At 34.3% G+C, this 85,640-nt stretch carries 69 protein-coding genes (1 of these 69 cut by a window edge); 37 read left to right on the top strand and 32 right to left on the bottom strand.

From position 1 onward, the window contains the following. The 6 genes from BUA46_RS03530 to BUA46_RS03505 form a co-directional block, all read left to right on the top strand. Positions 1 to 935 (top strand): T9SS type A sorting domain-containing protein (locus tag BUA46_RS03530; protein WP_143148056.1); only part of this gene is annotated, 935 nt, incomplete at its 5' end. A gap of 355 nt (positions 936 to 1,290) precedes the next feature. Continuing rightward, positions 1,291 to 4,629, top strand: a complete 3,339-nt coding sequence (locus BUA46_RS03525; protein WP_019385935.1) for a LamG domain-containing protein — start codon at positions 1,291 to 1,293, stop codon at positions 4,627 to 4,629. A gap of 193 nt (positions 4,630 to 4,822) precedes the next feature. After that, entirely contained in the window at positions 4,823 to 9,388 is a 4,566-nt protein-coding gene (locus BUA46_RS03520; RefSeq protein WP_019385936.1) for a DUF8693 domain-containing protein, read from the top strand. 120 nt (positions 9,389 to 9,508) lie between these two features. After that, complete coding sequence (gene ileS, locus BUA46_RS03515) at positions 9,509 to 12,913, top strand: isoleucine--tRNA ligase (RefSeq protein ID WP_019385937.1); 3,405 nt, start codon at positions 9,509 to 9,511, stop codon at positions 12,911 to 12,913. A gap of 4 nt (positions 12,914 to 12,917) precedes the next feature. Further along, positions 12,918 to 13,295, top strand: a complete 378-nt coding sequence (locus BUA46_RS03510; RefSeq protein WP_019385938.1) for a TraR/DksA family transcriptional regulator — start codon at positions 12,918 to 12,920, stop codon at positions 13,293 to 13,295. Between the two features lie 106 nt (positions 13,296 to 13,401). Then, positions 13,402 to 14,031, top strand: a complete 630-nt coding sequence (locus BUA46_RS03505) for a lipoprotein signal peptidase (RefSeq protein ID WP_019385939.1) — start codon at positions 13,402 to 13,404, stop codon at positions 14,029 to 14,031. Here the strand turns inward: BUA46_RS03505 and BUA46_RS03500 are convergent. Genes BUA46_RS03500 through BUA46_RS03485 form a run of 4 tightly spaced genes read right to left on the bottom strand, consistent with a single transcriptional unit; the run spans position 14,028 to position 16,876 of the window. Next, the gene (locus BUA46_RS03500) at positions 14,028 to 14,591 is read right to left on the bottom strand and encodes a 5-formyltetrahydrofolate cyclo-ligase (protein WP_019385940.1); all 564 of its coding nucleotides are present in this window, start codon (positions 14,589 to 14,591) and stop codon (positions 14,028 to 14,030) included. The two genes, BUA46_RS03505 and BUA46_RS03500, sit on opposite strands and share 4 nt — an antisense overlap. A 3-nt stretch (positions 14,592 to 14,594) precedes the next feature. After that, a complete protein-coding gene (locus BUA46_RS03495; protein ID WP_019385941.1) occupies positions 14,595 to 15,569 on the bottom strand; it encodes a succinylglutamate desuccinylase/aspartoacylase family protein in 975 nt (324 codons plus the stop codon). Next, positions 15,570 to 16,445 carry a 30S ribosomal protein S6--L-glutamate ligase gene (rimK, locus tag BUA46_RS03490; RefSeq protein ID WP_019385942.1) on the bottom strand — a complete coding sequence of 292 codons (876 nt, stop codon included), beginning with the start codon at positions 16,443 to 16,445 and terminating at the stop codon, positions 15,570 to 15,572. After that, positions 16,442 to 16,876, bottom strand: a complete 435-nt coding sequence (locus tag BUA46_RS03485) for an ATP-dependent zinc protease family protein (RefSeq protein WP_019385943.1) — start codon at positions 16,874 to 16,876, stop codon at positions 16,442 to 16,444. The genes rimK and BUA46_RS03485 overlap by 4 nt, the downstream gene beginning before the upstream one ends. Positions 16,877 to 17,171: 295 nt before the next feature. Between BUA46_RS03485 and uvrC the strand changes: the two genes are divergently transcribed. The 12 genes from uvrC (at position 17,172) to BUA46_RS03425 (ending at position 34,730) form a co-directional block, all read left to right on the top strand. Further along, positions 17,172 to 18,965: an excinuclease ABC subunit UvrC gene (gene uvrC / locus BUA46_RS03480; RefSeq protein ID WP_019385944.1), complete on the top strand. Its 1,794-nt coding sequence runs from the start codon at positions 17,172 to 17,174 to the stop codon at positions 18,963 to 18,965. 56 nt (positions 18,966 to 19,021) lie between these two features. After that, entirely contained in the window at positions 19,022 to 21,256 is a 2,235-nt protein-coding gene (locus BUA46_RS03475) for a patatin-like phospholipase family protein (RefSeq protein ID WP_026009868.1), read from the top strand. A 251-nt stretch (positions 21,257 to 21,507) separates the two neighbouring features. After that, on the top strand, positions 21,508 to 22,665 hold the full coding sequence (locus BUA46_RS03470; RefSeq protein ID WP_019385946.1) for a homogentisate 1,2-dioxygenase: 1,158 nt from the start codon (positions 21,508 to 21,510) through the stop codon (positions 22,663 to 22,665). A 154-nt stretch (positions 22,666 to 22,819) separates the two neighbouring features. After that, the gene (gene hppD, locus BUA46_RS03465; protein ID WP_019385947.1) at positions 22,820 to 23,980 is read left to right on the top strand and encodes a 4-hydroxyphenylpyruvate dioxygenase; all 1,161 of its coding nucleotides are present in this window, start codon (positions 22,820 to 22,822) and stop codon (positions 23,978 to 23,980) included. A gap of 306 nt (positions 23,981 to 24,286) precedes the next feature. Further along, positions 24,287 to 25,069: a DUF3108 domain-containing protein gene (locus BUA46_RS03460; RefSeq protein ID WP_026009869.1), complete on the top strand. Its 783-nt coding sequence runs from the start codon at positions 24,287 to 24,289 to the stop codon at positions 25,067 to 25,069. Positions 25,070 to 25,075: 6 nt separating this feature from the next. Next, entirely contained in the window at positions 25,076 to 25,993 is a 918-nt protein-coding gene (locus BUA46_RS03455; protein ID WP_019385949.1) for a tryptophan 2,3-dioxygenase family protein, read from the top strand. Beyond that, the gene (locus BUA46_RS03450; protein ID WP_026009870.1) at positions 25,951 to 27,285 is read left to right on the top strand and encodes a peptidoglycan DD-metalloendopeptidase family protein; all 1,335 of its coding nucleotides are present in this window, start codon (positions 25,951 to 25,953) and stop codon (positions 27,283 to 27,285) included. Before BUA46_RS03455 ends, BUA46_RS03450 begins: the two co-directional genes overlap by 43 nt. Positions 27,286 to 27,288: 3 nt before the next feature. Further along, on the top strand, positions 27,289 to 28,908 hold the full coding sequence (pgi, locus tag BUA46_RS03445) for a glucose-6-phosphate isomerase (protein WP_019385951.1): 1,620 nt from the start codon (positions 27,289 to 27,291) through the stop codon (positions 28,906 to 28,908). A gap of 149 nt (positions 28,909 to 29,057) precedes the next feature. Beyond that, on the top strand, positions 29,058 to 31,613 hold the full coding sequence (locus tag BUA46_RS03440; RefSeq protein ID WP_019385952.1) for a TonB-dependent receptor: 2,556 nt from the start codon (positions 29,058 to 29,060) through the stop codon (positions 31,611 to 31,613). 12 nt (positions 31,614 to 31,625) lie between these two features. Continuing rightward, complete coding sequence (locus BUA46_RS03435; RefSeq protein WP_019385953.1) at positions 31,626 to 32,771, top strand: hypothetical protein; 1,146 nt, start codon at positions 31,626 to 31,628, stop codon at positions 32,769 to 32,771. Between the two features lie 77 nt (positions 32,772 to 32,848). Further along, positions 32,849 to 34,198, top strand: a complete 1,350-nt coding sequence (locus tag BUA46_RS15025) for an endonuclease (protein ID WP_035105860.1) — start codon at positions 32,849 to 32,851, stop codon at positions 34,196 to 34,198. 91 nt (positions 34,199 to 34,289) lie between these two features. Further along, the gene (locus BUA46_RS03425; protein WP_019385955.1) at positions 34,290 to 34,730 is read left to right on the top strand and encodes a hypothetical protein; all 441 of its coding nucleotides are present in this window, start codon (positions 34,290 to 34,292) and stop codon (positions 34,728 to 34,730) included. A 58-nt stretch (positions 34,731 to 34,788) separates the two neighbouring features. Here BUA46_RS03425 and BUA46_RS03420 read toward each other — a convergent pair whose 3' ends face one another. After that, a complete protein-coding gene (locus BUA46_RS03420) occupies positions 34,789 to 35,838 on the bottom strand; it encodes an endonuclease/exonuclease/phosphatase family protein (RefSeq protein WP_019385956.1) in 1,050 nt (349 codons plus the stop codon). A 121-nt stretch (positions 35,839 to 35,959) separates the two neighbouring features. Here BUA46_RS03420 and BUA46_RS03415 point away from each other — a divergent pair, with 121 nt between their 5' ends. The 3 genes from BUA46_RS03415 to BUA46_RS03405 are packed head-to-tail and all read left to right on the top strand — an operon-like array spanning position 35,960 to position 40,674. Further along, complete coding sequence (locus tag BUA46_RS03415; protein WP_019385957.1) at positions 35,960 to 38,761, top strand: TonB-dependent receptor; 2,802 nt, start codon at positions 35,960 to 35,962, stop codon at positions 38,759 to 38,761. 59 nt (positions 38,762 to 38,820) lie between these two features. Next, positions 38,821 to 40,257 (top strand): DUF5689 domain-containing protein, encoded by a 1,437-nt coding sequence (locus BUA46_RS03410; protein ID WP_035105862.1) that lies wholly within the window; start codon positions 38,821 to 38,823, stop codon positions 40,255 to 40,257. A 39-nt stretch (positions 40,258 to 40,296) separates the two neighbouring features. After that, positions 40,297 to 40,674, top strand: coding sequence for a hypothetical protein (locus BUA46_RS03405; RefSeq protein ID WP_019385959.1), 378 nt, complete (start codon positions 40,297 to 40,299; stop codon positions 40,672 to 40,674). On the opposite strand, the gene BUA46_RS03400 is transcribed toward BUA46_RS03405, so the two are convergent. Continuing rightward, the gene (locus BUA46_RS03400) at positions 40,675 to 41,643 is read right to left on the bottom strand and encodes an endonuclease/exonuclease/phosphatase family protein (RefSeq protein ID WP_019385960.1); all 969 of its coding nucleotides are present in this window, start codon (positions 41,641 to 41,643) and stop codon (positions 40,675 to 40,677) included. A gap of 62 nt (positions 41,644 to 41,705) precedes the next feature. Here BUA46_RS03400 and hflX point away from each other — a divergent pair, with 62 nt between their 5' ends. Next, entirely contained in the window at positions 41,706 to 42,923 is a 1,218-nt protein-coding gene (gene hflX, locus BUA46_RS03395; RefSeq protein ID WP_019385961.1) for a GTPase HflX, read from the top strand. A 256-nt stretch (positions 42,924 to 43,179) separates the two neighbouring features. Here the strand turns inward: hflX and BUA46_RS03390 are convergent, their stop codons facing one another. The 18 genes from BUA46_RS03390 to BUA46_RS03310 all read right to left on the bottom strand — a co-directional run bounded on the left by BUA46_RS03390 (position 43,180) and on the right by BUA46_RS03310 (position 58,932). Continuing rightward, positions 43,180 to 43,557, bottom strand: coding sequence for a hypothetical protein (locus BUA46_RS03390; protein ID WP_019385962.1), 378 nt, complete (start codon positions 43,555 to 43,557; stop codon positions 43,180 to 43,182). A 184-nt stretch (positions 43,558 to 43,741) separates the two neighbouring features. Then, positions 43,742 to 44,665 (bottom strand): DUF3078 domain-containing protein, encoded by a 924-nt coding sequence (locus tag BUA46_RS03385; RefSeq protein ID WP_019385963.1) that lies wholly within the window; start codon positions 44,663 to 44,665, stop codon positions 43,742 to 43,744. 73 nt (positions 44,666 to 44,738) lie between these two features. Then, the gene (locus BUA46_RS03380) at positions 44,739 to 45,245 is read right to left on the bottom strand and encodes a DUF2480 family protein (RefSeq protein ID WP_019385964.1); all 507 of its coding nucleotides are present in this window, start codon (positions 45,243 to 45,245) and stop codon (positions 44,739 to 44,741) included. Positions 45,246 to 45,311: 66 nt separating this feature from the next. After that, positions 45,312 to 45,635, bottom strand: a complete 324-nt coding sequence (locus BUA46_RS03375; RefSeq protein ID WP_019385965.1) for a DUF59 domain-containing protein — start codon at positions 45,633 to 45,635, stop codon at positions 45,312 to 45,314. Between the two features lie 85 nt (positions 45,636 to 45,720). After that, entirely contained in the window at positions 45,721 to 46,143 is a 423-nt protein-coding gene (locus tag BUA46_RS03370) for a SufE family protein (protein WP_019385966.1), read from the bottom strand. A 127-nt stretch (positions 46,144 to 46,270) separates the two neighbouring features. Then, on the bottom strand, positions 46,271 to 46,696 hold the full coding sequence (locus BUA46_RS03365) for a hypothetical protein (RefSeq protein WP_019385967.1): 426 nt from the start codon (positions 46,694 to 46,696) through the stop codon (positions 46,271 to 46,273). Positions 46,697 to 46,775: 79 nt separating this feature from the next. After that, positions 46,776 to 47,843: a zinc metalloprotease gene (locus tag BUA46_RS03360; protein WP_019385968.1), complete on the bottom strand. Its 1,068-nt coding sequence runs from the start codon at positions 47,841 to 47,843 to the stop codon at positions 46,776 to 46,778. Positions 47,844 to 48,020: 177 nt separating this feature from the next. Further along, positions 48,021 to 49,235: an aminotransferase class V-fold PLP-dependent enzyme gene (locus BUA46_RS03355; protein ID WP_019385969.1), complete on the bottom strand. Its 1,215-nt coding sequence runs from the start codon at positions 49,233 to 49,235 to the stop codon at positions 48,021 to 48,023. A gap of 122 nt (positions 49,236 to 49,357) precedes the next feature. Next, the gene (gene sufD / locus BUA46_RS03350) at positions 49,358 to 50,671 is read right to left on the bottom strand and encodes a Fe-S cluster assembly protein SufD (RefSeq protein ID WP_019385970.1); all 1,314 of its coding nucleotides are present in this window, start codon (positions 50,669 to 50,671) and stop codon (positions 49,358 to 49,360) included. Between the two features lie 85 nt (positions 50,672 to 50,756). Next, complete coding sequence (gene sufC / locus BUA46_RS03345) at positions 50,757 to 51,509, bottom strand: Fe-S cluster assembly ATPase SufC (RefSeq protein ID WP_019385971.1); 753 nt, start codon at positions 51,507 to 51,509, stop codon at positions 50,757 to 50,759. 1 nt (position 51,510) lies between these two features. Continuing rightward, positions 51,511 to 51,927 carry a hypothetical protein gene (locus BUA46_RS03340; protein WP_019385972.1) on the bottom strand — a complete coding sequence of 139 codons (417 nt, stop codon included), beginning with the start codon at positions 51,925 to 51,927 and terminating at the stop codon, positions 51,511 to 51,513. Positions 51,928 to 51,943: 16 nt separating this feature from the next. Continuing rightward, positions 51,944 to 53,392 (bottom strand): Fe-S cluster assembly protein SufB, encoded by a 1,449-nt coding sequence (gene sufB / locus BUA46_RS03335; RefSeq protein ID WP_026009873.1) that lies wholly within the window; start codon positions 53,390 to 53,392, stop codon positions 51,944 to 51,946. A gap of 13 nt (positions 53,393 to 53,405) precedes the next feature. Beyond that, positions 53,406 to 53,735 (bottom strand): HesB/IscA family protein, encoded by a 330-nt coding sequence (locus BUA46_RS03330; protein ID WP_019385974.1) that lies wholly within the window; start codon positions 53,733 to 53,735, stop codon positions 53,406 to 53,408. Positions 53,736 to 53,940: 205 nt separating this feature from the next. Beyond that, on the bottom strand, positions 53,941 to 54,150 hold the full coding sequence (locus tag BUA46_RS15020; RefSeq protein ID WP_143148054.1) for a hypothetical protein: 210 nt from the start codon (positions 54,148 to 54,150) through the stop codon (positions 53,941 to 53,943). 103 nt (positions 54,151 to 54,253) lie between these two features. Then, the gene (locus BUA46_RS03325) at positions 54,254 to 55,300 is read right to left on the bottom strand and encodes a cytochrome-c peroxidase (RefSeq protein WP_143148053.1); all 1,047 of its coding nucleotides are present in this window, start codon (positions 55,298 to 55,300) and stop codon (positions 54,254 to 54,256) included. Between the two features lie 12 nt (positions 55,301 to 55,312). Beyond that, entirely contained in the window at positions 55,313 to 56,080 is a 768-nt protein-coding gene (locus BUA46_RS03320) for an MbnP family protein (protein WP_019385976.1), read from the bottom strand. Next, positions 56,077 to 57,432, bottom strand: a complete 1,356-nt coding sequence (locus BUA46_RS03315) for a hypothetical protein (protein ID WP_019385977.1) — start codon at positions 57,430 to 57,432, stop codon at positions 56,077 to 56,079. Before BUA46_RS03315 ends, BUA46_RS03320 begins: the two co-directional genes overlap by 4 nt. A 12-nt stretch (positions 57,433 to 57,444) precedes the next feature. Continuing rightward, entirely contained in the window at positions 57,445 to 58,932 is a 1,488-nt protein-coding gene (locus BUA46_RS03310) for a choice-of-anchor B family protein (protein ID WP_019385978.1), read from the bottom strand. Between the two features lie 83 nt (positions 58,933 to 59,015). Between BUA46_RS03310 and thiL the strand changes: the two genes are divergently transcribed. After that, positions 59,016 to 60,062, top strand: coding sequence for a thiamine-phosphate kinase (gene thiL / locus BUA46_RS03305; RefSeq protein ID WP_019385979.1), 1,047 nt, complete (start codon positions 59,016 to 59,018; stop codon positions 60,060 to 60,062). Here thiL and BUA46_RS03300 read toward each other — a convergent pair. The 4 genes from BUA46_RS03300 to BUA46_RS03285 form a co-directional block, all read right to left on the bottom strand. Then, positions 60,059 to 60,316, bottom strand: a complete 258-nt coding sequence (locus BUA46_RS03300; RefSeq protein WP_019385980.1) for a DUF1660 family phage protein — start codon at positions 60,314 to 60,316, stop codon at positions 60,059 to 60,061. The two genes, thiL and BUA46_RS03300, sit on opposite strands and share 4 nt — an antisense overlap. Before the next feature lie 74 nt (positions 60,317 to 60,390). After that, on the bottom strand, positions 60,391 to 60,657 hold the full coding sequence (locus BUA46_RS15345) for a DUF1660 family phage protein (protein ID WP_019385982.1): 267 nt from the start codon (positions 60,655 to 60,657) through the stop codon (positions 60,391 to 60,393). A 60-nt stretch (positions 60,658 to 60,717) separates the two neighbouring features. Next, positions 60,718 to 61,500, bottom strand: coding sequence for an alpha/beta fold hydrolase (locus tag BUA46_RS03290; RefSeq protein WP_019385983.1), 783 nt, complete (start codon positions 61,498 to 61,500; stop codon positions 60,718 to 60,720). Between the two features lie 38 nt (positions 61,501 to 61,538). Continuing rightward, positions 61,539 to 62,195, bottom strand: coding sequence for a hypothetical protein (locus BUA46_RS03285; protein ID WP_019385984.1), 657 nt, complete (start codon positions 62,193 to 62,195; stop codon positions 61,539 to 61,541). 163 nt (positions 62,196 to 62,358) lie between these two features. Here BUA46_RS03285 and BUA46_RS03280 point away from each other — a divergent pair, with 163 nt between their 5' ends. Next, a complete protein-coding gene (locus BUA46_RS03280; protein ID WP_019385985.1) occupies positions 62,359 to 63,681 on the top strand; it encodes an aspartate kinase in 1,323 nt (440 codons plus the stop codon). A gap of 57 nt (positions 63,682 to 63,738) precedes the next feature. On the opposite strand, the gene BUA46_RS03275 is transcribed toward BUA46_RS03280, so the two are convergent. Beyond that, positions 63,739 to 65,031, bottom strand: a complete 1,293-nt coding sequence (locus BUA46_RS03275) for an aminopeptidase P family protein (protein WP_019385986.1) — start codon at positions 65,029 to 65,031, stop codon at positions 63,739 to 63,741. Positions 65,032 to 65,141: 110 nt separating this feature from the next. Between BUA46_RS03275 and BUA46_RS03270 the strand changes: the two genes are divergently transcribed. The 6 genes from BUA46_RS03270 (at position 65,142) to BUA46_RS03245 (ending at position 73,673) form a co-directional block, all read left to right on the top strand. Beyond that, the gene (locus BUA46_RS03270; RefSeq protein ID WP_019385987.1) at positions 65,142 to 66,971 is read left to right on the top strand and encodes a T9SS type A sorting domain-containing protein; all 1,830 of its coding nucleotides are present in this window, start codon (positions 65,142 to 65,144) and stop codon (positions 66,969 to 66,971) included. A gap of 253 nt (positions 66,972 to 67,224) precedes the next feature. After that, a complete protein-coding gene (locus BUA46_RS03265) occupies positions 67,225 to 69,045 on the top strand; it encodes a T9SS type A sorting domain-containing protein (RefSeq protein ID WP_019385988.1) in 1,821 nt (606 codons plus the stop codon). A gap of 166 nt (positions 69,046 to 69,211) precedes the next feature. Next, positions 69,212 to 69,889, top strand: coding sequence for a succinate dehydrogenase cytochrome b subunit (locus BUA46_RS03260; protein WP_019385989.1), 678 nt, complete (start codon positions 69,212 to 69,214; stop codon positions 69,887 to 69,889). A gap of 11 nt (positions 69,890 to 69,900) precedes the next feature. Then, a complete protein-coding gene (locus BUA46_RS03255; RefSeq protein WP_019385990.1) occupies positions 69,901 to 71,898 on the top strand; it encodes a fumarate reductase/succinate dehydrogenase flavoprotein subunit in 1,998 nt (665 codons plus the stop codon). Positions 71,899 to 71,908: 10 nt separating this feature from the next. Continuing rightward, positions 71,909 to 72,652 (top strand): succinate dehydrogenase/fumarate reductase iron-sulfur subunit, encoded by a 744-nt coding sequence (locus tag BUA46_RS03250; RefSeq protein ID WP_019385991.1) that lies wholly within the window; start codon positions 71,909 to 71,911, stop codon positions 72,650 to 72,652. A 106-nt stretch (positions 72,653 to 72,758) separates the two neighbouring features. Then, positions 72,759 to 73,673, top strand: coding sequence for a M28 family peptidase (locus BUA46_RS03245; RefSeq protein ID WP_019385992.1), 915 nt, complete (start codon positions 72,759 to 72,761; stop codon positions 73,671 to 73,673). On the opposite strand, the gene BUA46_RS03240 is transcribed toward BUA46_RS03245, so the two are convergent. Continuing rightward, positions 73,670 to 77,092 (bottom strand): DUF8818 domain-containing protein, encoded by a 3,423-nt coding sequence (locus tag BUA46_RS03240; RefSeq protein ID WP_019385993.1) that lies wholly within the window; start codon positions 77,090 to 77,092, stop codon positions 73,670 to 73,672. The two genes, BUA46_RS03245 and BUA46_RS03240, sit on opposite strands and share 4 nt — an antisense overlap. A 168-nt stretch (positions 77,093 to 77,260) precedes the next feature. On the opposite strand from BUA46_RS03240, the gene BUA46_RS03235 reads away from it, so the two are divergent. The 5 genes from BUA46_RS03235 (at position 77,261) to BUA46_RS03215 (ending at position 81,624) form a co-directional block, all read left to right on the top strand. Then, positions 77,261 to 78,022, top strand: coding sequence for an exodeoxyribonuclease III (locus BUA46_RS03235; protein ID WP_019385994.1), 762 nt, complete (start codon positions 77,261 to 77,263; stop codon positions 78,020 to 78,022). Between the two features lie 30 nt (positions 78,023 to 78,052). Further along, positions 78,053 to 79,012 carry an OmpA family protein gene (locus tag BUA46_RS03230; RefSeq protein ID WP_019385995.1) on the top strand — a complete coding sequence of 320 codons (960 nt, stop codon included), beginning with the start codon at positions 78,053 to 78,055 and terminating at the stop codon, positions 79,010 to 79,012. A gap of 233 nt (positions 79,013 to 79,245) precedes the next feature. Next, positions 79,246 to 80,277, top strand: coding sequence for an aldo/keto reductase (locus BUA46_RS03225; protein ID WP_019385996.1), 1,032 nt, complete (start codon positions 79,246 to 79,248; stop codon positions 80,275 to 80,277). 79 nt (positions 80,278 to 80,356) lie between these two features. Beyond that, positions 80,357 to 80,941 (top strand): Crp/Fnr family transcriptional regulator, encoded by a 585-nt coding sequence (locus tag BUA46_RS03220; protein WP_019385997.1) that lies wholly within the window; start codon positions 80,357 to 80,359, stop codon positions 80,939 to 80,941. A gap of 107 nt (positions 80,942 to 81,048) precedes the next feature. Further along, positions 81,049 to 81,624 (top strand): YceI family protein, encoded by a 576-nt coding sequence (locus BUA46_RS03215; RefSeq protein ID WP_019385998.1) that lies wholly within the window; start codon positions 81,049 to 81,051, stop codon positions 81,622 to 81,624. A gap of 191 nt (positions 81,625 to 81,815) precedes the next feature. On the opposite strand, the gene BUA46_RS03205 is transcribed toward BUA46_RS03215, so the two are convergent. Together BUA46_RS03205 and BUA46_RS03200 are read right to left on the bottom strand one after the other, a co-directional pair. Continuing rightward, positions 81,816 to 83,363, bottom strand: coding sequence for an Rne/Rng family ribonuclease (locus BUA46_RS03205; RefSeq protein WP_019386000.1), 1,548 nt, complete (start codon positions 83,361 to 83,363; stop codon positions 81,816 to 81,818). Between the two features lie 405 nt (positions 83,364 to 83,768). After that, entirely contained in the window at positions 83,769 to 84,059 is a 291-nt protein-coding gene (locus BUA46_RS03200; protein WP_019386001.1) for an HU family DNA-binding protein, read from the bottom strand. A gap of 140 nt (positions 84,060 to 84,199) precedes the next feature. Here BUA46_RS03200 and mutY point away from each other — a divergent pair, with 140 nt between their 5' ends. Further along, the gene (gene mutY, locus BUA46_RS03195; protein ID WP_019386002.1) at positions 84,200 to 85,240 is read left to right on the top strand and encodes an A/G-specific adenine glycosylase; all 1,041 of its coding nucleotides are present in this window, start codon (positions 84,200 to 84,202) and stop codon (positions 85,238 to 85,240) included. Between the two features lie 92 nt (positions 85,241 to 85,332). Then, positions 85,333 to 85,640, top strand: partial view of a single-stranded DNA-binding protein gene (locus tag BUA46_RS03190; RefSeq protein WP_019386003.1) — the 5' portion only. It continues 139 nt past the right edge of the window; the window shows 308 of its 447 coding nt (coding positions 1-308); the start codon lies at positions 85,333 to 85,335; its stop codon lies beyond the right edge, outside the window.

Genomic DNA, 85,640 nt, shown 5'->3' with positions numbered 1-85,640 from the left:
ATGGGGCAAATAATGGCAATCAAGATGGCTGTATAGTACCCACGAGATACCTTCCGGTAGGCCAAGGCTTTATAGCCGAGGTGGTAGCCGATGGACAGGTAGAGTTTAATAATAGCCAACGTGTATTTATTAAAGAATCAGACGCAGATGGAAGTTATGATAATGGATCAGCATTTTCAAAGACAACCAAAGGAAAAGGGACAAAAGCAGATAATGCATCTAAAGCACCAGAGGCAGCAAGTCCAATGCAAAGAATACGCTTAGAGTTTAACTCTATAACTGGTCCAGAGACTAGACATGAGTTACTGTTAGGATTTAGTACTCAAACTACCGATGCTTTTGATTATGGCTATGATGCGATAAATACAGAGACTAGAAATAACGATTTAAATTTAGATTTAGAAGGTAAGAACATGAACATTCAAGCCTATGGCCCGATAACCTCCGATAAGGTTGTGCCACTAAACTTTAAATCATCGGGCGATAATAGTTTTGAAATCAGAATCACAGAGATGGACAATCTAGACGAGAGTCAAGAGATTTATTTACGAGATAATTTAACAGGAACGTATTTTGATTTAAGGCAAGATGCAGCTTATAGTTTTTCATCGGCACAAGGTATCTTTAATGATAGATTTGAGATTGTATTCCAAAGCGAGCAACAAAGCTTAAGTACAGAAGAATCTATGGTCACAGAAAACTATATCTATTATCAAAATACAACCAATACGTTGTTTGTTAAAAAGCTAAACAGTGCGGTAAGCAAATTATCATTGATAAACATGCGTGGACAAACGGTATTAGAATTGTTAGATGTATCAACAGAACAATTACAAAACGGTATACCATTCAATAATATAGCCACCGGAGCCTATGTAGTATGTATGAGAACAGAGGCTAATGAAGTGCTTACTAAGAAGGTTATTGTAAATTAAAAAGCAAGTTTTATGGAACAGTGTGGTATTAATATGTGTGAAAATACAATTTACATGAATTGCATTTAATCGAATATAATATACACTTAATCGTAAAAAATTTACAAAAATTTTGTTTTATTGAAGGTAAAATCTTATTATTGCTTTAATTATTAACAAAACTGAAGTTTAATCTTTAAAATTAGTTAATGATTTTCTCTCAAAATTAGTATCCATTGTTCTAAAGCAGCGTTGATAAATAGTATTCGTATTTCAACTTAATATTAACACCCAATTGGGTCTATTATTCTAAGGAATCGAAGAAATTTAAATAGGACATATTATTGTTTTAAGAATTATTACAAGTAGGTATACAATGGACTTAATTGAAATTAAGATACAGATAAAAACAATTTTTGCTAAAATTAAAGCTATTCAATTTAAGACAAAAATATGTTTATTCTTTAGTTTATTCATTTTTTGTTTTAATACAGTTTCAGGACAGATAGAAGTAGATAATACCGCGACTGGGAGTACAAATAATTCACAAAATTTAACCATAAATCATAGCGTTTCTCCGGGGTTGTCTAACTCTGTTATGGTAGTGTCATTTTTAATTACTTCTCCCTTATCCAATTTAAATACTTTAACTTATGGTGGAGAAAATTTGACCCTAGTAGAAAGTTCAAATCGAAATTCTATTTCGATAGCAGTTTATACTTTGGTTAATCCGCCGGTTGGAACTAATGCCATATCGATTAGTACTTATAATAAAACGGATATAACCTTAGCAGGAACCAGTTTTGGAAATGTAAATCAAGACAATGTATTTTCGTTAGTTCAAAAAAATCATGGAAATAGTAAAGAAGTATTTAAATCTATAGATTGTGATGAAGGGAGTTTTGCAATTGATTTTTTAGGAATAGAAGGTAAATCTGGAACTGAAGATGCGGGCCAAACTCTGTTATTCGGTAAGCAAAACAATAATGGTAAAGACTATTTATATAGTTCTTATAAAATTGCTTCATCTGGGACTGATAATTTAAGCTGGGAATTTAAACAAGCGAAGTATAATTATATTTGGGGTTGCTTAAACCCTGCTGCACCGGTAATTCCAATGCTGGATTTTGATGGAGTGGATGATTATATATCAACAGGCTCATTTATAGATGGTATGGACGAGGTTACTATAATGGCTTGGGTGAAATCCGATAGTGGCAATGCGAGTGATATGGTGATAGCTGGCGAAGATTCTGGTTGTAAAATATGGCTTGAAAATGGAAACAAGCCAACCTTTACAATTACTACAGATGATAACGATGAAATTTCCGTAGGTGCTAGTCCTATTAATTTTGATGAATGGCATCATATTACGGGAACGTATACAAACTCTACAGGTACGATAACATTATATGTTGATGGGGAATTATTAGATACAGCAAATTTTGAAGAGAATGATGAGAGTATTCAAAACACAAATTATTCATTAGGAACCTTCGAAGTGGGTCGCTTATCAAGCAATGTCAGTAATCAACAATATTTTAAAGGCGATATTGATGAAATTCGTGTATTCAATAAGGCTTTAACCAATTCTCAAATTCAACAAATAGTATACCAAGAATTAGATAACAATAATGGAATTGTAAGGGGTGCTTTAGTACAAAAAAATATTTCAGATTTTGAAACGGGAGCAAATTTAATGTGGGAAAATTTAAAGTTGTATTATAAAATGGGTAGGGAATTCACCTCTGATAATAGAGTAATAGATTATTCAGGAAATGAAAATATAGCCGCTATACATAATATAACATCATGGCAGGAAGAAAACGCGCCAATGCCTTTGGAAACCATAAATGATGGTTCATGGACCAGCGAGAATATTTGGTTGCATGGTGATGTATGGAACACCGACGGTCTTAACGATAAGAATTATGGTATTATTCATATAAAAAATAATATTACAATTAATGAATCCATTAAGACTATGGCTTTATTAATTGATTCTGGTAAGACTTTAACAATAGCAGGTGATAATCAAATTGAGAATAGTTGGTATTTAGAATTAAACGGAACTATAGATTTGATGAATGACTCCCAACTTATTCAAACGGTAAATAGCGATTTAGTTACTTCTAGTGAAGGCAAAGTTTTAAGACGTCAAGAAGGGACTTCCAGTGCTTATTGGTATAACTATTGGTCGTCACCAGTAGGTGTAACAGCAGCTACAAGTTTAACCGATAACAATGCGGCAACACACAATGCTAACAACACAGATTTCAATTTGGGTATGTTAAAAGACGATTCTGGCCTCAATACACAATTTACTAATAATTATACTGCAAATGGGAACATAAGTACGTATTGGTTGTATACCTTTATTAATGGTACATCATATTGGGATTGGGCACAGATTAAACCTTCAACTCAGTTGAAATCCGGTATTGGTTATACTCAAAAAGGTACAGGAACGGCAGCTTTAGCGCAGCAATATATATTTGAAGGTAAGCCAAATAATGGCACCATTTTAATAGATGTTAAAGATGTCGGTGGCCCAGGATCGGTAGCCAACATTTCAAAAACAGAATGCCTTTTAGGTAACCCTTACCCATCAGCCTTAGATATACATCAATTTATTGATGACAATGAAGGTGTTATAGATGGTTACTTACAATTATGGCAACAATGGGGAGGTTCCTCACATAACCTAAGCGAATACGAAGGTGGTTATGCCCAAGTGAATAAAACAGGATCGATACGCGCGTATCAGTTTGTAGGGATTTATGGAGACAATACAGGTTCACAGGATGGTTGTATCGTACCCACTAGATTCCTACCGGTAGGTCAAGGTTTTATAGCCGAGGTAGTAGCCGACGGCCAGGTTGAGTTTAATAATAGCCAGCGTGTATTCATCAAGGAATCAGATGCGGATGGCACTTATGACAATGGTTCAGCATTTTCAAAAACAGGGAAAGGCAAAGGTGCAAAAACAGAGATAGCTTCCAAAACTCCAGAAGAGGAAGAGCCAATGCAAAGGATGCGATTAGAGTTTAACTCAGTAACCGGTCCAGAGACTAGACATGAGTTACTGTTAGGATTTAGTTCTCAAACCACCGATGCTTTTGATTATGGTTATGATGCGATAAACACAGAATTCCGAAATAACGATTTGAATTTAGATTTAGAAGGTAAGAACATGAACATTCAAGCTTACGGTCCCATAACAGCCGATAAGGTAGTACCGCTAAACTTTACATCATCGGGCGATAACAGTTTTGAAATTAGAATTACAGATACGGAAAACCTAGACGAGAGTCAAGAGATTTATTTACGAGATAATAAAACAGGAACGTATTTTGATTTAACACAAGATGCAGCCTATAGTTTTTCATCCACACAAGGCATCTTTAATAATAGATTTGAGATTGTATTCCAAAGTGAGCAACAAAGCTTAAGTATTGAAGAATCGATGGTTTCAGAAAATTACATCTATTATCAAAATACAACCAATACGTTATTTGTTAAAAAGCTAAATAGTACGGTTAGTAAATTATCGTTAGTAAACATGCGCGGTCAAATAGTATTAGAATTGTTAAATGTATCAACAGATCAGTTACAAAACGGATTACAATTCAATAATATAACTACAGGCGCCTATGTAGTATGTATGAGAACCGAGACTAATGAAGTCCTTACCAAAAAGATAATAGTAAATTAGTATAATTGCATTTTATCGAATAAATACGTACTTTATCGAAATAATTATATATATTTGCCAATATGTCAATTTCTACCATAGAAATAATAGATTTCTATTTTTTTAATGTGAATTGAGATATATGATAAGTTTATCAAAATGATAATTTAGATATTAAATTTAGAAGATTTAACCCCAAAAAATCTCCTAGACTATGAATAAAAGCCTACTCTTAATAGTATTGTGTTTTTTAGTAAATGCTGTAACAGCACAATCTAATGCACCTAGTATTCAATCTGGTGTAAGCTTTCAATGGAGTGTTAACCAAACAGTATCTACAGATCCAGCAACTATCGAAAGTGTAACGGTTAATAGTATTGTATATCAAAATTATGGAATCCCTATTGGTTATACACTAACTCAATTAGGTCCAAATGGTCATAGTTCAAATAACATTAGAAACAACGGAGCATACACAGAAACAACTAGTGCTAGTTTAACATGGAATTCATCGGCCTTAGCATCCTTTCAGGATTTGAATCTAAATCATTATTTTGAAGCTACAGGAAACGGTCAAAATATTTGCGATAATTATACTGCGGAACAGACTACAAATGCACAACGACAAACCTTAACCTATGGCACTGGTATTTTTGCTAGCTCAAGCGGTATTATAGCAATTACTGAACGTAATGCAAATAACTGTTATCATGTCGAGCTTTTTGGTACACCTCCTGGTGGGGGTCCAGAACAATCTTTAGGAGAAACTTTTGTAAATCAAACAACAACAAAATGGGGTTTTGGAGGTACAGGATCTAGTGGTAATATAGGAACCCCAGGAGCTGTAAACAAGCCTGCAACAGGATCTGATTATTGGCTTAGTGATCGTGTTCTAGAAAATAATGGTACCATTGGTATTGCATTGTTTTATCTAGACGATATTGCTCCTAACGGTTCAATCATTACTAAAGCCCAATTAACAGCTTCAACAAGCGACCACGCAGATGGAAAACTCTTTATATTAACTCTTCCAGACCAAGATAAAGACGGCTTCAGTGATGTTGATGATTTGGACGATGACAATGATGGTATTTTAGATATTGACGAATGTTCCGATTTAGGAAAAACGCCGTTACTTAATTCTGATTTTGAAGATTTAGATATAACAGGTGGTTTAGATGGTGGTCCAACCGATGTAGTGCCTACCACTGGAATTTGGAAAGGTGATGCTAGTAATATTCCTAGTTGGTTAAGTTCAGATGGAACAAATAATCATCTAGAAATATGGCACAATACACATGGAGCCGGAAATGATTCTGGAGGACAAGCATTTTCGGGTTCTCAATGGGCTGAAGTAAATGCAACTACTAATGACGGGTTATATCAAGATATAACAACTGCTCCAGGAGATGTATTACGATGGACTTTTGCTCATAGAAAAAGGACAGGATACGCTGGGAGTGCTCAGGAAGATGTTGTTAGATTACTTATTGGTAATCCCAGTGGGACAATGAGTAGTCAAGGTGATTATAGTTCTGCCGGAGATGCCTCGTGGACCGAGCATTCTGGAACTTATGTAGTACCCGCAGGACAAACTACTACAAGATTAACTTTTACCGCCATCTCAGTGGCGTCAGGAGGCGGAACAACTTCTGGAAACTTTGTAGACAATGTACAATTATATGTGTTACCTAATTGTGAAGACACAGATGGTGATGGTTTGCCAGATCGTTTTGATATAGATAGTGATAATGATGGTATCCCTGATAATATTGAAGCCCAATCAACTTTAGGTTATATAGCGCCTAGTGGTGTTGGTTTTGGTATTACAGATGTAGACCAAAATGGGATTGATGATAATTATGGATTAGGTTTAGTTTTAGAGGATACCGATGGGGATGGTATTCCTGATTTTAGGGATTTAGATTCAGATAATGACGGACTATTGGATATTGAAGAGAACGGAATGGCTAATCTTATTGTGTCATTTACAGATCTAGATAGTGATGGATTGGATAATCTTTTTGAAGGATCTAATTTGAACGACGCAGATGACATCAATGATGAAATAGATGACCCTACAGATTTATCAGTATTGCCCGACGTCGATGGTGATTTACTAACAGGTGGAGATTTAGATTATAGAGATTTATTTGATGGGAACCCGCCTTCATTGGCCACCATAGATTTTGATGGCGTTGATGATTATTTAACTGGAGAATTTATGTTACAAGGTTTGCAAGAAGTAACCATTATGGCATGGATAAAAATAACAACGATATCTGGTGTAACAGATAGAACAATTGCAGGTGAAGATGTGTCTTGCAGAATTTATAGAAAACATGGCAACATGCCTTCTTTTGGAATGCGATTATCATCAGGTGTAACAAATGTATTAAGTGGTAGTTCAGTTAATGTTGGTGAGTGGCATCATGTGGCTGGCAAATTTGATAATACTACCGGAACACAGGCACTTTATATTGATGGAGAATTAGTTTCAACGGTAACGAATGCTGCTTGGGTAGGAGAAACTATTGAAGCAGATTCGAGTTTGTGGAATGGAAAATTCGAAGTTGGTCGCTTATCAAGAACGGGGAGTTCTATCCAACATTTTAGTGGTAGTATTGATGAAATACGTGTGTTTGATGTAGCCTTAACAGATAATCAAATTCAGCAAATAGTCTACCAAGAGATTCAAAATAATTCTGGGAATGTAAGCGGAAAAATTATACCAAAAAATATAAAAGATACAGCAACAGGTAATACGTTACCATGGAGTAATTTAATGGCTTATTACCCAATGACCGACATAAAGACTGGTATTACCTTAGACAACTCTGCAAATAGCAAAACTTTAGCCCTTCGTAATATATCAACAGTTCAAGATCAAACAGCGCCAATGCCTTACGCAACGGCAAACGATGGTTCATGGACAACGGAATCAACATGGTTGCACGGTGATGTTTGGGATATTGAAAACACATCTACCAACAAAGATTGGAGTATTGTAAAAATAGCTAATGAGGTTACGGCATGTCATGATTTTGTAACTGCCGGATTAATTATAGATTCTGGTAGTACATTAACTGTTCATAGTGATCGTCTAGTGGAGAATGATTTGTATTTAGAGTTAAATGGGACGCTAGATTTAGAAGATGATTCACAATTAGTTCAGACGGTTAATAGTGATTTAGTGACTTCATCAACAGGGAAAATTTTAAGACGTCAAGAAGGGACATCAAGCCCGTTTAGATACAACTACTGGGGGTCGCCTGTCGGCGCGCTAGGTGCAACAAGTTTAAGCGATAATAATTCGGCTAGTAATAATACAAATAATTCAAGCTACACTTTAAATATGCTTAAAGATGAGGCGAAAAATAATATACTATTTACATCGAACTACACAGCTAATGGCAACATTAGTACGTATTGGTTATATACTTATATAAATGGATTAACATATTGGCATTGGGAATATCTAGATCCTAATGATCCAATAACCCCAGGAGTTGGGTACACGCAAAAAGGAACAGGTATAGGAGATTCAGAACAGCAATACATTTTTGAAGGTAAACCTAACAATGGCACTATTTTAATAGATGTTTTGGATAAAGGTGGCCCAGGATCTGTAGCTAATGCATCAAAAACAGAATTTCTATTAGCGAACCCATATCCTTCAGCTTTAGATATTCATAAATTTATAGATGATAACGTTGGTGTTATTGATGGAACATTGCAACTATGGCAACAATGGGGCGGAAATACACACTATCTAGACGAATACCTTGGAGGTTACGCGCAAGTAAACAAAACAGGTTCTACTCGTGCTTATCAATTCGTTGGTTTTTATGGATCTAATAACGATGCGCAAGACGGATCTCTTGTGCCCACAAGATATTTACCGGTAGGTCAAGGTTTTATTACAGAGATTATTGCCGATGGACAGGTAGAGTTTAACAATAGCCAGCGTGTATTTGTAAAAGAATCGGATGCCAATGGTACGTACAATAACGGCTCTGTATTTTCAAAAAACTCAAACAGTAAAAATAAAGGAGAAAGTAATACAAACAGAAAAGATCAAGTCGATGAAATGAAAAGAATGCGAATAGAATTAAACTCAATTAAAGGGCCTAAAACGCGACGTGAATTGTTATTAGGATTTAGCGAAAGCACCAGTGATGGTTATGATTATGGGTACGAAGCATTAAGTGCAGATTCCAGTAATAACGATTTAAATTTAAGTTTAGAAGGTAAAAACATGAATATTATGGCTTATAGCCCAATAACGAGTGATAAAACAATACCTTTAAATTTCAAGTCTTCTGGTAATAATTCATTCAACATAAAAATAACAGAATTAGAAAATATAGATGAAACACAGGCCATTTATTTAAAAGATAATTTGGCAGGCGTATATTTCGATTTAACTCAAAAATCTGGGTACAGTTTCACGTCAGCGCAAGGTGTCTTTAATAAAAGATTCGAAATTGTATTCCAGAAAGAAGGTCAAGTTTTAGGAATTGATGAATCGATAGTTGAAGACAGTAACATTTATTTTCAAAACGCAACCAATACGTTGTTTGTTAAAAAGCTAAATAGTACAGTTAGTAAATTATCTTTAGTAAACATGCGCGGCCAAACGGTATTAGAATTGTTAAATGTATCAACAGAACAATTAAAAAACGGAATTCAATTTAGTAATATATCAACAGGAGCTTATGTAGTTTGTATGAGAACTGAGGCTAATGAAGTGCTTACTAAGAAGGTTATTGTAAATTAGAGTTCTTTAAAAGTATAAAATTCTAAAAGACTACTTTTTTGAGTGGTCTTTTTTTTGATTTTAAATTAATGTTTTAAGTATAATTCATTAAATTCGCGAACTTAAAAGATTTACGAGTAAATGAGCGCTAAATTTCCTGAATATAAAGGACTTGACTTGCCAAATGTTTCTAAAGAAATATTAGAATATTGGGAAGAAAACAACATTTTTGAAAAAAGTGTATCTACTAGAGAAGGTAAAAAATCGTTTGTGTTTTTTGAAGGACCTCCTTCAGCAAATGGACTTCCTGGGGTACATCATGTTTTAGCACGCGCTATCAAAGATATTTTTCCACGTTATAAAACCATGAAAGGCTACCAAGTTAAGCGAAAAGCAGGTTGGGACACCCACGGTTTACCTATTGAGTTAGGTGTTGAAAAAGAACTTGGCATTACAAAAGAAGACATTGGTAAAACTATTTCGGTTGAAGATTATAACGCTGCTTGTAGAAAAGCCGTAATGCGTTACACCGATGTTTGGAACGACCTCACTCAGAAAATGGGTTATTGGGTGGATATGGACGATCCATATATTACTTACGAGCCTAAATACATGGAATCTGTTTGGTGGCTTTTAAAGGAGATTTATAATAAAAGTTTAATGTACAAGGGCTATACCATTCAGCCTTATTCACCTAAAGCAGGAACAGGACTAAGCTCGCATGAGTTAAATCAACCTGGAACCTATCAAGATGTTACAGATACCACAGTGGTTGCTCAGTTTAAAGCTATTGAAAACACTTTGCCAGAGTTTCTAAAAAAATTCGATCATTTACATTTTCTTGCTTGGACTACCACACCTTGGACATTGCCAAGTAATACAGCCTTAACAGTGGGTTCTAAAATCGATTATGTTGTGGTTGCCACTTACAATCAATACACTTTTGAGCCTACCCATGTTATACTTGCTAAAAACTTAGTGAGTAAACAATTTACAGGGAAATACGTGCAGACAGAAGATGTAGAAGACCTAAAAAGTTATTCAAAAGAGAACAAAAAAATTCCATATCTCATTGCAACCGAATGTAAAGGGAAAGATTTAGTTGGAATAAAATACGAGCAATTATTAAAGTACGCACTTCCAAACGACAATCCTGAACATGCGTTTCGAGTTATTTCAGGAGATTTTGTTACCACCGAAGATGGAACAGGAATTGTACACACAGCACCAACATTTGGAGCCGATGATGCTTTAGTAGCAAAACAAGCAACACCAGAGGTGCCACCAATGTTGGTGAAAGATGAAAACGGAAACCTAGTGCCGCTTGTAGATTTACAAGGTAAATTTCGTCCAGAAATGGGAGAATATGCCGGTAAGTATGTTAAGAACGAATATTATAACGATGGTGAAGCTCCAGAACGTTCAGTAGATGTTGAGATTGCCATTAAATTAAAAGAAGAAAATAAAGCCTTTAAGGTTGAAAAATATAAACACAGTTACCCAAATTGTTGGCGAACAGATAAACCAATTCTTTATTACCCTTTAGATTCCTGGTTTATTAAAATAACCGACGTAAAGGACAGGATGTTCGAACTCAACGAAACTATTAATTGGAAACCAAAAGCAACCGGTACAGGTCGTTTTGGAAACTGGTTAGCAAATGCGAACGATTGGAATTTATCGCGTTCGCGTTATTGGGGAATTCCGTTGCCAATATGGAGAACTGAAGATGGTAAAGAAGAAATTTGTATTGGATCTGTTGAAGAATTGAAAGCTGAAATGCAAAAAGCAGTTTCCGCAGGTGTTTTAGCTAAAGATATTTTTGAAGATTTCGAAGTTGGAAACAATTCTGAGGAAAACTACGCTAAAATCGATTTACATAAAAATATAGTTGATGAGATCATTTTAGTTTCGCCTTCAGGACAAAAAATGTTCCGCGAAAGCGATTTAATAGATGTTTGGTTCGATTCAGGTTCCATGCCGTATGCCCAGTGGCATTACCCTTTTGAAAACAAAGACTTAATTGATAAAGGAACAACTTTTCCGGCAGATTTTATTGCAGAAGGTGTCGACCAAACTCGTGGATGGTTTTACACACTTCACGCTATTGGAACCATGGTTTTCGATTCTGTAGCTTACAAAAATGTAGTATCTAACGGATTGGTGTTAGATAAAAATGGACAAAAAATGTCCAAACGTTTAGGTAATGCTGTAGATCCTTTTGAAACTCTTGGAAATTATGGTGCCGATGCCACCCGTTGGTATATGATTAGCAATGCGAATCCTTGGGATAATTTAAAATTCGATTTGGATGGCGTAGAAGAAGTAAAACGCAAGTTTTTTGGAACGCTTTATAATACTTATTCGTTTTTTCAATTATATGCTAATTTAGATGGGTTTAATTATAGTGAAGCCGATGTGCCTTTAAATGAAAGACCGGAGATTGACCGTTGGATTCTTTCTGAATTACATACGTTAATAAAGAAAGTAGATGCGTATTACGCAGATTATGAGCCAACAAAAGCTGCACGAGCGATATCAGATTTTACACAAGATTATTTAAGTAATTGGTATGTGCGTTTAAGTAGAAGGCGTTTTTGGAAGGGCGATTACCAACAAGATAAAATTTCGGCATACCAAACGCTTTATACCTGTATGGAAACGATTGCTAAATTAGGTGCGCCTATTGCTCCATTTTTTATGGATCGCCTGTATTTAGATTTAAATGTAGCATCTAAAAAAGAATCTTTTGAAAGTGTACACCTTGCCAATTTCCCTGTTTTTGATATATCATTTGTTGATAAGTCGCTGGAAAATAAGATGGAAAGCGCACAAACAATATCTTCGTTAGTTTTATCGTTAAGAGCTAAAGAGAAAATAAAAGTAAGACAGCCGCTACAAAAAATAATGATTCCTATTCAAAGTGAATCACAAAAAAATGAAATATTAGCCGTTGCAGAACTGATAAAATCTGAGGTGAATGTAAAAGAGCTAGAGGTTTTAGAAGACGCTTCAGATATTTTAGTAAAGCAAATAAAACCGAACTTTAAAGTACTTGGTCCGCGGTTCGGAAAAGATATGAAAGCCATTGCGCAAGTCGTTAATAACTTTACAGCGGAAGACATTAGAAAATTCGAGCAAATTGGTAATTTAGACGTCCAAGTGAACGAAAAAACCATTACCTTAGAGCTTACAGATGTAGAGATAACATCACAAGATATTGAGGGGTGGTTAGTTGCAAACGAAGGTGCTTTAACGGTGGCTTTAGATGTAACAATCACAGACGAATTAAGAAAAGAAGGAATAGCCAGAGAGTTGATAAATAGAATACAGAATTTACGTAAAGATTCTGGTTTTGAAGTCACAGATAGAATAGATGTACTCCTTCAAAAAGATGAACAAGTTGTAAATGCGGTTGATGCGAATATAACTTACATCAAATCTGAAACATTAACGAACGAACTTGAAATTATAGATAAATTGGAAGATGGTATAGAAATTGCTTTTGACGATGTAAATACCAAGCTATTTATCCAAAAACATTAAAATTATGGATCACAATACCGTAAGATACTCAGACAAAGATTTAGCAGAGTTTAAAGGGCTAATACAAGAAAAAATTGACAAAGCACAACACGATTTAGAGTTGATAAAAAGTGCCTACATGAACGACCATAATAATGGTACGGATGATACATCGCCAACATTTAAGGCTTTTGATGAAGGTAGTGAAGTCATGAGCAAAGAGTCGAACTCGCAGTTAGCTATTCGTCAAGAAAAGTTTATTCGCGATTTAAAAAATGCTTTAATAAGAATTGAAAACAAAACCTATGGCGTTTGCCGTGTTACAGGTAAGTTAATAAACAAAGAACGATTAAAATTAGTGCCTCACGCTACATTAAGTATTGAAGCTAAAAACATGCAATAATTTTATTTTAAATTATATATTTGAAACGTCTCAAGATATTGAGACGTTTTTTATTTATCAATCCTGCAAAGGCAGGAATCTATTATTAAATGAAGCATTCTCTTAAATGTCATTGAAAAAATCCATAATCCTTATCATCATCATTTTACTTATCGACCAAATAAGTAAAGTTTATATAAAAACGCATTTTGTGCTTCAAGAAAGTGTGGATGTTTTTAGTTGGTTTGAGATAATTTTTGTTGAAAATGATGGTATGGCATGGGGCACAAAAATTAGCGATTTTGTATCTTTTATATCAGATAGAACTGCAAAAGTAATTCTGACTTCATTTAGAATAGTAGCTATTTTTGGTATAGGTTACTGGTTATACGATGCCACTAAAAAACATAGTCCTAAAATCTTAATTATCGCCATTGCATTAATATTTTCAGGTGCTTTAGGAAATATAATAGATTCAGTCTTCTATGGTGTGTTGTTTGATGATAGCTATAATCAAGTTGCTCAATTTTTACCTGAAGCTGGAGGTTACGATAGCTTGTTGCATGGTAAAGTGGTAGATATGTTGCATTTTCCTTTATTTGAAATCGATTTCCCCGATTGGTTCCCGATTTACGCAGGGAAACGCTTTAGTTTTTTCGACCCTGTTTTTAATATTGCAGATATGGCGATAAGTACAGGGTTTATTATGCTTATAGTTTTTAATAAGAAGGCGTTTGGTAAAAAGGAAGAAAATTAAAATCTAGAAATACGTTGTGGTGTTACACAATAATCCAACCCAATATCACCATCAAAAACATCAGTAATTTCATCTTCAGCCTCAAAAAAAGATAATCCAATTTTTATAGTTTCGGGTTTACAGTTAGCTAAAAACTTATCATAAAACCCTTTGCCATAGCCCACGCGATTTCCTTGTTTGTCAAAAGCTAATAGCGGAATAAAAACCACGTCCACTTTATCCTCTTTAATCTCTATGCCATCAACGGGTTCCGGAATGTTATATCGGCCTTTTCTAATAACGGTATTATCAGTTAAAAGATAATGCGTCATTGTCCCGGTTTCCATATGGCTTTTAGAAATGAGAATATTTTTGTCTTTGCCAGCAAGAATATTCAATATAAAATCGGTATTAACTTCCTTAAGTTCTTCAATGCTTAAAAAAATATGATAGAACGAATACTCCCAAATAGGCAATTTAAGAAGCTGGTTAGAAATAGCTAAACTAAGGGCTTCCATTTGATTTTCAGTTAAACCCTTTCGTAAAAGCTTGTATTTTTTTCGCAGTTCATTTTTGGTCATAAACTACCTTTTTAATTTTGTAGTAATATGAAATAAAGCATCACCTTGATACACAATAGGCGATTCATTTACATTAATAATATAGCCAGCATTCGAGGCTTTAACCACGTAGTTAAACTTGCCATAAGGGTCTGTAATATTTCCCAAAACATCATGTTTTTTAATTAAAGAGCCAATGGTTATAGAGGCTCTAAACATACCAGAATATTTGGCGCGTTGCCATTTGCTGTCGTTTATAAAAATGCATTCTTTTTTAGGATTCGATGCTTTGAAATTTGATTTTAACATCCCTAAATGTTTCAAAACACGTTTAGAGCCGTTTACTCCAGAATTGGTGACCACATCATCAATATGAAACGATTTTCCACCTTCAAAAAGTAATAAAGGTTTACCCAATTTATAGCAAGTAGTTCTAAACGATTTATTCACATTTTTTGAGTACAAAACAAATGGCGCACCAAACACTTTCGCTAAACTGTTAAGTTCTCTATTTTCTTTTATGAAGCGTAATTGTGGCGCGTTAAATCTACCCGAGCCTCCTGTATGAAAATCGATTATCAAATCAACGTGTGGAATAATTTCATGAATCAATTTATGGGCAACTCTACCCGCTAGAGAGCCATTAGGGCTTCCTGGAAATACACGGTTTAAATCGCGCCCATCAGGAAACTCCCGCTTTAAGTTTATAAACCCAAAAATATTGATTACTGGCATACAAATAATAGTGCCTATTTTAGGTTTATTGATACCTTTAGCTATAAGTTGTCTAACTATTTCAACACCGTTAACTTCATCACCATGTATGCCTGCAGTAAATAAAACGGTAGGTCCGGGTTTTGCGGAACGCTCAATAATAACGGGAATATTTACTGGCGATGAGGTGTGTAAATTAGCCACATCAAAATTAACCTCTTTGCTTTCGCCAAGGTTTACCGTTTCTCCTAAAATATGCAAAACGCTATCATTTACCTGTGTCATTTATCGTGTGCTTTTTTCTATAAAAGTTATAACCGCCTTAGCAATATTGCGTCCTGTAGCCGCTTCAATACCTTCCAAACCAGGAGTAGAGTTAACCTCTAAAAGCAAAGGTCCTCTCGAAGATTGCAACATGTCTACACCACAAACAGGAAGTTTTAAAGCCCGAGAGGCATTCATGGCTAATTTCAATTCATCATGATTCAGTTTAATAATATTTGCAGAACCACCACGGTGCAAATTAGAACGAAACTCACCTTCTTTTCCTTGGCGTTTCATGGCGCCAACCACTTGTCCGTCTACCACCAAAGCACGTAAATCGGCACCACCTGCTTCTTTTATAAATTCTTGAACAATCACTCTAGCTTGTAAACCATTAAAAGCTTCCAAAACAGATTCTGCAGCATTTTTAGTTTCTGCTAAAACTACCCCCAATCCTTGTGTGCCTTCTAAAAGTTTAATAATAACCGGCGTTCCACCAACATGTTCAATCACCTCTTCAACATCTCTAGAATAGTTTGTAAAAACCGTTTTAGGCATGCCAATACCCGCTTTACTTAAGCGTTGTAAGCTTCGTAATTTATCTCTAGAGCGTTGTATCGCGTCGGATGTTACAATGGTAAAAACCCCCATCATTTCAAACTGTCGTACCACCGCGCAACCATAAAATGTTACCGAAGCTCCAATTCTAGGTATAATAGCATCTACATAGTCTAAATATCTATCTTTATAATAAATAGTTGGCTTTTCCTTTTCAATAATTATGTCGCACTTTAATGGGTCAATAACTTCAACTTTATGACCTCTTTTTACTCCTTCTTCTACCAAACGGTCGGTAGAGTATAAATTCGAATTTCTCGATAGTATTACTATATTCATATTTGCTTTGTGCGATTAGCGTGAAAAGAAACGTTTTCCAAATCTACATCAACCATAAATTTTTGTCTTAAAAATTGCCTCCCAATTAAAACAGGAAATTTCATAGCGTCTCTAGTGCTTAAAGTTAAGTTAATCTTGTACGTTTTACCAAAAAATACTACTTCACTTTTCACTTTATACCTATTTTCCTTAAAACCATTGCTGCTTTTTACGTCAGTTCGCCAAAACGTGTCAAAAACAATCTCCGTTTTACCAAAATTTTTATGCACTTCACTATTAAAAATACAAAGCAATGTATTGTCTTTTTCAATAATTTCAGAGCAATGTATGGTCGAGGTATAGGCACCTGTATCCATTTTCACGTCAATATTAAACAATCCCAATTTCGGAAAATCTACAATATCTGTTCGTCCAAGAATTTTTTTACTCACTTTTTTATCTTTATTTTTTCGGGCGTTACCACAAGGGTCGGGCTTTTCGTTAATAGTTTTGGCTCGATGCGCGCCTCACCAAAAGCTAACCACTACAATCCCTAACGCACCCATGCGTCAACAACAGTTTTAAGGCGTTCTTTTTGTTATTTATATAACACCTTACCTTTTTTAAAAAGAGGCGCAATGTAGATAATTAATCCATTCAAAAAACAAAAATCAATTTAATTTTCAAAATATTAAATCACGGGTAAATTCACTTAAAAAAAGTATTAAAATAATTACCTTTACCGTAATGGATACCCCCGATTTAGAGATACAATTAAAAACGCTACCAAACCAACCCGGAGTTTATCAATATTACGATAAAGAAGGGACTATAATATACGTTGGGAAAGCAAAAAACTTAAAAAAACGGGTAAGTTCTTACTTTACTAAAACGCACGAAAATGGTAAGACGCGAGTCTTAGTTAAAAAGATTGCCAACATAAAACACATTGTAGTAGAGACTGAAACCGATGCGTTATTATTAGAAAATAACCTCATTAAAAAACACAAACCTCGCTACAATGTATTGCTAAAAGACGACAAATCATATCCATGGATTTGCATAAAAAAAGAACGTTTTCCCAGAGTATTTTCTACTCGACGCGTTTTTAAGGGCAGTGGCGAATATTTTGGGCCTTATACCAGCGGAAAAACAGTACACACCTTGCTTGATTTAATAAGAGGTTTGTATAGTCTGCGTACTTGTAACTTTAATTTATCTCAAGAAAAAGTAGAAGCAGGCAAGTATAAAGTTTGTTTAGAATACCATTTGGGGAATTGTAAAGGACCGTGTGAAGGTCTAGAAACCGAGGCAGAATACAACGAAAACATTAAGGCTATAAAAGAAATTTTAAAAGGCAATTTTAAAGATTCGCTGCAGCAGTTTAAAAAGCAAATGAAAGATTATGCGGCCAATATGCAATTTGAAGAGGCCCAAAAGATAAAAGAAAAAGTAGAGGTATTAGAAAATTACCAAGCTAAATCTACCATAGTAAACCCTAAAATTAGCAATGTAGATGTGTTTTCTATTATGAGCGACGAAAGTTATGGTTACGTTAATTTTCTGCAGTTATCATATGGTTCAATAATTCGTTCGCATACGCTAGAGATAAAAAAGAAATTGGATGAAAAAGATAAGGAATTGTTGGAGCTTGCCATTACCGAAATTCGGCAGCGTTTCAATTCCAATTCTAAAGAAATATACGTACCTTTTAAAGTCGATTTAGGCGAAGAAGTAAAAGTCACCGTGCCGAAGTTAGGCGATAAAAAACACATTTTAGATTTATCACTCCGCAATGCTAAATATTACCGCATGGAGCGATTTAAACAAGATAAAATTGTAGATCCAGATAGGCATGCCAATAGAATTATGGCACAAATGAAAGCCGATTTAAGACTTTTGGAAGAGCCACGGCATATTGAGTGTTTCGATAATTCAAACATTCAAGGCACACATCCAGTAGCGGCATGTGTGGTTTTTAAAAACGGAAAACCAAGTAAGAAAGATTACCGCCATTTTAATATAAAAACTGTTGAAGGTCCGGACGATTTCGCCTCAATGGAAGAAGTGGTATATCGCAGATACAAACGTTTGGTTGAAGAAAACCAACCCTTGCCGCAGCTTATAATTATTGACGGAGGGAAAGGACAACTATCATCAGCTTTAAAAAGTTTAGATGCCCTCGAATTAAGAGGAAAAATTGCCATTATCGGAATTGCAAAACGTTTAGAAGAATTATTTTACCCAAACGATCCAATTCCCTTATATTTAGATAAAAAAAGCGAAACCCTAAAAATTATTCAACAGCTAAGAAACGAAGCACATCGTTTCGGAATAGAACATCACAGAAATAAGCGTAGTAAAACTGCGTTAAACACAGAATTGGAAACCATTCCTGGAGTGGGCGAAAAAACCGTGTTAGAATTACTAAGACATTTTAAGTCTGCTAAACGTGTGGCCAATGCCAAATTAGACGAGTTAGAAGCTGTTGTTGGCGTATCGCGCGCTGAAAAAGTGTATAATTATTATCATGAAAAGTAACAAACTTTCAATCGTATTGTCGCAAAAGAGTCATTTCAATTAAAAAAAATTTGAAAATAAAAATCTTCATATTAACCCTTTGTTTGCTCGTTTCACTTTCCGCTAAAGCGCAAAATGACACGTTGAGTAATCGTAAGCCAAAAGTTGGTTTAGTATTAAGTGGTGGTGGCGCAAAAGGGTTGGCACATATTGGAGTTTTAAAAGTGATAGATAGTTTAGGTATAAAAATAGATTATGTTGCAGGAACTAGTATGGGTTCTATAATTGGCGCGTTGTATGCTTCAGGGTATTCTGGCGAGCAACTCGATTCTATTTTTCATCAAATTGATTTTGATAAGATTATAAACGACGAATTGCCACGTTCTTCATCTCCTATTGGTGAACGTGCGAACATGGAAAAGTATGCTGTAAAATTACCATTTAATGATTTTAGAATTAAATTACCATCGGCACTTTCTCGCGGGCATAATACCTATAGTTTACTTTTAAAATTACTAGTTCACGTCAATAAAACGGATGATTTCAGTCAATTACCTATTCCGTTTTTCTGCATTGCAACCAATATTGAAAGCGGGAAACAAGTCATGTTAGAAAAAGGGAATCTAACCCAAGCTATTATGGCAAGTGGGGCATTGCCTTCGCTTTTTCAACCGGTAATGATTAATAATGAAGTATTAATTGATGGTGGTGTGGTTAACAATTATCCTATAGATGAATTAAGGGCTAAGGGAATGGATATCATTATTGGTGTTGATGTCCAAGATGGGTTGGCACCTCGTGATGAACTTACGTCGGCTCCGGATGTTTTACTTCAAATAAATAACTTCAGAACCATTAACGATATGAAGTTGAAGGTTAAAAAAACCGATATCTATATTAAACCAAATATCGAAGATTTTAATGTCATTTCATTCGATGAAGGAAATAGTATAATTAAATCAGGTGAAATTGCTGCGTTATCAAAAGTGAATGTTTTAAGAAATTTAGCAACCGGAATCCCTAATGTAAATCAGCAAGTAAATTTTAAACCGTTAGATAGCCTTATAATTAATGATACTAAGATATTAGGGAACAACAATTACACACGAGCCTATATTTTAGGAAAGCTTAAATTAAAAAGCAACGAAAAAATAAGCTATAAAGATTTTAATAAAGGTATCGATAATTTAGTGGCAACCAATAATTTTAATTCTTTTCAATACGAACTAAAAGAAACAAAAGAAAATGTAGGTTACGATTTTATTGCCACCGTAAGAGAATCTAAAATAAATACTTATTTGAAATTCGGATTACACTATGACGATCTGTACAAGAGTGCAGCCCTAGTAAACTTAACAAAAAAGCAGTTGTTATTTAAAAACGACGTGGGTTCGTTAGACCTAATCTTGGGTGATAACGTACGCTATAATTTCGAATATTTAATTGATAAAGGGTTTTATTGGAGTATTGGGTTAAAATCTAGATACAATCAATTTCATAAAAATATTAGTGCCCAATTGGTGTTGGATGAAGACCAAATTACGATTAACGACTTAAATAAAATTGATGTTAAGTTAAGAGACCAAACCAATCAGTTTTATTTACAAACCTTGTTTAGGCGAGATTTTTCGTTGAGTATTGGAGCCGAACATAAGCGTTTAGAAATTAATTCTGAAACCATATTTAATGAAAATTCTACAGGTGAATTTCAATTTGAAAAAACAGATTATTTGAGCCTTGTGGGAAACCTAAAATTAGATACTTACGACGAAAAATATTTCCCTAGAAAAGGTGTGTATTTTAACGGAACACTCAATATTTATCTATACGCTTCGGAATTTATTGAAGATTTTGAGAATTTTTCAATAGCTAAAGCCGATATGGGTTACGCCTTTGGAGTTACAGATAAATTAGCCATTAATTTAAAAACCAGTGGCGGATTTAAACTAGGCGATAAATCAAGAAGAACATTAGATTTTGCTTTGGGTGGATACGGCAATAACTTAATAAACAATTTTATTCCATTTTTAGGTTACGATTTTATATCATTAACAGGTAATAGCTACGTAAAAGCATCTTTAGTAGCAGATTATGAAATATTTAAAAAGCACCATATCACGCTAGAAGGCAATTGGGCAAATATTGATGATGATATTTTTGATACTGGTGAATGGTTTACGTTGCCAGATTACAGGGGCTATGCCTTAGGTTATGCCATTGAAACTTTTTTAGGCCCTGTACAAGCTAAATACAGTTACTCACCAGAGCGAAAAGACGGCACTTGGTTTTTTAATATTGGTTATTGGTTTTAATTGTTAATTAGGCTTTTACATAATCATGCAAATATCCCATGAATAACATGAATCATATTTTGTCAAAAATTATTGCGATATTTGTGTAGATATGAATCTTTATTGGAAAGACTTATTAATTCATCTTCACTATCTCATCAAGAGGAATCCTGAATGAGCATACTTTTTGTATCTTTATAAATACGAGCCACTTAACGTCTTAAAATTGATTTAGGACTGTACTTATTAATCAATTTATTAAATTTTAAAATATGCCTTTTTATCATAAATTAGGGAATATTCCGGCTAAACGTCATACACAGTTTAGAAAACCAGATGGGAGTTTGTACTACGAACAACTTTTTGGTACTATAGGATTTGATGGGATGTATACAAACAGCTATCACGAGCAAAGGCCTACTCAAGTTAAGGAAATAAAAAAGCAATATAGTGTAGCGCCTAAAATTGCGAAAACCAATAATATACAGTCGTATCGCTTAAAAGGGTTTGAGGTAAAACCAGAAATCGATTTTTTAGAGAGTAGAAAAACGGTATTAATTAATAGCGATTGTGCCATTATTTTAGCCGCACCAAAGCAATCAACTAAAGACTATTTTTATAAAAATACCGATGCCGACGAGCTTATCTTTATTCATAAAGGCACTGGTAAGCTCCGCACTATGTTAGGAAATCTAGATTTTAAATATGGTGACTACTTGTTAGTCCCAAGAGGGATTATTTACAAAATAGATTTTGATACTGAAGACAACAGACTGTTTATTGTAGAGTCTCGCAGACCCATTTACACGCCAAAGCGATATCGCAATTGGTTTGGGCAATTGTTAGAACATTCGCCATTTTGCGAACGCGATATTCGCAGGCCTCATGAGTTGGAAACAAATAACGAGAGTGGCGACTTTTTAATAAAAGTCAAAAAACAAGATGATATTATAGAAATGGTTTACGCTTCCCATCCGTTTGATGTGGTTGGGTATGATGGTTTCAATTACCCCTACGCATTTTCTATTCATGATTTTGAACCTATTACAGGTCGTATTCATCAGCCACCACCAGTGCATCAAACTTTTGAGACCGATGCTTTTGTGGTGTGTAGTTTTGTGCCACGACTGTATGATTACCATCCGCTATCCATACCAGCGCCTTATAACCATAGCAATATAGATAGTGATGAGGTGTTGTATTACGTTGATGGCGATTTTATGAGCCGAAATGATGTTGCAGCAGGTCACATATCACTGCACCCTGCGGGCATACCGCACGGGCCACATCCTGGAGCTACAGAGCGCAGTATTGGTAAAACAAAAACCGATGAACTAGCGGTAATGGTAGACACGTTTAAGCCACTAAAAGTAACTGAAGAGGCTATGAAAATTAGCGACGATAGTTACCATAAATCGTGGTTGGAGTAATTTTTTTAAAAGAAGCTAATACCTGCTTTCCGTTATATCTTTTTTGAAGAAAAATCAAAAAAGGATGCCACTGCAATCAGGGCTAGGCATAATAGGTAAGTTTTAACTTTTCAAATAAACTATTTAAACTCATAAACAATTAAACTTTAAGAAAATGAGTAAAGACATAAAATCAGTAAACTACGGTTTAGAAAAAATATTCGAAGGGGCACAAGATTTTTTGCCACTTTTAGGAACAGATTATGTAGAATTCTACGTAGGTAATGCTAAACAATCGGCGCATTTTTACAAAACGGCATTTGGGTTTCAATCCTACGCGTATAAAGGCTTAGAAACAGGCTCGAAAGATCAAGTGAGTTATGTGTTAACACAGGATAAAATAAAATTGGTTTTAACTACACCATTAACAAGTAAGTCGCCCATAAACGACCATATTGTTAAGCATGGCGACGGTGTAAAAGTAATTGCGCTTTGGGTTGATGACGCCAAAAAAGCATACCAAGAAACAACTAGCAGAGGGGCCAAATCTTATATGGAACCTGTTGTTGAAAAAGATGAACATGGCGAGGTAATAAGAGCCGGTATTTATACCTACGGCGAAACGGTGCATATGTTTGTAGAGCGTAAAAATTACAATGGAACGTTTTTACCCGGTTTTGAAGCATGGAAATCCGATTACAATCCAACGCCTGTTGGTTTAAAATTTATAGACCATATGGTTGGTAATGTTGGTTGGGGCCAAATGAATACATGGGTAAAATGGTACGAAGATGTTATGGGTTTTGAAAACTTTTTATCGTTTGATGATAAGCAAATCCATACCGAATATTCGGCACTTATGAGTAAAGTGATGAGTAATGGTAACGGCCGCATAAAATTCCCAATAAACGAGCCAGCAAAAGGTAAAAAACGCTCCCAGATTGAAGAATATCTCGATTTTTACGAAGGCGCAGGTGTGCAACACATTGCTGTGGCAACAGATGATATTATTAGTACCGTTAGCCAGTTAAGGGCTAGAGGTGTAGAGTTTTTATCGATTCCGCCAGAAGAATATTATCGTGCTGTTCCAGGGAGGTTAGAAGAACATAGCCATGAATTGCGCGAAAACATTGAAGAATTAAAAAAATTAGGCATTATGATTGATGCTGATGAGGAAGGTTACTTACTTCAAATTTTCACAAAACCTGTGGAAGACAGGCCAACGTTATTTTTTGAAATAATTCAACGTATGGGAGCCCGAGGTTTTGGGGCAGGAAATTTTAAAGCACTTTTTGAATCTATTGAGCGCGAACAAGCTAAAAGAGGTACGCTGTAGAACTTTATAAATACCATGATAAAAAAAACCTGCTTTAAAAAATGAGCAGGTTTTTTGCGTTAGGGATTGTAGTGGCTAGCTTTTGGCGAGGCGTGCATCGAGCCAAAACTAATAACGAAAAGCCCGACCCTTGCGGTAACGCCATTAAACTGATAAATAGTTAATATTTGTTAATGTAGCCTAACTATAACGGGCTTAACCGCTGCTAAACCAATAAAATTTATATTTTTGGAACAGTAATTGTAATTTCTTGTGTAATACAATATTTGTGGCGCAATTGAGTTACAAAACAATTACCCCAAGAGAATGAAAAGAATACTACTTATATGTGTCGCTATAGTTTCAATGCAAACGGCTTTTGCTCAAAAAGAATCGGCGTTTGATACTGGCGAATGGTTTAAATTTAAAATGAGTTATAGCAACTGGCTTAAGGCTGGTAATGCAACACTTACCGTAAAAGAAACGCAGTTAGATAATAAAGATGTTTTTCATGTGGTTGGCAAAGGCTGGACTACAGGTATGATTAAATGGTTTTTTAAGGTTAAGGATAGGTATGAAAGCTATTTTGATAAAAAAACTATTATGCCTTATAAGTTTATTAGAAATATTGATGAAGGTGGTCATACTAAAGATATTGAAATAGATTTTGACCAAAAGAATAATAAGGCCCATGTTAATAACAAAAAACATAACACGTTAAAAGTTTTTGATACGCCGCCGAATATTCAAGACATGGTTTCAACGTTTTATTATTTGCGTAATAACTTAGAAACAAAGACTTTAAAAGTTGGAGATGAGGTGCGAGTTGACATGTTTTTTGATGAAGAAAACTACGGTTTTAAACTTAAATACCTTGGTGAGGAAATTATTGATACGGATTTTGGCGAGATAGAGTCGTTAAAATTTAGGCCTTATGTAATGGCTGGTCGTGTTTTTAAAGAAGAAGAAAGTTTAACGCTTTGGGTGTCAAAAGACAAAAATAAAGTACCTTTACGTATCAAGGCAGATTTGGCGGTAGGCTCTTTACGAGCAGACTTAGAAGCATTTAAAGGCTTAAAACATCCATTTAAAATAGTTGTTAATAATTAAGATATTTTGGACTCTAAAATAACGGACCAACTTAAAGACAAGTACAAAGCTATAGACCAAGATGTAGAGGTGCATTTAGAAGGTTTATTGCATAGTAAACCCATAAACTACTGGGATTATATTCAAACCGATGCACTTTTAAATTTACAGGTACAACGTACAGTTTTTCCAGATGAGAATGTATTTATTATGTATCATCAGGTAACTGAATTGTTATTTAAAATGGTGCTTTCTGAAATGGCTCAAATAGCCGAAAGCGCTACTATTAACACTGAAACTTTTACAATTAAAATAATGCGCATAAGTCGTTATTTTGATGTGCTTACCTCTTCGTTTAGTATCATGAAAGATGGTATGGATGTGGAGCAATATAATAAGTTTAGAACTACGTTAACTCCTGCAAGTGGATTTCAAAGTGCACAATATCGGAAAATTGAATTCGCATCTACAGAATTAATAAATTTAATTGATAAACGCTTTAGAGACACCATTGATAGAAATTCTACATACGAGCATGCTTTTGAGCACTTATATTGGCAAGCTGCAGGTAAAGATTATAAAACTGGTAAAAAAACTTATACTCTTACCGCTTTTGAGAAGCGTTATAAGGAAGAATTTATTAGATTTACAAAGTTTTATCAACACAACAATTTGTGGAGTAAATATAAGTCATTGCCCAAAGAAGGACGTTCTAATAAAGGTCTGATTGAAGCGATGAGACATTATGATTATACGGTAAATATTAAATGGGTTATGGCGCATTATAATACTGCTAATCATTATTTAAATATTGGTGGGAAAACTACCGAAGCAACAGGAGGAAGTGAGTGGGTAAAATACATGCACCCAAAATATCAAAAAAGAATATTTTTTCCAGATTTATGGACCGACAAAGAAATAGCAGATTGGGGAACAGATGTTTAGTAATTTTACTAATAGTACTTTGTGCCTATGGGTGTAAAGAAGATGAAAAACCAGCGGTAGAAGAGCTAGTTGATGTTATTGAGGAACCAGAAGAAATTATAGAATTTGGTTTTAATATAGAAGATTACATTGTAAAACGAGATACTATTAAGCGTGGTGATAGTTTTGGTGAGATACTAGAACGAAATAATGTTGGTTACCCTAAAATATTTCACATTGCTGAAAAAGCAAAAGACACCTTTGACATTCGAAGACTACAAGTAGGCAAGCCTTATACGCTTTTATGCTCTAAAGATTCTTTGCAAACACCTAGGTGTTTTATTTATCAACCCAATTTGGTAGACTATGTAGTGATAAATTTTCAAGATTCTATTCATGCTTATACCAGTAGAAAGCCTGTAACGTATGTTGAAAAAACAGCTACTGGAATAATAAACAGTAATATTTCTGAAACTTTAGAAGAGCAAGGGTTAAGCCCAAGGTTAGCATATAAAATGGCCGATGAAATTTATGCATGGACCATTGATTTTAGACGACTACAAAAAGGCGATCGTTTTAAGGTTATTTACACCGACAAGTATATAGATGACAGTATATATGTTGGTGTACACGACGTAAAAGCAGCCTATTTTGAGCATAATAAAGAGCCATTTTATGCTTTTGAGTTTGTAACCGATTCCACTAAAGGAATTATAGATTATTTTAGTGAAGACGCTAAAAATTTACGTCGGGCATTTTTGAAAGCGCCTGTTAAATTCAGTAGAATTTCTTCCCGCTATAATTTAAAACGACGCATTGCCGTTTACGGTTTTAAAATACGGCCACATAAAGGAACCGATTTTGCGGCACCTATAGGAACGCCTATCATGGCGACTGCAAATGGCACAGTAACAGAGTCTAGAAGAAAAGGTGGTAATGGTAACTATGTAAAAATAAGGCATAACGCTACTTACGAAACCCAATACCTACACATGAGAAAACGTAAGGCTAAAGTGGGCGATTTTGTTAAACAAGGCGATGTTATTGGATGGGTAGGAATGACCGGAAATACTGGTGGCCCGCACGTATGTTATCGTTTTTGGAAAAACGGGAAACAAGTAGACCCATTCAAGCAAAAACTACCAGAAGCTAAACCTATTTCAGATTCATTAAAAGTGAAATATTTAGACTTTATTCAACCTATAAAAACCAAATTAGATAATATTCATTTCTTGGAAGATGTTTTTGAAGAGCAAAACCAACCAGAACAAATTATAAAACAAAATAATAATTTAATATCCTTTAACCATTAATTCATGGCTTTACCAAATATAAACCCAACCACAACCCCTTCTTGGAAAAAACTAAATGCACATTTTAATGATGTCAAAGATCTTCATATGAAAGATTTGTTTGCAAAAGATGGCGATAGAGCAAATAAATTCACCATTAAATGGGATGATTTTTATGTGGATTTTTCCAAGAACAGAATCACAGAAGAAACCTTTAAATATTTGCTTGAATTAGCTGAAGATGTGAAGCTAAAAGATGCAATTGAAAGTCAGTTTTCTGGTGAAATAATAAACAAAACAGAAGGAAGAGCAGTATTGCATACCGCATTAAGAGCACCTGAATCTTACAGCGTTAAGGTTGATGGCGATAATGTTATGCCCGAAGTTTATAAGGTAAAACGAAAAATTGAAGCCTTCACCAATGAGGTGGTATCAGGCAATTTAAAAGGCTATACAGGTAAAGCGTTTACAGATATTGTGAATATTGGTATTGGTGGTTCAGATCTTGGTCCCGCTATGGTGGTTGAAGCCTTACAATTTTACAAAAACCACTTAACTACACATTTTGTGAGTAATGTGGATGGGGATCATGTAAATGAAGTCATTAAAAAGCTAAACCCTGAAACTACATTGTTTGTTGTGGTATCCAAAACGTTTACAACACAAGAAACCTTATCGAATGCTAACACTTTAAAGGCATGGTTTTTAAAACATGCTAGTGAATCTGATATAGCGAAACACTTTGTTGCAGTTTCAACAAATATAGAGTCTGTAAAGAATTTTGGTATTAACCCTAAGAACATTTTCCCGATGTGGGACTGGGTTGGTGGTCGTTTTTCATTATGGAGTGCCGTAGGTTTATCTATTAGTTTAGCTGTTGGTTATCAAAACTTCGATAATCTTTTGAAAGGTGCCAACAAAATGGATGAGCATTTCAAAAACGAAGAATTTTCGAGTAATATTCCGGTAGTTTTAGCGCTTATAAGTATTTGGTATAACAATTTCTTTAAGGCAGAAAGTGAGGCAGTTATTGGCTACTCTCAGTATTTAAATCAATTTGCAACGTACCTGCAACAAGGTATTATGGAAAGTAATGGTAAAAGTATTGATAGAAGCGGCAATCCTATTGATTATGAAACAGGAACCTTAATATGGGGAGAGCCTGGAACGAATTCGCAGCATGCTTTTTTTCAATTAATACATCAAGGTACGAAGTTAATTCCAGCCGATTTTATTGGATTTACCAAATCCTTACACGGCAACCAAGACCATCAAGACAAATTAACTTCAAACTTTTTAGCCCAAACGGAAGCTTTGTTAAATGGTAAAACAAAAGCAGAAGTTGTTGCAGAGGGTACAAAAGAAGATATTATTCCTTTTAAGATTTTCCAAGGAAATAAACCAACTAACACCATTTTTATTAATAAACTAACTCCAGAAAGTTTAGGTAAATTAATAGCGATGTACGAACATAAAATTTTTGTTCAAGGTATTATTTGGAACATTTTTAGCTACGACCAATTTGGTGTAGAATTAGGTAAGCAATTAGCTAGTAATATTTTACAAGAATTTAATAATAGTGTTGTTAACAATCATGATTCGTCAACACAAAATCTATTAAATTTTTATAAGGAAAATTCCTAAAAACTTATCATTCTTTTAACAAAAGCGTCGATATTGTGAATATCGACGATTTTTTGTTAATAAGTAGGTATTAAAAGTCTTAACATTTAAATAATGTTATATGCCTTAAATTATGTATTTTTGACGCGACTAATTTCAAATAATTAATTATGAAAAAAACTACGCATTTTTTAATGTTTACTGTAGCATTGCTATTTTCAGCAGTAGTTATGGCACAAAGTACTATCTCGGGTACAGTTGTTGAAGCAGGAACTAATATTCCACTTCCGGGAGCAAATGTTATTGAGAAGGGTACAACAAATGGTGTGACTTCAGATTTTGATGGAAATTTCACTATTAAAACAAAATCTTCTTCTGGAGACATTGTAATATCTTATATAGGATATAATTCTAAAACCATTTCTTTTTCAGGCGATATGAGCTTAGGAAGTGTTGTTCTAACATCTAGTCAAGTTGGTTTAGAAGAAATTCAAATTATTGCATCGGTTGCAGTAGATAGAAAGACACCAGTTGCAGTTTCTACTGTAAAGTCTGCCGACATTGAATTAAAATTAGGAACTCAAGAATTTCCAGAGATTTTAAAATCAACACCTGGTGTATATGCTACCAAAGCTGGTGGTGGTTATGGTGACGGTAGAATTAACCTTCGTGGATTTAACTCTGAAAACGTTGCGGTAATGATTAACGGTATTCCAGTAAACGATATGGAAAATGGTCGAGTTTTCTGGTCTAACTGGGCTGGTCTTGGCGATGTAACAAGCCAAATGCAAGTACAAAGAGGGTTAGGAGCTGCTAAAATTGCAGTACCTTCTATTGGTGGAACAATTAATATTGTAACTAAAACTACAGACGTTGAAGAAGGCGGGAATGTAATCACATCGGTAGCTAACGATGGTTATTTTAAATATGGTTTAACTTATTCTACAGGATTAATGGATAACGGTTTTGCTGCAACAGTTTCTGCTGCAAAAACAGTAGGAGATGGTTATGTTGATGGTACTGAGTTTACAGGCTTATCCTATTTTGTAAATATTTCAAAAGAAATTAATGATTCTCATAAGTTATCGTTCTCTGCTTTTGGTGCAAAACAACGTCACGGACAAAGACAAAACAGACAATTAATTGAAACTTATAGAAATAGTGATAGAGGTAGAAAATTTAATGCCGATTGGGGTTATAAAAATGGTCAAGTAACACACCAAGAAGATAACTTTTATCATAAACCACAAATATCTTTAAACCACTATTGGAATTTAAATGATAATACGTCAATCAATACATCAGCTTACGCATCTTTCGGATCTGGTGGTGGAGGCGGAACTGCTGGAACTTACAAGTTTGGATTTGATTCTAGTACAGGCCAAGGAGATTATAGAATTGGAACATTTGGACCAATTGATTTCGATAAAATAGTTGACGAAAATGTCGCAGCAGGAGCAAATGGTGCCGAAACGTATTTAAGAGCTTCTAGAAACGACCACAACTGGTATGGTGTACTTTCTACTTTAAAAACAAACTTATCAGACGATTTAGTTTTATTAGCTGGTTTAGATTACAGAAACTATAAGGGAATACACTTCTCTGAAGTTACGGACTTATTAGGAGCACAATATGCATTGGATGATGGAAACGTAAACAATCCAAATGCGGCACTTCAAGTTGGTGATAAAAGAGACTATTATAATGATGGTTTAGTAGGCTGGACAGGAGCATTTGCGCAGTTAGAGTATGATGTAAACGAAAATTTTAATACCTTTATATCACTAGCAGCATCTAATACATCATATAAAAGAATTGACTATTTCAATTATTTAGATTCAGATCCGTTACAAGAAACAGATCGTTATAATTTCTTTGGGTTTAGTGCTAAAGGTGGTGCTAACTATAGAATTGACACGAATCATAATGTGTTTGCAAACCTTGGTTACTTTGAGAAGGCTCCAGGTTTTGATGCTGTATTTTTAAACTTTAGTAATGATAATATTAATGCAGACGCGCCAAACCAAAAAATATCAAGTTTTGAACTAGGTTATGGATTCAGAGGAGATAAATTATCTGCTAATTTAAACCTTTATCATACTAGATGGAATGATAGAACAGAAACTGCAACATTTCAACAACCAGATGGAACTAGAGCCGTTGCAAATATTTTAGGTGTAAATGCGATTCATCAAGGAATTGAATTAGATTTTATCTTCAGAGCATCTGATAAATTAGATATTACTGGTATGGCATCATTAGGAGACTGGAGATGGGATAGCAATGTAACAGATGTTGATATACTTGATGAAGATCAAAATGTAGTGGAAACTGTAGATTTATATATTAAAGACTTACACGTAGCAGATGCCGCTCAGACTACTGCTGCTTTAGGACTAAATTATAAATTTGCGCCAGAAACAAGACTTATTGTTGATTATAATTTCTATGCAGATATCTATGCGGATTTCGATCCTAGTGATAGAGGCGTAGCAGGAGCACCTGATGCATGGAAAATGCCTGATTACGGTTTATTTGATTTAGCAATGACTCATGGATTTAAGTTTGGTTCTTTTGATGCAAGTTTAACAGCTAGAATGAATAATGTATTTGATACAGAATATATTTCTGATGCACAAGATGGTTCTGGATCTACAACAAATACAGCTTTGGTTTATTACGGATATGGAAGAACATTTAGTGTAGGGGCAAAACTTAATTTTTAAAAAACTTTGAAAATGAAAAAAATAATTTTTTACTTAATGATTTTAGGATTAACCTTTACAGGTTGTAATCCTTTAGATGATATCTATGAAGATATAGACGCCATAGAGAGTCCAATTGTTGGCGACGTTAATTACGAATTAACAGATGAAGATTATGATGATTTAGATAAATCTTTTGGTAATTTTGATTCAGAAGATGAAGCTAAAACATTAATTCCAGGTCTGTTAGCGGATAAATTTCCTGTTTGGGGATTAGGTTCTTCAGCATTAATTACATTCAAGATTTACTCACCAAAAAGAGAAGAAAAAAGTATCATAAGATATACAGTGTCTTCTGACGATTATGCTGCTTTAGGTCATACTTTTGGAAATTTTGATAGAGAATCTGAACTATATGAATTTTTAGAGTATAAATATCCTGATCCTGCTGATAGAGTATTGGTATCATTAACCTATGATTACTATGATGGTAGTACTAATGAATATAACAACGGGTTTTTATACATAAACGGTGCTTGGGAATTCATATTAGGATTTACTGACGATGAATATTCAGAAATGGGAGAAGGTTTCCCTAATTTTTCTAATGAGGATGAGGCTATTGCGAAAATACCTGTATTCTTAAAAGATAAATTTAAGTATGAAACCACAGAAGCTGGTGATATTGTTGCAACAATGTATAAGTTGTTTGTAACTGATGTTGATGATATTGATGGCGATGGTCGTACTGATGATAGAACTACTTATAGCTATGTAAAATATTTTATTTTTGACGGTAGTGCGTGGTCTGAGTACAGCGATGTTTTATCAACAACCATTCAATTTGGTCATGATGGAACAACATGGGTTCCAGATAATACTATAAAATATACGTTTACTGGCGATGATGTTGCATTTATTTCAAATGCATTTATTACAACTTATCCAGGTCCTGCAGATAATGTTGGATTCTTTGGAAGTTTTGATAGACGACCAAGTAGTTCAAATTACTGGACAGATGATATGCTTTTAGAAGCATTTAATGCACTTTTAGATAATAAAAATCCAGGTGCAGAAGAAGGACAAAAATATGTGCTTACCTATGTAATCTATAACGGTTCTACAACTAACGAAACAAAAAGCGTTATTAAAACCGATGGTGTTTGGGTATACCAATAACATAGTATGATAATATTTAAAAACCACCTCAAACGAGGTGGTTTTTTTTCCTCAAAATTTGATACCTTTAATTTGTTATGAAAAATATTTTATTAATATTCAGCTTAGTATTTATTTGTAGTTGTAGTAGTTCGGGAAGTGATGATTCGCCGCCAAAAGAAGAACCTACAGATGATGGCGTTCCGATTGCTGTTAATGATTCGGCAACAACCATAGAAGACACGCCTTTAGAATTAAGTACTTTATTGAATAATGATACCGTTGTTGATAATGCCAGAATAACTACATTCGATACTTCTACGTCTAACGGTGGAACAATTTCAAACGAAAGGTTATTTTATTTGTACACGCCTAAACCTGGTTTTATAGGGAGCGACACGTTTACATACACGCTTTGCGATGATGATACACCTCAAAACTGCTCAACGGCTACTGTGACAATAATGGTGACAGATGAAGGTAATCCGGCTGCAAACGCGGATGCTCTCAACGTCGTACAAAATTCTTCAACCATTTTAAATAGGCTTCTAGAAAACGATGATATTATAGATGAAGCGGTTTTAACTTCTGTTGATAATACAGGAACGCTGGGTACTGTGGTTTTAAATAGTGATAAAACAGTAACGTATACACCACCAAACGACTTTTTAGGCGAAGATTCATTCTCTTATTCCATTTGTGACGATGATACACCAAATCCTTCGTGCTCATCAGCTACGGTAACTATTACTGTCATTGCCCCTTTAAGCTTTAATATTCCTTCAGAATTACAAGATTACTATAATAATGTTGTGTTTGCCGATGACTCTGATTTAATGTTTTCTGAATTAGAAGACCTTACTAAAACGAAGCACACTACTATTTTGTCTTACGGACAAAGACATACATACCTTTATAATGCTGATGCAGATTTAAGTAATTCTGATAATGTTATTTTAATGTATTCAAGTGAAAGTCGATACTGGCAAGAATACACCTCTGGAACGAATCCATATTCACCTCAAACCTTCAATACTGAACATGTTTTTCCGCAATCTTTGTTAGCATCGACTGATGCTGTGACAGACTTACATCATTTAAGATCATGTGATGCAAATGTAAATAGTGATAGACTTAACTATCCTTTTGCAGCTGGTAGTGGTACATATAAATTAATAGGAGAAACATGGTTTCCGGGTGACGAGTGGAAAGGCGATGTTGCAAGAATGGTACTTTACCTAAATATTAGATATGGTGAAACCATTTCCAAGGTTGGAACTTTAGAATTGTTTTTGCAGTGGAATATTGAAGACCCTGTTTCTGCCTTTGAAGAGCAACGAAATAATGTAATTTATGCGGCTCAAGGCAACAGAAATCCTTTTATTGATAATCCTTATTTGGTTACTTTAGTTTGGGGAGGAAATAATGCTGAAAACAGATGGCAATAAATAAAAATGGAATTAGAAAAACCGCTTCCAACAAAGAAGCGGTTTTTTTAAGATTAAAATCATTATTTTTGATTCGTTAAAACATAATATCATGTACGAAGCTATACTAAACTTACATTCTTATTGGGCCTATTTAGTGCTAATAATTTTAATAATAGCAGTGGTAAATGCCATTGTTAAATCTGTTGGAGGAAAAGAATATAGCGCTAAAGATTTCAGAATTGCTTTATTCACATTAATCGTTTCTCATATCCAGTTACTTATTGGTATTGTTCTCTATTTTGTTTCACCTCGATTTGCTGTTTTTAGCGAATTGGGTATGGGCGGCGTGATGAAAGATGCTGTAAATAGATTATATCTTGTAGAGCATCCAATAGTAAATATTGCTGTTGTGGCACTAATTACCATTGGGTATTCAAAGCATAAAAAGAAATTGACTTCTGCACCAAAACTTAAAACTATAGCTATTTTTTATACGATAGCATTGGTGTTATTATTGTCTAGAATTCCTTGGGACGCTTGGTTGTCTTAAGAAGTAGATAAAGTTAAATTCAGACCTGTTAGAATTTTAAATTTATCAGGTCTTTTTTTTACTGAACTTCCTTTATTACATACATATAAACCGGAAAATGGTCGCTATAACCATTGCTAAAACTACCATCACTCCAACTTCTAAAGGGGTAACCTTTATATTTTCCTTTTGAATGGATTAAATAGTTTTTATTAAAGATACCGGCTTTATAGTATCTAAATGAAGAATAGTCTTTTTCAAGTAAAGGTTTTGATATAATAATCTGGTCGAATAAGCTCCAATTATCTCGATATGCAGTGGTGCCTAAACCATCTTTATGAAAATTTTCAAACGGATTATACAAGCCTTTAAAACCTACTTTCTTTCGTTTTCTTGTGGTTTTTAAAACATCTTTAAAGCTTGAGTTTATTGGATCGTCGTTAAAATCACCCATAATAATTACTTTGGCATATGGGTCATCGGTTTGAAGAGAATCAATAATACGTTTATTTAATTTTGCTGCTGCAACACGTTTGGGTCTGCTTCTAGCTTCACCACCTCGTCTTGAAGGCCAATGGTTTACAAGAATATGAATCAAGTCATCTTCAAGCTTTCCGCTAACCAAAAGTTGGTCTCGTGTAGTAATGCGCTCTTGACTTTCGTCATCATAAATTTTTAACTCATGGATGCTTGTGCTAATGGGTGTAAAAATGTTTTTTTGGTATAACAGGGCGACATCAATACCTCTAGCATCTGGGGAATCATAATGTATTATGCCGTAATCTTTATCTAATAAATGAGGGTCATTCACAAGGTCTTCTAAAACATTCTTATTCTCTATTTCGCAAATGCCTAAAATTGCCGGTGTGTTCTTGGTTACATCCTTTCCGATTTCGGCAATAACACGTGCCATATTACTTATTTTTTGCCTATAAGCTTCGTCGCGGTTCGATTTTAATTCCATTATCGGACTGTATTCATCAAACTTAAGCGGGTCGTTGATGGTATCGAACAAATTTTCTAAGTTGTAGAAAGCAATGGTGTGTATTTTAAATTTTTTATCCTGAGCTCTAACGGTAACAATGAAGCTCAAAAATAAAACTGTACTTAAGAATTTAAATAAATTCATGAAATCTGTGTAATTATGGTAGTTATTTATACAAATACTAAGCCAAATTTACTGTTATTGTTGTAATAATTTTAGTATTAAATAGTTACTTTTTCTTATTATTGGTGTCTTAAAGATAATTATGAATAAAATAACCCTCATTTTTTTATTCGGAATTTTTTCAATTTCACTTCACTCACAACAAACTTTAATAAAAGGAAGTGTGAAGGACGCCACATCGTTTCAGCCTATTTTAAATGTTGAAGTTACTTTAGAAGACACAGATTTCAAAACACTTACTGATGTTCAAGGTGAATTTAGTTTTTCTGCTAATGTGCCTTTAGGAGAGCAAATATTAAAGATTTCTAAAAGCGGATATATTATAAAACGCTTTCCAATAGTTGTAAATGAAGGCGAGATAGTAGATATATCTGATATGATTATGGAACGCGATTTATCTCAAAGTCAAGATTTATTTACTATAACACTTTCTGATGATGAATTGGATAATGATTCCACTGCTTCCGATAATATTACAGGTTTACTGTCTTCTTCATTAGATGTTTTTCAAAGAACTGCAGCCTTCGAGTTTAGTCAATCTTTTTTTCGATTACGCGGGTTAGATTCTGAAAACGGTTCTGTGCTCATTAACGGTATATCTATGAATAAACTCTATAGCGGCAGACCACAATGGAGCAATTGGGGTGGTTTAAATGATGTGATGCGAAACCAAGAACTCACATCAGGTTTATCGCCTTCAAGTTATAATTTTGGTGGTGTATTAGGAACAACCAATATTAATGTTAGAGCATCAAAAGCGAGATCGGGTGGTCGCATTACTTATTCGTCTTCTAACAGGAGTTATACCAACCGATTAATGGCAACTTATGCCTCTGGTCTTTTAAAAAATAATTGGGCTTATGTTATTTCTTTAGGAAGGCGTTGGGGAAATGAAGGTTATCAAGATGCTACAATTTACGATGCCAATTCGTTTTTCTTATCAGTTGAAAAAAAGCTTAATGAAAAGCACAGTTTAAATTTCACAGGGATTTATGCTCCAAACCGCAGAGGAAAGTCTTCACCAAATACACAAGAAGTTTACGATTTAAAAGATATTAAATACAATGAATATTGGGGTTGGCAAGATGGTAAAAAGCGTAATTCAAGAATAAAAGAAGTTGAGGAACCCCTTTTAATGCTGAATCATTATTGGGATGTATCTTCAAAAACAACATTAAATACCAATATCGCTTATCAATTTGGAAAATTAGGCAATAGCCGTTTAGATAATAATGGAACCGATTTGGTTAACGGGTTTCCTGAAGGTGGTGGCGCCAACCCAACCCCAACCTATTATCAAAAACTACCAAGTTATTTCGAACGTAATTTTCCGGACGATTTAGAGTTTGCTTATACCGCTTTAAAAGATTTTCAAAACAATGGGCAGATAGATTGGAACGCCCTATACCTTGCCAATATTTCAAACGCACGAGCTGGTGGTAACGCCATTTATGCCTTGTATGAAGATCGTGTTGATGACTCCCAGTTTACATTTAACACCATTTTAAATGCAGAGTTAAATGATAATACGGTTTTTAATGCTTCAGTGAATTTTCAACGTTTAAAATCTGAAAATTTTGCACGCGTATTAGATTTATTTGGAGCCGAAACTTACCTCGATATCGACCAGTTTGCAACTGATATTGATGAGGCTCAGAACGATTTGCAAAAACCAAACCGATTAGTGGGCGAGGGAGATAAATTCAAATACCATTACAACCTTTTTGCTAATCTGTTAACTGCCTATGCACAAGCTCAATTTACATATAATAAGTTTGATTATTATGTGTCTGGAAGCGTGTCCCAAACCCAATATCAACGAGAAGGATTGTATCAAAATGGAGCTTTCCCAGATACATCTTTAGGAAAAGGCGAAACGTTGAATTTTACAGGTTTTGGCGCCAAAGCCGGTATAACTTATAAACTATCAGGAAAACATTTATTGGTAGGAAATGGCGGTTATATTTCTAAAGCACCATCTTTAAGGAACACGTATTCCAATTCAAGAGAAAACCATAACATTGTTCCAAATATTACGGAAGAAAAAATACTTTCTACAGATGTGAGTTATATTTTTCGTTCACCAATAATTAAAGCGAAATTAACGGGTTACTACACTAAAATTGAAGATGCGAATGAGATTTCTTTTTTCTTCGCTGATGGTATTGGAGGCGATAATGTGGCTTTTGTTCAAGAGATTTTACAAGGCGTGGATAAGCAACATATGGGTGCAGAATTGGGAATTGAAGCCAAAGTAACACCAACCATAAAATTAAAAGGTGTGGCCTCGTTAGGGCAATATACTTATGCCAACAACCCTAATTTATACCTAACTACCGAGGCCGACGAAGAATCGGTTGAAGCTGGATTCGTAAACGGATTTAAAGATTTTGGCCAATCCAAATTAAAAGATTACAAAATTGCCGCAGGACCACATCGAGCCTATTCTGTTGGGTTTGAATATCGCGACCCAGAGTTTTGGTGGTTTGGCGCAACAGCCAATTTTTTCACGAACACCTATATTGATATCAGTCCGCTAACACGTTCCTCAAATTTTACAACAGATTTTGATGGTAATGTGTTTAATGATTACGATGAAGTTTTAGCAAGAGAATTACTAAAACAAGAACGTTTTGATGATTATATGGTTGTGAATTTAGTTGGGGGAAAATCATGGAAAATAGGAAGTAAATACATTAGCCTATTTGCAAGTGTGAATAATCTCTTAGATAAAGCCTTTAAAACTGGTGGTTTCGAGCAAGGAAGAAACGCCAATTTTAGAGAATTAAGAAATGATAAAGCTTTAGAAACTCCCGTATTTGGTTCTAAATATTGGTATGGAAGAGGGGCTACTTATTTTTTAAATGTGAATTATAGATTTTAAAATATTCCAATGCACGGTGGCGCAATGTTGAAACCACTTTGGAAACTAAAATATAGATTATGAAATTTAACATCAACAAATCGGCTTTTGGCTTCATTTTGATACTATTCATCATGACGGCATGTGTGCAAGATGATGATTTTGGAACACCTGATATTTCATCTGAAGATCCCAATATTCCAAGTAATCAATTAATAACCTTTAAAGCCGTAAAATCGCTTTATGAGCAAGCAGTAAATAGCGGAAATTCAACGGCAATTATAAATGACGACGTTTATATTGAAGGTTTTGTGATATCATCAGACAAAGCAGGCAATTTTTTCGAAGAGTTAATAATTCAAAACAAAACAGACGATAGCAATCCTGATGCAGACCCAAGATTGGGCTTAAAAATAGATATTAATGTAAGTAGTTTATCTGATACCTATCAAATTGGGCAAAAAGTATATGTTAAGCTCCAAGGATTAACGGTTGGAGAAACAAGTGGTGTGGTAACTATTGGCAAAGGCGATGCGGCCAATGTGGAACAAATTCAACCTGCAGAATATAAAGACATCGTAATACGAACCAATGAGGTTGTGGAGATATCACCTAAAGTATCAGGAATAGCTGAGTTGTCTGAAAATGACGAAAACACATTAGTACAGTTAAACAACATGCAATTAAACCGGTTCGAAATGGGAGCAACCTTCGCAAGCGAATCATACGACGAATTTGATGGTTTACGATTGCTTGAAAGTTGCGATTCTGGTATTCAAATCATTATGCAAACCAGTACATTTTCAGATTTTAAAACTTTAATTGTACCACAAGGACAAGGTACCGTAACAGGAATATTTAGTCGCGATTTTAGGGATGATTTCAATGTACTTCTATTAAACACATCTGCTGATATTAATTTTAAAAGTAATGAGCGTTGCGACCCTTCAGAGTTTAGCTGTGGTATTGCTTCAACAATTGGTTCAGGGAATTTACTCTATGAAGATTTTGAGTCTCAAAGAAACAATAGACCCGTTGAAATTGATGGTTGGACCAATTATATGGAAACAGGCACTCAGGCTTGGGAAGGCTATTCATCTACATCTTCAAATGCGTCATTAGGTAGATCGGCAAGATTTCAATCGGCAAGTTCGGGCGATGAAAGTAATATTGGATGGTTAATTACACCAGCCATAGATTTAGATGCCCAAGATGGTGAAACCTTAAACTTTAAAACCTCCAACAGTTTAGCAGATAGCAGCTATATGGAAGTGTTATATTCCCTAGATTGGGATGGTACCGAAGCAAACATCTCTACAGCAACTTGGAGCATTTTATCAGACGCTTATGTGGTAAAAGATTCAGATTCTTTTGCGCCTTGGTTTAATTCAGGGAATGTAGATTTATCTTGCCTTTCAGGAACCATTCACATTGCCTTTAAATATACAGGAAGCGGACAAGATACTTTTGATGGGATTTACGAATTGGACGAGATTCGTATTGATTATGTGGAATAGTAAAACTTTAGGGCTACATTTGCGCCAATATTTTTATATATGAGCACATTCGACGCCTTATTTTTTCACTTTTTTCAGTATTATAAATCTAAAAAAAGTAAAAAAACGAATAGTATCGCTACCTTTTATTTAACGCTTCTTCAAAGTAGCTTACTTCTATTATTAGGTGTGTTTTTTGCTGGATTTTTTAAGCAAATGCATGTACAAACCATGTCTTCAGTTAAGGCATGGACCTTATTTGGTCTAGTCGTTATCTTCCTCTATTTTAAAAATTGGATACAATACAGTGGTAAAAAGCGTAAAGTTTTAAACGCCAAAGTGCTCAAAAACAGAAAACTTCATTACAATATTTGGTTGCTATGGTTACTGCCTGTAGTAATTTTGGGTTTAACCTATGTACTCTATCAAGCTACCTGATTACTTTTTAAAAATAGCATAAACTGGAAAGTGGTCGCTATAACCACCTTTGTACTTTTTACCTACGTAGGTTCTAAATGGTGAGCCTTTAAAAGGGCCTTTAAAAAGCTTTAAAAAATCTTCATCAAAAATATTAGCCTTGAAAAACTCAAAACCCTCTTGGGTACTTTTAAAGAAGTTCGTAGAAATAAGTACCTGATCAAAAATAAACCATTGGCGCTTGTGTTTTACGGTGCCTCGATTAAACGAACGTAGCGTTTCCATCGGGTTAAATAAATCATAACCTTCAACCAAGCGTTTTATACTGTCATTGTTAGGATTGTCGTTAAAATCGCCAATAACAATAATTTTTGCATGTTCATCTTCAAGTCTTAAAGCGCTAATGATATCGCTTACTTTTTCAGAGGATGCCAACCGTTTAAATTCGGTTTCCTTTTGGCCCTCTCTTCTAGACGACCAATGATTCACAATCACATGCACTTTTTCACCATCTAAAATTCCAGAAACCAATAAAACATCTCGTGTATAGTCCGGTGTGTCATCTTCATCTGTTAATGCTATAGTAAATGGTTCAGCATGTAAAACTTTAAAAACCGTCCTGTCGTAAATTAAACCCACATCAATTCCACGTTCATCTAAAGAATCAAAGTGTACCCAATCATAATTGCAATCTGCCAAATGTTTAGAGGCAATCAATTCTTTAATAACACTATCATTTTCAACTTCTGCTAAACCAACAATAGCGGGGTGTTTTCCGGTTTCTCTTCGTCCAATATTAGAAATCGCATACCCTATTTTCCGCAGTTTATTATCCAAACGTTTGGGTGTCCATTTTTTAACCGAAGTTGGTAAAAAATCGGCATCATTGGTTAATTTATCATTTTTTAAATCGAATAAATTCTCAATATTATAAAAAGCCACAGTTTGCATGTCGTGACGAACGGGAATGTCTTCAAAAGATTCTGTCATAGGTCAAAAATAGGTTTAAAAATATTAAAAATAAAACCACGGCAATTATGTAACTTTGTAGCATGATAGAAAAGAAAGATGTAAGCCTCGAAAGGGCAGTTTTAATCGGTATTATAACTCAAGACCAAGACGAAACTAAACTCAAGGAGTATTTAGACGAGCTGGAGTTTTTAACCTTCACCGCTGGAGGTTATGCCGTAAAACGTTTCACCCAAAAAATGGACAGACCGGATCCTAAAACCTTTATTGGTAGCGGGAAAATGGAGCAAGTACGTGTTTTTGTTGAAGAAAACGATATTACTACCGCTATTTTTGATGACGAATTATCGGCAGCACAAGAGCGTAACATTAGTAAAATACTGGGTATTAAAATATTAGACCGAACCAATTTAATTCTTGATATTTTCGCGCAACGCGCACAAACCAGTTATGCCAGAACGCAAGTAGAATTGGCACAATGCGAATATTTACTGCCTCGTTTAAGAGGTATGTGGACTCACCTTGAGCGTCAAAAAGGGGGTATTGGAATGCGCGGACCGGGTGAAACCGAAATTGAAACAGATAGACGTATTGTAAGAGATAAAATATCTCTGTTAAAAGAGCGCATCAAAACCATAGATAAACAAATGGCGGTGCAACGCGGTAACCGTGGTAAAATGGTGCGTGTGGCGCTGGTTGGATACACCAATGTGGGTAAATCTACCCTAATGAATGTGATAAGTAAAAGCGATGTGTTTGCTGAAAATAAACTGTTCGCAACGCTCGATACCACCGTTAGAAAAGTAGTCATTCAAAACCTACCATTTTTATTAAGCGATACCGTAGGGTTTATTAGAAAGCTGCCAACACAATTGGTAGATAGTTTTAAAAGCACTCTAGATGAGGTTCGAGAAGCCGATTTGTTGTTGCACGTTGTTGATATTTCACATCCTAATTTCGAAGAGCACATAGCCTCTGTAGAGAAAATTTTGGGCGAAATAGATAGTGGCGATAAGCCAACCATAATGGTTTTCAACAAAATTGATGCCTACGAAGCAGAACCCTTAGAAGCCGACGATTTAGAAACCGAGCGTACCGAAAAGCACTACTCGCTAGAAGAATGGAAAAGCACATGGATGAGTAAGTTAGGCAACAACGCCCTCTTTATTTCGGCGCTCAACAAACAAAACCTAGAAGACTTTAAAAAACGAGTTTACGACGAGGTTCGCGACATTCATATTACCCGCTTCCCTTACAACCATTTTTTGTACCCCGATTACAATTACGAAGACATGAAGTAATGTCACTTCCAGTGTCTACAATTTAATTCGAGATGTATCGAGAAGTTGGGCGTTACCCTAAACAGGGTCGGGCTTTCTGCTAAAAGTTTTGGCTCGATGCACGCCTCGCCAAAAGCTACCGCGGCAATCCCTAACGCACCTGTTTGCGGTGGGTTATTTTAGTTCTTAGTTTGAAGTTCTTTTGGAGGGTTTGTTTAACGGCTTTGTATATGCGTAGATTAACAAATAATTTTATTCGGAGTTAGGCATTAGTATTCTATGTTTCTTTATTTATTTGTCTTTTCTTCCGTTTTGCTTTTTGTTTTAACCGCTCCGATTTCCGATTGATTTTTTTTTCGTTTTTGAGTCTTATTTTTTCAGCTTCAAAGGCTTCAATTGTTTTTTTATCAATACAATTTGTAATATCAACATCATAATTCAAATTTTTTAATTTATACTGAAGACTTTCAAGTTTGCCTTCTTTTTTTATTTTATATAATTCAGAATCTATTTTTGTCCATTCTTTGGTCTCATTATTATAACAAAATACATCTCCTTGATTTGGCTTTTTTGGAACCTTATTAAAATTCTGCGAATAAATATTAGGAGAAAGAAATAATAAGAGTATGGATATAATTGAAATATAATTTTTCATTGTTATTTAGGTTTTGTGAGTATCTGATGCCTAATTTTCATGATATGAAACCGATGTTTTATATCAGAATTCAAACGAATTTATAATTTTTTTCTCACAAAATCAAACTTAATCATTTCACCTTATCCAAAAAAAAGTGCTTCCCAAAAGGAAGCACTTTTTATAAGTTTATAAATGTTTTGGATTAGAACTTGTAGCTCAAACCAAACGTATAGTATGATTGTAGGTCGTTATCAACGCTATCAAAAGTTTCGCCCGTATTACCTAAGGTATTGATAGAGTAGTTTAAAGCCTCTTGTTTGTTGCTTCTTAAACCAAAATCAAAACCTACACCAATCATTTTCCATAGGGTGTAGCCAAACGAGTTAGACCATGTCCAGTTTGAGTAATCTCCAGACTTATAACTTTGGAAAGCCGATAGGTTTGTTTTAAAGTTTACAGCTCCAATTTGTCTCGTATAATCTGCAACTATTTTAGCACCTAAAGACGATTCGAAAACTGAATCTCCATCAGCAAAAACAAAGTTGTAGTTTAATGGGTGCACCACTACTATTAAATTGGCTATCGGTGTCCAAGTCGCACCAACACCAACATCTAAATAACCTGGGTCGTTAAAGTTATCTAAAAGGGTAGTTCTGTATTCAGCTAAACCAGAAACTGCTAAGTTTTTAGCAATATTTCTTCCGTATAAAGATGAAATATTAAAAACGTCAGTAGTTGGGTTAAAGCTGTCGTCGTCAGCAGGGTTATCCTTATTGTCTAATTTTACCCAGTTTAAATTGGTAGTTAAGCTGTTTCTCCAGAAAAACTTGTCTTCTATTAAGTTTGCAAAGGCATTTACAGTAAAACCTATGTTTCCAGAAGCATTGTTAGGTGCGCCTTGAGAATACCAGTTGTTGAAGTTTGATAAGCTACCACCAATAGTACCAAATGCACCTTTTCTCCATCCTGGAAGCGCATCTATTTGAGCTTGTAGTGCATTGGCTTCACCTTGTGCAGCATCTGCTATGGCTTGTTTTTCAGCTTTTTGAGCTTGTAATTCTTCTTTTGTTTGTGCGTTTAATGATACAACGCTAATACATAATAATGCGAAAAATAATTTTTTCATAATTTAATTTTTGTTAAAAATTTGTGCAAATATAATGTTTAGACGCAATTAACAAAGTTTGGTCACATTAAATTTATTTCTTCTTAAAAAGAGGTACAGAAGAGCATGCTTCGCCATACATAATGGACTTAGCAAGAGGTTTTAGCTTGTTAGAAAGCATGATGTAGGCGTTTTGAGGTACGGGTTTGTTAGCGCAACCTTTTATGATAATGGGTTTATCTGTGAATGCTGAAACATCAAGATTGTTAATGATGTCTTGATAAATAGAGGTTTCAAGTTGTTCTAAATCGCCAATAACAACTTTTTTGGCAACCGACTCCAATTGAATACTGAGAAGCATGTAAGCCCAACCCGGAATTATAGCATCGCTGCTGCAGGTTAAAGCAACATAACTGCCTTCGTATTGGTTCCAATCAAATTCTGATACTTGCGCTCTAAAATCTTTTTCGCGAAGCACAAAACCTTCATACAGCCAATCTTTAATATCAAACAGGATACGTTGCCCTTTAGGATAATAATCCTCAAGATCAATTGTTACTAGTTTACTATTCGCTACGCGATTTACAATTTCGTCTTTCAAGAAAGTATTGTTGTTGAGTTATTTTTCGTTTCGTTGTATTACCGAGTACTGCGACTGAAAACTAAATTACAGCATCCCCAATTCCAACTTAGCCTCTTCACTCATTAAATCTTGAGTCCACGGCGGGTCGAAAGTAATTTCAACTTCTGCGTCGCGAACATCGTTAAGCGATTTTACTTTTTCCTCAACCTCTAAAGGCAAAGTTTCTGCCACGGGGCAGTTTGGTGTTGTTAGGGTCATTAAAATTTTTACGTCGTAATCTTCATTTACAAATACGTCGTAAATCAATCCTAATTCGTAAATATCAACAGGGATTTCTGGATCGTAAATCGTTTTAAGTACGTTTACTATTTTTTCGCCTAATGCGGCGGTATCTATGGTTTCACTCATAACTTTTTGTTTATGTGTTTAGTTGTTTGTTGTTTAGCCGAAAGGGCAGTTTTTCCATTTTACCACTTAACGCCTCACAACTTCACTAATTAAGTTGTGTTTGGTATGCTATGGCATACATTTTTAATTGTTTTATCATACTTACCAAACCATTAGCTCTGGTTGGCGATAAATGTTCTTTTAAGCCTATTTTATCAATAAAATCGGTATCAGCATCAATGATATCTTTTGGATGCTGATTTGAAAAGGCACGGATTAAAATAGCAATAATACCTTTGGTGATAATCGCATCACTATCGGCTGTAAATTGTATTTTATCGTCTTTCATTTCAGCGTGTACCCATACTTTACTTTGGCAACCTTTTATAATATTGCTGTCGGTTTTGTATTGGTCGTCAATTAAGGGTAAATCTTTCCCTAAATCAATCATATATTGGTAACGTTCTTCCCAATCTTCAAACATTGAGAATTCGTCTATAATTTCGTTTTGTATTTCTTCAATACTCATAGGTTCTTTTTTAGTTTTGTTATCTTAAACTCTGTCCTAAGTTTTTCTGCATATTTAATATCCAGAAGGTTTCGACAGTGCTCAATCTGACATCTAATTCAATGCAAAAATACAATAAGAATTATTGCTATTCAATGTTTTCGACAATTGATAAGATTTCTTTAACTATTGCTTCAATCTCTTTAGGCGGATTGTTATGATCGAAGTTTTTAGATTGATATGTTTTATTGTTTTTTATAATTTGTAAATAGGCAATTTGCGCGCCATCAAAGTGATGATTTTCAGATGGTGGTTCAAAATCCTCGAGTTGTTTTACATCTATTTTATGAATTTCTAAAAATAGTTTGTCTTTTAATGATTCGGGGAATGATTTAATTTCTGGAGTGCCTCCTCTTTGTCTGTTTATTGAAACGCTATCATTTTCCAATTTAACTTCAAAATAAGAACCTCTACTACTTGCGTTATAAACTACACTCATTTGTTCTTGATTTAAATGGGTAGAGCAATCTTGGTTTACTAGGAGTATGGATAAAAGGATGAATATAGTTTTCATGAGATGCATTAAGTTTAGTTTAATAATACAAAAAAGACGCCAAAATAGGCGTCTTTTTAATTATCTTATATAATATTTTTTATGGAAGCATGCTTTCTCTTGCACCGCCAGGAGCAAAAATAGCACGCATTCTTTCTTTCTGACCTTCAGAGAACATATACATACAAGCATCATCAACATAATCCATGTAATTCATTGTCATATCGTTTGATCGACAATTAACAGTTGGATATGACGGACATCCATAATTTGGTCCATCTGATGACGGTGTGTCAGAAACAAAATCGTCTCGCTTACATCTGCCATCTCCCCATATATGACGTAAATTTAAATAGTGCCCAACTTCGTGTGTCATGGTTCTTCCTTTATCAAACGGCGCTGAAACGTAGCCTGTAGTACCAAAGTATTGCGGAGAGCATACCACACCATCAGTAGATAAATTACCACCTGGGAATTGTGCGTAACCTAAAATACCGCCACCAATATTACACACCCAAATGTTTAAATGCGTTTCTGGATTTACCGGAGGATAAGCACTCTTAACTGCATTATTTGTACCCCAAGAGGTTGTTGAGCTAGCATTTCTGAAAGTATTCGCAAGTGTAAATGTAATTTCGCTATCGGCAGCTACACCAGAGAATTCGGCAGGTGCTTGATTTACATCGTTGTTTGCTTTTCTGAAATCGTCGTTTAAAACGGTAATTTGCGATGCTATTTGAGCATCACTAATATTTTCATTGGAATTGCTGTAAACCACAATAACGTTTACAGGAATGTTAATAACGCCTAAGTTATCTGGTGTTGGCTCTTCGCCGCCGCCGCCGCCGCCGTTTCCATTTCCGGGTTTAGTTGGTTTTCCTTTAGCAGCAATAAAACTTCTTGTGTGATACTCAACGTCATACATCTTTTTTTCAAGACCAGGATTCGCATCAAGTTGTTTGTTTAAAACATGCATGGTATGACATGTTTTCACCTTGTTTTTACTGTTAGATGATTTTGAAACGAGGTCGTCAGAAGTGTCTGTGTAAACAAAAAAGTCGCTCATGTCGACTTTTACAGATTGGTCCTCAATAATTTCATTTTTGTCATCATCACAAGCTGTGAATAGTAAGGCTATGGCAGCCATACCTAAAAGAATTTTTTTCATTTTTATTAATTATTTTGAATTAGTCGATGCTGAAGATAAAATTATTTTGCATTATTTCTAATAAATTGACAAAAAACTTGTTAATTATTCGACAAAATGCATCATCGTGTTATATAATTAACAAAATGAACTATTCAAATTTATTGAAATGACATTAAAAAAGATAGGACAGATAATTTAAGAAAGCATCATTTTAGCTTTCTTAACACCTTCAACTAAGGCATCAATTTCTGCTTTTGTATTGTAAAATGAAAATGAAGCCCGAATTGTTCCTGGAATTTTATAGAAATCCATAATAGGTTGTGCACAATGGTGACCTGTTCTTACGGCAATTCCGAGTTTGTCTAGAATAGTCCCTACATCGTATGGATGAATACCTTCTAGATTAAATGAGATAACGGACGTTTTATGTTTTGATGTCCCGTAGATTTTTAAACCTTCAATAGCTAAAAGTTGCGCAGTACCATATTCTAGTAACTCGTTTTCATAAGCTGCAATAGTATCGAAGCCAATAGCGTTCATATAATCTAAAGCGGCTCCAAAGGCAATGCCTCCACAGATGTTAGGCGTTCCAGCTTCAAACTTATGTGGTAAATCGGCGTAAGTTGTTTTCTCGAAGGTGACTTCGGCAATCATTTCGCCACCTCCTTGGTATGGTGGTAATTTTTTAAGCCATGATTCTTTTCCATAAAGCATGCCTACACCAGTTGGTCCACATACTTTGTGTGCTGAGGTTACGTAGAAATCGGCGTCTAAGGCTTGCACATCGGGTTTTATATGCGGACAAGATTGTGCGCCATCAATTAATACAGCCGCACCTACTTTATGCGCTTCGTCAATAATGTGTTCAATAGGATTTACTGTTCCTAACGCGTTTGAAACGTGGTTTACAAAAACAAGCTTGGTGTTTTTTGAAAGTAAGTTGTTGTAAGCTTCAATTTCCAATTCCCCTTCAAGGTTCATAGGAATAACTTTTAAAGTAGCACCTGTACGCTCGCATAACATTTGCCAAGGGACAATATTACTGTGATGTTCTAGCGCTGAAACGATTATCTCGTCTCCTTTTTTTAATAACGATGTGAATCCGTTTGCTACTAAATTAATACTATGTGTTGTACCCGAAGTAAAAATAATTTCGTGTAAAAACTTAGCATTAAAATGGGTTTGTATTTTTTTACGTGATTGCTCGTATAAATCTGTTGCCTCTTGACTTAAGGTGTGCACACCTCGATGTATGTTGGCATTGTAATTTGAATAGTAATCTACAATAACATCAATAACTTGTTTTGGGGTTTGCGATGTTGCAGCATTATCAAAATACACCAATGGTTTGCCATTTACTTTTCGATAAAGAATGGGAAAATCTTTTCTTATGTCTTCTACATTAAACATGGCTGATAGGTCTAGCCCCGATAGAAACGGCATCCTTTTTTTATGTTTGACGCTTGAACTGCGCTTAGGGTGACATAAAAAAAGATACAGTGGATAGCGGGATTAAGCTTCAAATAAATTAATTATAAATCGAACCCAATATTTACGCCTAATTTTTTAGCGATAATTTTGGTGATACGTTGTTTTATTTCTGGAATTTTAACAGACTCTAATACATTATTACTAAAGGCAAACATTAAAAGTGCTTTGGCTTCTTTTTCTGGAATACCGCGCGAACGCATGTAAAACATAGCACTTTCGTCTAATTGTCCGATGGTACATCCGTGAGAACATTTTACATCGTCTGCAAAAATTTCGAGTTGTGGTTTAGTGTTTATAGAGGCTTTATCGCTTATTAAAATGTTGTTGTTTGCTTGAAATGCATTAGTTTTTTGGGCTTCTTTTTCAACAACAACTTTACCGTTAAAAACGCCTGTTGAATTATCGTCAAAAATACCTTTGTAATCTTGATGGCTTTCGCAATTTGGCTCGATATGATGTACCAAAGTATTGTGGTCTACATGCTGTTTATCGCCAATAATGGTGATGCCTTTTAGCGTAGAATCAATACGTTCGCCTTCTTGATAAAAGTTTAGATTGTTACGCGTTAATTTCCCACCAAATGAAAAAGTATGCACCGATGCAATACTTTCTCTCCTTTGTTTGATAAATGTATTATCTATTAAAGAGGCTTTTTTACTATCGTTTTGAATCTTGTAATAATCTACAATAGCACGTTTGTTTGTAAAAATCTCGGTAACGCTATTGGTTAAAACAGGATTGTCTGTTAAACTTTGATGGCGCTCGATAATTTGCACATGCGAATTCTCTTCAACTACTATTAAATTACGTGGCTGTAACATGGTAGCCGACTCGTTTCCTGTTGAAAAGTGTAGAATTTGAATTGGTTTTTCTACAATTTTGTTTTTAGGAATATGAATGTAGGCACCTTCGTTTGAAAATGCTGTATTTAATGAAGTTAAACTGTCTTTTTCGGCTATTTTATTGAAATAATTTTTAATAACCAATTGGTATTTTGGTTTATTTAAAGCTGACGACATGAGGCAAACATCTAAACCATCGTGCGTGGTTTGCGATAAATGCGATGAATATTTACCGTCGATAAAAATGATTTTATAAGAATCGATATCGTGGATAAAATAGGGCTTAATATCCTTATAGTCTAGTGTGTTTTCTTGTTTAGGGAATACGCTATAATCTTCTTTTAAAATTGCATTTAATGAGGTGTATTTCCAAGCTTCTTCTTTTTTAGAAGGAAAGCCTTTTTCTTCAAACACTTTTATAGCTTCAGATCTAACATCATGCACGTAGGCATCGACATCCACACGATTTTCGAATGCTAGAAATGATGATACTAATTTTTCTTTTAAATCCATTCTTTTGAGTTGAAATATTTAAAAGTTAGAAAGTAAAAAGTTAATTTGAAGCAACCTTATAACTTTTTACTTTTTAACTGATTTTTTACGCGTTAATTTCTTCTTTAATCCAGTCGTATCCTTTTTCCTCAAGTTCGTGTGCTAATTCTTTACCACCAGATTTTACAATGCGTCCGTTGTATAAAACATGTACAAAGTCTGGAATGATGTAATCTAACAAGCGTTGGTAATGTGTAATAACTACTACAGCATTATCTTTACTTTTTAGTTTGTTTACACCGTTAGCCACAATACGAAGCGCATCGATATCTAAACCAGAATCTGTTTCGTCAAGAATAGCTAGTTTAGGTTCTAACATGGCCATTTGGAAGATCTCATTACGCTTTTTCTCTCCTCCTGAAAACCCTTCATTTAAAGAGCGGGATAAAAATTTTCTATCAATTTCTAATAGCTCTGATTTCTCACGGATTAATTTCAACATGTCTTTAGCAGGCATATCTTCTAACCCTTTTGCTTTTCGAGTTTCGTTGATAGCAGTTTTCATGAAGTTGGTTACTGAAACACCAGGAATTTCAATAGGATATTGGAAGGATAAAAACACGCCTTTATGTGCACGTTCTTCAGCAGCTAATTCTTCAATATCTTCGCCTTCAAACGTGATACTTCCTTTGGTTACCTCGTAATCTTCTCTTCCTGCAATAACCGCCGCTAGTGTACTTTTACCAGAACCGTTTGGTCCCATAATGGCATGCACTTCACCAGGTTTCACTTCAAGGTTTACACCTCTTAAAATGCTTTTATCTTCAACACTTGCGTGTAAGTTTTCTATTTTTAACATACTATTCACTTCCTAATTTAATAACATTATTTTCTTCTGTTGAAGCCGGTGAAACATCTAATATTTCTAATATTTCCACCTTGTTTTCCCAGAGAATTTTTTCGTCTTTTTGATTTGTAACTTTACCTCGTATTTCAACATTAACCATATCGGTTGGTGCAGATTTATATTCTTCAACTTGTTTTTGAAGTTCCTCCAATTTGTCGGTGATTAAAACACCATAAATCTCAGATTTTGTTTGTAAAACTGCAGCACCATCATAATACACAAAAGAACCTTTTAAATGCATTAATCCGTTACTTGGTTTTGTATTTTCTTCTGTTGAAGAATTAAGGGTTTCTTGTGTTTCAGATTTAGAATCGTTTTTACAGCTTACAAATACTGAAACGCTTAAAAGTAGAATGATTAATTTTTTCATTTTGAATTCTAATATATTATCCGACACTTCCTTCTAAACTTATTTCTAATAATTTTTGAGCTTCTACAGCAAATTCCATTGGGAGTTTATTTAAAACATCTTTACTGAAACCATTAACAATTAAGGCAATTGCTTTTTCAGTATCAATACCACGTTGATTACAATAAAAAATTTGGTCTTCACCAATTTTACTTGTAGTCGCTTCGTGTTCTATTTTTGCTGTTTTATTTTTAGCTTCTATGTATGGAAAAGTATGTGCTCCGCAGGCATTACCCATAAGTAAACTATCGCATTGCGAGAAGTTACGGGCGTTATCTGCTCTGGAGTTTATTTGCACCAATCCGCGGTAAGAATTCTGAGATTTTCCAGCTGAAATACCTTTAGATATGATTGTAGACTTTGTGTTTTTACCCAAATGAATCATTTTGGTTCCTGTATCGGCTTGCTGATAATTGTTAGTAACCGCAATAGAATAAAATTCACCTACTGAATTATCACCTTTCAAAATACAAGATGGGTACTTCCAAGTTACAGCGCTTCCAGTTTCTACCTGCGTCCATGAAATTTTAGCATTTTTCTCGCAAATTCCGCGTTTTGTTACAAAGTTGTATACACCACCTTTACCTTCAGCATTTCCAGGATACCAGTTTTGTACGGTTGAGTATTTTATTTCGGCATCATCTAAAGCAATTAATTCTACAACCGCAGCATGTAATTGGTTTTCATCACGACTTGGAGCTGTACAGCCTTCCAAATAACTTACGTAACTGCCTTCATCAGCAATAACAAGTGTTCTTTCAAACTGACCGGTGCCAGCTTGATTAATTCTAAAATAGGTTGATAATTCCATAGGACAATGCACGCCTTTTGGAATATAACAGAAACTACCATCACTAAAAACTGCAGAGTTTAAAGCTGCGTAGAAGTTGTCTTTTTGTGGAACCACAGTTCCTAAATATTTTTTCACAAGTTCTGGATGCTCTTTAATGGCTTCAGAAATACTCATAAAAATAATACCTTTTTCTCCTAGAGTTTTCTTGAAAGTTGTAGCTACAGAAACAGAATCTACAACCACATCCATGGCGACACCAGCTAATTTTTTCTGTTCATCTAGGGAAATACCTAATTTCTCGAAAGTTGCCAACAATTCTGGATCAACTTCGTCAATACTATCGTATTTTGGCTTGCTATTAGGTGCAGAATAATACGATATGGCTTGAAAATCTGGCTTTTTGTATTTTACGTTTGCCCATTCTGGTTCGGTCATTTCTTGCCAAACTCTAAAGGCTTCCAATCTCCAATCGGTCATCCATTGTGGCTCTTCTTTCTTTTTAGAAATTGCGCGTACAATATCTTCATTTAAGCCATTAGGAAATGTGTCTGATTCAATATCTGTGTAAAAACCGTATTCGTATTCTTTGGTTTTTAATTCTTCGCGTAAATCATCTTCGGTATACTTCGACATAATACTTTCTTTTTTATAATGAAAATGATTCGCCACAACCGCAAGTACGGTTGGCATTAGGATTGTTAAACACAAAGCCTGTGCCGTTTAATCCTCCTGAATATTCTAAAGTTGTACCTATAAGGTATAAAAAGCTTTTTTTATCAACTATGATTTTAACGCCATTGTCTTCAAATACTTTATCGCCATCTTGTTGTTCTTTATCAAATTTTAAATCATAAGATAAACCAGAACATCCGCCACTTTTTACACCTACGCGAACATAATCGGTAGTTGCATTGTAGCCATCATCAGTCATAAGCTCTATCACCTTCTTTTTAGCTGTTTCAGAGACTTTTATCATATTTCTTTCTTTATTAAATTTAGTTTGAATTAATAATTTTTATTAAGACAGTTTCTAAATAGAGCACAAATATACAATATAAGTCAGTGAAATTCGAATAACCTAACATTATATTAATATATCGCTTTATAGGTTTTTCTTATTTAATTAATAAGTATTTAATTAAGGAAAGAAATCTTTTGGTAAGTTGAATGTTTCGAAGGGTTTAGGCGGTTCTTCTCTTGTAAGGAAACGAAGTAGATTTTTTATTTTCTTTTTGAGAAATAGGAGTTATAGAGCCGTCATTTTCAAACTTAAAATAGCCTTTGCAGCACTTGCATATCAGTTCTGGAGTATTCGCGTTTGCTTGTTTCAAACGAAAATAATTATGTCCGTAGGCCGAACAGAACATGTTAGATGTTATGTGTTTGCTCATTAATTGACTCTTTATTAGGGAACAATTTATACAAAATCAAATAAAAAACTGTTTAAAAACGTATTTTTTCGATGAAATACATTCAATTATGTAGTATAATTCTTTATTCACCTACAAATTCAGTATCAGAAAGGGATAACAGAAAGGCTTTTAAGTGAGCTTTATCTTCTGTAGTAAGTTGAACACCGCCTTGATTTACTTTTTTCATTAGCGGATCTATTGTTGAAGAATTTTTGAGACCCTCACTGTAATGATTTATCACATCGTCTAGAGTTGCAAATCGTCCATCATGCATATATGGTGCGGTAAAGGCTAAGTTTCGTAATGAAGGTGATTTAAATTTGCCGTTATCAGCAGGATCTCCTGTTACGGCTCCTAAACCTAGATCTGTAAACGTTTGGTCTAAACCGTTGTTGTGAAATGCATTATCTGTCCATAGTGGATTTTTATCACTGCCATGGCAATGAAAACAATCGCCTCTGGCTTCATCCATAAAAATATTAAAACCATTCAATTCTTCAGAAGTTAAATTGGTTTGACCCAAAAGATATTCATCGAATTTTGAATTTGCAGAAATTAAGGTGCGCTCAAATTGGGCTATGGCTTTCGTTACTAAATTCGAATCTATTTTAGTGGTTCCAAAAGCATCTTCAAATAAGCTAGGATATTCATTATGTTGTTGAAGTTTTAATTCAACATCGAGCCAAGTGCTATTCATTTCAATTGGGTCTGCAACCGGCACCAACGCTTGATGTTCTAAACTAAAGGTGTTTCCATCCCAAAAAAACTTTTCGTCATAATTCCACGCCAAGTTAAAAAGTGGCATGGTATTGCGGTTGCCAAATTCACCATTTATGCCATCGCTGAACTTTCGCGTATCGCTAAATGCATTTTCGGGGGCATGACAATCGGCACAAGATTGGGTATTATCGCCAGATAGAATAGGGTCGAAGAATAATTTTTTACCCAATTCAACGCCCTCAACAGTCATTGGATTATCTACTGGAATTACAGGGGCTAATATATTGTCTTGAAATAGTTTTGGAATTTCAAGTTGATATGGTGTGGCTACATATTGGTCTACAGACTCGTTTTCGCATGAAAAACAAGCCAATAGAATTAATATGATATGTAGTTTCCATAGCCTCAAAACAATGTGGTTTTAATTTATAGACTTTAAACTAAACACGCTCAAACCGTTTTCATACATCAAAATTTGAGCATCGGCATTTGGCATAAGCATTTGGTTTAATTCATTTAAATTCCAGGTGTTTGGGTTTTTGAACCATTCGGCAATATTCATTTCAATATTAAAGGTAGTATTGTTGGTTATCGTAACCGCTCCTAAATCAACTGCGAAAAACGTATCCTGTGGGAATGTTGGATTATCTCCTGGGTTTTCGGCAGCTCGAATGGCATGATAATTAAAACCTTGTTCTTGATTTGAAGTATTTATAAACTTGCCGTCGAATTGCATGTAATGATAACCGCCTCCTAATGCTGCTGGCACATTCCATGAGGCTGAATTTAAATCTTGATAATTACCAGCATTATCTTCATTATTAAAGCCAAATGTAAACGAAACGTTAGTATAAGTCCCGGTTTCAATAGGTGTTGGTGATGTAAAAGTTAAATTTTGGTTGTTAGTTACATCTACCAGATTATAGCCTTGTAATTCTGTTTTGCTTCCATCTGTTTTATAGAAAGTAACTTTTGAAATAAGATAGCGTAAGCGTTCAATACTCAATTGAGTTCCAAATGCATTCGTGAATTTAATGGTATTAAAATCTGCGTTTGACACTAAGTTTCCGTCCCAATGATGACTAAAACTTAAGGTAATAGTGGCTTGAGATATCTTGTCATCCTGATCTTCGCTACACGATAAAAATGTTAAACAAGAAATTAAAAAAACGAATACTAATTTTTTCATTCTACTATTTTTATAATCAGTAAGTCTGAAAACCCTTTGTTTTCTTCAATATCAAAATTAGAACTGTTAGAATCTCCAACAGCAATAATGCTTTGGTTTTCGAGTTCAACAGCATCATAAGCAAAATCAATTTCTGAACCACCTACCGATTTTTGCCAAAGTAATTTTCCGTTAGTATCAATTTTAATTACCCAGGCATCGTTCTGCCCATTATTATTGGTCAAATCTCCATCGAGACTTCTTGAACTTCCAGAAATTATAAAATGACCATCTTGAGTTTTTGATATAGATCTAGCCACATCGAAACTACTTCCACCAAAGGTTTTTTCCCAAATGAGGTCACCGATAGGAGAAATTTTTATGGCCCACAAATCTGCAGCACCAGCATTTATTGAAACGTCTAAATCGTTACTTCTAGTATCGCCAACAATAATGAAATTTCCATCGTTTGTATTAACAATGCTTCGCGCTTCTTCAGATTGAGAGCCTCCAAAATTCTTATCCCAAAGTAGGTCTCCAGTTTCTGAAATTTTCAAAACCCAAAAATCATAGGTACCTTTGTTATTACTGATATCAACGTCGCCACTATCAGAAGACCCTATAATTATATACCCACTATCACTGGTTTGAATAGCATCATACGGAGTGTCTGTAAAGGTGCCACCAAAATATCTGCTCCATTGTAAATCTCCAGAAGCGTTTATTTTAATTACCCAATAATCGCCACCTGCATGTCTTTTATAAAATGATGATTTACTATTTCCTTCGCCATTCGAGGCAGAAACATCGAGAACACCGGTAAGCAGAAAACCACCATCATGACTTTGAATTATGGATAATCCAATATCTGCTCCTAGATACCCAAATGATTTTTGCCATAGTATGTTTCCGCTAGTATCTATCCTTGAAACCCAAAAATCTTGAGCGCCATTATTTTCAGAAATATCGCCGTCCATACTTTTACTAAAACCAATAATAGCGTAACCGCCATCTGTAGTTTGGATAATATTGTTTCCTCTGTCATCATCACTTCCACCATAGGTTTTTTGCCATTGCAACGCATCGTTTTGGTCGAATTTTAGAACCCAATAATCAAAAGAAGTATTGGTTTTATTGTTCAAATCTCCATCCATACTTTGCGCATAACCTAAAATAGCATAGCCACCATCTCGAGTGTTTATAACCGCTTGACCGCTTTCATTTTGAGTGCCACCAACAGTTTTGACAAAATCTATTTCGACAGATTTTGGGATGTTATTTTGATTATCGTCTTTTTTTGAACAGTTTAAAAAGAAGAAGCATAACGAAACAACTTTTAGGGCGAATATGTGCTTCTTTAAATAGATATACATTTTGGGATGGCGTTAATCACTCTTTCTTATGATGAATAAGCCTCGATCGATATCGCTAATAATAATGTTCCCGCTTGAGAAATACGGATAAACATTCCAAGCCCCATTAAACTCGGTAGCATTATTAGTCGGGTAGGTGTCGAAGTATCCAATTTCTGTGAAAGAACTATTGCCTATTTGAGAAATATCTAGCATACGAACACCTGCTCTATAACTCGCATAGAAATAGGTGTTATTTTTAACATATCCGTTGTGGTCTATAGCTTCGGTTGGACCGAGGTAATCAAAATGAAATACTGGATTATCTAAATCTGTAAAATCAAAAACGATGGTTCGTGTGTTGGTGCCAACTCTAATTTCATCTAACTCATCTCCAAGAATAAAGTACTTCATGTCTTCAGTAAACCAACCTTGATGGGCATACCATACGTTATTATAGCTGATAGTTGATATAATTACTGGATTCGCTTTATCAGAGACATCTGCAATAACCACTTCGTTTTCATTACTTCCAATTAAAATTTCCTTGCCTGTGTAATCTGCATCAGGGCCATTATAGGTTACCACTTGTGCGTCATGCGAATAGCCACCTTCTTTAAAACCACCTTCTGCTACTGGAGCTTTTGGGTTTGAAATATTAATGAAGATCGGGCCCCCAAGGTAAGTGGAACTTCTATTCGCGCCAACTATATACGCATAACCACTATCTTCGTTAATGACGATGTTATGGGCTTTTCCAAATTCAGTAAAATGTGTGTCAACTGTAAAAGTTTCAGGTGGGTTTGCTACATTTCTTAATCTTGTTAAATCGAAAACTTGCATCCCGTGATCGTCATTACAAGTAGGGTCGCCAAAACTACAGTCTGCTACAATAAAAGCATGATCTTTGTATACTTTTACATCTCGCCACGGGCTAGTTGTAGTTGCAGTAGGTAAATTTCCTAAATATACAGGCTGGTAAGGGTTACTAATATCAATAAACACTGTGTTATGGCTTGTTGCCATTAGCGCATACTCTTTTCCTGTAGTTTGGTCTGTCCATCCCCAACAATCATTTCCGGCTGATGCTCCAAAAGTTGATAAGGATATGTTTGCAATTAAATCATAGCCATTGCATGGGTAAATATCTGCAAATCCGTTTTCACATTTTGCTACAGGCGTATTTGGATCTACATAATCATCATCACATAAATTACCAATACCATCATTATCATCATCATCTTGATCTGGATTTGCTACCAACGGGCAATTGTCATCTACATCTAAAACACCGTCATCATCATCGTCATTATCATCGCATGTATTTCCAACGCCATTGTCGTCGTCGTCTTCTTGATTAGGGTTGGCAATTAACGGGCAATTGTCTATGCTATCTTCAATGCCATCATTGTCTGTATCAACAATAGTGGGCAGTTCTACGGGTTCGTCGTCGCAAGATTGAACAATAAAAAACAGAAAGCAAATGAAGCAGATGCTATAAATAGGGCGTAAAATTTTCATAGTAAATTTTGAAATTATAACTAAATAGATTTAGTTTTAGTATAAAGATAGTAAAAACAAAAATAGCTTCTTATTTTTGCCAAATGATAGAAGATAAAAATCAACAGAGAACAAAGCTAAGTGATTTAGGCGAATTTGGATTAATTGATCATTTAACTAAAAATTTTAAAGTAAAACAGAAGTCGACTGTAAAAAGTATTGGCGACGATGCTGCGGTTTTAAATTTTGAAAACAAAAAGATTGTAGTAACAACCGATTTGTTGGTAGAAGGTGTGCATTTTGATTTGAGTTATATGCCCTTGAAGCATTTAGGATATAAAGCAGTAATTGTAAATCTGTCTGATGTTTATGCAATGAATGCTAAAGCAACACAAATTACAGTTTCTATTGCGGTTTCAAATAGGTTTTCATTGGAAGCCTTGGAAGATTTATATGCTGGTATTGAGACAGCTGCAAATATTTATGATATTGATGTTGTTGGAGGTGATACCACATCTTCTACCAAAGGTTTATTAATTTCAGTTACGGCAATTGGTGAGGTTGAAACCGATGATGTCGTTTACAGAAGTGGAGCCAAACCAAACGATTTATTAGTAGTAACCGGAGATTTTGGTGCAGCTTATATGGGGCTTCAAATATTAGAACGCGAAAAAGAAGTTTATAAAGTAAATCCGAATAACCAACCAGACTTAGAGCCTTATAGTTATATCATTGAGAGGCAGTTAAAACCAGAAGCAAGAAAAGATATTATAAAGTTGTTTAAAGATTTAGGAGTTAAACCTTCATCTATGATTGATGTAAGTGATGGTTTGTCTTCTGAAATAATACATATATGTAAACAGAGTAAAGTGGGTTGCGATTTATATGAAGAAAAAATACCGTTAGATCCTCAAGTAATTTCTACTTGTGAGGAGTTTAATATAGACAGTACTACTGTGGCATTAAATGGGGGTGAGGACTATGAATTGCTTTTTACTATTTCGCAAGATGATTATCCAAAAATAAAAGCAAATCCTAATTTATCTGTTATTGGCTATGTTAAAGAAGAAAAGGAGGGCGTACATTTAGTAACACGTGCAGATACACGCATTCCGATAAAGGCACAAGGTTGGAAAAATTTTAACGATTAAGCAATAAGTAACCTTGGTTCTTTAGGCGTGTTTTTATTTTGCTTTTTACTTATTCTAAGAATGCGTTTGTGGTGAATGCGTTCTAAAACGTCGTTAATTTCTTTAAATTTTGGAGTCAATTCTACTAAGTTACCGTTGCTGCTAGTAGTTAGTTCCTTTTTACAGTTTTTACAAGTGTATTCTTTTACATGATATGTAACATTTCGAGTTACTTTGTAATCATGTCCAAACACCATACAATGAATGTTTTTCATGTGCTAATCATATTAATTTGTTTTAGAGAGAAAGCTAAAAGTATTAAAAACCAACTTATTATGTTCATAAGTAGTTAATAAATCGACGAAACGAAAGATTTTTTCTTTAAACGATCAGTTTTCGTAGTATGTATCTGCTCTAAAATGCTATTTATTTCTTTAAACATGGGCGTAAGCTTTGTAAGTTTACCATTGCTATTGGTAGTTACCTCATTTTTACAATGCTTACAATTGTATTCTTTTACATGATTAGTCACCTTTCTAGTAATCTGATAATTATGCCCAAAAAAACGGCAATAAATGCTCGGAATAAATTTTGGATTGTTAGTAGGTTTTTTCATGTTACTCTAAATTCGGTGCATAAATTTAAAAATAAAATTGGATATTTCGATAAAAAGCAATTATTTTTCGATGAAATGCACGATACGATGTAAGAATTCATCTTTATTTTCAATATGACTCATGTGTCCATCTGGAAATTCTACCCATTCAACATCTAAGGTTTTTGTTTGATCTTTTAAACTTTTGTAATCTAAAACAGGATCTTTTTTTCCAACAATTAGCATTTTTTTACAAGGTAGTTTTCGTAAAAGTTCAGTACGGTTTTTTCGAATTTTCATACCCTCAAGTGCAGCTACAATACCTTGCAAGGGCGTTAGTTGCGCTTCTTGAATAACACCTTTTATTTTCTCAGCATATATAGTTCTGTTCTTTGGCCTGAACAAGTTGGTAATTGCTATTCTAATAAAAGTTTTATGATTTTGTTTTACGGCCAAAATAGCTCGGTCTCTGTTTGCTTTTTTTTCTAAGGTATCATCTTCTGCCGTAGAATTCATTAAACATAATCCATTTACTGCATCTGGGTATTGTTCCGCGAAAGCGAGCGTAACATAGCCACCCATGGAATGACCAATAAAAGATGAATGTTTGATTTTTAAATGTTTAAGAACCGCATTAACAGCTTCGGCCATGAGCTCAATGGAATGTACATAACCCAAACATCCAGTTTTACCGTGGCCCAATAAATCAATACAAATAACTCGGTTTGTTTTAGAAAGTGATTTTATGAATGGTTCCCACATGGATGCGTTTTCCAAAAAACCATGAAGTAATACTATAGCGTTTCCACTACCATGGTCTGTGTAAAAAACGCTAATGCCTTTGTGGGTTAAATACTTGTTCATTTTATCTTTAGCAAAGATAAATTATGCATTTAAATAAACTAAGATTTAACCTTTTTAATGGCAGTAAAAGCTTTATCAACAAATTCATCTTCAACTAAAATGGTAAACTCGTTGGTGGTTGATAATACTTCGTATAAAACAATGCCTTCCCAAGCTAATCGTTTAAAGAAGTGATAATATAATCCTGCTATTTTAGAGTTGTCTTGCGGAAGATTAATGCTAATTGCAGATAAATTTTCTTGTACGGCAATGAAAGTTTCGTTTTTTAGATGCTGTTTTACAAAATCGTTCAAACTATTAGAAACTACAATGTTACTCTCGTGAATTCCTCGTGTAAATGCATAAAAAAGTTTATCTTCTTTATTTATGCGTTCTAAAATTTTAGCGTGATTATCAATTAATGTTGCAGAGTTTTTTACTGTAAAATCGGTAAGATTAGAGCGCACGGTGATGTCTCCAAGATTTTGTATAACACGCTTCATCTTAATTGAGTTCCCTAAAGTTGCTGGAGGGTTATAGCGCCTCAAGGCCATCATTATAGCTCCTGGTTTGACCTCCTTCTTGAGCATATCGCTAATGGGTTCTACAAGTTCTATGGCGAGTGCACTAAAATTAATAATATTTCTAGATAAGGCTTCTTCTAGATAAGGTTGCGAGATTAAAATGTCTTCTACACAATTGGAAACCGTTTTCATTTGCCTGATTATTAAGTGTTAACTATTTAACAATTTGTGTAAAAATAACTCTTTTTTTTAAAAAACATCGTTGTTAACTAAATGAGTTATAGTTTTGTAGCAGAAAATAAACAAAATAGAACGCATTTTTTAATAAAAGCGAACGAAATAAATAGGTTTTTAAATGAAAGTATTAAAGTTTGGTGGTACATCTGTTGGGTCTGTTGAAAGCATGTTTAATGTTAAACAAATCATTAACGACCAGCAGAAAAAAATAGTGGTGCTTTCAGCCATGTCTGGAACTACGAATCAATTGGTTGCCATAGCTCAAGATATTAAATCTGGTCAGCCTAATGCTGCCATTGATAAAATTAACGTGCTGCATGAAAAATATTTTGTTACGATTGATAATTTATTATCTGATCATGCTTTAAATACCAGCGTTAAAAGTTATGTATCTGGTGTTTTTGAATTATTGGTTAATAGCACTAATGAGGCATATACCGAAACTCTAGAAAATAGAATTTTAGCGCAAGGAGAATTACTTTCAACTTATATGTTTAATAGTTATTTAAAGCAAGAAGGTGTAAAATCTGCATTACTGCCTGCTCTAGATTTTATGCGTATTGATGGTTTTAAAGAACCAGATTTAGACTATATAAAATCAAATTTTAAAACAGTTTTTGATAACGCTGAAGATTCAGAAATTTATATCACACAAGGTTTTATTTGTTTAGATGACGAAGGGCATATTTCTAACCTTCAACGCGGTGGAAGTGATTATACAGCAACTATTATTGGTGCTGCAATTAAAGCTGAAGAGGTTCAAATTTGGACAGATATTGATGGAATGCATAATAACGATCCAAGATATGTTGAAAACACAAGTGCTATTTCAAACCTTTCTTTTGAAGAAGCTGCGGAGTTAGCATATTTTGGCGCCAAAATATTACACCCACAAACGGTTACTCCTGTAAGAGCAGATAATATACCTGTGCGTTTAAAAAACACCATGAATCCGGAGGCTTACGGTACATTAATTTCAAACGAAACGTCAACTAACGGGGTTAAGGCTATTGCTGCAAAAGATAATATTACCGCTATAAAAATTAAATCGGCGCGCATGTTGCAAGCCCATGGTTTCTTAAGAAAAGTATTCGAAATTTTTGAAATTTATAAAACCTCTATAGATATGATTACCACATCAGAGGTTGCAGTTTCATTAACGATTGATGACGACAGAAATCTAGATAAAATTTTAGTTGAACTTGAAAAAATAGCAACTATTGAGGTAGACAAAAACCAAAGTATTGTTTGTCTTGTGGGGCATTCGGTTGTTAACCATCAGGATACTTACAAATTGTTCCAGATTTTACAAGATGTTAAAATCAGGATGATTTCTTATGGAGGAAGTAATAATAACATTTCTTTATTAATCGACACAAAGCATAAAATTAACACGCTACAAAAACTAAACAATTATTTATTTGAATTAGTCACTCTGTAAATTATAATATTAGTGTTTATAGCAAGAAGGGGTTTATATAAACCCCTTCTATTTTTTTTAGCCATTCATAATTGATTCAATCTCGTCTACTTCGATGGGGATATCCTTCATTAAATTATTTGGTTCTCCTGATTTTTGGATTACAACATCATCTTCAAGTCTAATACCAAAGCCTTCATCAGGAATATAAATACCAGGCTCCACGGTAAACACCATATTAGCTTGCATAGGCTCGGTTAAAATACCATAGTCATGGGTGTCTAAACCCATATGATGACTCGTGCCATGCATAAAATACTTTTTGTAAGCAGGCCATTCTTTATCTTCATTTTGAACATCAGCTTTGTCTAAAAGTTTTAAATTGAGTAATTCCGAAGTCATTAGTTTTCCAACTTCCACATGATATTGAGCCCAATCGGTTCCTGGAACAAGCATTTTTGTAGCTTCGTTTTTTACTTTTAATACGGCATTGTAAACTGCTTTTTGTCTTTCAGAAAAACGGCCAGATACTGGAATAGTACGAGTCATATCGCTGGAATAATTTGCATATTCTGCACCAACGTCTAATAAAATTAAATCTCCACTTTTGCATTGCTGATTGTTTTCAACATAATGTAAAACGTTAGCATTATTACCTGAGGCCACAATAGGGGTGTATGCAAATTTTTTAGATCGGTTTCTTAAAAATTCATGAATAAATTCAGCTTCAATTTCATATTCCCAAACACCTGGTTTTACAAACTCTAGTATTCTTCTAAAACCTTTTTCTGTAATATCGCATGCTTTTTGTATAAGGTCAATTTCAATGGGTTCTTTTACTGATCTTAATCGTTGTAAAATAGGATTGCTTTTGGCAACAGCATGCGCAGGATATTTATTTTTAAGCCATTTTGTAAATCGGTCTTCACGCGTTTCAGTTTCAACATTGGCACGATAATGTTCGTTGGTATTTATATAAACGGTATCACATTGGGTCATGATTTCGAACATAATTTTTCCCAAGTCCTGCAACCAATAAACAGTTTTAATCCCACTAGTTTCAAACGCTTTTTCCTTCGTTAATTTTTCGCCTTCCCATACAGCAATATGGTCGTTTGTTTCTTTTAAAAACAAAATCTCTCTGTGCTTTTCTTTCGGGCAATCTGGAAAAAGTACTAAAATACTTTCTTCTTGGTCTACGCCACTCAGGTAAAATATATCTCTATGTTGTTCGAAAGGCATAGTACTATCAGCGCTTATTGGATAAATGTCGTTTGAGTTAAAAACAGCTAAACTATGAGGTTTCATTTTAGTTGTGAATTTTGCTCGATTGGTTTCGAAAAGCGATTTATTTATTTGTTGATATTTCATATGTATTCTATATTAGGAATTTTAAATGTAATAAAACTTAATAAATCTTAAATGATATTTTCCTATATTTGATAAACCCCTCTTCTTTTTTTATTTCAATTTATAAAACTATGTATGTAAAATTACCAATAAAATTCACACTTGTAGTATTAACACTTTTCTCTTGTTTTTTTACTGTAGCTGCTCAAGTTTCTTTGAGAGAAATATCGTTAAAAGAACAGGTTGAAAATTCTAGTTTAGTTATCGAGGGAAAAGTTATTTCTCAAAGGACTTTTTGGGATGCAGACCATAAATTAATTTATACTGCGAATACGGTTGAAGTGTACAAAGTATTCAAAGGCGAAACTATCGAAACTGTTGAAGTTTTAACACAAGGTGGTACTGTAGGTTTAGAAGCTATTTTAGTGTCGCATGCTTTAAAACTAAGAATTGGAAATGTAGGTGTTTTTAATTTATATGATAGTAATGTGAATGTAGGATTAAACAATAAAACACAACTTAATCAATACAAAACATATAGCTCAGTTCAAGGATTTTACAAATACGATTTACAATCTGATAAGGCTATAAATACCTTTAGTCAAAGAAAAGGAATTCAACAATCTTTTTACAAAGAAATACAAAGGATTACCAATAAAAATTATATAACATTGACTCCGTTTGATGTGGCTTTAGAACAAAAAAGTCTTAACCAAAAAAATAGTTTATTACCTCCCGCTGATATATCATTTACGCCAACAACGATTACGGCTGGGACACAATCGGTATTAACGATTAATGGTAACGGATTTGGCGCTACCCAAGGCAAAGTTGGGTTTAGAGATGCAGATGATGGTGGTGCAACTTTTTTAGATGCTTTAGATAATGATATATTATCTTGGACAGATACTCAAATAACTGTACAAGTGCCAAGTTTTGCGGGTACTGGTGCCGTTCGTGTTACAGATGCGGCTAGTGCTAGTAGCACATCCGCCACCACGCTAACGGTGAGTTATGCGCTTCTAAACGGTATTGGTGATATAGGTTCTGGCGATGAATCCAATAGAACACAACATTATGGTGATAATGACGATTTACCCGATGGGTTTACCGGTGGATATACTTGGGAAATGTTTACCGATTTCTTTGACGATACAGAATTGCCTGGAGCAAAAGATGCATTTATGAGAGCCTTTAACAATTGGCGATGTGAAACAAAAGTAAATTGGGAGGTTAGCGCCTCTGCAACTGTTGTTGATGATATTTCTACTATTACAAATGTTATTAGATTTGATAATGATGCAGAATTAGAAGCTGGTGTTTTAGGCACTTGTTATTCAGGTTTGAGTGGTCGTGTATGTACTGGTGAAATTGTATGGTATGTTACAGATTTAGATATTGTTTTTGATAGTGGAACCAGTTGGTATTTTGGTGCAAGTGGAGAAGTTTTCGATTCTGGAGAGTATGATTTTGAAACCGTAGCATTACATGAATTAGGACATGGCCATCAATTAGGGCATGTTATTAATACAAGTAACGTTATGCATTATTCAATTACTAATAACTCGTCTAATATTGTTTTGGATACCAATAGTATTTTGGCAGGGAATGAGGTGCATTCTGGAAGTTCAACTAGTAAGATTTGTGGCTTACCAGACCGTCCACTTATGACAGATTATGCAGGATCGTGTAATTTAAGTGTTGAAGAAAATAGTAAAAAAACGAGCATTACATTATATCCAAACCCAGCTAAACAAGAGTTTTTTATAGAAAATTCGTCCTCCTCAAAAATTGAGCGGGTTGCTATTTTCGATGTAAGTGGCAGATTAGTAAAAGATATTGATGTTTCAGACGCTTCAAAAACTAAAAGAATTAACATGATTGATGCCTCCAAGGGTGTGTACTTTGTTATAATTCATGGTGATAATGCTTTTCTAACCAAAAAACTGGTCTTAGAATAGTATAAAAATAAACTTGCAATGGAGGCTTTCAAATATATATTTGAAAGTCTCTTTTTTTTTTGTTCTAATTCTTAAAGTAGGATTAAACACGTTAATTTTTCACCATTTGTACTAAAAGTAATTCATTAAAAAACACTTCATCGATTTTAACATTTACAGATAGTCTAGACCCAATTTCTGCCCGTAAATAAATTTCATATCAACTACCCCTTGTTGTTATTATTTATTCACTAATTAAAAAAAAAATTAAAAAATGAGAAAAAGAAACCTACTTAACCTACTATGTGTTTTATTAACTTCAAAAGCCATGTTTGCTCAAATAATGCTCAAAGAAGTATCCTTAGAACAACAAATTGAAAAATCATCTTTAGTCATTGAGGGTAAGGTGCTCTCAAAACAATCGAGTTGGGATGCAAATCATGAAAACATATTTACAATTAATACTATTGAAGTTTATAAAGTTTTTAAAGGAGAAGCTTTTAGTACTATTGAGCTTATTACTGCTGGAGGTGTTGTAGGCTACGATGCCCAAATTGTAAGCCCTAGTTTAAAATTAAAAGCAGGTGATGTTGGTGTTTTTACTTTATATGGCGATAATTCGGATATGGCATCTAAAACCTTAACAACTAATAAAAAATATAAGCCATTTGGGTCTTTACAGGGGTTTTACAAGTATAGTATTGAAAATGATATAGTCACGAATTCCTTTAATTCTAAAAAGGGAATTGTAAGTAACTTTTATCAAGAAATCAAAAATTTTACGAACACTGATTATATCGAATTGGCAAGCTTTGAAGCACAAAATACATCAGAAAAAAATGCGACTAGTACGCAACTAGCCATTGTAAGCTTTTCACCTACTGAAACATCAGCAGGAACTCAATCGGTTTTAACTATTACAGGCACAAACTTTGGAACAATCAAAGGCAATGTAAGTTTTTATAATGCCGATAATGCCGGAGCAAGTTTTGTTAACGCTTTAGGCACACAGATTTTAACTTGGACAGATACCTTAATTACAGTTGAAGTGCCTTCTGAAGCTGGAACGGGAAAAGTTAAAGTTATTCATAATGATGGAACTGCAATGACCACTAATAACGACTTAACAATTACTTATGCGCAAGCCAACATCATTACAGATCATTTAAATTCTGGTGTTTACGTTGCATACCCAACGCAATTAGTAAATGGTAATGGAAGCGGAGGTTATACCTGGCAAATGTCTTCTGAGTTTGCTCAAGTTCCTGAAGCCAAAGAAACATTCAAAAAAGCATTGGATACATGGAGATGCGAGACTGAAATAAACTGGTTGTTAAATGAAACAGATTTGGTTACAGAAGCAGGTGCACAACACAAGGCTGTTTTAGATGATAAAAACACTATTACTTTTGATAGTAGCACGAGTACGGTTCCTAACGAAGATTTGCCAGACACCGTTCTTGGGCTTAGAACTTCTTATTATTCAGCCTGCGATGTTGTAATTAATGGGGTGCCTTCTTTAGAATGGTATATAAGAGAATTCGATATCGTATTTGATGATGAAGCCGATTGGAATTTTTTAACAGAAACACCCGGAGTAACAGAATTCGATTTTGAAAGCGTTGCACTGCATGAGTTAGGGCATTGTCGTCAATTAGATCATATCATTAATACAAATAATGTCATGCATTATGCTATTGCAAGAGGCGAATCGTTACGGGCTTTAAGCAGTGATAATATTACGCTGGCTTCAATGATTCAAGATAGAAGCACGAGTGTTTCAGTTTGTGATGCACAATTAATGACCGATTATTCAGGAGGCTGTGCGCTAGGGGTGGAAGAAGATATATTGACAAAAGGTATTAGTCTATATCCAAACCCTACTAAAGGACAATTGTATATTAATACCAATGGTAGTGCTATGATTGAAGGCGCAAATTTGTATGATGTTAACGGTAGATTAATTTCAAACTACCATTTAGAAGAATCATCTAAAAGAAACGAAATTGATTTAAGCAACATAGCCAAGGGCGTATATTTTTTAAATATTTATTCAGATGCGGCTTTTATTACAAAAAAGATAGTTTTAGAATAGAATTTTAGGTTGTATTCAAGTAAAAAGGCACTCGTTAAATTGGGTGTCTTTTTGTGTTTTATAACGAGTTTTTTAAAACGATTCTAAATAGCAAAAACTATGCGCTCTTATTTGGCTAAAACATGTTCCTAACCTACATTTGTAATAAATAACTAACTTAACAAATATGGGCGGATTTTTTAAATCTTCAGTTGGGAGAAAAGTAGCTATGGCACTTTCGGCATTCTTCCTCATGTTTTTCTTACTACAGCATTTTGCAATTAACATTTTATCAGTTTTAAATCCTGATCTTTTCAACGAAGTTTCTCATTTTATGGGAACAAATCCGTTGATTCAATTTGCATTACAACCCGTTTTAATTTTTGGTGTTGTATTTCATTTTATAATGGGCTTTGTGTTGGAAATTAAAAATAAAAAAGCTAGAAACGTAGCTTATGTTAAAAACAATGGAGCTGCAAATTCAACTTGGATGAGTAGAAACATGATTTATAGCGGTGTTGCAATACTTGCTTTTATTGTGCTACACTTTATTGATTTTTGGTTTCCTGAAATCAATACAAAATTCATAAAAGGCGATTGGTCAGGAACAATTGAAGGAGTTGAAGGTTTTCGTTATTACGAAGAATTGACACATAAATTTGTAAGTCCAATTAGGGTAGGTGCTTATGTGCTAGCCTTTGTGTTTTTAGCATTGCACTTGCTACATGGGTTTACTTCTGCTTTCCAATCTATGGGAGCAACAGCAGGAAGAAAGAAAACACTTCAAAATATAGGAAAAGCCTATTCAATATTAATTCCTTTAGGATTTATTTTTATTGCACTTTATCATCATTTTAACCATTAATCTGAAATAGTATGGCTTTAGATTCAAAAGTACCAAAGGGTCCAATTCAAGATAAATGGACAGATTATAAAAATCACATTAACCTAGTAAATCCAGCTAACAAACGTCATATCGATATTATTGTTGTAGGAACAGGTTTAGCAGGAGGTTCTGCCGCTGCAACCTTAGCGGAATTAGGATATAATGTAAAAGCATTTGCTTATCAAGATTCTCCAAGAAGAGCGCATTCAATTGCTGCTCAAGGTGGAATTAATGCTGCTAAGAACTATCAAGGTGATGGTGATTCAACATATAGATTATTTTATGATACTGTAAAAGGTGGCGATTATCGTTCTCGTGAAGCTAACGTTTATCGTTTAGCTGAAGTGTCTACCAATATTATCGACCAATGTGTGGCTCAAGGTGTTCCTTTTGCTAGAGATTACGGCGGATTATTAGATAACCGTTCGTTTGGTGGCGTTTTAGTATCAAGAACATTTTATGCAAAAGGTCAAACCGGCCAACAATTATTACTTGGTGCATATTCAGCAATGAATCGTCAAATAGCACGTGGAAAGATTGAAATGTTCAACCGTCACGAGATGCTAGATGTTGTTAAAGTTGATGGAAAAGCGAGAGGTATTATAGCTAGAAATTTAATAACTGGCGAAATTGAGCGCCATTCAGCACATGCCGTGGTAGTTGCAACAGGAGGTTATGGTAACGTATATTTCTTATCAACAAATGCAATGGGTAGTAATGTTACTGCTGCTTGGAAAATACATAAAAAAGGAGCGTATTTTGCGAATCCTTGCTACACTCAAATTCACCCGACGTGTATTCCACGTTCAGGAGATTATCAGTCTAAATTAACGTTGATGTCTGAATCATTGCGTAACGACGGACGTATTTGGGTACCTGCAAAGTTAGAAGATGCTAAAGCTATCAGAGAGGGCAAGAAAAAACCAACGGATTTATCTGAAGACGAAAGAGATTACTACTTAGAGCGTCGTTATCCAGCCTTTGGAAACTTGGTACCTCGTGATGTGGCTTCAAGAGCAGCAAAAGAACGTTGTGATGCTGGTTTCGGTGTTAACGCAACTGGTGAAGCTGTTTATTTAGATTTCGCAGATGCCATTCAACGTTACGGAATTGAGCAAGCTAAAATTCATAATATTTCAAATCCTTCAAAAGAAAAAATTTATGATTTAGGTAAAGCTATAGTTGAAGCTAAATACGGAAACCTATTTCAAATGTATGAGAAAATTGTAGATCAAAATCCATACAAAACACCAATGATGATTTACCCAGCAGTACATTATACTATGGGAGGTGTTTGGGTTGATTATAATTTAATGACTACTGTTCCAGGATTGTACTGTATTGGGGAAGCAAACTTCTCAGATCATGGTGCAAACAGATTAGGAGCGTCTGCTTTAATGCAAGGTTTAGCAGATGGTTATTTTGTTCTGCCTTATACCATTGGAGATTATTTAGCTGATGACATTCGCACAGGAAAAATATCTACTGATACTAAAGAGTTTGAAGAGGCTGAAAAAGAAGTAAAAGATAAAATAGACTTCTTTATCTCTAATAAAGGATCAAAATCGGTTGACTACTTTCACAAGAAACTAGGTAAGGTGATGTGGGATAAATGTGGTATGTCAAGAAACGAAAAAGGTTTAAAAGAAGCCATTAAAGAAATAAAAGAAATTCGTGAAGAATTCTGGAAAGATGTTAAGGTAACAGGTCATGCAAATGAAATGAATCCTGAATTAGAAAAAGCAGGACGTGTTGCAGATTTCTTAGAGTTAGGCGAATTGTTTGCTAAAGATGCGCTAGTTAGAGAAGAATCTGCCGGAGGACATTTTAGAGAAGAATACCAAACAGAAGAAGGTGAAGCAAAAAGAATGAAAGAATTTCAGTTTGTTTCTGCTTGGGAATATGTAGGTGAACCTAGTGAAGCTAAGCTACACAAGGAAGAACTAGTTTATGAAAATATTGAAGTAAAAGAAAGAAGTTACAAATAAAAAAGACGCTATGAATTTAACACTTAAAATTTGGAGACAAAAAGACTCAAGTGCAAAAGGGCAAATGGTCGATTATAAAGTAACTGATATTTCTGAGCATATGTCTTTCCTTGAAATGATGGATGTTTTGAATGAACAGTTGGTAGGTTCTGGCGATGATCCAGTAGCCTTTGATCATGACTGTCGTGAAGGTATTTGCGGTATGTGTTCTATGTACATCAATGGGGAAGCTCATGGTCCAGATAGAGGTGTAACAACCTGCCAATTACACATGAGAATGTTTAAGGATGGAGATACCATTACTATAGAACCATTTAGAGCAGCCGCGTTTCCTGTTATAAAAGATTTAGTGGTTGACAGAACATCATTCGAGCGTATACAACAAGCTGGAGGTTATATTTCTGTAAATACATCTGGTAATACACAAGATGCTAATGCTATTCCTATTTCAAAGCATGATGCTGATGAAGCAATGGATGCTGCCACTTGTATTGGTTGTGGAGCCTGTGTTGCTACTTGTAAAAACTCTTCTGCAATGTTATTTGTGGGCGCTAAAGTATCTCAATACGCTTTATTGCCTCAAGGGCAAGTTGAAGCTGCCGACCGTGTTCAAAATATGGTGGCGCAAATGGATTTGGAAGGATTCGGAAACTGTACAAATACAGGTGCCTGTGAAATTGAATGCCCAAAAGGTATTTCATTAGATAACATTGCTCGTTTGAATCGAGAATTAATGAAAGCAGCTGTAAAATAGTTGTATTTTCTAATAAAATTAAACCCATATCAACTTGTTGGTATGGGTTTTGTTATTTGTAAAGGGTGTTAAATAATTTAATTATATTTAGTCTCTAAGAACTTTTATGCGTAAAATACTTTTACTAATTACATTTTGTTTCATTAGTTTTCCGGCTATTTTATTAGCTCAAGCAGAAACAAAACAATGCACTCTGTTTGATGAAATAGAGCTACTTAAACATGTTAAATCTCTATCGTCTCAAGCATTTGAAGGACGAAGAACTGGAACCAAAGGCGCTGTTAAAGCCCGAAAGTATATTATAAATCAGTTTCATGCGCTACAGGTTAAACCATTAGGCAAGTCCTTTGAAGAACCGTTTTTCTTCGTTAAGAAAAAAAACTATGAAGGTGTTAACGTATTGGGGCTAGTTGAAGGCACAAAATTTCCAAAGAAATATATTGTTATTAGTGCGCATTATGACCATGAAGGCATAAAGAATGGAAAGATATATCACGGTGCCGATGACAATGCTTCAGGATTAAGTGCCTTGTTTGCATTTGCAGAATATTTCAAAAAAAATCCACCACAACACTCGGTTATTTTAGCAGCTTTTGATAGTGAAGAATTAGGGCTTCAAGGGTCTAAATATTTTGTAAAAAATACTAAAATTCCCTATGAAGATTTGCTTATTAATTTGAATATGGATATGATAAGCCGAAGCGATAAGAACGAGCTCTATGTGGCAGGAACTTCAGAAAATAAAAAGCTAAAGTATTTAATGTCGAATTTTAATTACTCTTGCAACATCAAGTTGCTCACAGGGCATGACGGTTATGATGGATTGGACAATTGGACTTACGCTTCAGATCATGCTAATTTCCATAAACAGGGTGTTCCTTTTTTGTATTTCGGTGTTGAAGACCATAAAGATTATCATGAACCTTCAGATACGTTTGAGAACATCCATCCAGAGTTTTACGTAGAAGCTGTAAAAACTATTATTGAAGTATTTAAAAAAGTAGACCAATCTAACCTTTAAAAGTAGGCTTTTAACTGAATGGTGCCGGAATGAATCGTTCTGCTGGTTTCAGTTTTTCGACCAAAGTAACTTAGATTTAAATCTAAAAATTTGGTTAGTTTTTTCTGTGCTAATAAACTCCAAGTAAAGTTTTTTCCTGGTTGTAAACCTTCTAAAATTTGATAGGCTACAGGTGTGTTTGGGTTTCCGTTATAATCATTAGAAAAATAGTTTATTTCCCCATTTAAAGCGCTATTTTGGCTGCTTCCTAAGGTAAAGGATATGCCGTAATTTTGTTGCTTTAAGCTTTCCATATCACCCGTGGTATTGTCCTTTTTCGCAAATTGGTAAAACACATCAAAGCTTGAATTATCATTAAATAAATAGGAGAGTTTAGGGTTGAATCTAGCTTCATCAAAATTGTAATTTTTACTAGTGAAGTTTTCACTTATACTTTCATTGTTATCAAAAGCAGAAAGCATGTTTATAAGCCAATTGCCCGAAATTTTATGGTTGAAATTTATTTGATGACTTCTTAAACTATTCTCAATAAATCCAACCGATAACACACTCCTAGTAACGTTATCTAGAAAAGTGTATGACGTTGTATAATGTTGTTTGCCGCGATTATAAAATAGTACGTTTCTAAAATTTAACTGTAAACCAAGTTGGTCATTTTCACTATTGTTAAAAGGGTTGAGGTTGAATTTACTGCCCTCACGCTTTATTTTTCTGTCGATTAAATAACTGGTTTGATTGTAAAAGTGCGACCAAAATTTTTCTGATTTTTTATCTGAAACCGACCATTGCGACGGATTTATGGTTAAGGTTTGACTGAGCCTATTTTGATGTGTTTTTATATAAACTTGATTTGGCAAAAGTACTCGAATGTACCGACCTTGGTCTTGAAATTGTGCAATTTCAAACTCTTCAAGCTCTTGAATACCGTTTGCATTATAATCGTTCCATGTATAAGTACCTTGTCCTGCTTCAACTTCTACATAAGTAAAATCTTGTTGAGGTAATCTTCCAGAGTTAGTCTCGAATATGGTATTCCATTGTATAATTTGTTTAAATAACTTTTGATTAAATCGAAATCTGGAGTTAATCGAGTTTTCATCTGCTAGAGCTTTGTCGGTGTTTTTTAGGGTTCTGTAATTAGCGTACAGCGATAAGTTTGTGTTTTTATTTTGAACCAGTCTTGAATCCAAATAAAAGGTATTTGAAGTGTTTACTTTTTGTAATTCATTATTTCTTATACTGTCGTTTACTCGGTTTTTATAGCCTATTTCGCTAAATATTTTAGTGCTATCGCCTACACCAAAAAACAGTTCGTAGGATGTAAATTTCTGGCTCAATTCTGTAAGTTCTTGTGTTGAATTATTGCGTTGTTCATTGTTTTCAATAGCTATTCGAGTACCAATCCAACTTTTCTTCATACTATATGTAATGCGATTAAACGACCTTAAAAAAGTAGAGGTATTAATATTAGAATCTGCATTTAAAAAACTTGAAGTTGAAAGAATATTAAAATTGTTTAATTGCAAATTGGCATTCGCTATATGTCTATTTCCATTAAAACCATCAGAAAAATTTAAATGTTCAAATTGGTAGTTGACACTTCCTTTTTTATGATGAAACATCCTAAAACCAGAGTTTAGCAATACTTGATTGCCTAAATTAAGCCCTATCCCATTAATGTTGGCTTGGTCTAAATTCCAATCTCGATTAAATTCAGGATTATATAGACCTTCAATGTTTCTATAATCTGCACTAATTATATCAGTATTAAAATAACCGTCTAAATTCCATAGACTATCTTTTTTTACTAAAATTTGATGGATGTTAACTTTTCCAGCAAACCCGTCGTTATTGTTGTCATCAGCGTTAGAAAATAAGTTTAAATCGTTTTTGCTTCCAGAAGCTTCGAAGCTCATGTTTGTTTTATCAGATGGTTTATAACTTCCGTTTAAAACAACAATTTGCAATTTAGTAGGCGCCACAAGTTGAACAACTGGCGCATAATTGCCTTGATTTAACCCAACATATTCATAAATATTATTTATTGCATTGATATTGCTTAATGTATAATCACCTTGATTTTCGCCAACAAAACTAAAAGTTACGCGATACAATTCGTCATCAGGACTGTTGGAAAACACGAAAGCTTCCTCTCCATTTATGAGTTCTTTTTTGTACAATATTCTGTTGTCGTTTTGTTCATCTCTGGTTTCAGATGGTGCTGCCATTTGCGATTTATCGTCACCCGCATTTGCTAGTATTTCAATTTGTTCTTCAGATAAGTTTTGTTGTAGTGGTTGGTTTTTAGCATCATTTTCAGAATAGATTGAAACCCCAATATTCAATTTTTCATTTGAATAATTTCCACCACCATAGGCTACAAATCGGGAATAGTTTCGGTCACTAAATTGATAATCAACTGTAATTCGCATTTCAGAAGTGATTGGGAAAGTGGAGTTAAATATAATTTCTCCTGCATTATAATCAATGATATAATCTTGGTCTTCGCCACGTGCTACAGGAATGCCATTAACATAAACCGTTTCACTACCCGAAACAATTAGCACAAACAACTCGCCATTTGGCCCTTGCAATTTATAAGGTCCTTGATTACCTTCTTGTGCAACAAATTGGCTGGTTGTAAATTGACCTCTTACTAGAGCACCAGCTGCAAATAATTGGGTTTGTTTCTCCTCATTACCCAAAATCAAATTAAAATTTAATCCTTGTACCCGTTTAGAAAAACTAGCAAAGTAAGAATTGGCGTTTACCAAATCGATATCACCTGCACGAACGTTCCATTGGTCGCTAAATAATTCAATAAAAACTTGATCAAATTCATCCAATCGTTGGCTATAGCCGCTTTCTTGTAAAGGGATATTAGCATCTTGTATAGAAGCTCTTAAAGATACTTTGTCGTTTAATTTTCCTGTAATTTGAAGATCTAATTCGCTATTTAATACAGAATTTTGATTATTGCCTACAGTAACACCTCTGGAAATGCTTCCTGAAGTTGTTAACCCATCAAATGGAACAAATTCTCGGTTGGTGTTTGATTGTGAAAGTTTATAAAGCGTCTTGTTGGCATTATCATTTTCAACTATAATATTTTCATCTAGTTGCTTGTAAGTTTTGGTTAAAAACTCAGGAAATTTTAAATAATTTATTATAACAGAATCGGTTTCAATTGCTTTTTTAAACTTCAAAATAGCTTTGGCAAAATCAACTTGGTAATAGGTTGAATCGATTAAAGACAGGTCTTTTTTAGTTACAGAGAACCAATTGGAGTTGATACTAACGCTATCAATTGCAATAGTATCTTTTACAGCTAATTTTATAGTTTTATAGTTAGCATTTGGTGTTTGCGAAAACCCACAATACCCAATCAAACTTAAAAGAATAACTATAAAAAACTTCATCAGATACTTAAACTACAAAACGTTTAAAATATTTTGTTAATAGCTTCGTTAAAACTCGTGTTCCAATTAATAGTGTAAAAGTAACGCATTATTTATTTTAGCTAAAACAATGTTTTTTTTAAAAGTGAATTGTCTCTTAATAATTAAGGATAACAAAAAAATATAGTAATGAAAATCATATCATACAACGTTAACGGTATTCGTGCAGCCATCAATAAAGGATTTATAGATTGGTTAAAGGCTGCAAATCCAGATGTTATTTGTTTGCAAGAAATAAAAGCCCAAGAAGATCAATTAGATTTAAGTCTTTTTGAAGAAGCTGGGTATCAACACAATTATTGGTTTAGCGCACAAAAAAAAGGCTATAGTGGTGTTGCTATTTTAAGTAAAGCGGAGCCTAAGCATATTGAATTTGGTACAGGTATTGAGTCTATGGATTTTGAAGGCAGAAACTTGCGTGCCGATTTTAATGGATTTTCAGTAATGAGTTTGTATTTGCCGTCTGGAACAAATGATGCACGATTAAGCCATAAGTTGGAGTATATGGATATGTTTCAAGATTATATAAACAATCTTAAAAAAGAAGTGCCTAATCTGGTTATTTGTGGCGATTATAATATTTGTCATGAAGAAATTGATATTCATAACCCAAAAATGAAAGGCGTTTCAGGATTTTTGCCAGAAGAGCGCGAATGGATTGGAAAGTTTATCGACAGCGGTTTTATAGATTCATTTAGATTTTTAAACCCTGAATTACAGCAATATAGCTGGTGGAGTTATCGTGCTAATGCCAGAGCCAATAATAAAGGGTGGCGATTAGATTATGCCATGGTTTCAGAACCATTACAAGAAAACATCAAAAGAGCCGTTATACTCACAGAAGCAGTGCATAGCGACCATTGTCCGATTCTAGTTGAAATTGATAAATAAAGATTAACGAATAAATCAAACCCAAACAAAATGATAAAAAAAAGCGTATTTGCAGTAATTGCATTAGTAGTTTTAGCATCATGTGTTTCACCAAAAGTTTATAAAGAACTTGAAGCAAAGTATGCTGATTTGAAGAAGGAAAATAGAAAATTATCCACAAATAATGAGGCACTTTTAAGTGCTAAAACGGCAGCTGAAAACGAACTAAAGCAATTGCAATCCGCTTATGATGAAGCTGTTGCACAACGAGACAAACTACAGGCCGATTACAATGCAACAAAATCTAACTACGATAATTTAAAAGCCTCTTACGCAGCTTTAGAAAAAAACAGTTCTGCAGCTATTGCAGCGAATTCTCAAAAAAACAGAGAATTGTTAGCTCAACTTGAAGCTAAAGAACAGGCATTAGCAGCCGAAAATGCAAGATTGGAAAAACTTAAAAAAGAATTAGAAAATCGTTCAAACCGTGTGGCAGAGTTAGAACAAGTTATAGCATCAAAAGATGCGGCAATGACCGCGCTTAAAAACGCTATTTCTAGGGCTTTAACCGATTTTGAAGGCAAAGGCTTAACCGTAGAACAACGTGATGGTAAAGTTTACGTTTCTATGGAAAACAAACTACTTTTTAGCTCCGGAAGTTGGGCCGTTGGCGTTGAAGGTACTAGAGCCGTAAAACAACTGGGTAACGTGCTCGGAGACAACCCCGATATAGCCGTTTTAATTGAAGGGCATACAGATAATGTTCCATACAAAGGTAACGGAATTATGACCAGTAATTGGGATTTGTCAACGAAACGCGCCACAGCCATCGTTAATATTTTGAGAGAAAATAAAAACATCAACCCCGAAAACTTAACGGCGGCAGGACGCGGCGAGTTCGCCCCGGTGGCCTCAAATAACTCTCCAGAAGGGAAAGCAAAAAATAGACGTATAGAAGTTATCTTAACACCAAAATTAGACGAGCTTTCTAAGTTGTTAAGCGAAGAGTAGTAAAATTTTGGACGCCTGTTTGCCGGCAGGTAGGTTACCCAAGGGTCGGGCTTTTGGCAGCCTCCCGATATTCATCGGAATCCAACGATGCCGCAATCCCTAACGCACAAAAAAGCCTTTTAAAGCTATTTAGCTTTAAAAGGCTTTTTTGTCTTAACATAGATTTAAGCTTTTCAGTTCAAAAAGCATTTACAGGTTTTTTATCTTAGCAATTCTTAAAAAAAATGCGATAAATGAAATACACAAAAATTCCAAATACAGATATTAAAGTTAGTAAAATATGCCTAGGATCAATGACCTGGGGAAACCAAAACACCGAAGCTGAAGGGCATGTACAACTAGATTACGCTACAGATCAAGGAATCAATTTCATTGATACTGCCGAATTATATCCCGTACCAGCCACAGCCGAAATAAGCGGACGGACAAGCAAAATTATTGGAACTTGGTTAAAAAAATCTGGAAAAAGAGATCAAGTGGTTATCGCTTCAAAAATTGCTGGAAGTGGTGATTATACCGCTCATATTCGAACTACCGGTTTCAGTCCAAACGCTATAAAAGAAGCAATCGATTTGGAGTTAAAAAGACTTCAAACTGATTATATCGATTTATACCAACTCCATTGGCCAGAACGCGATACCAACAGATTTGGTGTTCGAAGTTTTAAACTCGACACTAAATGGGAGGACAATTTCAACGAAATTCTTCACAGCTTGGATAAAGAGATAGTAACAGGACGTATTCGACATATTGGTATATCAAACGAAAATGCTTGGGGAACCATGCGCTACTTGCAGGAATCAAAAAGTCATAGTTTACCAAGGGTTAAAACCATTCAAAACGCCTATTCATTATTAACTCGAACTTTTGAAACCGATTTAGCCGAAGTTGCGCTCAGAGAAAACGTTGGTTTATTAGCCTATTCTCCAATGGCATTCGGGGTGTTATCTGGTAAATATATTACTGGAAACGCAGAAGAAAATGCTAGACTTAAATTGTTTCCTCGGTTTGCGAGATATAGCAGTGAACAAGCAACAGCGGCGGCAAAGCGATACTTAAAGATTGCTGAAGAAAATAATTTGACCTTAGCTCAAATGAGTTTAGCTTTTGTAAACCAGCAACCTTTTGTAACCAGTACGATTATTGGAGCTACTAATTTGGAACAACTTAAAGAAAATATTGGAAGTGTAAATGTAAACTTAAGTGGAGAGTTGTTATCTCAAATAAATACGGTGCATCAGGAATTACCAAATCCAGCACCTTAAATGCGTGTTTGTAAATTAATTGTTTTTAACTCGGAATAGATATTTATAATATCTTTAGTGTGAGTAAAACCTTGAACAAATGAATCATAATCGATTTTTAGAATATATTAAACCATATATAAGCTTAACATCAGAAGAAGAAAAATTTCTAATGACTAAAGTTGTGGTTCGTAATTACCTCAAAAACCAATATATAGTTCAGCAAGGGGATGTTTGTAAAAGCGCAAATTTTATTATTTCTGGTTGCACAAAAACATTTTACATAGATTTAGAAGGTAATGAGCATGTTGTAATGTTTTCGGTTGAAGATTGGTGGGCGTCAGATTTGGGTAGTTTTATTACTCAGGCACCAGCCGATTTTAATGTGCAATGTCTAGAAAACACACAATTAATTCAATTTAGCTATGAAAATCTAGAGGAATTATACGTTCAAATTCCGAAGTTAGAACGCTTGTTTAGAAAAATTATTGAACGCGCGTTCGTAGCTTCACAAAAACGCATAATTAGAAATTTTAGTTTAGATGCTAAAGAGCGCTATTTAATATTTAAAAATACTTACCCTAAAATAGATAAACGAGTGCCTCAATATCTAATTGCTTCTTATTTGGGCATAACCAAAGAGTTTTTTAGTAAAATAAAGAGCCAGTTAGTTCAAAAGGAATAAAAGTTAAACTAGATTAACATAATTTTATATACTAGTTCATTTTTTGATAGTTCTAAATTTCAGAATTTTGTTTCAGAATTTTAAAAACAATTAAATAATACGAAAAAATGAAAAATTTATTTAGAACTATTGCAGTTTTTGTTATGGCATTTATGGCATTTTCTTTTACGACTCTTAACGAAGGTAAGAAAGAAATAAAAATAGAAAACAGTAAGGTTGTTTGGAAAGGCTACAAGGTTACCGGATCTCATGAAGGAACAATTGCCATAAAATCTGGGTTTCTTAATTTTAATGCTGATCAATTAATTGGTGGAGAATTCACTATAGATATGACCACAATAAGCAGTACAGATTTAGAGGGCGAATACAAAGGCAAGTTAGATGGTCATTTAAAATCTGCCGACTTTTTTGGAGTAGAAAATTTTCCAACAGCAAAGTTAGTTCTTACAGAAGTGAAATCTTCAGGTAAAAACTCGTATGAAGTATCGGGAAATATTACAATAAAAAATATAACTGAGCCTGTAAGCTTTGATTTATCGGTTTACGGTAACAAAGCCAATGCTGCGTTAAAAATTGATAGATCTAAATTTGATGTTAGATATGGCTCGTCTAGTTTTTTTGATGGATTAAAAGACAAAGCTATTTACGATGAATTTGATATAGTAGCAGATTTGGAGTTTTAATTATTGTTCTGATTTATAGATTGAATGATAAAGTGCGTTAGGGATAGTAGTGAAAAGCCCGCAGCCCGACGGAGGAGGAGCGAGGACTTGCAACGTATAGCCCGACCCTTTTTGGGTAACGCTCAAATAATTAAAGTAAAACTTTATAAAAATAAAAAACCCGCTAACTTAAAAGTTGCGGGTTTTTTTAATTATTTAATTTGATTACCATCTTTATCGAAAAAATGATATTCTAAATATGTGTAAGCATCTCTTGGTAAAATTTTTACCCATTTTTTGTGTTCTAAAAACCATTTAGAACGCACAGATGGAATACCTTTAGTTAAAAAGGCTGCTATAAAAGGATGTGTGTTTAAAGTCAGCTTTTTATAGTCTTTTTTAATAAGTTTTTCAAGGTCGTGATTTATTTTTTGCACGATTCCTATTGGTGCTTCAACCTCAGAGCCATTAATTATCTCGTCGGGATTTTCCTCTCGAGTTTTAATGTTCATTTCAGGGCGAACACGCTGTCTAGTTATTTGTATCAAACCAAATTTACTTGGTGGCAAAATTTTGTGTTTTGCTCTATCATCCTTCATTTCGTCACGGAGGTGATTAAAGAGTTTTTGCCTGTTTTCAGCATTGGTCATATCTATAAAATCTACCACAATGATGCCACCCATATCGCGTAAGCGCAATTGGCGAGCCATTTCGGTAGCTGCTATTAAATTTACTTCTAATGCTGTATCCTCTTGGTTGTTGGCTTTGTTAGAACGGTTTCCACTGTTTACATCAATAACATGTAGGGCTTCAGTATGTTCAATTACCAAATAAGCTCCTTTTGCCATTGAAACAGTTTTACCAAACGAGGTTTTAATTTGTCTTTCTATCCCGAATTTTTCAAAAATTGGAATTTTAGACTGATACAATTTCACTATAGATTCTTTTTTTGGCGCAATTTCTTGCACGTAATCTTTAATTTGATAGTAAAGCTCTTCATCATCTACAGTAATTCCCGTAAAGGTGTCGTTGAATATGTCTCGTAATATTGATGAGGCTTTATTCATTTCTCCTAATACTTTACTTGGGTGATGCGCTTTGTTTAGCTTTTTACACATTGCCGTCCAACGACTAAGCAAATTTTGTAAGTCTCTATCTAGTTCGGCTACTTTTTTGCCTTGTGCTACGGTACGTACAATAACTCCAAAACCTTGTGGAGTAATACTCTTTACTAATCGTTTTAATCGGTCTTTTTCTTCTTTGTCTTCTATTTTTTGAGAAATAGAAATACGACTAGAAAAAGGAACTAAAACAATATATCTACCGGCAATAGAAAGCTCTGAGCTTATTCTTGGGCCTTTTGTAGAAATAGGTTCTTTTACTATTTGTACTAATAGCGATTGATTAGATTTTAAGGCGTCGGTAATTTTACCGTCTTTCTCAATATCTTTTTCAAATGGGAAATTTTTTAAAGAAAAATCTTTTAGTTTACCTGTGCTTACACGTTTTGTGAATTTTAAAAGTGAAGGCAGTTTTGGCCCTAAATCATGATAATGCAAAAATGCATCTTTCTCATAACCTACATTAACAAATGCAGCATTTAGTCCAGGAACGGCTTTTCTTATTTTGGCTATAAACACATCACCAACAGCAAAGTCGTTACTATCTTCATCTTTCTGTAATTCAATAAGTTTTCCATCTTTTAATAAGGCAAAATCAACATTGTCGGAACTAGATCTAATGATCAATTCTTTATCCATTAAGTTAATTTTTATCCATACACTTTAGTTATAAGTTTGAAAGTAAGAAGATTAGAGTTGAAATTTTATTGAATAACAACTAGCAACTAATACCTAGTAACTATTAACCAAATTATACAGATGGATTATACATTATTTTTTATCACAGGATTTTTAATATCCGTGGAGTTCAAAATACACCAAAAATGGTGCTAAAAAATTATTGAACTCATTTCAAAGAACTTGTTGTTTTTAAAATCAAAAAAAGTAGCTAATCTAACTACTTTTATGATTTATTTTTTCTTTTTGTGACGGTTAGCGCGTCTACGTTTTTTACGTTTATGCGTCGCTACCTTATGTCTTTTACGTTTTTTACCACTTGGCATAAATAGTGTCTTTTTAAATTAATAATTCGATTAATGTTTTTTATTTAACGTCTACATTTGTTTTAACGCCTTCTACAAATACTTTTGCAGGCTTAAATGCAGGGATATTATGAGCAGGAATTTTGATAGTTGTATTCTTAGAAATATTTCTACCTGTTTTTTCAGCTCTTGTTTTAATTATAAAGCTTCCAAAACCTCTAAGGTATACGTTATCACCACTTTCTAATGAAGTTTTTACTTCTTCCATAAATGTTTCAACCGTTGCTTGAACATCTCCTTTTTCTATTCCTAATTTCTCGGAAATTTTTGCTACTAAATCAGCCTTCGTCATTTTAATATATTATTTTTTGTGTTATTATAAATTCTAAAAGGGATGCAAATATAGGAATTAAATATTCAATATTTCAAACCTAATTCACTAAAATTAAATATTATAAAGGTTTATTTTTGTTTCTTCGTTTAAATAGATTCATGATATTCAATAAAACCTTAACACACTGGTATTCAATTAATAAACGAAGTTTGCCTTGGCGCGAAACCAAGAATCCTTATTATATATGGTTATCAGAAATCATTTTACAACAAACACAAGTAAAACAAGGTTTACCATATTATGAAGCTTTTGTTAGTGAATTTCCAACTGTTTTTGATTTGGCTAAAGCCGATGAAAGTGAAGTGCTCAAACTTTGGCAAGGGTTAGGGTATTACTCTAGAGCCAGAAACTTACATACCGCCGCTAATTATGTTGTAGATACTTTAAATGGCCTGTTTCCTGATAATTATAAAGATTTATTAAAGCTTAAAGGTGTTGGTGATTATACGGCAAGTGCCATTGCATCTATATGCTTTAATGAGGAAACGGCAGTGGTAGATGGAAATGTTTACAGAGTATTATCGCGTTATTTTGGGATTGACACACCTATTAATTCAACAAAAGGAGCAAAAGAGTTTAAAGCTTTGGCTCAAGAGCTTATTGATAAAGAACAACCTGCCGAATTCAATCAAGCCATAATGGAGTTTGGAGCAACCCAATGTAAACCCAAAAACCCTGATTGTAAAATCTGCCCATTTCAAGAAAGCTGTATAGCTTTTAATAAAAACCGAATTGAAGCCTTGCCTGTGAAAATTAGAATGGCCAAAGCTCAAATTAAACATTATAATTATTTAGTGTTTTTATCTGAAGATGGAAAAACAGTATTGGAAAAACGAGAAGGTAAGGGGATTTGGCAAAATTTATATCAATTTCCATTAATTGAATCGAAGCATAATTTAAAATCATCTGAGATTAAAGACGTAATTAGTAGGCATAAACTTTTAGAAAACAGAACTTATACCTGGTCAGAATATAATGAAGATGTAATTATTCATAAATTATCACATCAGCATTTACATACTAAATTCTGGGTTATTAATTTGAAGACCCTTCCAAAAGATGCAATTGCAACAAATAAAATTAGAAAGTTTGCGGTTCCAACCTTAATAGGAAATTTTATAGAATCATTTAATTTCTAGAGGTTTAATACCAACAATCATATTTTTTTATTAATTTTAAAAAAATGAAGGGCAATTAGTTACTTTTGCCATCTTATTAAAAACGTAAAAATATGTCGGGTACATTAAATAAAGTAATGCTTATTGGGCATTTAGGCGATGAAGTTAAAATGCATTATTTTGAAGGAGGAGGTTGTGTAGGTCGTTTTCCTTTAGCAACCAATGAAACTTACGTTAGCAAGCAAACTAACGAGCGTATTACAAATACCGAATGGCATAATATTGTAGTAAGAAATAAAGCTGCAGAGATTTGCGAAAAATACTTGAGTAAAGGCGATAAAGTTTATATTGAAGGGCGATTGAAAACCAGAAAATGGACAGATGATAAAGGGAATGACAGGTATTCAACAGAAATTCAATG

The organism is Algibacter luteus (assembly GCF_900141715.1).
Lineage (GTDB): Bacteria > Bacteroidota > Bacteroidia > Flavobacteriales > Flavobacteriaceae > Arenitalea > Arenitalea lutea.
This window is presented reverse-complemented; position numbering and strand designations above follow the sequence as displayed.

What these genes read in the sequence shown, in the direction of transcription:
- BUA46_RS03435 (WP_019385953.1), top strand. Translation starts at nt 31,626, where the DNA reads ATGAAAAAAATAATTTTTTACTTAATGATTTTAGGATTAACCTTTACA.
- BUA46_RS03400 (WP_019385960.1), bottom strand. Translation starts at nt 41,643, where the DNA reads ATGACAGAATCTTTTGAAGACATTCCCGTTCGTCACGACATGCAAACT.
- ileS (WP_019385937.1), top strand. Translation starts at nt 9,509, where the DNA reads ATGAGCGCTAAATTTCCTGAATATAAAGGACTTGACTTGCCAAATGTT.
- BUA46_RS03500 (WP_019385940.1), bottom strand. Translation starts at nt 14,591, where the DNA reads ATGACCAAAAATGAACTGCGAAAAAAATACAAGCTTTTACGAAAGGGT.
- thiL (WP_019385979.1), top strand. Translation starts at nt 59,016, where the DNA reads ATGATAGAAGATAAAAATCAACAGAGAACAAAGCTAAGTGATTTAGGC.
- BUA46_RS03355 (WP_019385969.1), bottom strand. Translation starts at nt 49,235, where the DNA reads ATGTTTAATGTAGAAGACATAAGAAAAGATTTTCCCATTCTTTATCGA.
- BUA46_RS03505 (WP_019385939.1), top strand. Translation starts at nt 13,402, where the DNA reads ATGTCATTGAAAAAATCCATAATCCTTATCATCATCATTTTACTTATC.
- BUA46_RS03265 (WP_019385988.1), top strand. Translation starts at nt 67,225, where the DNA reads ATGAGAAAAAGAAACCTACTTAACCTACTATGTGTTTTATTAACTTCA.
- BUA46_RS03240 (WP_019385993.1), bottom strand. Translation starts at nt 77,092, where the DNA reads ATGAAGTTTTTTATAGTTATTCTTTTAAGTTTGATTGGGTATTGTGGG.
- BUA46_RS03255 (WP_019385990.1), top strand. Translation starts at nt 69,901, where the DNA reads ATGGCTTTAGATTCAAAAGTACCAAAGGGTCCAATTCAAGATAAATGG.
- BUA46_RS03360 (WP_019385968.1), bottom strand. Translation starts at nt 47,843, where the DNA reads ATGAAAAAAATTCTTTTAGGTATGGCTGCCATAGCCTTACTATTCACA.
- BUA46_RS03340 (WP_019385972.1), bottom strand. Translation starts at nt 51,927, where the DNA reads ATGAAAAAATTAATCATTCTACTTTTAAGCGTTTCAGTATTTGTAAGC.
- BUA46_RS03495 (WP_019385941.1), bottom strand. Translation starts at nt 15,569, where the DNA reads ATGACACAGGTAAATGATAGCGTTTTGCATATTTTAGGAGAAACGGTA.
- sufB (WP_026009873.1), bottom strand. Translation starts at nt 53,392, where the DNA reads ATGTCGAAGTATACCGAAGATGATTTACGCGAAGAATTAAAAACCAAA.
- sufD (WP_019385970.1), bottom strand. Translation starts at nt 50,671, where the DNA reads ATGGATTTAAAAGAAAAATTAGTATCATCATTTCTAGCATTCGAAAAT.
- BUA46_RS03235 (WP_019385994.1), top strand. Translation starts at nt 77,261, where the DNA reads ATGAAAATCATATCATACAACGTTAACGGTATTCGTGCAGCCATCAAT.
- BUA46_RS03275 (WP_019385986.1), bottom strand. Translation starts at nt 65,031, where the DNA reads ATGAAATATCAACAAATAAATAAATCGCTTTTCGAAACCAATCGAGCA.
- BUA46_RS03425 (WP_019385955.1), top strand. Translation starts at nt 34,290, where the DNA reads ATGTACGAAGCTATACTAAACTTACATTCTTATTGGGCCTATTTAGTG.
- BUA46_RS03390 (WP_019385962.1), bottom strand. Translation starts at nt 43,557, where the DNA reads ATGAAAAATTATATTTCAATTATATCCATACTCTTATTATTTCTTTCT.
- BUA46_RS15020 (WP_143148054.1), bottom strand. Translation starts at nt 54,150, where the DNA reads ATGAGCAAACACATAACATCTAACATGTTCTGTTCGGCCTACGGACAT.
- BUA46_RS03290 (WP_019385983.1), bottom strand. Translation starts at nt 61,500, where the DNA reads ATGAACAAGTATTTAACCCACAAAGGCATTAGCGTTTTTTACACAGAC.
- BUA46_RS03315 (WP_019385977.1), bottom strand. Translation starts at nt 57,432, where the DNA reads ATGTATATCTATTTAAAGAAGCACATATTCGCCCTAAAAGTTGTTTCG.
- BUA46_RS03370 (WP_019385966.1), bottom strand. Translation starts at nt 46,143, where the DNA reads ATGAGTATTGAAGAAATACAAAACGAAATTATAGACGAATTCTCAATG.
- BUA46_RS03460 (WP_026009869.1), top strand. Translation starts at nt 24,287, where the DNA reads ATGAAAAGAATACTACTTATATGTGTCGCTATAGTTTCAATGCAAACG.
- BUA46_RS03385 (WP_019385963.1), bottom strand. Translation starts at nt 44,665, where the DNA reads ATGAAAAAATTATTTTTCGCATTATTATGTATTAGCGTTGTATCATTA.
- BUA46_RS03510 (WP_019385938.1), top strand. Translation starts at nt 12,918, where the DNA reads ATGGATCACAATACCGTAAGATACTCAGACAAAGATTTAGCAGAGTTT.
- BUA46_RS15345 (WP_019385982.1), bottom strand. Translation starts at nt 60,657, where the DNA reads ATGAAAAAACCTACTAACAATCCAAAATTTATTCCGAGCATTTATTGC.
- BUA46_RS03260 (WP_019385989.1), top strand. Translation starts at nt 69,212, where the DNA reads ATGGGCGGATTTTTTAAATCTTCAGTTGGGAGAAAAGTAGCTATGGCA.
- BUA46_RS03270 (WP_019385987.1), top strand. Translation starts at nt 65,142, where the DNA reads ATGTATGTAAAATTACCAATAAAATTCACACTTGTAGTATTAACACTT.
- BUA46_RS03375 (WP_019385965.1), bottom strand. Translation starts at nt 45,635, where the DNA reads ATGAGTGAAACCATAGATACCGCCGCATTAGGCGAAAAAATAGTAAAC.
- pgi (WP_019385951.1), top strand. Translation starts at nt 27,289, where the DNA reads ATGGCTTTACCAAATATAAACCCAACCACAACCCCTTCTTGGAAAAAA.
- BUA46_RS03440 (WP_019385952.1), top strand. Translation starts at nt 29,058, where the DNA reads ATGAAAAAAACTACGCATTTTTTAATGTTTACTGTAGCATTGCTATTT.
- BUA46_RS03310 (WP_019385978.1), bottom strand. Translation starts at nt 58,932, where the DNA reads ATGAAAATTTTACGCCCTATTTATAGCATCTGCTTCATTTGCTTTCTG.
- sufC (WP_019385971.1), bottom strand. Translation starts at nt 51,509, where the DNA reads ATGTTAAAAATAGAAAACTTACACGCAAGTGTTGAAGATAAAAGCATT.
- hppD (WP_019385947.1), top strand. Translation starts at nt 22,820, where the DNA reads ATGAGTAAAGACATAAAATCAGTAAACTACGGTTTAGAAAAAATATTC.
- BUA46_RS03450 (WP_026009870.1), top strand. Translation starts at nt 25,951, where the DNA reads ATGGACCGACAAAGAAATAGCAGATTGGGGAACAGATGTTTAGTAATT.
- BUA46_RS15025 (WP_035105860.1), top strand. Translation starts at nt 32,849, where the DNA reads ATGAAAAATATTTTATTAATATTCAGCTTAGTATTTATTTGTAGTTGT.
- BUA46_RS03215 (WP_019385998.1), top strand. Translation starts at nt 81,049, where the DNA reads ATGAAAAATTTATTTAGAACTATTGCAGTTTTTGTTATGGCATTTATG.
- BUA46_RS03415 (WP_019385957.1), top strand. Translation starts at nt 35,960, where the DNA reads ATGAATAAAATAACCCTCATTTTTTTATTCGGAATTTTTTCAATTTCA.
- BUA46_RS03220 (WP_019385997.1), top strand. Translation starts at nt 80,357, where the DNA reads ATGAATCATAATCGATTTTTAGAATATATTAAACCATATATAAGCTTA.
- BUA46_RS03420 (WP_019385956.1), bottom strand. Translation starts at nt 35,838, where the DNA reads ATGAATTTATTTAAATTCTTAAGTACAGTTTTATTTTTGAGCTTCATT.
- BUA46_RS03470 (WP_019385946.1), top strand. Translation starts at nt 21,508, where the DNA reads ATGCCTTTTTATCATAAATTAGGGAATATTCCGGCTAAACGTCATACA.
- BUA46_RS03410 (WP_035105862.1), top strand. Translation starts at nt 38,821, where the DNA reads ATGAAATTTAACATCAACAAATCGGCTTTTGGCTTCATTTTGATACTA.
- BUA46_RS03205 (WP_019386000.1), bottom strand. Translation starts at nt 83,363, where the DNA reads ATGGATAAAGAATTGATCATTAGATCTAGTTCCGACAATGTTGATTTT.
- BUA46_RS03525 (WP_019385935.1), top strand. Translation starts at nt 1,291, where the DNA reads ATGGACTTAATTGAAATTAAGATACAGATAAAAACAATTTTTGCTAAA.
- BUA46_RS03520 (WP_019385936.1), top strand. Translation starts at nt 4,823, where the DNA reads ATGAATAAAAGCCTACTCTTAATAGTATTGTGTTTTTTAGTAAATGCT.
- BUA46_RS03330 (WP_019385974.1), bottom strand. Translation starts at nt 53,735, where the DNA reads ATGATAAAAGTCTCTGAAACAGCTAAAAAGAAGGTGATAGAGCTTATG.
- BUA46_RS03230 (WP_019385995.1), top strand. Translation starts at nt 78,053, where the DNA reads ATGATAAAAAAAAGCGTATTTGCAGTAATTGCATTAGTAGTTTTAGCA.
- rimK (WP_019385942.1), bottom strand. Translation starts at nt 16,445, where the DNA reads ATGAATATAGTAATACTATCGAGAAATTCGAATTTATACTCTACCGAC.
- BUA46_RS03225 (WP_019385996.1), top strand. Translation starts at nt 79,246, where the DNA reads ATGAAATACACAAAAATTCCAAATACAGATATTAAAGTTAGTAAAATA.
- BUA46_RS03250 (WP_019385991.1), top strand. Translation starts at nt 71,909, where the DNA reads ATGAATTTAACACTTAAAATTTGGAGACAAAAAGACTCAAGTGCAAAA.
- hflX (WP_019385961.1), top strand. Translation starts at nt 41,706, where the DNA reads ATGATAGAAAAGAAAGATGTAAGCCTCGAAAGGGCAGTTTTAATCGGT.
- BUA46_RS03300 (WP_019385980.1), bottom strand. Translation starts at nt 60,316, where the DNA reads ATGAAAAACATTCATTGTATGGTGTTTGGACATGATTACAAAGTAACT.
- uvrC (WP_019385944.1), top strand. Translation starts at nt 17,172, where the DNA reads ATGGATACCCCCGATTTAGAGATACAATTAAAAACGCTACCAAACCAA.
- BUA46_RS03365 (WP_019385967.1), bottom strand. Translation starts at nt 46,696, where the DNA reads ATGAAAACTATATTCATCCTTTTATCCATACTCCTAGTAAACCAAGAT.
- BUA46_RS03245 (WP_019385992.1), top strand. Translation starts at nt 72,759, where the DNA reads ATGCGTAAAATACTTTTACTAATTACATTTTGTTTCATTAGTTTTCCG.
- BUA46_RS03280 (WP_019385985.1), top strand. Translation starts at nt 62,359, where the DNA reads ATGAAAGTATTAAAGTTTGGTGGTACATCTGTTGGGTCTGTTGAAAGC.
- BUA46_RS03320 (WP_019385976.1), bottom strand. Translation starts at nt 56,080, where the DNA reads ATGAAAAAATTAGTATTCGTTTTTTTAATTTCTTGTTTAACATTTTTA.
- BUA46_RS03285 (WP_019385984.1), bottom strand. Translation starts at nt 62,195, where the DNA reads ATGAAAACGGTTTCCAATTGTGTAGAAGACATTTTAATCTCGCAACCT.
- BUA46_RS03405 (WP_019385959.1), top strand. Translation starts at nt 40,297, where the DNA reads ATGAGCACATTCGACGCCTTATTTTTTCACTTTTTTCAGTATTATAAA.
- mutY (WP_019386002.1), top strand. Translation starts at nt 84,200, where the DNA reads ATGATATTCAATAAAACCTTAACACACTGGTATTCAATTAATAAACGA.
- BUA46_RS03200 (WP_019386001.1), bottom strand. Translation starts at nt 84,059, where the DNA reads ATGACGAAGGCTGATTTAGTAGCAAAAATTTCCGAGAAATTAGGAATA.